Below are 84,840 nucleotides of genomic sequence, written 5' to 3' on the forward strand. Positions count from 1 at the left end.
TGCTCCTCGGTCCGCAGCCTGCTCACCGTGCACACGATGCTGTCGTGGACCGTGCAGCGCTGGGCCACCCCGGCCCAGCGCGAGCAGTGGGGCCCGGCGCTGGCGAGCGGAGCGGCGCTGGGCGCCTTCTGCCTGTCGGAGCCGGGTGCCGGCAGCGACACCTCCGGCATCACCACCACCGCGACGGAGACCGACCGCGGCTGGGTGATCAACGGCACCAAGAAGTGGACGACCGGCGGCCAGCGAGCGGACGTGTTCCTCGTCTTCGCCCGCACCGCCTCCAGCATCGGCGCCTTCCTGGTGCCGAAGGACACCCCCGGCGTCCGGGTGCGCCCGATCGAGGAGATCCTGGGCACCCGGGCGTCCATGCTGGCCGAGATCACCTTCGCGGACGTGGAGGTCGAGCGGGAGGCGCTGCTCGGCCCGAGCGGCTTCACCGCGGGGATGGTGCTCACCGGCACCCTCGACCTGGGCCGCTACAGCGTGGCGGCCGGGTCGGTCGGCATCGTCCAGGGCTGCCTGGAGGCGAGCGCGGCCTACGCCGCCAAGCGCGAGGTCGGCGGCAAGCCGCTGCGCGACCTCCCGCTCATCCAGGCGAAGCTCTCCGACATGGTCACCGACGCGCGGGCGGCCCGGCTGCTGCTGGCCGAGGCCGGCCGGCTGAAGGACGCGGGCGACTCGGCCACGCTCATGGCCACCTGGATCGCCAAGTACTTCGCCTCGACCGCCGCGGCGAAGCACGCCTCGGAGGCGGTCCAGATCCACGGCGCCAACGGGTTCACCCCCGACTACCCGGTGGCGCGCTTCTACAGGGACGCCAAGGTGATGGAGATCATCGAAGGCAGCAACGAGATCCAGCGCATGACCATCGCTGGTCAGGCAGATCGGGAGAAGCCATGACCGTGCAAGAGACCGTCGCACTCCTCCCCGAGAAACCCGTTCAGGGGCGGATCAAGTGCATCGTCTGGGACCTCGACCACACGCTGTGGGACGGGGTCCTGCTGGAGGACGACGAGGTGTACGTCCGCGAGCACGTCGTGGAGGCCATCCACGAGCTCGACCGCAAGGGCGTGCTCCACTCGGTAGCCAGCAAGAACGACCGGGACACCGCGCTGGAGAAGCTGCGCGTGCTCGGCCTGGACAAGATGTTCCTGTTCCCGCAGATCGGCTGGAACGCCAAGTCGGAGTCCATCCAGCGCATCGCCAAGGCGCTCAACCTGGGCCTGGACGCCTTCGCCTTCGTCGACGACCAGCCGTTCGAGCTGGCCGAGGTGGCCCACCAGGTGCCGCAGGTGACCTGCGTGGACATCCTGGAGCTGCACGAGGCGCTGGAGCGGCCGGAGTTCCAGCCGCGCTTCGTCACCGACGAGTCGGCGCTGCGCCGCGAGATGTACCAGGGCCAGATCGCCCGCGACGAGCTGGAGAGCGAGTTCGTCGGCACCAACGAGGAGTTCCTCGCCAGCCTGGAGATGTCGTTCACGATCGCGCCCGCGCTCCGCGACGACCTGCAGCGGGCCGAGGAGCTCACGGTCCGCACCAACCAGCTCAACTCCACCGGCCGCACCTACTCCTACGAGGAGCTCGACGCGCTGCGCGAGTCGCCCGACCACCTGGTCCTGGTGGCCTCGCTGACCGACAAGTTCGGCAGCTACGGCAAGATCGGCCTGGCCCTGGTGGAGAAGGGGGAGGAGGTCTGGCGGCTCAACATGATGCTCATGTCGTGCCGGGTGATGTCGCGCGGCGTCGGCATGGTCCTGCTGAACCACATCATGCGCCTGGCCGCCGAGGCCGGGGTCGCGGTCCGGGCCGACTTCGTGGAGACCGGCCGCAACCGCATGATGCAGGTCACCTACGCTTTCGCCGGGTTCCGGGAGGTGAGCAGGGACGGCGCGCACGTGGTGCTGGAGGCCGACCTGAGCGCGGTCCAGCCGCCGCCGTCGTACGTGCAGCTTGAGATCGTGGAATGAGGCGTCCCCCATGACCGTCAACGACGTGATGAGCACGGACGCGCTCAACCGTTGGCTGCCGTTCCGCACGCAGACCGGCGCCGAGCCCGGCGCGCTCCCGCTGTACTGCCTGCCCCACGCGGGCGGCGCGGCCTCGGCCTTCCGCCTCTGGCAGCGCAAGCTGCCGGGGGTGGCGGTCCAGCCGGTGCAGCCGCCCGGCCGCGAGGCCAGGCACAAGGAGCCGGCCTACGAGCGGATGGGCGCCCTGGTCTCCGACCTCGCGGACGTCGTCCTGGCCGACGTCGAGCTGAACGCCGCGGGGCGCCGCTACGCGCTCTACGGCCACAGCCTCGGCGCGCTCGTGGCGTTCGAGCTGGTGCGGGAGATCCGGCGGCGCGGCGGTCCGGAACCGGTGCACCTGTTCGTCTCCGGCTGCGACGCGCCGCAGGTCACCTACGAGGACGGCCAGCCGGTGCGGACCATGACCAGGCCGCAACTGGTGACGTTCCTGCGCGGGCTCGGCGGCACGCCGGAGTGGCTCCTCAACGACGAGGGCGCCATGGCGATGATCCTGCCGGCGATCCAGGCCGACTTCACGATCAAGGAGACCTACAAGTACGCGCAGGAGCCGCCCCTGGACCTGCCGATCACCGCGCTGCCCAGCACCAGGGACCCGCGCATCGCCGAGTCGAAGGTGATCGGCTGGCGGGACCAGACGGCGGCGGCGTTCGTGCTGCGGCCCTTCGACGGCGGCCACTTCGCCGTCTTCGAGCAGGCCATGCTCACGCACCGCATCCTCGCGGAGGCGCTGCGGCCGTGGGTGTGAGGGTGTGGAAGGTTCACCTCGACCGGCCGGGCATGCCCGGCTGGTCGGCCCTTTCCGAGGCCGAGTGTGAGCGGGCGCTGCGTTTCGCCGACCCGCTCGAACGCCGCCGCTGGGTGGTGGCGCGCTCGACGCTCAAGCAGGTCCTGGGCGAGCTGTGCGGCGTACCGGCCGCGCGGCTCGCCTTCACCACGGAACCCGGCGGCCGCCCCTGCTTGGAGCCCCGCCAGAAGAACGGCCTAGAGCCCGGCCTGAAGCCCGGCCTGGAGCACGGTCTGGACTTCAATCTGTCGCATTCGGGGGAGTGGGCGCTGATCGCGGTCGCGCCCGGGGGCCGGCGGGTGGGCGTCGACGTCGAGCGCATCAGCCCCGACGCCGACATCATGGAGCTGGCCGCGCGCATGTACCAACCGGAGGAAGTCGAGCGTGTCCGCGCCGCGGGCGCGCCCGAGTTCTTCCGGCTGTGGACCGCCAAGGAGGCCTACATCAAGGCCACCGGGGTCGGCCTGGCCGGGCTGCGCGACACCCGGGTCACCCCGGCACGCGAAGGGAGCGCGGCCCTGGTGGGCTCGCGCTCCCTTGACGGCGAGTGGCCGGTGCGGTGGCTGGACGTGGCGCCCGGCTACGCCGCGGCCCTCGTCACGACCACCGCCGCACGGCGGACCGTCACGACCGCTTCGACACCGGCACCACGTACCGGCTGAAGACCAGGTCGCGCAGGACGTCGTCGCCGCCCTCCACGATCGAGACGTAGCGCATGTCGCGCATCAGCTTGCCGATGACCGACTCGTGCGTGTAGCCGAGCCCGCCGAACATCTCCGACGCCGCCGAGGCGATCTGCCAGCCGGTCTGGCCGCAGAACATCTTCGTCGTCAGCGCCTGCTTGAGCGTGCCGACGCGCAGGAACTCCTCGCCGGCGTCCGGCCTGGCCGCGACCTCGTCGTACGCCCGCGCCGCCGCCAGGCACTGGTTGGCCATGACCTCGATCTGCATCTCGAACTGGCCGAGCCTGGCGGCGAAGACCGCGTTGTTGGCCAGCGGGGCGCCCTTGACCTGCTTGGCCTTGCCGTACTCCATGCAGACGTCGCGGATGCGGCGGGCGATGCCGAGCGCCGTGGTGGCGATGAGGATGCGGCTGGCGTTCAGGCCGATCTCCAGCAGGCGCAGGCCGTTGCCGCGCAGCACGTTGGCCGACGGCACGCGCACGTCCGACAGGGAGACCTGGTAGGTGGCCGACGAGCGCAGGCCGATCACGTCCCAGCGCTTGTCGACCTTGACGCCGGGGGTCTCGCGCGGGACCAGGACGGCGAGGTAGCCCGCCGGGTCGTCCTGGGCCCGCGCGACGACCACGAGGAAGTTCGCGAAGCCGGTGTTGGTGGAGAACGCCTTCTCGCCGTCGAGCACGATGTCGTCGCCCTCGCGGCGGGCCGTGGTGGTGATCCTGGCCAGCTCGCTGCCGGCCGCGTGCTCGCTGCCCAGGGTCGCCGCGTAGCCGCCGTTGACCAGCGGCTTCAGGTGGCGTTCCTTCAGTTCGGCGCTGCCGTACCAGGAGACCATGCTCGTCGTCAGGACCGGGATGAAGAGCGTGAAGGCCACCCCCGCGTCGGCGTAGGCCAGCTCGGCGGTGATCCGCACGCTCTCCTCCAGGCCGAGGCCCAGCCCGCCGCTCTCCTCGGGCAGCCACCAGTTCGCCAGGCCGGTCTCCGCGAACCGCTCGTAGAGCGGCAGCGGAGCCTCGGCCAGCGAGTCGAGGTAGGCGTCCTTGCCCAGGAGTTCGCGGCGGGCGAAGGCCTGTACCGTCCGCAGGTACTCAGGCTGCTTCATCCTCGTCCCTCGCGTCGAGAAGGGCGGCGAGCTGGCGGACGGTCGGGCACTCCAGCAGTCCCGTCACCGGGATCGACGCGCTCACGGCCCGGCGGATGCGGGTCGTCAGCTCGATCGCCAGCAGCGAGTGGCCGCCGAGCTCGAAGAAGTTGTCCAGCGCGCCGATCGGCTCGATGCCGAGGACCCGCGACCAGATGTCGGCCAGCGTGGTCTCGGTGCCGGGGGCGGGCTCGACGAAGGGGTTGTTCAGCTCGGGCCGGGGGTGGCGCTCCTGCTCGTCGAAGTCGCCGTCGGTGTCGTGGATGTCGCCGGTGACCCACTGCGCGAGCCGCGTCTCCAGCCAGCCCGTCGAGATGACGAAGTGCCCGGCGCGGTCGGCCGCCGACAGCGTGCGCTCGAAGACGTCCACGCCCTCGGCCGGCGCCATCGCGTAGCCGACCACGGCCTCGCTGTGGCCCTCGACCCGGTCGGGGTCGATCGCCCAGGTGTCCCAGTCGACGGTGACCCACCGGCCCTCGCCCGCGGTCCTGGCCTGCCTGACGTAGGCGTCCAGGGCGGCGTTGGCCGCCGCGTACGGCGCCAGCGTCATGCCGCCCAGCACCGAGGCGATGGACGACAGCGTGATCCGGCGCTCGGGGCAGCGCTCGCCCAGCACCTTCTGCAGCACGTGGAACCCGGTGACCTTGGCGGCCAGGTGGGCGTCGCACTGCTGGCGGTCCATGAGGTGGGCGAAGTTGAAGTACGCGCCGTCCTGCACGCCCGCGCCGTGGACCACGACGTCGATGGTGCCGAAGCGGCTCACCGCGGCCTTGACCACGGCCGCCATCTGCTCCTCGTCGGCCACGTCCGCCGACAGGGGGAGCACGGTGGCGCCCCTCGCCTCCAGGTCGCGGATGTTGCGGATGTGCCGCGAGGTACGGTCCCCGTCGTGCTCGGCCAGGTAGGCGTCCCAGTCCTCGCGCGGCGGCAGCGGGGAGCGGGCGGTCAGCACGAGGCGGCAGCCGTACGTGCTGGCCAGGTGGCGGGAGAGCACGAGGCCCACGTCGCCGAGTCCGCCGGTGATGAGCACCGTGTCGCCGTCGCGGATCGGCCGCGCCTCGCCCTCGGGCTCGTCGATGGGGTGCTGGTCGTAGGAGCGCACGAACGTCTCGCCCGCGCGCACCGCCATCGGCCCCTCGTACTGGGCGACGGAGGCGGCCAGGACCTGTGCGGCCAGCAGGTGCAGCGACTCCTCGGCGACCTCGTCGGCGTCGATGTGCCTGGCCCGCAGCCTGGGGTTCTCCTGGGCCAGGCTCGGGGCGAGCGCCGCGAGCGTGGCGTGCTCGGGGTGGCGCAGGTCGGCGCCGGACACGCCCACTGCCTGTGAGGTCAGCAGCACCAGCTCCGCGCGCGGGGCCGAGCCGGTGTTGTCCACCAGCTCCCTGGCCAGCGCGAGCACGGAGTAGAAGCCGCGGTTCTGCTCGGCGTTGAAGTGCTCGACGGGGTCGCCGCCCGCCTCGGGGCTGGCCAGGCTGAAGCCGTGCACGATGGCGCGGGGCCCGGCCACGAGCGAGTAGATCAGCTCGGCGACGTCGTCGGACTTGTCCACCCGGATGGTGAAGTCGCCGGCGTCGTCCTGCTCGAAGCGTTCGCCGGGCCGTACCGCGGTCACCTCGGCGCCGGCCTGGTTGAGCCGCTCGACGAGCGCCTCGCCGCGCGCGTCCGCGGAGAACACCAGCCACGGCCCCGCCAGCCTGAGCTTCTCGTCCAGGTCGGTGGTGGACAGCGGCCGCTGCTTCCAGGTGGGCAGGTAGGTCCACTGGGAGCGGTCGAAGTTCTTGCCCTCGGCGACCGGCGCCTGCGCCTGGCCGGGCAGCGGCTTGACCCAGAACCTGCGCTTCTGGAACGGGTAGGTCGGCAGGTGCACGCGCCGTCCCTCGCCCTTGTGCAGCGCGGGCCAGTCGACGGTCACGCCGCCCTGCCACAGCCGGGCCAGCGCGGCCAGGATCCACTCCTCGGCGCTCAGGTCGCCGTCGGGCTCGACCACGAGCTCCTCGACGCCGTTGGCCTGCTCCTTGCCGTCGCGCAGGGTGCGGATGCCGAGCGCGGTCAGGCTGTAGGCGAAGGCGGTGAGCGCCGCCTCACGCTCGTTCTCGGCGTCGGCCCCAAGCTCGTCCGGTACGGCCCGCAGCTTCGCCGCCGCCTCCCCGGTCGCCAGCTTGGCCGCGGCGGCACGCAGCTCGGTCCACCAGCTTTCGGGGACCTCGGCGGCCGGCCGTACCAGCTTGACCTTGGCGTGGCGGCGCTGCGTCTTGCCGTCGATCCAGCGCGACGGGTCGGACAGCGCGGCGATCGCGTCGTCGCGGTCGCGGACCACGATCGCCCTGCGCTTGGCGAAGCCGCCGCGCGAGACCTGCAGCGTGTAGGCCACGTCCGCGAGGTCGACGCCGTCGTTGTCCTCCAGGTAGTGGCGCAGCCGGGTGGTCACGTCGGTGAGCGCCTGGTCGTCGCCGCCCGAGTACACCAGCAGGTGCGGGCCCGGCCGGGCCGGCCGCTCCTCGCGGGGCGGCGCCTGCTCCAGGACGACGTGGGCGTTCGTGCCGCCCAGCCCGAAGGAGCTGACGCCGGCCCGCCGCGGGTGCGGTCCCTCCGGCCACGGCTGGTGCTCGGTCAGGACGGTGAAGCGGTCCTGCGCCGAGGCCAGCGCCGGGTTGGGCGTCTGGTAGTTGGGGGTGCCGGGCAGCAGCTCGTTCTTCAGGTTCATGGCCGCCCGCATCAGGCCGGTCACGCCCGAGGCCCGGTCGAGGTGGCCCAGGCTCGGCTTGACCGAGCCCAGCACGCACGGCGTGTCACGGCTCGTACGGAACACGCGGTTCATGGCCGCGAGCTCGATCGAGTCGCCCAGCATCGTGCCGGTCGCGTGGCACTCGACGTAGCCGACCGTCTCCGGCTTGACGCCGGCCACGCCCAGCGCCGACTCGATCACCTCGGCCTGGCCCTCCACGCCCGGCGCGGTGTAGCCGGCCCGCATGCGGCCGTCGTTGTTGGCGGCCGAGCCCAGGATCACCGCGTGGATCACGTCGCCGTCGGCCAGCGCCTCGGACATGCGCTTCAGCGCGACCACGCCGGCGCCGCTGCCCATCACGGTGCCGCCGGCCTCGGCGTCGAAGCTGCGCACGATGCCGTCGGGCGACATGATGCCGCCCTGCTCGTACAGGTAGCCGGAGGGCTGGGGCAGCGGGGTGAAGGCGCCACCGGCCAGCGCGATGTCGCACTCGTAGGTGAGCAGGCTCTGGCAGGCCAGGTGGACGGAGACCAGCGAGGTCGAGCAGAACGTCTGGACGGAGATCGCCGGGCCGCGCAGGCCCAGCTTGTAGGCGACCAGGGAGGCGAGCGAGTCGCGCTCGTTGCCGACCGCCATGAGCAGCGCGCCGCCCGGCTGGTAGATGAGGTGGTTGATGTTCTTGACGATGTAGTCGGGGAAACCGCATCCGCCGAACACGCCCACCTGGCCCGGCACGTCGGTCGGGCAGTAGCCGGCGGCCTCCAGCGCCTCCCACGAGCACTCCAGGAAGAGCCGGTGCTGCGGGTCCATGGACTCCGCCTCGCGCGGGTTGATCCCGAAGACGGAGGCGTCGAACATCGCCAGGTCGTCCACCGGCCCGCCGACGCGGACGTAGCGGGGGTCGGCGAGCGTGCCGGGCTCGGCGCCCGACTCGCTCAGCTCCTCCTCGGTGATCTTCCGCAGGCCCTTGATGCCGGCCAGCAGATTGCTCCACAGCTCATCGACGTCGCTCGCCCCGGGGAACCGCCCGGACATCCCGATCAGCGCGATGGCTGAGTCATAGTCGGTGGTCTCCGTCATACGTTGTTCCTCCCACTCCTGAGCATGTTGCGGCGCTGCGCGATCCTGGAGCGCTGCTGGTCCTTGGCGTCGTCCTGCTCGTCCTCGCCGCTCTCCTGCGCGGTGGCCGCCTCGGCCAGGGAGGCCACGGTGGGCGCCTGGTAGAGGATGTGCGGCGGCAGGTACGACAGCTCCAGCGCCTTCCGGACGTCGGCGATGATCTCCATGCCGAGCAGCGAGTTGCCCCCGAGCTCGAAGAAGTTGTCATGGATGCCGACCTGCTCCAGGCCGAGCGCCTCTTCCCAGACCTCGACGATCTTGGTCTCGGTCTCGCTCTGCGGCTCGACGTAGGCCGTCGACAGGTCCGGCCGAGGGTGCCGGCCGAACGCGTCGCGGATCTTCTTGACCGTCGCCTGGTGGCTCTCGATGGACGAGCGGCGGCTCATCGCCACCAGCGGCGCGAACTCCTGCGTGGAGGCCACCACGTGCCGCTGGCCGCTGGCCAGCACGCGCCGCAGCGTCTTCCAGCCGTCGTCGAACGACAACCCGAACTCGCCTCGGTACCACTCGAAGTACTGCTTGGAGCCCTCGTCGTAGTTCTCCAGGCCGTCGGTCCAGCCGTTCCACTCCCACTCGCACCAGTCGATCGAGGCGAGCGCCACGCCCGGCAGCGCGTCGCTGAAGGCGAAGGAGTCCAGGAACGCGTTGGCCGCGCAGTAGTCCACCTGGCCGGCGCCGCCGCCGGTCGCCGAGGTCGTCGAGGAGAACAGCGCCAGGAAGTCCACCGGCACGTCCTTCAGCACCTCGGCCAGGGCCAGCGTCCCGGCCACCTTGGGCGCGAGCACGCGGTCCATGTCGGCGCCGGTCTTGAACTGCATCAGGCCCACCGCGGGCACACCGGCCGCGTGCAGCACGCCGTTCAGCTCGCCGAAGCGGTCCAGGGTCTCGCGTACGGCCCGCCGTACGTCGTCCAGCTTGGAGACGTCGGCTGCGACGGTGAGCACCTCGATGCCCGCCGCCTGCAGGCGGCGCAGGCCCTCAAGGCGGCGGCGCACCTCGCTCGCGGTGCCCTCCGAGGCCAGGATCTGGTTCCACTGGTCCTGGGGCGGCACCGGGGTACGGCCGAGCAGGACGAGGCGGGCCTGGAAGTCCTCGGCCAGGCGCTCGGCCATGGCCAGGCCGATGCCGCCGAGACCGCCGGTCACGATGTAGACGCCGCCCTGGCGGATCGTCGCCGCGGGCGGCGCCGCCTCGATGTAGGCGGCGTCCAGCGACTCGTAGTCGGGGATCCAGCGCCGGCCGCCACGCAGCGCGACGACCTGGTCGGTCGGCTCGGTGAGCAGCTCGGCGACGACCTCGCGGGCGCTGGCCGCGTCGATGTCGATGAGGCGGGTCTTCACCCTCGGGTACTCGACCGGGATGAGCCTGGCCGGGCCGAGCAGCGTCCCGCGCTCCGGCGTCATGCGGTCACCGGGCAGCACGTGGTGGCTGCCGCTGGTGACGATGTCCAGCCACCAGCCGGGCAGGCCCAGGTCGCCGGCGGCGCGGGCGAAGGCCACGACGGTGTGCAGGCCGCGCCGCAGGCAGTCGTCGATCGGGTCGGGGCCGTGCTCGGCGTTCCACAGGTGCACGACGCGCTCGGGCTGCCAGTCCCGGCTGTTCAGCTCGCGCAGGGCGGACACGGCGTCCTCGGGGGAGCCGGGCCGGACGGTCAGCACGTCGCCGTCGCTGGCATAGTGGTCGCCGGGCCGTACCAGGACGATCTCGCGGCCCTCGGCGCGCAGCCGCGCGGCGAGCGCGTCGGCGACGCCGTCGTCGGTGTAGACGAGCCAGCGGGTGGCCTCGTCGGCGCGGGCGGGACGGTGCGCGGTCTGCTTCCACACCGGGGTGTGGATCCACTCCGTGTCGGGCAGGCGCGGGAACGCCTTGGCGATGCTCGTCGGGTCGCTCTCGTCGAAGAGCGCGGCGCCGCCGCCCCCGCCCATCATGGGCGAGTTGAGGTCGATGTCGAGCCAGTAGTCCTGGCGCTCGAACGGGTAGGTCGGCAGCGGCACGCGGCCGGGCCGCCAGCCCTCGTCGTCGTGCAGCACCTCCCAGTCGACCGGCACGCCGGTCAGCCACAGGCGGCCCAGCGCGGTGGCGAGGGCGGCGCCGGCGTCCTGGCGGTCTCCGGCGGCGGGCAGCGTGGTGACGATCAGCGGCCACTGGTTGCGGTCGCAGGAGGCGTGGCCGCGGGTCAGCGCGCCCAGCGACTGGCCGGGGCCGATCTCGGCGAGGGCCAGCTCGGGGATGCTCAGCACGTGCTCGAGCCCGGCGCCGAACTCCACCGTCTCGCACATGTGGCGGGCCCAGTAGCCCGGGTCGGTGACGACCTCGGCGGTGGCGAGCTCGCCGGTGACGTTGCTGACGTAGGGGATCTGCGGCGCGTTGAGCGTGATGTTGTCGGCGATCCAGGCGGTGAGCTCCTCGGCGACCGGGGCCAGCATCCGGGAGTGGAAGGCGTGGGTGGTCTCCAGCCGCCGATGGCCGATCTTGACCTCCAGCAGCTTCTCCATGGCGGCCTCGACCGCCTCGACCGGTCCGGCCAGCACGACCTGCGAGCCGGTCCTGACCGCCACGTCCAGCTCGTCGGTGAACAGCGAGCCGAGGACCGTCTTCAGCCGCCGCTCGTCGGAGGCGATGGCGAGCATCGCGCCCTCGGGCTGCGAGGTGATCAGCTTGGCCCGGTAGGCGACCAGCTTCAGCGCATCCTCCAGCGACAGCACGCCCGACAGGCACGCGGCCACATACTCGCCCAGGCTATAGCCGACCATGACCTCGGGCCGCACGCCCCAGCGGATGAACTGGCGGGCCAGCGCGTACTCGGCGACGAAGACGGCCGGCTGGACCAGGTGCGCCTCGGTGGCCGAGGCGGGCGCGGGACCGGCGCGGCCCAGCAGCCTCGCCAGGTCGCCGGCGGTGTCCTCGCTCTCGCCTGAGGGGGTCACGAAGATGTCGGAGAGCTGGCCGGGCTCGGTGAGGCCCAGCACCGCCAGGCACTCGTTGACGTCGGCTCGGTAGGCGGGCTCCTCGGCGTACAGGGAGGCGACCATGCCCGGGTACTGCTCGCCGACCCCCGCGATGAGGAAGCCGGCCTTGCGGCCGACCGTCGCGTCGCTACGGCCCAGCGAACCGGCCGGGTCGGCCAGCCGGGAGGCGGCCTCGCCGGTCGAGTCGGCGATGACGATCTTGCGGTGGTTGAAGACCCTGCGGCCCATCTGCAGGGTGTAGGCCACGTCGCCGAGGTCCACGTCGTTCTCACGCAGCCGCTCGGCCAGCCTGGCGCAGGAGTTCTCCGCGGCGGCGGCCGACTTGGCCGAGACCGGCAGGATCTGCCAGCGGCGCGAGCGCTGCCTGCGCGGCGCGGGCACCGGCGCCTCGGTGAGGATGACGTGCGCGTTCGTGCCGCCCATGCCCAGCGAGCTGATGCCGGCGATGCGCCTGCGGTCCGCCTCGCGCGGCCACGGGGTGTTCTCGGCCGTCACGCGGAACGGGCTGTTGTCGAAGTCGATCTCCGGGTTGGGGGAGGTGTAGTGCAGCGTCCCCGGGATGAGCTCGTGGCGCAGCGACTGGATGACCTTGATCAGGCCGGTGACGCCGGAGGCGCGGTCGAGGTGGCCGACGTTCGGCTTGATGGAGCCGAGCACGCAGTACTGCTTCTTCTTCGTCTGGCCGAAGGCCCGCGTGAGCGCGGCGGCCTCCATCGGGTCGCCGACCTCGGTGGCGGTGCCGTGCGCCTCGACGTAGGAGATGTCGTTGGGATCCACGCCCGCCCGCTTCAGGGCGGCCGACACGCAGCGGCGCTGGCCGTCGATGCTCGGGGCCAGGTAGCTGAACTTGATCGCACCGTCGTTGTTGATGGCCGAGCCGCGGATCACCGCCAGCACGGTGTCGCGGTCGCGCACGGCGTCGTCCAGCCGCTTCAGGGCGACCACGGCCGCGCCGTCGCCGAACATGCTGCCGCGGCCCTGCGCGTCGAAGGTGCGCACGTGGCCGTCGGGCGACTCCTGGCCGCCCTCCTCCCACAGGTAGCCCATGCGGTCGGGGATGCGCACCGAGACGCCGCCGGCGATGGCCATGTCGCACTCGCCGCGGCGCAGGCTCTCGCCCGCCAGGTGGACCGCCACGAGGGAGGTCGAGCAGAACGTCTGCACCGACACGCTCGGGCCGTTCAGGTCCAGGCGGAAGGAGACGTTCGTGGCCAGGGAGTCCTTGTCGTTGCCGATCATCAGGGCGGAGGTGTCGATGCCCATGTTGAACGCGCCGAGCCGGGTGAGGAGGTAGCCGCTGATGTTCATGCCGGCGAACACGCCGACGCTGCCCCGGCCGTCGGTGGGGGCGTACCCGGCCGACTCCAGCACCTCCCAGACGCACTCCAGGAAGATGCGCTGCTGCGGGTCGGCCAGCGTCGCCTCGCGCGGGTTGTAACCGAAGAACCCGGCGTCGAACCCGCGGATCTCCTCCAGGATCGGCCGGATGCGCACGTAGTTCGGCTGCTGGAAGGTCGCGGGGCTGACGCCGGACTCGATCAGTTCCTCGTCGGTGAACGTCGTGAACGACTCGGCGCCCGAGCTGATGTTGCGCCAGAACGTCCCCACGTCGGAGGCCCCTGGGAACCGGCCGGCCATGCCGATGATCGCGACGTCGGAGTCGCCCGGTGAGTGGTGCTGGTCCATCAACATGCCCCTCTTCACGGAATTGGCTTGTGCTTCTGGTCGGGCCCTTACATCAACTTGCCGCGGCTCCAGCCGCGGGCCAGCCGCCGGGCGGCGAAGGCGCCGGCCAGCAGGCCGATCGCGAGCAGGACGGAGGCGGGCAGCACCATCGCGGACTCGTTGCCGGCGACCGCGGCCTGCAGCATCGACAGCGCCCAGTACCCGGGGGAGGCGTGGCCGGCGATCTGCGCCCATTCCGGCATGATGCTGAGCGGCACCAGGGCGCCGCCGAGCGAGCTGAGCGTCAGCGCGCCCACGTCGGAGATCACGCTGAGCTCGCCGTGGCTGCGCACCAGCGTGGCCAGCGCGGCGCCGATCGCCAGCAGCGCGAAGGCCCAGATGAGGATCGCCAGCGCCACCCACCAGGGTTCCGCGGGCATCGGCAGGCCGATGGCGAGCACGCCGTAGATCACCAGGATGGTCTGCTGCAGGACCATGACCAGGAAGATCGGGAAGGTCTTGCCGACGAGCAGTTCGACGGCCGGGGCCCTGCTCACCCGCAGCCGGTCCCAGGTGCGCCAGGTGCGCTCCGACAGGATGGAGTTGCCGGCCAGGCCGATCGCGAAGACCGAGAACATCACCATCAGGCCGGTGGCCACCTGGGTGGAGCCGGCGTCCAGCGCCCGGACGTACAGGGGCTTGAGCACCAGCATGAGCACCATCGGCATCGCGATGTAGCTGATGATCTGGCCGGGGTCGCGCAGGCGGACGGTCCAGTTGTGCCGCGCGATGGCGGAGATCCGGTTGAACGTGCCCCCCGCGCGGGGAGCGGCGTCAAGAAGCATCGCGGGCCGCCAGGGAGTGGTAGAGGTCGTCCAGGGACGGGTTGCGCAGGTCGACCGCGCTGACCGGGCGCTCGGCCCGGTTGAGCAGGTCGATGAGCGTGGCCGTGGGCTCCGTGGTGGAGACGCTGATCTCCTCCTCGTTGTCGAGGGTGAGGCGCACCTCGCCGGGCAGGCCCTCGATGAGCTCGTCGTAGGTGCCCCGGGCGATCACGCGGCCGTCGCGGGCGACCGCGATCGTGGCCTGGAGCTCGGTGATCTCCGGGAGGTAGTGGGTGGTGTACACGACCGCCGCGCCCTCGCCGGCGCGCTGCTTGACGACGTCGAGGATCGCCTGCCTGGTCTCCAGGTCGGCGCCGGCCGTCGGCTCGTCCAGCAGCAGCATCCGCGGGCGGTGGATCAACGCGGTCGCGGCCTGGATACGCCGCTGCTGCCCGCCCGAGAGCCGGCCGGTGCGCCGGTCCATGAGGTCGGTGAGGCGGAGCAATACGGCGAGGTCGTCGATGGCGGTGTCCAGCGCCGCGCGCCGCAGTCCGCCGAGCCGGCCGAACAACACCAGGTGCTCGCGGACCGTCACCGTGGGGTACAACGCGATGTGCTGGGGGGCCACACCGACCTGACCGCGCACGGCGGCCGGCGGGAGGCCGTCGATGGTCACGTGGCCGCTGTCCTGACGCAGCAGGTTGGAGACGATCTCGACGAAGGTCGTCTTCCCCGCGCCGTTGTGACCGACCAGGCCGACGATCTCGCCGGACGCGACGCTCAGGGTGAAACCGTCCAATGCGGTGACCGGGCCATAACGCTTGACAAGATCGACTACTTCCAGCAACGCGCACCTCCTCAGGTGCCTTATTGAATGCAGCCCAATAAGCAGTTGAATGCGATTTAATCCGCTGTTGCCGCCACCATAGCTCCATATCACTAAGGTGGCTTATGGCAGGAAGTTCCCCGCCAATAGCGGACATCAGGGCAGGTGGGCCCGGCTACTGACCACTAGTTACCGCAATTTCTGGCCAGTGCGGACTTTGTCGTGATGTGCTTAGTCTTAATGGCATGCATGCGGGAAACCTGATCGCTTCCGGCCGTGACTGCCACATCCTGGCCTCCGGCTCCGGCAAGGTCATCCGGCGTGCCCGCGACGGCCGCAGCCTGGAGCGCGAGGCGTCGATCATGCGGCACGCGCGACGGCACGGCTTCCCCGCTCCCGAGGTGTACGACGCCGACGGCCCCGACATCCTCATGGAGCACCTCGACGGGGTGAGCGTGGCCGACGACGCCCGCGCTCACCCGAACCACCTGCCCGCCCACGGCCGCCTGCTCGCCGGCCTGCTCGCCAGGCTCGGCTCGATCCGCGCCCCCGGCTGGCTGCCCGCCGCCGACGGCTGCCCCGGCAACCGCCTGCTCCACCTGGACCTGCACCCGGCCAACGTGCTGCTGACCGCCGACGGGCCCACGGTCATCGACTGGGCCGACGCCGCCAGAGGCGCCGCCGCCGCCGACGTCGCCTCGACCTGGATCGTGCTGGCCTCGGCTCCCCTGGACCCGGCGCTGGAAGACCTGCGTCCCGACATCCTGGACGCCTTCCTGGACGACGTCGACACCGACGCCGCCCGCCGCTACCTGCCGGTCCTGGGCTCGCGCCGGCGCGACCACGAGCACACCGGCGAGGCCGAACGCGCCAGGATCACCGCCCTGCTGACCCTTTAGCCTGGGTGGATGCGTACCTGGGTCACGGAGCGGTTCGGGCTGGAGGTGCCCCTGGTCGGGGCGCCCATGGCGGGGGCGGGTGGCGGACGGCTGGCCGGGGCCGTCTCACGGGCCGGCGCCCTGGGGATGTTCGGGGTGGGCCCCGCCGACTCACCGGAGTGGATCGCGGAGCAGGCGGGCATCGCGGGAGCGGGCGGCCTGCCGTTCGGGATCGGGCTGATGGCCTGGACGCTCCCCGGCAACCCGGCGCAGGTCGAGGCGGTGATCGCGGCGCGGCCCAGCCTGGTCTCGGTGAGCTTCGGGGACTACGCGCCCTACGTGGAGCGGCTGCGGGCGGCGGGCATCGTCGTCGTCACCCAGGCAGGCACGACCCGGGAGGCGGTCGAGGCCGAGCGGGCCGGGGTGGACGCGGTCGTGGCGCGCGGCGGGGAGGGCGGCGGGCACGGCAGGGACGACGTCGCCACGCTGCCGCTGCTGCAGAGCGTGCTGGCCGCGGTCGGCGTGCCCGTGCTGGCCGCGGGCGGGATCGCGGGCGCGCGGGGCCTCGCGGCGGTGCTCGCCGCGGGCGCCGAGGGCGCCTGGGCGGGGACGGCGTTCCTGGCCTGTACGGAGGCGCAGGGGACCGGCCAGGCCAAGCGCCGCATCCTGGAGGCGGGCGAGGAGGACACCGCCTACGGGCGGGTGTTCGACGTGGCCCAGCGCCTGTCCTGGCCCTGGGAGTACGGCGGCCGCGCCCTCCGCAACCGCTTCTTCGACACCTGGCACGGCAGGGAGGACGAGCTGGCCCGGGACGAGCAGGCGGCGGCGCGGCTCCGGGAGGCCCGCGCCGCGGGCGACTACGACACCGCCTACATCTACGCCGGCCAGGCGGCGGGCATGGTGCGCGAGGAGCGCCCGGCCGCCGCCGTCGTGGCCGACTTCGCCGGGGCCGAGGCGCTCCTGCGCCGCTGGTCATGACCGGCAGACCGCCCCGGGCGGGGGCAGCTTCAGCCAGGTCAGGTACCTGTTGACGTGCCCGATGACGCAGGGCTCCGCGCTGAGGTAGAGGCCGTGCCCGTGGCCGTCGAAGCGGATCGTCGCGGAGCCGGGCACCTGCCGGACCAGTTCGTCCACGTCGGGCTCGGTCCAGCTCGCCGCCCCGAGCAGCGGCGGCAGCCCCTCGGACGGCAGCGGCCTGGGCGGGTTCGTGGCCGGCACCGGCCAGCCGGGGCAGGCCAGGCCGTGCCAGAGCTGGTGCTGCGGGTAGCCGGGCGCCATCCGCTCGTTGCGGCTCCTGGCTGCGGTGAAGTCGGCGTAGTCGCGGAAGCCGATGCCGTCGAGGCAGTGGGTCATGTTCATGCCGACCGGCGACGGCGGCTTCAGGCTGCCAGTGCCCGCCTTGACGTAGTCGGCGAAGCCTGAGGCGTCGCCCGCCCTGGCCAGCTTGATGGCCTTGGCCAGCTCCTTCCAGCGGAAGTCGTCCTCGCCGGGGGAGATGAAGTGCGGACCGGCGGCGATCTGGACGTCGAAGCCGTCGTAGGTGACCTGCCGCCCCCTGACCGGGATGCGCGCCGTCACCGAGGTCACCTCCCGCCATACCCTGAGCACGTCCTGGCCCCGCAGGACGCACTCGGCGCTGCCCGCGCACCACGCGGCGAACCTGGCCAACTGCCCTTCCATCACCTGGTGGCGCAGGCGACGCTCGTTCAGCAGGTTGACCGAGCCGTCCATGACCATCGCGCGCACCCTCGCGGGGAACAGGCGGGCGTAGTTCGTGGCGGTGACCCCGCCGTAGGAGGTGGCGAGGAAGCTGAGCCGGTCCTCGCCGAGCGCGATCCTGATCGCCTCGACGTCCCTGGCCACGGAGGCCGAGTCGAGGTTGGCGAACAGCTCGGGGTCCTTGGCGCGGCATTCGTCGGCCGCCGCCCGGTTGACCGCGGCCTGGCGGCGGAAGTCCGCCTCGTTCGCGGGCAGCCGGATCCAGGGGCCTCCCAGCAGGCAGTCAAGGGAGAAGACGCCCAGGTCGAGGCCGTTGCGCGGGGTGAAGCTGACCACGTCGAAGCGCTGACGGAGCTGGGCGAAGGCTCCGCCCTTCTTCTCCAGGTCCTCGATGCCCGAGCCGCCTGGGCCGCCGGGCAGGGCGAAGACGGTGCCGATCCTGCGGTGGGCGCCGGTGGCGGGCAGGCGTACGAGAGGCAGGGTGATCTTCCGCCCGCTGGGCCGGTCCCAGTCGACGGGCACCTGGACGGAGCCGCACTCCAGCTCCTTCTGGCACGGCTTCCACGCGAAGGCCGACGCCTGCGCGGGCTGCGTCACCACGACCGTGGCCAGGAGCACGCCGGTGCAGGCCAGACCGGCGATCAGCGGATGCGCCCGGCGGCCCCTGAGCGCGATCGCGACCGCGCCCGCGCTCAGCGCCGCGACCGGGTAGGCCAGCAGCAGCGCCAGCGCCGAGGCCGGAGGCAGCAGCCCGTCGCCCACCAGGCGGTCGAGCATGACCGAGCCGATCCGCGCGTTCCACGGCCGAGGCATGGCGGCGGCGGCCGTCGGCAGCACGAGCACGATCATGATCAGGATGACGAGCGTCCCGGCGGTGGAGCGCACCAGCGCGCCCAGGCCGAGCCCCACCAGCGTCACCAGGCCGATGGCCACGCCCGACAGCAGCACGCCGCGCAGCGCCGCGGGCTCCGACAGCGGCGTGCCCAGCGTCTGCCCGTCGAGCAGCACGTGCCCGGCGTGCTCGCCCAGCACCGCCATCGCGCCGTAGTGCATGCAGAACGCCAGTGCCGGCCCGGCCGTCAGACCCACCCCGAGCAGCACCGGGACCTTGGCCAGCAGCAGCACGTGCCGCTTCGGCACCACCGCCAGGCTCGTCCGTATCTGCCCCGTGGCGTACTCGGCCGTCACCGACAGCGCCCCCAGCACGCCCATGACGAACAACGCCACCGGCAGCCCCGGCCCCAGCCCGTCGCCGACGCTGGTGAACCGCATCCGCTCCGCCGCGTCCTGCCCGGCGAAGCCGCGTACCACCATGGCCGCCACACCGACGCTGACCAGCACCGACAGCAGCGAGGCCGCCAGCAGCCAGAGGTTGGAGCGCAGCGTGCGGAACTTCAGCCACTCCGCCGCGATCGCGTCGCCGATCATGCCCGTCCTCCCGCCGCGAACTCCACGCTCGCCTCCGTCAGCTCCATGTAGCCGTCCTCCAGCGACCCGTACCGGTCGACCAGATCCGCCATCGAGGTGTCGGCGAGCAGCCGCCCCCGCCCGATCAGCACCACGTGGCCCGCGGTGCGCTCCATCTCGCCCATCAGATGGCTGGAGACCAGCACCGTCCGCCCCTCACCGGCCAGCGAGCGCAGCAGCCCGCGGATCCACCGGATCCCCTCCGGGTCCAGCCCGTTGACCGGCTCGTCGAACATCAGCACCCCCGGATCGCCCAGCAGCGCCACCGCGATGCCCAGCCGCTGCCGCATGCCGAGCGAGAACCCGCCGACCCGGCGCCCCGCCACCGCCGACAGGCCCACCAGCTCCAGCACCTCCGCCACCCGCCGGGCGCCGATGCCGTTGCCGCGCGCCACGCACGCCACGTGCGCGCGCGCCGTGCGCCCGCCGTGCACGGCGCCCGCGTCCAGCAGCGCGCCGACCTGCTCCAAAGGCCTTCCGAGCGAGCCGTACGGCCGGCCGTCCACCAGCGCGATGCCCGCGTGCGGGGCTTCGAGGCCGACGACCGCGCGCATCGTGGACGACTTCCCCGCGCCGTTCGGCCCCAGGAAGCCGGTCACCTGGCCGGGTTTCACGGAGAAGGTCAGGTCGTCCACCGCGACGGCGGCGCCGTACTTGATGGTGAGCCCGTGTATCTCGATCACCCGTCCAGGCTCGCGCCGCGCCCGCGTCCGGGCCATGGGCGCACTCCCCCTCCTGGGGTAGGTCTAGGCCTACCGACGCACGGGCGGGGAGAAGGCAGACTTCAGGGGTGGAGCGGAAACGGCGGGGCTGGGTGGTCCAGGCGGTCGCCAACGTGGTCACCGGGGTGGCGGCGCTGGGGCTGCTGGTCGCGCTGCCGTTCGCGCCGCGCCCGATCCTGCGGGCGGCGCGCAGGATCGGCAAGGTGACCGAGCCTGACCCCGGCGACCTGCGCGTCATCGCCTGGCTGGCCGCTCACGGCGTGGTCGGGCCCGGCAGCGCCCTCGTGGTCTGGGCGATGCTGTCCATGCTTGAGGTCATCATGTTCGACACGACCGTCGTGTATCCGTCGCCCGACCTGACGGTCGCGTTCTCGCTGGCGATGGCGGCGATCGTCATCGTGAGCGCGCTGAGCGCCTACACCTCCGTCCGCGTCCAGGACCATCTCGCCAAGACGCTGCTCGGCGAGAGCTACGAGGCGCGGCGCATCAGGGAGCTGACCGCCTCCCGCGCCGCCGCCGTCGACGCGCAGGCCGCCGAGCTGCGCAGGATCGAACGCGACCTGCACGACGGCGCCCAGGCCAGGCTCATCTCCATGCGCATGAACCTCGGCCTGGCCAGAAAGAGCACCGACCCCGCCCAGACCCGCGAACTCGTCGAGGAAGCCTGGCGCTCGGCCGCCCAGGCCCTCGACGACCTGCGCGGCCTGGTGCGCGGCATCCACCCGCCGGTGCTCGCCGACCGCGGCCTCACCGGGGCGATCCAGGCCGCCGCGCTGCTCTGCCCGATCCCGGTCGAGCTCGACCTCGACCTGCCCGGCCGTCCCGCCGCGCCGGTGGAGTCCGCGCTGTACTTCGCCACCGCCGAGGCCCTCTCCAACGTGGCCGCCCACAGCGGGGCCACCCACGCCTGGGTACGGCTGCGCCACGCCGCCGGCCGGATCCGGCTCACCGTCGGCGACGACGGCCGAGGCGGTGCCGACCCCGGGACCGGGACCGGCCTGCTCGGCATCCAACGCCGCCTGTCCGCCTTCGACGGAACCCTCACCGTCACCAGCCCCGCCGGTGGGCCGACCGAACTGACCATGGAGCTGCCGTGCGCGTCGTCATCGCCGAAGATCTCGCCCTCCTCAGGGACGGCCTGATCCGGCTGCTGTCCACGCACGGCTTCGAGGTGGTCGAGGCGGTCGACAACGGCCCGATGCTGCTGGCCGCCCTGCTCAGACACCGCCCCGACGTGGCCGTCATCGACGTACGGCTGCCGCCCACCCAGACCGACGAGGGCCTGCGCGTCGCCCTGGAGGCCCGCCGCCGGGTGCCGGGGCTGCCGGTGCTGATCCTGTCGCAGTACGTGGAGCAGCTCTACGCCCACGAACTGCTGTCCGACCGCTCCGGTGGCGTGGGCTACCTGCTGAAGGACCGGGTCGGCGACGTGGAGCAGTTCGTCGACTCCGTGCGTACCGTCGCCGCCGGGGGCACCGCCATGGACGCCGAGGTCATCGCCCAGTTGCTCACCCGGCGCAGGCAGGACGAGCCGCTGGGCGAGCTGACGCCGCGCGAGCGGGAGGTGCTGGGCCTGATGGCCGAGGGGCTGTCCAACCACGCCATCGCCGCCCGGCTGGTGGTCACGGAGAAGGCGATCGGCAAGCACACCTCCAGCATCTTCGCCAAGCTCGGGCTGCCGCCCTCCGACGACCAGAACCGCCGGGTGCTGGCGGTTCTGGCCTACCTGGAGTCCTGACGTACTCAGGCCAGGGCCCTGCGGTGCAGGGCGGTCAGGCCGGCGGCGGCGAGCGCGGCCGTCAGCGCGGTCATGACCAGGAGCGGAACGGCGCTGAACGCCTCACCGGACAGGACCATCGGCAGGTTGGGGAAGGGCACGAAGTACTTGGCGACCCAGTAGTCGATGCCGACGATCGGGCCGAGCACCTCGCCGAACAGGTTGACGAACAGGAACGCGGCCCAGCTCACGGCGGCGGCGGCCTTGGGCAGCATCCCTAAGGCCAGCACGCCCACCCCGGCCAGCACCCAGACGGCCGGAACCTGCACCAGCGTGCCGGGCAGCACCGCCAGCGGGTCGCCCGCGGCCAGGCCCATCGCCAGGCCCGCCAGACCGAGGATGACGACCGGCCCGGCCAGCGCGAAGACCAGGTGGCTCCAGGCCCAGCGCAGCCGGCTCACGGGGTGGGCCAGCAGCAGCTCGGCGCGGCCCGAATCCTCCTCGGCGCGCAGGCGCAGCAGGGCGAGCAGCGGGTAGAGGGCGGCGACGTAGCCGAGGGAGAGGCTGATCAGCCACAGGTACGCGTCGGTCATTCCGGCCTCGGGAGAGGCGGTGTAGCGGCGCAGGAACTCCTCGACCGAGGCGCCCTGCCGGGAGACCTCGGGGATCGACCTGGCCAGCGCGCCGAGCACCAGCCCCGCGACGGCGTAGCCGACGCTCCAGCCGGTCAGCAGTCCCCGCTGCAGCCGCCAGGCAAGGGCCAGCGGTGATGACAGCCGGCGCGCGTGGGCGGGCCCAGGGCGCTGGGCGAGGATGCCGTGGCCGAGGTCGCGGCGGGCATTGAGCAGGTACGCGCCGGTCACGGCGGCCAGCGTCAGGGCCAGGCTCGGCAGGAGCGCGGCGAGGTTGTCGGCCGCGTACGGCTCCACCAGGTGTGACCAGCCCTGCGGCGAGGCCCACTTCACCGCCGTGCCCGCGCCGCCGTCGGCGACGAAGCGCAGCAGGTACGACAGCCCGAGCCCCAGCGCCGCCAGGCCGATCGCGGCCCTGGCGCCCTCGGTGAGCTGCGCGGCCAGCGCGCCGAGACCGGTGAAGACCAGGCCGACGCCGGTGATGGCGGCGCCGAAGGCGATCGAGCCGGCGACGTCGAAACCGAGCTTGGCCATGGAGAACGCGGTGACGATCCCGGCCAGCAGCATCGAGGTCGCGGTGACGGCGAGCGCCGCCGTGAGCGGGGCCAGCCGGCCGACCACCCCCGCGCCGACCAGCTCCGCCCGGCCGGACTCCTCCTCGCCCCTGGTGTGCCTGACCACGGTGAGGATCGCGATCAGGGCGATGATCGTGTAGATGGCGTCGGCGTTCTTCCACACGGCCATGCCGGCGATCGTGGGGGAGTAGACCTGGCCGGCGAAGGCGGTGAGCGCCTTGTTGGCGGTCATCTCGCGGGCGAAGTCGGCTATGGACTGGGCGGTGGGGAAGCTTTGGGCGTACCGGTTGGCCTGGCCGGCGGCGAGGACGGCGAGCAGCACGATCCAGGCGGGGGCGATGAGGCGTTCGCGGCGGAGGACGAGCTTGATGAGAGTCCAGGTGCCGTGCATGGTCAGTTGCTCTTCTCGGGCGCGTAGTGGCGCAGGAACAGGTTTTCAAGGGACGGCGGGGTGCTGGTCAGGCTGACGATGCCGGATTGGGCGAGGGCCAGCATGGTCTTGTCGAGGTCGTGGTCGTCGACCTGGAAGCTGATGTGCCGGCCGTTGGTGGTGAGGTGGTGGGCGGCAGGCAGATCCGGGACCTTGCCCGAGATTTCGGCGGAGACATGGGTCATGAGGAGGTGGCGGAGTTCGGGCAGAGTCCCCGATTCGACGGTGCGCCCCGAGCGGATGATGCTCACCCGGTCACACAGCGCCTCCACCTCCGACAGGATGTGCGACGACAGCAGCACGGTGCGCCCCAGCGCTTTCTGCTCAGCCACGCACTGCTGGAAGACAGCCTCCATCAAGGGGTCCAGACCGGAGGTGGGCTCATCCAGAATGAGCAGCTCGGCATCCGAGGCGAAGGCCGCCACCAGCGCGACCTTCTGCCGGTTCCCCTTGGAGTAGGTCCTGGCCTTCTTGCGCGGATCAAGCTCGAACCGTTCGAGCAGCTCGTCCCGCCGCCGGCGATCTAGCCCCCCGCGGAGCCGTCCGAGCAGATCGATCACCTCGCCACCGGTGAGCGAGGGCCAGAGATCGACATCACCCGGCACGTAGGCCAGCCGCCGATGCAGTCGGGCCGCGTCCTTCCAGGGATCGCCCCCCAGCAACCGCACGGACCCGGAATCGCCCCGCATGAGCCCGAGCAGGATCCTGATGGTGGTCGACTTGCCTGCGCCATTGGGCCCGAGAAACCCGTGCACCTCACCGACCCGCACGGTCAGGTCGAGCGCGTCGAGCGCGTGCGCCTTGCCGAAGCTCTTGTGAAGCCCTTGGACGGCTATCGCGGTGTTCATGTCGCTCCTCGAAGCGGGAATCCTTGCCGCTCAAACGCTAGATTTCACGCCCACCCAGCGGTATCGGACATCCGCCCTATGTACGGCCGTCAGGCAAGGTGCCCCGCTTCGCTCCGCGCGTCTTATCGAGGCCCGCCCGTTGCCCGGCGAGGTGGTCAACCAGTTGGATCCCGCCCCGCACAAAGGTGCTCCGCTTCGCTCCGCGCGCCTCATTCCCGCTATCGCCCGCACGATGGCACGTGCCGTGGCGAGCCCCGGGTCCAATCCCAACACAGCGCAGTGCGGCCACAAGCCGAATGCCCGCCCGGGGGATCAATCCTCGCGCTCGACGGACCGAGGGTCCTGCCGAGGCGACGGCGCGACCGGTTCGAAGACAGCGCGGTTCGTGAAAAGTGACGCGGGGTTCACGTAAACACGGTTGCCCTGTTCCTCGGTGTAGACCTGGAGAATCCGAAGCAGGTGTGGTCCGGTCTCGTGAGTGATTTCACGCTCACGCTCGACGAACGGTTTGATCGCCTCCCAAACCAGAAAAGTACGCATGTTCATCATTGCCAGGAGTCTCTTGTCCAGGATTCCGACAGCCTGGAAGGCGATGAAGTTCTGGTAGAAGTAGGCGACGTCGTACACCGCCTCCCGCGCTGCAGGAGGCAGGCCGGAGATGCCGAGCTTTGGATCGTGTTCACGAGGTAGCGCTGGCACACGTACTGATAGTGCTCATTGAAGGTAAGCGAACGAAACTCGTTCAGAAGGCTTAGGTAAGCCGCCAGGTGGGTGGCTCCTCTGGCGGTGGAGATCTGGCGGGCGGCCAGGAGATTGTCATCGCGGGCGCGTTCAAGACCATTCCCGTCGTGGCACCGGCAGCAAGCCGCCGGGCCCGCCACTCTGCGCCGCGACAACTGGACCCTCTCAAACCCTGAAGCCCTCGGGCCGCGACCGCCTTCGCGGCGTAGTGCTCGGAGTCGGAGCTGTTCAAACAGATGCTCGGCGCGAGGCTGGATCCCACGCAGGACAACCACACGAGGGATCTCGGCGGATCCGGCGTGGCGCAGGCTGTTCTGGAGGCCATGCGGTGGCACGTGCCTTGGGGAGCCCGTCACCCAATCCAACATGCCCTACATCCGCGAGCCCTTGGGTTGTGAGAGCGCAGGTCGCGAGACAGAGCCGGAGGCGTCCGGAGCGCTGTCCTGAGCCAGCGGCGACGCGACCCGAAACCAGCGGCGTTCCCGAGAGCGAGCCAGGCGAGGACCGTACAGCCGGATCAGGCGGCCGCCCTCGCCTTGGTCGCCTGATCCGGTGTCATCGGTCAGTCAAGTGCCATGAAGCTGCCGACGTCGTCCACCCGGACCTCGCCGGGCTCGACCGGGTTGAAGATCCTGGTCCGGCAGGCGGAGTCGGGGAAGACCAGGATGGTGCCCGCGGTGGCATTGCGCACCAGGGAACCGGGACCGGTGCCCACATGGCACTTGAGGGCGGCCGGGTTCTCGACGGTCTTCTGTTCGCCGCTCGGCGCGTGGAGGAACACGACGCCTGGTGCGGCGACGGCGGGGCCGGTGGCGGCGAACGCGAGCGTCGCGGCAGCCGCAGCCAGCAGGAGGGGGATCGGGCGCATGAGGTTTCCCTTCTGTCGTGGGGAGGAACGTCCCCAAGCCTTCACCCCATGCAGTTGATCGCCTACTTTCTGTAACGCCACGCTGAGCTGGCCAAACGGTGCGTATGCCCAGGCCTCGCCCTTGAAGCCAGTGGATGCGGGCTCACGCGCAGCCTCTCCGGTTCAACGACTTGGACCAGGCCGGGAGTGCGTCGGTGATCCGCGGACGGGTCATGGACCAGAGCTCGCGCCCTTGTCCAGGCACGAGTTCCTGACCGCCCAGGAGCACGTAGGAAGTCGTGTCGAAGATGAGCGATTCGCGGGAGATGGCGCCCCCGGGTCCTCGGTTGTCCACTCGGGTTACGGCGATGCCCGATCTGCCGGTGGCGTCTTTGAGCTCCTCCGTCTCGATGCCCGGCAGGGTCGCCGCGATCCTGAAGATGGCTGCCTGCTGTTGGGGTGGGACCGGGCTGCCGAGAATGTTGAGGATGCCGTTCCAGGTCTGGGTCACTGTGTCGTGGCTGGGGGCCAAGCTGGTACCGCGTTCGGCCAGCTTGTGCTGGAGTCGCTCCTGGTCGGTCGGCCACTTTCGGAGGTCGGCGTAGGCGGGGCGCCCCGCGCCACGTTCGGGGCACCGGGTCAGGAGTTCCTTGTATTCGGGGGCCTGCGGCCGGGTCTTCGGCGGCTTGTGCCAGAGCAGTCCTGGGCGGGAGCCGTCGACCGACTCCCAGACCTCGCCCGTGACGTGGCGCGGACCGACGTTGGCAACCCCGTTCTCGCTGCGCGTCTCCGCGATCCGCTCGTAGTGGAGGTACTGGTCGTCGCGGGGTTGCGGCCACGGGCCGGCGGTCGCGGCCTCAGCCGCCAGCCTCAGGACCTCGGCGGCGCTCGCGGGTGTGGAGGAGTTGAACGTCTGGACGGCGATCACGCCTGCGCTCATCGCCGCGACCATGCCGCCCGCCAGCATCGCACGCCGCCTGCCGGCCCGGCGGGTCCGAGGCGGCCGCTTCGTGCGGGCTTCGGCCAGGAGGGCCGCACGGGCGGGGGCGAGGCGATCGGCCGTGGGGTGTGGCTGGTCGGCGAACAGGTCGCGCAGTTCGGTCAGGTCGGTCAGGTCGGTCCGCTCGTTCATGAGTTCTGCTCCGTCGTGGGGTCGGTGCTGCCGAGGGCGTCGCGGACGAGGGCCCGCGCACGGTTGAGGCGCGAACGGACGGTTCCGATCGGGATGGACAGGGCGTGGGCGACCTCCTCGTAGGTGGGGTCGGCCCAGGCCACGAGTAAAAGGACGTCGCGGTCGCGGTCCTTGAGCGAGGCGAGCGCCTGGGCAAGAGGCCGGCGTACGGCATGCGCGCTCGCCCGCCCGAGGGCTTGTTCCACCGCGTCGTCGGCGTCGGGAAGCACGCCCACTTTCGAGTACGCCTTGTAACGGTGTATCTCGGCACGCTGATGCCGGCGGATGAAGTTGGTCGCGAAGCCGTACAACCAAGGAAGGGACTCCGGACGGGTGGTGTCGTAGTCCCGGCGCTGTCTGAAAGCGGCGAGGAACGTCTCGGAGACGACATCGTCGGCCGTGTCGTCACCGAGCCGCCGGGCCACGTAGCGGTGGATGTGTCCCGCGTGCCTGTCGAACAGCAGGGCGAAGGTCTCGGGATCTCGCCACGACCGTTCGATCAGGGCGGCGTCAGACAGGCTCGTACTGAGCGGCATGTGGTTGGGCCTTTTCAAGGAAGGAGTGTCGCTCGTCTTTCACGCGAGTCGGGAATCGAGTTCACGGGCCGCCGTCCGCTCCTTCGCCGCCAACGGTGTCCGCGGCAGCTATTCGGTGTTGCTATCTACCGGTAGTCGGTGTTACTTTATACCGGTAGTCACCAACGCTTAGTAGCAGCCGAGGGCAGTCGGCCCACGCGGCGTACACCCCAGCCGCGATCCCTCGCACGCGGCCGAGACGAGCCCTCTTATCAGCCTGTTCGTTCACCCCCAAAGGGAGCACATCACCCATGCTCGTCCAACCCACTGCCATCAGGGGCGGCACCAAGCGGTCCCTGGCGCCCGACCTGGCGCGCGGCCTCATGTTGTTGCTGATCGCGCTGGCGCACGCCCCCGTCTTCGTCGCCAACCCCAACCTCGGCCCCCAGGCGCTCAACACCGTCAGCCGCTTCCTCACGGTCTTCGTGGCGGACAACCTGGCACGCTCGATGTTCGTCTTCCTGTTCGGCTACGGGCTCGGCCAACTGGCCCGAAGCCGGTTGGCGGCCGGCGCCGAGTGGCCGTCGGTGCGCAAGCTGCTGCGCCGTCGCGGGTTCTGGCTGCTGGTCATCGGGTTCCTGCACGCGACGTTGCTGGTGCCGATCGACATCATCTCGACGTACGGCCTCGCCCTCCTGATCACGGCGGCCATGGTGCGCGCCCGGGACTCGGTCCTGCTCTGGACCGCGGCCATCTCTTCGGTGCCCGCGACCGGCGTGATCGCCTGGCAGACGGTCCGGGCGCACGCCGCCGCCGCGGCCGGCAACCCGGAGACGCTGCCGTCGCTCATGAAGGACGACTTCCTCTCGCAGGTGCTCATCCACCTCATGCTGTGGCCCGCGAAGGTGCCGGCGACCGTCCTGCTCGTGCTGCCCGGCATCGCGATCGGCATCTGGGCCGCCAGGCGCCGGATCCTCGACAACCCCGAGCAGCACGTGGCCCTGCTCCGCCGCGTCACCATCTCCTTCCTCGGGCTGGCGGTAGTGGGACGGCTCCCGATGGCGCTGATCGCGATCGGAGCCTGGAAGACCGACGCGACCTGGGTGCCCGCGATCGCCCACACGCTCACCGGTTTCGCCTGCGGCATCGGACTGGCCGCCGCCGTCGGCCTGATCGCCATCAAGATCAACGCAAGGATCGGCAGAGAGGCCGTCCTCGGGAGCGACGAGAGCGGCAGGGCGGCCGAAGGCGGCTGGGGCCGGGTCACGACCGCGCTGGTAGCCCTGGGCAGGCGTTCGCTGACCTTCTACCTCTTCCAGTCTGTCGTGTTCGTCGCCCTGTTCTACCCCTTCACCCTGAACCTGGCCGGCACCATGGGAGCCGCCGCCGCCCACGCCATCGGCATCGGGACCTGGCTCCTCTCGATCGTGCTGGCCGACTGGATGCGCCGAGTGGGGCACCGCGGCCCGTTCGAGCTGGTCCTGCGCCGCCTGTCCCGCTGAACCATCCCGGGAAGCCATGCCTGGACGCGAGAAAAGCGCGCTGTTGCCGCCGACTTCAGGAGCGCCGGGCAGCGGGCCACCTACCTCGACGTCGAAGGCGTCGGCGAGCTCGTGGACGGGTGGCCTGTTCGGCTGGTCTTGCTCTGATCGTGGGGGAACGCGAGACTTCTTCCGTGGCGACCATCGGGGTCCGCAACGCCCCGGTCGGTTCGCCGCGGAAGGGAACCCGTCGTGGAAGCGGTGTTCGAGACCGCGTATCGCGGACTGCCGCCGGACGCGGCGCGCCTTTACCGGCTGCTGGGGCTGCTGCCAGGGAGCGACTTCACCGCCGCGCTGGCCGGCGCGCTCGCGGGGGGCGAGGTGCGGCCGCTGATCGGGACGCTCCTGGAGACGTACCTAGTGGTGGAGGCGCTGCCGGAGCGTTACCGGCTGCACGAGCTGGTACGGAGGCACGCGGCCCACGCCGCCGAAGGAGAACCCGCGGCAGAGCGGGACGAGGCGCTGCGGCGGGCGGTGGCCTGGTACTCCCGCATGGTGACCGCGGCGCACCACCTGGTCGTGGGCCGGCCGGGGGAGCCGGGCGTGTTCGACGGCCCCGGCGAGGCGCTCGACTGGCTGGAGAGTGAGCGGGGCAACCTGCTGGCGTTGCTGCGGCAGGCCTCCACCGCGGGCTGGGACGATCTGGTACGGCGCAGCGCCGAGGCCATGTCCGCCCTGTATGCCAACCGCAAGCACTACGCCGACTGGCTGGAGACCAGCAGGCTCGGGACCCTGTCCGCGCACCGGCTGGGCGACCGGGCCGCCGAGGCGGGCATGCGCGACCAGACGGCCAGGGCGCTGATCGAGCTCGGGGACTACTCGGCTGCCACGGCAGAGCTGGACAGGGCCGCCGCAGGGGTCGAGCACAACGAAGCGGACGCCGAACCAGCCGAAGCGGGCGTCGAGCAGCACGAAGCGGGGCGCGCGGGAGACGATGCGGGTGCGGTGCGGGCGGTCATGGTTGAGACGCGTGGCCTGCTCGAACTGGCCAGGGGCCGCCCCGGCGCGGCGGCCGAGCGGTTCGAGGAGGGGGTGCGGGCCCACGAGGCGCTCGGGGACACACGCGGCCAGGCCCTGCTGACCTTTCAGCTCGGGCGTGCGCTGGCCGCCGCCGGTCGGGACGGGGAGGCGGCCCAGACGCTGGAGTCCGCCGCCGGCCTGGCGCACGATGACGAGCTCACCCGGGGCAGGATCGCCATCGTGCTCGGACAGGTCTATCGGCGGCTGGGCCGTACCGAAGAGGCGGAGAGGACGTTGAGGCAGGGCACGGACATCATGCGGGCGCGGCGCATCCCGTTCCAGGAGTGAGTCAGGACATTCCTGGGCGGTCGGTGATGATGCCGTCCACGCCGTGGGCGTTCATGCGGCGCCAGGTGGCGCGGTCGTTGACGGTCCAGGTGAACACCTGCATCCCCAGCCTGTGGACGCGGCGGACGTAGGCGCGGGTGACGTTCTGGTAGGGCGGGTTGATCTGGGTGGCGTAGGTGGACAGGGCGCGCAGCTCGCTCACCGCGGGGGTGCCGAGGAGGCCGACGGGGACGCGGGGCATGCGCAGGTGGAAGGTGCGCATCGAGCGCCAGTCGAACGACTGGACGACCAGGCGGCCCGGCTGCAGCCACCAGGAGTTGTTCCGCAGCTCGGCGGCCACGCGGCGCTCGATGCCGGGGTAGAGGCCGGGGTCCTTGATCTCCAGGAGCAGGCCCATGCCGCTGCCCTTCAGCTTGCGCAGCGTCTCGCCCAGCGTCGGCACGCGCTCGCCGGAGTGGCCGGAGCCGAACCACGAGCCGGCGTCGAGCCTGCGCACCTCGGACAGGGTGAAGTCGCCGAGCCGCCACGGCGAGCGGCCGGGGAAGACGCTCTCGACGTTGGTGGTCCTGGTCAGCGTGGGGTCGTGCAGGAGCACGAGCTGGTGGTCCTTGGTCTCGCGGACGTCCAGCTCGAACATGTCGGCGCCCTGCCGGCCGGCGAGCTGGAAGGCGGCGATGGTGTTCTCTGGGGCATGGGCGGAGGCGCCCCGGTGGGCGACGTTGGTGGGGTCGGCGGCGGCGGCAGCGGAGACCGCCGGCGCGAGGGTCGTCAGGGTCGTCAACGCGGTCACGATGATGAAGCCCAGTCGTCGCATGAGACCGAGCTTGACAGGGCAACGTGACTCCGAGTTAAGCGCAGAGTGACGCGTCGCTTACAAATCAGGTCAAGCGTCCCACATGAGCCAGTGCCTGCTTCAGCAGTACGCCCTGCCCGCCGGCCATCTCCTGCTGAACCATCGGGGAGGCCGCCTCCTCGGGGGTGAACCAGACCAGGTCCAGCGCGTCCTGCCGCGGCCGGCAGTCACCGGATACCGGGACGATGTAGGCCAGCGAGACCGCGTGCTGCCGAGGGTCGTGGTACGGCGTGACGCCCGGCGTCGGGAAGTACTCCGCGACCGTGAACGGCTGGGGCGAGATCGGGATGTTCGGCAGCGCCACGGGCCCGAGGTCCTTCTCCAGATGCCGCAGCAGCGCGTCGCGGATCCGCTCGTGGTGCCGGACCCGGCCGGAGACCAGCGCCCGGCTGACCTCGCCGTCGGAGCTGATGCGCAGCAACAGGCCGACGTGGGTCACCACACCGGTCTCGTCGACTCGCACGGGGACGGCGTCGATGTAGAGGATCGGCATGCGTCCGCGAATCGACTCCAGCTCTTCGGGAGCGAGCCAGCCAGGTACGGTTTCGGTCTTTTCGGTCACCCGCTGATCGTACGTCCTCCCCGCCCGCGAGGCTGGCAGCCGGGGTCAGCGTATGTCCTGGTGACCGCGCCCTGGCCGCGCCCGGGCCGCGCCCAGGCCGCGCCAAAGCCGCGACCAGGTCGCGGCCCAGAGCCGGGGCTCAGGGCAGGTGTATGTCCAGGAGGCGCAGCCGCTCGGGCCCGGCGAGGAAGTCCATGGCCACGATCCTCCCGCCGGAGACGGTGACCGCGGCGAGGACCCTGGGCTTGCCGTTCGGCGCGGACAGCATGCCCGCGGCGCCGTTGACCAGCACCGGCACGAAGTGCTCCGACATCGTACGGAACGCCAGCGCCTGCCCCGCCACCTCGCTGGACCCGCGGACCACGCGCAGCGTACCGGGCGGCACGTCGCCGCCCTCGACGCGCAGCACCACATCCGGGTCGAGCATGGAGACCAGCGCCCCGAAGTCGCCCTCGCGGGCGGCGGCCAGGAACGCGGCGACGACCTCGCGCTGCCGGGAGAGGTCGGGGTCGGGGGCGACGCGGGCGCCCTGGACGCGGCGGCGGGCCCGGCTGGCGAGCTGGCGGGTGGTGGCGGGGGAGCGTTCGACGATGGGGGCGATCTCGTCGAAGGTCACGCCGAACATGTCGTGCAGCACGAACGCCAGCCGCTCGGCCGGAGCCAGCGTGTCGAGCACCACGAGCAGCGCCAGCCCGACGGAGTCGGCCAGCAGGGCCTCGTGCTCGGGGTCGACGTGGTCGCCGACGCTCACGAGCGGGTCGGGCAGCCGCTCGCCGACGGGATCCTCGCGCCGGGACTCGCGCGAGCGCAGCATGTCGAGGCAGATCCGGCCGGTGACGGTGGTGAGCCACCCGGCGAGGTTGGCCACGTCGCGCACGTCGGTCCTGCTGAGGCGGAACCAGGTCTCCTGCACCGCGTCCTCGGCCTCGGCGAGCGAGCCGAGCATGCGGTAGGCCACGGCACGCAGGTGCCCGCGCTGCGCCTCGAAGCGGGTCGCCAGCAGATCCTCGTCGTTCATCGGTGACCACCGTACGTCAGGGGGTGGGCCGCCCGGCGACCGCGTCCTGGATCGTGTGCTTGAGCCGTTCGACGGGCTCCCTGATCCGGCGCTCGCGCCACTCGGCCCGCCGCAGCTTCCGCGAGCCCGCCTTGTAGCGCCAGCGCGCCCACGGCGAGCCCGGCCTGGCCAGCCGGATGGCGCCGACCAGCGCGAGCGGGGTGAGGTAGACGCCGATCAGCCCGGTCCAGACCTTGCCCTTGCTCAGGCTGAGCAGCGCGAACAGGATGTTCACGCCGACGACGAGCCCGCCGTCGAACAGGTCCGCCCCGGCGAGCAGTTCGTCGGCCTCCAGCGGGCTGATCCCGAGCAGCCCGAGCCCGCACAGCGCCAGCGCCATGAACACGGTGTCCACCGACAGCCGTCCCTGCCTGGTCCAGTAGACGTCGCGCAGGTGCAGCACCAGCGCGAACTCGTCGAGCACCAGCGCCGCCCCCACGCCGAACACCGACGCGGTCACTGCCGCGAGCGCGGAACTCCCATCCTGTACGGCCAGCCCCCCGATCCCGCCCAGGCACATGAAGACCAGCCCGAACACCACGTGGTGGATGTGCATGCCACCGGGGGTGACGTTCCCCGGCCACCACCGCACCTGCTTCCTGATCATCCGCACGCTGAACCTGATGAACAGGAACGTGAGCAGGAACAGCACGAAGAAGCAGAACAGCCGGAGCTTCCCCGTGTCCACGATCTCCCGTGCGAACCAGTCCCGCATCCATCCCCCAACGACCGGCCGGGGGGTAGTGCTAGGTGTACCCGCAATACTCGACTCTGTGCCAATGTGCCGGTTGACCTGCGCGGATTGAATGATCGGCATGACGCGGACACATGCTCTCCCCGGCCCGTGGGTCGAGGCCGCCGGGCTGCTGCTCGGCCCGATCCTGCTCCTCGCCGGCCTGCTGACCCGGATGGGCCACGACGACTTCTTCCCCGGCCAGCTCGCCGCCTACGCCGGGCAGCCCGGCGCGATGACCCTGTCGTACAGCCTGTTCGCCGCCGGTCTCGTGCTGCTGTGGCCCGCGACGGTCGCGGTGGGCCGCCGGGTCGCCGCCACGCATCCCGGCTGCGCCCGGTGGGGCGTCACGCTGGTGGTGCTCGGGTTGTTCGGCCGGGTCTTCCACGCCGGGGCGGGTCATCTGGCGTTCCGCATGGTGGACGCGCTCGGGCTGGAGGCCGCGCAGAAGGCGGTGGCCACCACCTACGGTGCCTTCCACGTCTTCAAGGCGGTCAACGTCGCCATCATGGCGGGCTGGATCGTGCTGGCGGTGGGCGCCTTCCGGGCCAGGGCGTTCGGGCCCGGGGTGCTCGGCGCGGTCCAGTGCGTCGCGCTGGCGCTGGCCATCGGGCTGCCGCTCGGCGTGCTCAAGGGCAGCACCGACCTGCCGTCGCTGCTCGCCGTGCTCGGGCTGGTCGTGGCCATGGCGCCGCTCGGGGTGAGCGTGCTCAGGCAGGCCGGCGCGGCGCCGCGGTGGTGGGCGGTGGCGCTCACCGTCGCGGCCGTCCCGGCGGCGTTCCTACTCGGGCTCTCCGGCTGAGCCCCACACCTTGGGGTTCTCCTCCGGCTCCGGCAGCCTGGAAAGGAGGTCGGCGATGCTCTCCCAGTTGGCGAACCGGACGAGGTCGCCCATGAGGCGCAGCCGTTCGGCGAGCTGCTCGTGGGCCTCGTCCAGGTTGTGCAGGCCCTTGGCAATCTGGTCGGTGTGGGCCTCGTAGCCTCGGCCGCCGCCCTCGCCCTTGAAGAACAGGACGCCCTCGCGGGTGCCGCCCCAGAACGCGCCGATGGCGTTCAGCTCCGCCCTGGCCCGCTGGACGTGCTCGTCCAGGTCCAGGCGCTCGTTGTCGTAGGACCGCGCGGCGGTGCGCAGCCTGTTGCGGCCGATGTCCATGGTCACCCCGCGGGTTTGTGCGCCATCGTGAAGTAGAGGAGCATCCGGCCCAGCGTTTCCTTCCAGGTCGGGACGAGGTCCTCGCCGCCCTGGCCGTTCATGGCGTCGTAGCTGGGGCCGTAGCCGACGGAGCCGCCGGCCATGCGGCCGATGAAGTACTGCAGGTCGAGGTTCTTGGTCATCGCCCTGGCCGCGGGCATGGCCGCGTCGAAGGCGCCGTAGAAGGCCACCGAGGCGGCGAACTCCTTGAGCGCCTGCCGGGCGTTGTCGCTCAGCGAGCCGGGGTCCTCGCCGCGCGCCGCCTTGACCCCGGCGACCACGCTCACGTCGCCGAGGGCGAAGAAGGCGCTGCCGATCGAGTACTCGGTCATCTTGGCCAGCACGATCCGCGCGATCGCGTGCTCCAGGAGCTTCGACAGCAGCTTCGCCTGCGCCCTGCGCATGAGGAACTGCGTGATCTGGTACGCCGCCCCCGCCTGCCACGGGAACGTGGTGATGAAGATGAAGCTGGCGAGGTTGGCCAGGGCCATCGTCCAGTAGGCGTGCTGCGCGGTCTCGACCAGTTCGGCGAACTCCTCGCACGCCTCGGCGTTCGCCCGGCAGGCGGCGGCCAGCTTGCCGGGGTAGCCGTTGGCCTGCGGGATCGGGTAGAGGCCCGTGGTGACGGTCCGCTTGAACCCGTCGATCCCCTCGCCGCTGTTGTTGCGCCAGACCGACTCCGCGGCGGGGTAGGTGTTGCCTGGGCTCTGCTCCACGCGTTCGGCCAGCCGTACCCAGGTGTCGCGGGCCTGGCGGGCGCGGCCGGGGTCGCCGTCGGGGTAGTCGACCGCGAGCATCTGGAAGACGAAGGCGGTGATGCCGAGGGCGCCGAAGCCGTAGATGGAGGCGCGAGTCGGGTTGATCTTCATCGCAGCACGTCGGGGGTGAACGGCTCGGCGAGCGCCCGGGCCTGGTAGCCGGCGTCGCGGGCAGCCGCGGCGGCGGCCTGGAGCACGGCGGCGGCCAGTTCGTCGGAGCCGAGGCGCATGGCGCGGGGGTCGATGGTGAGCCCGGCCAGCGCGCCGGTCATGGTGGCCTCGGCGACGACGCGCCCCTCGGCGGCCTCACCCCGGCCGCGTACCTGCTCGATCTCTTGCTGGAGTCCCTGAAGTCGGGCGATCTCCCCGTGGAACTCGGCGAACATCCGGTCCAGCTCGTCTGTCATTCAGCCCAACGTAGATCGTCACGATCGCAATGGCAACTGAACTAGTAGGTAAAGCGTTTCACCTCTGAAGATCACATGGCTGTTGACGGGAACGGGAGGAAAGGATACGTTCCGGTAGATTTCACGGCTATCAGGGGAAATCCGGTGAGATGCCGGTGCGGACGCGCCACTGTATCCGGGACGTAGATCCCGGGAGCCAGGTCGCCTGACGGCCGTGACCTCACCTGTTGGGACGCGTCATCCCTGAGGAGGCCATTGATGAGCGGTGGGACCACTTCCACGTCCATACCCTTTCCCCGGTTGCGACCCTGGCTGCTGACCGTGCCCCTGTTCCTGTTGGTGGCCTATCTGGTGCTGATGGACAACGGCGCGGTCTCGCAGACCGGGACCTTCCTGCACGAGCTGATGCACGACGGGCGGCACCTGCTCGGCGTGCCCTGCCACTAGGGCCGGGCAGCACCATGGTGCGCACCTTTGTGGTCAGAGGGCTGCTCCTGGGCCTGCTGGCCGGACTGATCGCGGGCGCCTTCGCCTTCGTGGCGGGGGAGCCCCACGTGGACAGCGCGATCGCCCTGGAGGAGGCCGCCGCGGCGGCCCAGCCGGCGCCCGCCGACGATCATCATGACGGGGAGGCCGAGGTCAGCAGGCCGGCGCAGAAGGCCGGGCTGTTCCTCGCGACGGGCCTTTACGGCCTGGCCGTCGGCGGCGTCTTCGGCCTGGTCCTGGCCGGCCTGCGCGGCCGGGTCGGCCCCAGGTCGGACCCGGCCCTCGCGCTGGCGGCGGCGGGCACGGCCTACCTGGCGATCGTCCTGCTGCCGTTCCTGAAATATCCCGCCAACCCGCCCGCCGTCGGCGACCCCCACACGATCGGCAGCCGCACGCTCCTCTACGTGGTCATGCTGCTGGTCGGCCTGGCCGCCGTCGCCGTCGCGGTCGCCGGCGGCCGCAGGGCCGGCGGCGGACCGTGGGCGCGCTGGAGCGTCACCGTGGTGAGCTTCCTGGTGCCGGTGGTCGCCGCCTTCCTGCTGCTGCCGCGTGTCGACGAGGTGCCCGAGGGCTTTCCGGCCACGTTGCTGTGGGAGTTCCGGCTCGCGTCGCTGGGGACGCAGCTCGTGTTCTGGGCGGCGTTCGGCGTCCTGTTCGCGTGGGCGGGCGAGCGTGCCGCCCGCCGTGCCTCCGCCGCCGTTCCAGCCGCCGCGCCGAGCTGAGCGGAGTGCTTTTCGTACGGCATGCCAGCACCCCTGGCATGCGGACAGCCTGCTTCCCGGCACCGGAACAGGCCGACCCCGCCAGCCTGGCCAAGGCCGCCCTCCTGGCCGGAACCCCCGACCTGGCCAGAACCGCCTCGTTCGCGGGCCCCGGCCACCCGGAGCCCGGCCCTTCGGGATCCGGCCACCGTGGGCCCGGCCACCCGGGATTTGGCCACCCGGAGCCCGGCCATGCGGGACCTGGCCACCCGGGGCTCGGCCACCCGGGATCCGGCTCGGGGCTTGGGGAGATGATGACGGCGGGGCAGGCGGGGGCGGCGTTCGTCGCGCCGTCCGTGGCCGCGTTGCAGACCGCCTCGGCCATGGGGCTGGCGCCGATCGTGGTCGACGCGCTGGCCGAGGCGGATCACGGGCGGTGGAGCGGCCTGCCGTACACGCGGGTGGCCCAGGACGAGCCGGACGCGCTCGCGAGCTGGCTCGCCGACCCCGGCGCGGCGCCCCACGGCGGCGAGAGCCTCGACACGATGACGGCGCGCGTCGCGGGGTGGCTCGACGAGACGCGGGCCAGGTTCGACGGGCGGCGCGGGCGGCCGTTCCTCGTCATCTGCGACGCCGGTGCGATCCGCGCCGCGCTCGGGCACGCGCTCGGACTGCAACCGCCGCACGCCGTCCGCTTCGACCTCGCGCCACTGTCCACGACCGAGCTGGCCGCCACGCGCGGCGGCTGGCGGGTCGCCCACGTCAACCGGGACGCCCTCGAACATCGGAAGGTCACCTCTTGATCGCCACCTACCCGTTCAGCGCCGTCGTCGGGCTCGACGACCTGAAGCTGGCGCTGGTGCTCAACGCCGTCTCGCCCCGGGTGGGCGGCGTGCTCGTCCGCGGGGAGAAGGGCACCGCGAAGTCGACGATCGTCCGCGCGCTGGCGGCCCAGTTGCCGTCGGTGGACGTGGTGGAGGGCTGCCGGTTCGCCTGCGACCCGGCCGCGCCCGACCCCGACTGCCCCGACGGGCCGCACGACCCGGGCGAACGACGTCACCGACGGCCCGCCGCGCTCGTCGAACTGCCGGTCGGCGCCTCCGAGGACCGCCTCGTCGGCTCCCTCGACGTGGAACGCGCGCTGACCGAGGGCGTGAAGGCGTTCGAGCCGGGTCTGCTGGCGGGCGCGCACCGCGGCGTGCTGTACGTGGACGAGGTCAACCTCCTGCACGACCACCTCGTGGACCTGCTGCTCGACGCCGCCGCGCTCGGCACCTGCTACGTCGAGCGCGAGGGTGTCTCGGTACGGCACGCCGCCCGCTTCCTCCTGGTCGGCACCATGAACCCGGAAGAAGGCGAGCTGCGCCCCCAGCTCCTCGACCGGTTCGGGCTGACGGTCGAGGTGAAGGCGTCGCGCGACCCCGACGAGCGGGCCGAGGTGGTACGGCGGCGCATGGCCTACGACGCCTCGCCCGAGGAGTTCGTGGCCAGGTGGACCGTCCAGGAGGCCGCGCTCGGCGAGCGGATCCTGCGGGCCAGGGCGCTGCTGGGCGGGGTCGTGCTGCCCGACGCGCGGCTGCGGCAGATCGCGGCGGTGTGCGCGGGCTTCGAGGTGGACGGGCTCCGCGCCGACCTGGTCACGGCCAACGCGGCGATGGCGCACGCGGCGTGGCAGGGGCGGGACCGGGTGACGGAGGAGGACGTCCGGGTGGCGGCGCGGCTGTCGCTGCCACACCGGCGGCGCAGGGACCCGTTCGACGCGCCGGGGCTGGACGAGGACCTGCTGGAGGACCTCCTTGACCGCCACCGAGGCGACGACGACCCGGACGACACCCCACCCGACGGCCCCGGCGCCCCACCCGACCGGGGAGATCCCGGCCCCGACTCCCATCCCGACCAGGGAGAGGCCGGACAGGAGTCCCAGGAGGGCGGGCCAGGTCAGAACTCCCAGCCTGGCCGGGGGGAGGCGGGACACAACCCTCCGCCCGGCCAAGAGGGGGGCGGGCACGACTCCCACGGCGGCCAGGAGGGCGGGCCAGGGCAGGACTCCCAGCCTGACCGGGGGGAGGCGGGCTTGGGCCATGGGGTGGTGGCTCAGGTCGGGGCGCCTTATCGGGTGCCGGTGTTGAAGGTGCCGGGGCTTGGGGCGGGGGCGTCGGGGCGGCGGTCGCGGGCGCGTACGCCGCGTGGCAGGGCGACCGGGGCGCGGGTGCCGCACGGCAGGGTGCGGGATCTGCACCTGCCCGCGACCCTGCTGGCGGCGGCGCCGTACCAGAAGGAGCGGGGGCGGCGCGGGCCCGGACTGCTGCTGCGCGGCGGCGACCTGCGCGAGGTCGTGCGGGAGGGCAGGGAGAGCAACCTGGTGCTGTTCGTGGTGGACGCCAGCGGCTCGATGGCCGCGCGCAGGCGGATGACCGCGGTGAAGACGGCGGTGCTCAGCCTGCTGCTCGACGCCTACCAGCGGCGGGACAAGGTCGGGCTGGTGACGTTCAGGGGGAGAGGGGCGGAGGTGGCGTTGCCGCCGACGTCGTCGGTGGAGGCGGGCGCGGCGCGGCTGCGGTCGTTGCCGACCGGGGGGCGTACGCCGCTGGCCGAGGGGCTGGCCAGGGCGGCGGAGGTGCTGCGGGTGGAGCGGCTGCGCGATCCCGACCGGCGTCCGCTGGTCGTGGTGGTGACCGACGGGCGGGCGACGGCGGGCGGTGACGTGGACGCCGCGGCCGGGCTGCTGAGGGGCGTGGCGTGCGTGGTCGTCGACTGCGAGAGCGGCCCGGTCCGCCTTGGCCTCGCGGTACGGCTGGCGGCCCGCCTGGCCGCCGAGGTGGTCCCGCTGGACGAGCTGTCCGACCTGGGAACGGTGGTCCGCGAGCACAGGAAGGCGAGCTGAGATGCCGCAGGGCAGGCCGAACGTCGTGCCGGAGGACGGGCTGACCACGCGCCAGCGGCGTACCCGGCCGCTGCTGATGGTGCACACGGGACCGGGCAAGGGGAAGTCCACGGCGGCGTTCGGGATGGCGCTGCGGGCGTGGAACCAGGGCTGGCCGATCGGGGTGTTCCAGTTCGTGAAGTCGGCCAAGTGGCGCATCGGCGAGGAGCGGGCGCTGCGGGTGCTGGGCGAGTCGGGCGAGGGCGGCACGGTGAGCTGGCACAAGATGGGCGAGGGCTGGTCGTGGATCCAGCGTCCCGGCACCGAGGAGGACCACGCCGCCGACGCCCGCGAGGGCTGGGAGCAGATCAAGCGCGACCTGGCCGCCGAGTCCTACCGCTTCTACGTGCTGGACGAGTTCACGTACCCGCTGAAGTGGGGCTGGCTGGACCTGGACGACGTGCTCGCCGCGCTGGCGGGACGGCCGGGCAACCAGCACGTGGTCATCACCGGAAGGGACGCGCCGGAACGGCTGCTGGAGGCGGCCGACCTGGTCACGGAGATGGGCAAGGTTCGCCATCCCATGGACGCCGGGCAGAAGGGGCAGAAGGGCATCGAGTGGTGATCCCGCGGCTGGTGGTCGCGGCGCCGTCGTCGGGCAGCGGGAAGACGACGGTGGCCACGGGGCTCATGGCGGCGCTGCGGGCGCGCGGGCTCCGGGTCTCGCCGCACAAGGTCGGCCCCGACTACATCGACCCCGGCTACCACGCTCTGGCCACGGGACTGCCCGGACGCAACCTCGACCCGTGGCTGGTCGGGGAGGAGCGGGTGGCGCCGCTGTTCCTGCACGGCGCGGCGGGCTGTGACGTGGCGGTGGTCGAGGGCGTGATGGGGCTGTTCGACGGCAAGGGGGAGACGGACTTCGCCTCGACCGCCCATGTCGCGAGGCTGCTGGACGCGCCGGTGGTGCTGGTCGTGGACGCGGCGCGGCAGAGTCGTTCGGTGGCGGCGGTGGTGCATGGTTTCGCCACGTTCGACCCGAGGGTGCGGGTGGGCGGCGTGGTGCTCAACCGGGTCGGCTCGGACCGGCACGAGGAACTGTGCCGCGCCGCTCTGGGCGCGGCGGGCGTGCCGGTCCTGGGCGTGGTGCGCCGGGACGACGCCGTGGCCACGCCCTCCCGCCACCTGGGCCTGATCCCGGCCGCGGAGCGCGAGGCCGAGGCGGTCGCCGCGGTGGCGCGCCTGGGCGAACTGGTGTCCCGCTCCTGCGACCTCGACGCCCTGGTACGGCTCGCCGCCACCGCCCCCACCCTCCCCCACACCCCCTGGAACCCAGCAACCGCGACAACCCCGGCAATTCCCGGTCCGGCAAAACCGGCAAGACCGGAAAATCCGGCGGGGCTGGGTGGGCCGGTGGGTCCGGCGGATTTGGTGGGTCCGGTAGGTCCGATGGGTTCGGTGGATCCAATGGGTTCGGTGGGTTTGGCGGTCTTGGGCGGTCCGGTTGTGGCGGTCGCGGGTGGGGCGGCGTTCACGTTCGGGTACACCGAGCACGTCGAGCTGTTGCGCGCGGCCGGAGCAGAGATCGCGGTCTTCGATCCCCTCCACGACGAACAGCTCCCCGACGGCACCGGCGCGGTGATCATCGGCGGCGGCTTCCCCGAGGTCTACGCCGCCGAACTGGCCGCCAACGAGCCGCTGCGCAGGCAGGTCGCCGCCTTCGACGGCCCGATCGCCGCCGAGTGCGCCGGGCTGCTCTACCTGTGCGAGGAGCTCGACGGCCGCCACATGTGCGGAAGGGTCCCCGGCAAGGCCCGCATGACCGAAACCCTGACGCTCGGCTACCGGGAGGCCACCGCGGTCAGCCGTTCGCTGCTCACCCGGCCGGGCGAGCGGTTCCGTGCGCACGAGTTCCACCGCACCACCGCCGACCTGGGCGGCTGGGCGCTGTACCGGTGGGCGGGCGGCGCCGACGGCTACGGCGACGCCCTGCTCACCGCCTCATACCTGCACCTGCACTGGGCGGGCAGCCCGGTGCTGGCTCAGCGGCTGGTGTCGTCCTCCAGGTCGCCCTCGGTTTTGAGGTAGACCTCCTGCACGCCGCGCAGGATCTCCGGATCCGGGTGCTCCCACATGCTCCGCTCGGCCGCCTCCAGCAGGCGCTCGGCGATGCCGTGCAGCGCCCACGGGTTGGACTTGGCCATGAACTCCTGGTTCTCCGCGTCCAGCACGTACGCGGCGGCGAGCCTGTCGTACATCCAGTCGGCCATGACGCCGGTGGTGGCGTCGTAGCCGAACAGGTAGTCGACGGTGGCGGCCAGCTCGAACGCGCCCTTGTACCCGTGCCTGCGCATCGCGGCCAGCCAGTTCGGGTTGACGACGCGGGCGCGGAAGATCCGGGAAGTCTCCTCCGACAGCGTGCGGGTGCGGACGGCGTCGGGCCGGGTGCTGTCGCCGACGTAGGCGGCGGGGGCCTTGCCGGTCAGGGCGCGGACGGTGGCGATCATGCCGCCGTGGTACTGGAAGTAGTCGTCGGAGTCGGCGATGTCGTGCTCGCGGGTGTCGACGTTCTTGGCGGCGACGGCGATCCTGCGGTAGGCGCTCTCCATGTCGGCCCGCGCGGGCACGCCCTCCAGGTCCCTGCCGTAGGCGTAGCCGCCCCACACCGCGTACACCTCGGCCAGGTCGGCGTCGTCGCGCCAGTTGCGGCTGTCGATGAGCGGCAGGATGCCGGCCCCGTAGGCGCCGGGGGCCGAGCCGAAGATGCGCATCGTGGCCCGCCGCTCGTCGCCGTGGGTCTCCTGCCTGACGTGGGCGCGGACGTAGTTGTCCGCGTCGTCCTCGTCCAGGCCGGCGGCGAGCCGTACCGCGTCGTCGAGCATCGCCACGACGTGCGGGAAGGCGTCGCGGAAGAAGCCGCTGATGCGGACGGTCACGTCGATGCGGGGGCGGCCGAGCTCCTCCAGCGGGATCGGCGCGAGGCTCGTGACGCGGCGGGAGGCCTCATCCCATTCGGGACGGATGCCCAGCAGCGCCAGGACCTCGGCCACGTCGTCGCCCGCGGTGCGCATGGCGCTGGTGCCCCAGACCGACAGGCCCACCGAACGGGGCCATTCGCCGGTGTCGCCGCGGTAGCGCTCCAGGAGCGAGTCGGCCATGGCCTGGCCGGTCTCCCACGCCAGCCTGCTCGGGACCGCCCTGGGGTCGACGGAGTAGAAGTTGCGCCCGGTCGGCAGGACGTTGACCAGCCCGCGCAGCGGCGAGCCGCTGGGTCCCGCGGGGACGTAGCCGCCGTCGAGCGCGTGCAGGACGTGGTCGATCTCGTCGGTGGTACGCGCCAGCCTGGGCACCACCTCGGTGGCGGCGAATCGGAGCACGCGTTCCACCTCGGCGTCGGGCGCCACCTCGGCGGCGGCGTCCGGCGTCCAGCCGCGCTCCTCCATCGCCTCCACCAGCGCGCGGGCGGCGGCCTCGACCCGGTCCACGTCCTTGAGCGACGCGCTGCCGTCCTCGGCCAGGCCGAGCGCCTGCCGCAGGCCGGGCAGCGCCTCCTTGCCCGCCCACATCTGCCTGGCCTGGAGGATCGCGAGCACCAGGCCGACTCTGGCCGCGCCCTCCGGCGCCTGGCCGAGCACGTGCAGGCCGTCGCGGATCTGCGCATCCTTCACCTCGCACAGCCAGCCGTCCACGTGCAGCAGGAAGTCGTCGAACTCGGTGTCGTGCGGCCGGTCGGACAGGCCCAGGTCGTGGTCGAGCCGGGCGGCCTGGATCAGCGTCCAGATCTGGGCCCTGATCGCGGGCAGCTTGGCCGGGTCCATGGCGGCGATGGAGGCGTGCTCGTCCAGCAGTTGTTCCAGCCGGGCGATGTCGCCGTAGGACTCGGCCCTGGCCATCGGCGGCACCATGTGGTCCACCAGCACCGCGTGCGCCCGCCGCTTGGCCTGCGTGCCCTCGCCCGGGTCGTTGACCAGGAACGGGTAGATGAGCGGCAGGTCGCCGATCGCCGCGTCGGTGCCGCACGAGGCCGACATCCCGGCCGATTTGCCGGGCAGCCACTCCAGGTTGCCGTGCTTGCCCACGTGCACCATGGCGTGCGCCCCAAATGCTGTGTCGCTCCCACCCCCCTCTCCGAGGGGCCCACCCCCCGTGGAGAGCCAGCGGTAGGCGGCCAGGTAGTGGTGGCTGGGCGGCAGGTCGGGGTCGTGGTAGATGGCGATCGGGTTCTCGCCGAAGCCGCGCGGCGGCTGGACCATGACCACCACGTTGCCCGCCTGGAGCGCGGCCAGCACGATGTCGCCCTCGTGCACGAACAGCTCGCCCGGCGGCGGGCCCCAGTGCCGCTCCATGCCGGCGCGCAGGTCCGCGGGCAGCGTGCGGTACCAGCGCTCGTAGTCGGCGGCGGGGATGCGGACCGGGTTCCCCGCCAGGTGCTCCTCGGTCAGCCAGTCCTGGTCCTGGCCGCCGGCGGCGATCAGCGCGTGGATGAGCGCGTCGCCATCCTGCTCGGCCACGCCGGGGAAGCCCTCGCCCAGGTCGTAGCCGGCCTCGGCGAGCCTGGCCAGGAGCCCGACCGTGCTGGCCGGGGTGTCCAGGCCGACCGCGTTGCCGACCCTGGAGTGCTTGGTCGGGTACGCCGACAGCATGACCACCAGGCGGCGCTCGGCCGGGGGAGTGTGGCGGAGCAGGCCGTGCCGTACGGCGATGCCCGCCACCCGGCGGGCCCGCTCGGGGTCGGCCGTGTAGACGGTCAGGCCGTCCTCGTCGATCTCCTTGAACGAGAACGGCACCGTGATGATCCGGCCGTCGAACTCGGGGATGGCCACCTGGGAGGCGGCGTCCAGCGGGGACAGGCCGTCGTCGTTGTCCTCCCACTCCTTCTTGCCGCTGGTCAGGCAGAGCCCTTGCAGGATCGGGACGTCCAGGGTGGCCAGCGCGCCGACGTCCCAGGCCGCGTCGTCGCCGCCGGCGCCCGCCGTGGCGGGTCGCGAGCCGCCCGCCGCGAGCACGGTCACGACCAGGGCGTCGGCGGTACGCAGGACGTCGAGCAGGGCGGGCTCGGCCGTCCTGAGCGAGGAGCAGTACACCGGCAGCGGCCGGCCGCCAGACTCCTCGATCGCCTGGCACAGCGACTCCACGAACCCGGTGTTGCCCGCCACGTGGTGCGCCCGGTAGTACAGGATGCCGATCACGGGTCCCTCGACCGCCTTGGACTCGCGTTCCAGCGGGCCCCAGGAGGGCATGGGGGCGGGCGGGGCGAAGCCGTACCCGGTCAGCAGGACCGTGTCGGACAGGAAGCGGTGCAGCTCGGCGAGGTTGGCGGGGCCGCCGTGGGCGAGGTAGGCGTGCGCTTCGGCGACGACGCCCGCGCTCACCGTGGACAGCTCCATCAGCTCCGCGTCGGGGGCCTGCTCGCCGCCGAGCACGACGACCGGGCGGGGGCCTGCCAGGAGCGCGTCGAGGCCCTCCTCCCACGCGCGCCGGCCGCCGAGCAGCCGGACCACGATCAGGTCGACGCCGTCCACGAGCGCGGGCAGGTCGTCGGTGAGCAACCTCGCGGGGTTGCCGAGGCGGTAGTCCGCGCCGCTCGCGCGCGCGCTCAGCAGGTCGGTGTCGGATGTAGAGAGCAGCAGAACGCCAGGCACGCCGCAGTCCTCCCTCGGGGTCCTCGCCCCGTTCGCAGGTGTCGCGACGGCAGGAGTCTCCTGGCTCCCGGATCGACGCTCACCCCGGCCTTCCCACCCGTCGCCGGGCAGTGGCCTGTGGTGGGGTTCGCTCCCCGGTCACAGTGGCGGGACCGCGCCGGTTTCTCACCGGCTTCCTCCCATTGCCGTCGCCTAAGGATGAGCCTACTGGGCGTTACCATCCTCATCGTGTCCATAGCCGACTTTTCCGGACGTCTCCGCCCAGATGCCTGTCCGGGGGCGCTACAGACGCACGCCGCCGCGGACGGTCCGCTGGCCAGGATCCGCCTGCCCGGCGGGGCCGTCACCCCAGCTCAGCTCCGTGAACTGGCCGCCTTCTGCACCGGCGGGATCGAGCTGACCTCGCGCGCCAACGTCCAGGTGCGCGCGCTGGAGTCTCCCGCGCTGTTCGCCGGCCGGATGGCCGCCGTGGGCCTGCTGCCGTCGCCCACGCACGAGCGGGTCCGCAACATCGTCGCCTCCCCGCTCGGCGGGCGGCTGACCGGCTTCGCCACCCATCCGCTCGTGGAGGAACTGGACCGCGCCCTGTGCGCCCGCCCCGACCTGGCCGAGCTGCCCGGCCGCTTCCTGTTCGCCCTGGACGACGGCACCGGCGACGTGGCCGCGCTGGGCGCCGACGTCACGCTGGTCGAGGACGGCGTCCTGCTGGCCGGGACGCCCTTCTCGATGCCGGGCGCGGGCGTGGACGTCCTGCTGGCCGCCGCGGCCGCCTTCCTCGCCGAGCGCGGCGACAGCGGCGCCTGGCGCATCGCCGAACTCCCCGACGGCCCCGCCCGCATCGCCGCGAGACTCACCTCCGCCCGGCCCGCCTCCGCCCGGCCCGCCTCCGCCCGGCCCGCCTCCGCCCGGCCCGCCTCCGCCCGGCCCGCCTCCGCCCCGCCTGCCTCCGCCCGGCCCCACCCCGCCTCCGCCCGGCCAAACCCCGCCTCCGCCCGGCCGCTCCATCCCGAGCGGGCGCGTGGGGCCGGGGTGGTCGTGGTGCCGGGCGGGCGGGTGGCGGTGGAGGCGGTGGTCCCGCTCGGGCGGCTCACCGCGGCCCAGGCGCGCCTGCTCGCCACCCTCGACGCCCAGGTACGGCTCACGCCGTGGCGTACCGTCGTCCTCCTCGACCTCCCCGAGATCCCCGACCTGACCGGATCCGGCCTGGTCACGGACCCGGACTCCCCGTGGACCGGGGTGAGCGCGTGCACCGGCAGCCCCGGCTGCGCCAAGTCCCTGGCCGACGTCCAGCACGACGCCGCCCGGTGGGTGGCCACCCGTATCCACCGCCCGGACCTCCCGGTGCACTGGGCGGGCTGCGAACGCCGCTGCGGCCTGCCCAAGGGCCCGGTCATCGAGATGGTCGCGACCGGCGACGGATACCAGGAAAGGCAGAAGTGAGCGACTACATACGCGACGGCGCCGAGATCTACCGGCGTTCGTTCGCCACCATCCGCGCCGAGACGGACCTGTCGGGCCTCCCGGACGACGTGGCCCAGGTGGCGGTGCGGATGATCCACTCGTGCGGGATGACCGACCTGGTCGGCGACCTCGGCTGGTCGCCGGAGGTGGTCGGGCGGGCGCGCGCGGCGCTCGGGGCGGGGGCGCCGATCCTGTGCGACGCCATGATGGTCGCCTCCGGCGTGACCAGGCGCAGGCTGCCCGCGGACAACGAGGTGATCTGCACGCTGGGCGCGCCCGGCGTGGCCGAGCTGGCCGAGGAGATGGGCACCACGCGCAGCGCCGCGGCGCTGGAGTTCTGGCGCGACCGGCTGGACGGCGCGGTCGTGGCGATCGGCAACGCGCCCACGGCGCTGTTCCGGCTGCTGGAGATCGTCGCGGCGGGCGGGCCGAGGCCGGCGGCGGTGCTGGGGATTCCGGTGGGGTTCATCGGCGCGGCCGAGTCCAAGCAGGCGCTGGCCGAGAGCGGGCTGGAGCACCTCGTGGTGCACGGCAGGCGCGGCGGCAGCGCGATGACGGCGGCGGCGGTCAACGCCATCGCGAGCGAGGTGGAGTGATGGAGAACACCGGACGCCTGTACGGCGTGGGCCTGGGGCCGGGCGACCCGGAGCTGATCACGGTGAAGGCGGCCAGGCTGATCGGCGAGGCCGACGTCATCGCCTACCACGCCGCCAGGCACGGGCGCAGCATCGCCCGCTCGATCGCGCGGCCGTACCTGCGGGAGGGGCAGGTCGAGGAGCTGCTGCTCTACCCGCTGACCACGGAGACCACCGACCACCCCGGCGGCTACCAGGGCGCGCTGGACGACTTCTACGTGGAGTGCGCCGCCAGGCTGTCCGCCCACCTCGACGCCGGGCGGACGGTCGTGGTGCTGAGCGAGGGCGACCCGCTCTTCTACGGCTCCTACATGCACATGCACAAGCGCCTGGCCCACCGCTACCCGACCGAGGTGGTGCCCGGCGTCACCTCGATCAGCGGGGCGTCGGCGGTGCTCGGCCGCCCGCTGGTCGAGCGGGACGAGACGCTGACCGTGCTGCCCGGCACGCTGCCGGGCGAGGTGCTGGCCGAGCGGCTGCGCGCCACCGACTCGGCGGCGGTGCTGAAACTGGGCCGCACGTTCGAGAAGGTACGCGACGCGCTGGCCGAGGCCGGACGGCTGGACGACGCCTGGTACGTGGAGCGCGCCACCATGGACGCCCAGCGGGTCGCGCCGCTGAAGGACGTGGATCCCGAGGGCGTGCCGTACTTCTCGCTGGCGCTGCTGCCGAGCCCGGCCGAGCACACGTTCGTGCCCGAGCGGGCCGAGGGCCAGGGCCCCGAGCACACGTTCGTGCCGGAGCGGGCCGAGGGGCAGGGGCCCGGCGAGGTCGTCGTGGTCGGGCTCGGGCCCGCCGGGCGGCCGTGGCTCACACCCGAGGCGCAGGAGGCGCTGGCCGCCGCCACCGACCTGGTCGGTTACGGCCCCTACGTGGACCGGGTCCAGCCCAACCCGCGCCAGCGCCGGCACCGCACCGACAACCGGGTCGAGGCCGAGCGGGCCAGGCACGCGCTGGAGATGGCGCGCGAGGGAGCCAGGGTGGCGGTGGTCTCCTCCGGCGACCCGGGCGTGTTCGCGATGGCCAGCGCCGTGCTGGAGGCGGCGGCGGACTTCCCGGACGTGCCGGTGCGGGTGGTGCCGGGGCTGACCGCCGCGCAGGCCGTGGCGGGCAGGGTGGGGGCGCCGCTGGGTCACGACTACTGCGTGCTGTCGCTGTCGGACCTGCTCAAGCCGTGGGAGGTGGTGGCCGAACGGCTGCGCGCCGCGGCGCGGGCGGACCTGGTGCTGGCCCTGTACAACCCGGCTTCGCGCAGCCGTACCTGGCAGGTGGGGGCCGCGCGGGACCTGCTGCTGGAGCACCGCGCGCCCGGCACGCCCGTCGTGATCGGCCGCGACGTCGGCGGCCCGCGCGAGTCGGTCACCGTCACCACCCTGGCCGAGCTCGACCCGGCCGACGTGGACATGCGCTGCCTGCTGATCATCGGCTCCTCGACCACCCGGGTGAGCGAGAGCGGCGCCGTCTACACCCCGCGCCGCTACCCGGCCTGAACCCAGGCGGCGGCCTCGTCCACGCTCTCCACCAGCCGCACCCCCTCGGGCAGCGGCGGCCGATCCACCATGAACACCGGGAGTGCCAGCTCCCGGGCGGCGACGAGCTTCGCGCTCGTCATCGCGCCGCCGCTGTCCTTGGTGACCAGCACGTCGAGGCGGTGCTCGCCGACGAGCGCGCGCTCACCCTCCACCGTGTACGGCCCGCGGTCCAGCACCACGTGCGTGTTCGCGGGCACCGGCGGCGCGGGCGGATCCACCGACCTGGCCAGGAACCACATCGAGTCCAGCCCGGCGAACACCGGCAGGCTCCGCCGCCCCGTCGTCAGGAACACCCGTCCGCCGGGGAACGAACGCCCCAGCTCGGCGGCGGCAGCGGCCAGCGAGGGCACCCGCCGCCACCGGTCGCCCGGCCCCTCCCGCCAGCCCGGACGCCGCAGCACCAGCAGCGGCACCCCGGCCAGGGCGGCGGCGGAGGCGGCCGAGGCGGTCATCCGCTCGGCGAAGGGGTGGGTGGCGTCCACGAGCAGCCCGATGTTCTCCGCCGCGATCCACCCGGCCAGTCCCTCGGGCCCGCCGAAGCCGCCCTCGCGCACCTCACCGACGGGCAGCCGAGGGTTGGAGACCCGCCCGGCCAGCGACGACACCACCCGCCTGCCGGTCGGCACCAGCTCGGCGGCCAGCGCCCTGGCCTCGGCCGTACCCCCGAGAATGAGCACCCCGGCCGGGCGCCTGGTCGCAGCGGCGGGCGGGGTCACGGGCGCTCCCGTGCGGCGCTGTACAGATGGCTGTCGGGGAACTCCGAGGCCGACAGCACGCGGCCCACCACGATCACCGCAGTCCGCCTGACCCCGGCCGCCTTCACCTGGGCGGCGATGTCGGACAGGGTTCCGCGCAGGATCAGCTCGTCCTCCCGGCTGGCCCGCGCCACCACCGCCACCGGGCACCCGGCCCCGTAGGACGGCAACAGCTCCTCGACCACCTGGTCGATCCGCTGCACGGCCAGGTGCAGCACCATCGTGGCGGCGCTCGTCCCCAGCGTGGCCAGGTCCTCGCCCGGCGGCATGGGCGTGGCCCGGCCGGACACGCGGGTCAGCACCACCGTCTGCCCGACGCCGGGCACGGTCAGCTCCCTGCCCAGCGCCGCCGCGGCGGCGGCGAACGCGGGCACCCCCGGCACCACCTCGTACGGCACCCCGGCCGCGTCCAGCCGCCGCATCTGCTCGGCCACCGCGCTGAACACCGACGGGTCACCCGAGTGCAGCCTGGCCACGTCGTGCCCGGCGGCGTGCGCGGCCTCGAACTCGGCGACGATCTGGTCGAGCGTCAGGTTCGCGGTGTCCACCAGGCGCGCCCCCGCCGGGCAGGACTCCAGCAGCTCGCGCGGCACCAGCGAACCGGCGTACAGGCACACCGGCGCCCGCTCCAGCACCCGCAGCCCGCGCAGGGTGACCAGGTCGGCCGCCCCGGGCCCGGCCCCGATGAAGTACACGGTCACGGCAGGTCCTCCCCGCTCGGCGCCGCGACCGACCACACGGTCACGGCGCGTCCTCTCCGCTGGGCTTTGTGACCGACCACACGGTCACCGGCATCATCGGCCGCCACGCGGTGAACCCGCCCACGGGTCCGGCCCGCTGGACCGACAGGCGTACCAGGTCGCCGCCGTGCTCGGCCTGCCGGCGGACGGCGAGCGCCTCCGACTCCAGCGTGACCGCGTTGGCCACCAGCCGGCCGCCGGGCCGCAGCGCGGCCCAGCACGCCTCCAGCACGCCTGGCGTGGTGAGCCCGCCGCCGACGAAGACCGCGTCGGGCTCGGGCAGTCCGGCCAGGCCCTCGGGCGCGCGGGCGGCGACGATCTCCAGGCCGGGTACGCCCAGGGTGTCGGCGTTCCTCCGCATGGCGGCGGCTCTGGCCGGGTGGCTCTCGACGGCGCTGGCCGTACAGGAGGGGTGGGAGCGCATCCACTCGATCGCGATGCTGCCCGCGCCGGCGCCGACGTCCCACAGGTGCTCGCCGGGCAGCGGCGCCAGCCGCGACAGCGTCACCGCGCGGACCTCGCGCTTGGTGAGCTGCCCGTCGTGCTCGAACGCGGTGTCGGGCAGGCCGGGCACGCGGGCCAGCGGCTCCAGTCCGGGGTCGGGGCGGCAGGTGACGGCGATGACGTTGAGGGCGGAGCCGGGCGCGCCGGTCCAGGTGGCGGCGGCGCCGTCCAGGCGGGACTCGGCGGCCGCGCCCAGATCGGACAGGACCGTGAGCGTGCTGCGGCCGTATCCGCGCGCGGTGAGCAGGGCGGCGACCTCGGCGGGCGAGTCGCGTCCCGAGCCGAGCACGGCCACGCGCCGGCCCGGTGCGAGGGCGGCGTTGAGCGCCGCCGACGGCCGGCCCACCAGGCTGATCACCTCGACGCCCTCGACCGGCCAGCCGAGCCGCGCGCAGGCCAGCGACAGCGAGGACACGTGGGGGAGCACGGTGAGGCGGTCGGCGCCGAGCAGCCTGACCAGCGTCGAGCCGATCCCGAAGAACATCGGATCGCCGCTGGCCAGCACGCAGACCTCGCGCTCTCGGTACGCCTCGACGAGCCCTTCGAGCGCGGGCAGCAACGGCGTGGGCCAGGTGACGCGCTCGGCGGCGAGCCGCGGCAGCGTGCCGAGCTGGCGGGCGCTGCCCATGATCACCTCGGCGCGTTCCACGGCCGCCCGCGAACCGGGCGCGAGGCCGTCCCAGCCGTCCGCGCCGATGCCGACGACGGTGATCACACGTTGCCCAGCACGCGCGTGACGTGGATCTCGATGACGACGCGGGCCGGGTTCTCGCGCGGCGGCTTGTAGCGGGCGGTGTAGCGCCGCTCGGCGTCGGCGACCTGCTCGGGCTCCTCCCTGAGTACGGCCCGGCCCTCCAGCGTGGACCACCGGCGCCCGTCCACCTGGCAGACGGCGACCTGGGCGCCCTGGGCGGCGTACCTGGCCTTCCGCGACGTCCCCGAGGTGATCACCCGGGCGACGCCGGTCGCGAGGTCGAGCGTGACCCCGACCGGGACCACGTGCGGGGTGCCGTCGGGTCGGACGGTCGTGAGCGTACAGAGGTGACGTTCCTCCCAGAACGCTGCAAAACCGTCACCTTGCTCGAACAGGTTCACACGTCTCCTTCTGCCTGACCGGGGATATCGTAATCGCGCCCGACATCCCCTCCGAAGGCAGACTCTCTCCGGTGAAACGCATCCTCATCATCGGCATCGGCGCCGGTGACCCCGACCACCTCACGCTGCAGGGCGTCAAGGCCATCGCCGCCGCGCAGGTCTTCTTCGTCCTGGACAAGGGGGCGGTCAAGCACGATCTGGCCGATCTCCGGCACCGGCTGATCGAGGAGCATGGGCGGGAGCCGTACCGGATCGTGGTGGCGGAGGATCCCGAGCGGGACCGCACCACGCCCGCCTACACCGGCGCGGTCGAGGACTGGCGCTCGCGCCGGGCCGCCGTCTACGAGCGGCTGATCGAGGAGGAACTGCCCGACGGGCAGACCGGCGCCTTCCTCGTGTGGGGCGACCCGGGCCTGTACGACAGCACGCCGGCCATCGTCGAGGAGATCCTCGCGGCCGGCCGGGTGAGCTTCGAGTACGCGGTGGTGCCCGGCATCACCAGCGTCGCGGCGCTGACCGCGGCCCACCGCACCAGCCTCACCCGGGTCGGACGCCCGGTCCAGATCACCACCGGCCGCCGCCTGGCCGCCGAGGGACCGCCGGCCGACGACGTGCTGGTGATGCTCGACGCGCACTGCTCCTTCGCCGGGCTGGGACCGGAGTGGCACATCTACTGGGGCGCATACCTGGGCACTCCCGACGAGATCCGGGTGGAGGGCCCGGTGCCCGAGGTGGCCGGGGAGATCCGGCGGCGGCGCGCCGAGGCCCGCGAGCGCAAGGGCTGGATCATGGACACGTACCTGCTGCGCCGCTCGTAGCCGCGCGGCGAGCACGCCGTCCCGCTCAGCTCCACGCGGGGTCGGCGGCGAGCTTCTCCGCGATGCGGTCGTGAAAGCTCCTGCGCTCCAGCGCCCGCTCGATGTCCTGGACCACCCGCCCCAGCGGGTAGGGGATCTCCGCCTCGATCTCGGCCAGCGCGCTCTCGGTCGCGCGCCACTCGGCCATCAGCCGGTCGATCATGCCGGCGGCCCGTTCGGTCAGCACGACCTGCTTGCTGCGGGCGTCCGCGCCGGTGACGGTCTCGACCAGCCCCGCCCTGCGCATCGCGGCGACCTTCTGGCTGAGCGCGGAGTGGGTGCGCCGCACGGCCAAGGCCAGTTCCTTGATGGTCATGGGCCCGCGCAGGTGCAGCTTGATCAGCTCCATCACGTAGCTGGGCTTGAGCCCCTCGATGCGCGCCTCGGTGTAGAACCTGGCGATGTCCTCGTCCATGCGGGCCTGGAGGAGACGGAGGGCCCGCCAGTGGCTGATCTCGGTGGGGTCCTGGGTCACGTGGCCACACTATGGGCCAGCGTCTCGGCGGCCCGGAGAAAGACCTCGCGCTCGCCCGGCGGCAGCGCTGCGAGCAGGTGTTCCTCGCCCGCCTGGATGTCGGCGCGCGCCGCCCGCCGCTTCGCGCGGCCCGCCGCGGTGATCGCCAGCAGCCGGACCCTGCGGTCGCCGGGGTCCGGCTCGCGGGTGATCAGCCCCGCCTCCTGCAGCCGGTCGAGGGTGCCGATGATGCGCGTCTTGTCCGCCCCGACCGCCTCCGCGAGCGCGGCCTGGGTACGCACCGGCCCGTCGTCCAGGGCGCTGAGCACCACGTAGGCCCACATGGAGATCCCGTGCGGTTCCAGCACCCGGATCTCCGCGGCGATCAGGGCCTTGACCAGCGGGTGGAGCATCGCGGCGAGGTCGCGGCGTTCAGTCACCCTCTCACGATAGCGATTGACATACGATATGCCCATGCAGATGATAGGTGCATGCTTATCGAATACGACGCCCGTGCCGTCCGGACGAGCGTCGCGCTCGTGGACCGGGCGGGCGTAGCCGACCTCGACCGGCCCACCCCGTGCGCCGGATGGACCCTTCGTGACCTGCTCGCGCACATGACCGCCCAGCACCACGGCTTCGCCGCCGCGGCGCGCGGCGAGGAGGGGCTGGACGCGTGGCGGCCCCGCGACCTGGGCGAGGACCCGGCCGCTGCCTACCGCGCGGCGGCCGAGCACGTGCTGGCCGCCTTCTCCGGCGCGGTCGCGGCCGAGTTTCCGCTGCCGGAGCTGGGCGTGGTCGTCCCCGCGGCGCGGGCGATCGGCTTCCACTTCATCGACTACGTCGTCCACTCCTGGGACGTGGCCAGGACGCTCGGACTGACCGTGGACTTCGAGCCGGAGCTGCTGGAGGCCGCGCTGCCGGTGGCGGAAGCCGTACCGGGAGGGCGGGCTCGCACCGTGCCCGGCGCCTCCTTCGCTCCGGCGATAGCGTGGACGGACGGTGCCCGGCTCGACCGCATCGTCGCCATGCTGGGCCGTTCGCCTGTTTGGCCCGACTAAAGGAGAAGATCATGAGTGTCCGTCTTGAGTACAGCGACCGCCTGACGCGAGCCCAGTACGCCTATGCCGCGGTCGCCGACGCCCCGGTGCGCAACATCTGGGTCGCCGGCGCCTGCCCCCTCGACACCGAGGGCAGGACCGTGGCGGTGGGCGACGTGGCCGGTCAGGCCCACCAGGTGATGCGCAACCTCGTGATCTCCCTGGAGGAGGTGGGCGCCAAGCTGACCGACATCGCCAAGACCACCGTGTACGTCGCCTCCACCGACCGGGCCGACCTGGTCGCCGCGTGGAACGTCTACCGCGAGTACATGGGCGGCCACGAGGCCCCCAGCACCCTGCTCGGCGTGGCCGTCCTCGGTTACGAGGACCAGCTCGTCGAGGTCGAGGCGGTGGCCGTGCTGCCGCTCTAGCCGTCGAACAGCCGGTCCAGACAGCCGTCCACGATCGCCTCCACCGCCTCCGGGCCGTAGTACCCGATCAGCGCCGGGTGGACCAGCCCCTGGGCCATGGCGAACAGCGCGCTCGCCTCCCGCTCCGCGTCCAGGTCGGGCCGAATCGCGCCGATCACGCCCGCGTAGAACCCCAGCACGAACGGCAGGCCGTCCCGCAGCACTCTGGCCAGGTCCCCGGCCACCACGGACCTGGCCAGGTACGCCGTCCCGATCCGCGCCTCGCTCCGCCTGACCTCGTCCAGCGGCAGCAGTTCCAGGATCGCGGCCCGCAGGACCTCCCGCGGCGAACCGCTCACCTGGCCGACCCGCTCGGTGATGCGCAGGTGCAGGTGCTCCATCGCCAGCAGGAGCATCTCGTCCTTGGTCGTGAAGTAGTGCTGCACCAGTCCCATGCTGACACCGGCCTCGGCGGCGACCTCGCGCAGGCTGACGCGGTCGATGCCGTGGGCGTCGATGAGCCGATGCACCGCCTCGGCGATCTGACGGCGCCGCAGCGCGTGATCGACGACCTTCGGCATCTTGACTCCTTTACCATGCGCTTGCATTGTAAAAGCATGCGCGTGCTGATCATAGGAGTGGGCACCAGGGGTGACGTAGCCCCCTACACCGGGCTCGGCGCGCGGATCCGCGCGGCGGGGCACGAGGTGGCGATCGCCGCCCACGCGCCCTACGCGGGCCTGGTCACCGACGCGGGGCTGGAGTTCCGCGAGCTGCCCGGCGACCCCGCCGCCCTGCTCGGCACCCGGAACCCGGCCGCCTTCTCCGCCTACGCCGGGCGGGTCGTGGACGGCATCGTGGACGCCGCCACGGCCGGCGCCGACCTGCTGCTGCTCGGCGTGTCCGCCTCCGCCGGGTACCACGTGGCCGAGGCCATGGGCATCCCGAGCATGGGCGTCCACCTGCAGCCCGTCGAGCCGACCGGCGACTTCCCGCCGGTCATGGGCGCCTTCCGCCGCTCGCTGGGCCGGTGGGGCAACCGGGCGGCGGCCCGGCTCCTGTTCGCGGCCCCCTCGCCCGCGCACTCCGGCTCCGCCAGGAAGCTGCGTGCCCGGCTGGGGCTGGCGCCGATGAGCTCGCGGGCGGTGTACCGGCGGCGCGAGTCGAGCCGCTGGCCGGTCTTCCACGGCTACAGCCCGAGCGTGCTGCCCCGGCCGGCGGACTGGCGTACCGGGCTGGAGGTGACCGGCTACTGGTGGCCGGCGCCCAGGCCCGGGTGGGCGCCGCCCGGTGACCTGGCCGCGTTCCTGGACGCGGGGCCGCCGCCGGTGTTCGTCGGCTCGGGCAGCCACGCCGGGCGCTTCACCGACCTGGCCCTGGCCGCGCTGCGCCGGGCGGGGCTGCGCGGCGTCCTGCAGACCGGTGTGGAAGGGCACCTGGCCGACGGCGTGCTGGGCGTGGGAGAGGTGCCGCACGAGTGGCTGTTCCCGCGCATGTCGGCGCTGGTGCACCACGCGGGCGCCGGGACCACCGCGGCCGGGCTGCGGGCCGGGGTGCCCGCGGTGACGATGCCCGTCTGGGGCGACCAGCCGCTGTGGGCGCGGCGGCTGTGGCTGCTGGGGGCGGCGCCGGCTCCGCTCGCCGGGCGGGTCACTCCGCAACGGCTGGCTCGGGCGATGGCCGATGCGGGCGCCTGCCGTACCCGGGCGGAGGAAATCGCGGGCGTGATCGCGGCCGAAGATGGTGCCGCGCCCGTGGTAGAGGCCGTGGAACACGCTTGCATAACGTCCTGATAAGGATCCCTTTGGGATGGAAAGGGCGGTACAGCAAACGTTAATTTGACAGCACCCCCCGAAAAGGAGTGCATATGTCGAGTCAACGCTCCGCACTCGTCACGGCCACGATCGTGGCGCTCTGTTTAGCGGGTCCGGTCACCGCCGCCCACGCAGAGCCCCCGTCCGCCGCTCCGGAGCAGGCCCCGCCCGCCATGGTCGACGCCATGGAGCGGGACCTCGGTCTCACCGAACAGCAAGTGCACACCCGGCTCGCCAACGAGCAGCGCGCCGCGGCCGCAGAGGCCAAACTCTCCACCCAGCTCGGCGCCTCGTACGCCGGCTCCTGGCTGAACGCCGACGCCTCCAAGCTGAACGTCGCCACCACCGACAAGGCCGCCGCCGCGTCGATCGAAGCCCAGGGCGCCCAGCCTGTCGTCGTCTCACTGACACTTGCCCAGCTCACCGCCGTCAAGGACCAGCTTGACGCGGCCGCCGACAAGGGCGCGGGCGCACTGTGGTTCGTCGACGTCACCACCAACACCGTCGCCGTCCAGGCCGCCACGCAGGAAGCCGGGGAGGCCCTCGTGGCCGCCGCGGGCGTGGACCGCACCGCCGTGCGGATCGCCGTGACGACCGAGAGCCCCCAGCCGTTCATCGACATCATCGGCGGCGCCCCCTACTACATCGGCTCCAGCCGCTGCAGCGTGGGCTTCTCCGTGACCCGTGCCAGCACGCCCGGCTTCGTGACCGCCGGTCACTGCGGCCGCACCGGCGCCCGCACCACCAACCCGACGGGCACCTTCCAGGGCTCGTCGTTCCCCGGCAACGACTACGCGTGGGTCGCGGCTCCCGGCAACACGGTCCGTCCGTGGGTGCGCGGGTCCGGTGGCCAGAACGTCATCGTGCGCGGCTCGACGCAGGCCTCCGTCGGAGCCTCGATCTGCCGCTCCGGCTCCACCACCGGATGGCGCTGCGGCACCATCCAGCAGCACAACGCCACCGTTCGCTACCCGCAGGGCACCGTCACCGGCCTGACCCGCACCAGCGCGTGCGCGCAGCCCGGTGACTCGGGCGGTTCGTTCATCTCCGGCAGCCAGGCCCAGGGCGTCACCTCCGGCGGTTCCGGCAACTGCAGTTCCGGAGGGACGACCTATCACCAGCCGGTCAACGAGATCCTGTCAACCTACGGCCTGACACTCGTGGTCGGCTGACCCAAGGCCCGGGTGGATTCCCCCGCCTGACCCGGGTCCCACGGCGTGCCCGGCGCGTTTCGCGCCGGGCACGCTCATGTGTGCCTGGCGTACTCCCACGGGTCGTGCGCCGAGACGACCTCCACGCCGTGCTCGTGCCGCAGGGCGCGCAGCCGGTCCCGGTTGGCCAGGCGCAGTTCGGCGTCCACCTGGGAGGAGTTCTGCAGGATGTCCATGAGCGGATGGACCTCGGGCTCCTCGTCCAGTTCGCGGTGGTAGAAGTAGGCGTCGCCCGCGTGCAGCAGCCAGCCGGCGCCGTCGCGCACCGCGACGCCCGCGTGGCCGCGGGAGTGCCCGCCCAGCGGGATCAGCAGGAAGTCGGGCGGCAGGCCGGTCAGCGGCACCGCGCCGGCCATGCCGTACCAGCTCTCGCGTGAGGGGCGGTAGGTCGCCCAGTCGGGGCCGTGCGCCCAGTGGCCGGGCCGGTAGCGGCGGCTCGGCGCCTCCGCCAGCGCCGCCTCCAGTTCCGCCGCCATCACGTGCACCCGCGCCCAGGGGAAGTCGGGCAGGCCGCCGCTGTGGTCCACGTCGAGGTGGGTGAGCACGACGTGCCGTACGTCGGCCGGGTCGTAACCCAGCGCGGCGACCTGCCGCACGGCGGTCTCGGCCGGTCGGAGCGCGGGCTCGACGGCCGCCGCCCACTCGGCGTCGAGCAGTTCGCCGGGCCGTGCCACGTCGTCCTGGCCCAGCCCGGCCTCGACCAGCACGAGCCCGGAGGCGGCCGTCTCGACCAGAAGGGCGTGGCACACGGCCGCGGCGGCCGGCAGGGAGTCGTCGGTGGCGTCGATGGTGCGCATGGAAGCGAGATTGAGGTGATGGACTCTCATGCCGGTTAGGCTCCTACTTGAACCACGCTTCAAGTCAAGGAGTCTGATGGAACTCGACATCGGCGAGGTGGCGCGGCGCTCCGGTCTGGCCCCGTCGGCGCTGCGCTTCTACGAGCGCAAGGGCCTCATCGCCGCCGGCGGGCGCAACGGCCTGCGCCGCGCCTACGACCCCGGCGTCCTCGACCGCCTCGCGCTCATCGCCTGCGCCCGCGACGCCGGCTTCACGCTCGCGGAGATCGCCCGCTTCCTGAGCGCCCGTCCCGGCGACGAGGTCCTGCGCGCCCATCTCGCCGCCAAGGAGCGCGAGGTGGACGCGCGGGTCGAGCAGCTCACCCGCCTGCGCGACAGCCTGCGCCACGCCGCCGTCTGCGATCACGACCCGCTCGTGGAGTGCCCCGAGTTCAAGCAGGCGGTACGGCGCGCCGCCCGGTGAGGATGGGGACATGGAAGAGACCACGGCCGAAGACCTCCTGGCCGCCGCGCGGGCCGGTGACGACCAAGCCTTCGGCAGGCTCGTCGGCCCGCTCCGCGACGAGCTGCGCGCCCACTGCTACCGCATGCTGGGCTCCCTCCACGACGCCGAGGACGCGGTGCAGGAGGCGCTCGACCGGGCGTGGCGGTCGCTGCCCCGCTTCGAGGACCGGGGCGGCCTGCGCCCCTGGCTGTACCGGATCGCCACGAACCGCTCGCTCACGCTGATCGAGCGCCGCGGGCGCAGGGAACTGCCGGCCGATCTGAGCCAGGACGGCGCGCCGCTGGCGGAGAAGGCGTGGCTGGAGCCGTACCCCGACCGGCTGATGACCTGGACGGCCGAGCTCGGGCCCGAGGCCAGGGCGCTGGCCCGCGAGAGCGTGGAGCTGGCGTTCGTGGCGGCCCTGCAGCACCTGTCGCCGCTGCAGCGGGCGGTGCTCCTGCTGCGCGACGTGCTCGGCTACGCCGCGCGCGAGACCGCCGACCAGCTCGACACCACGGTCGCGGCGGTCAACAGCGCCCTGCAGCGGGCCAGGAAGGTCCTGTCGGAGCTGCTGCCGGAGACCAGCCAGCGCCGCACGCTCGACACGCTGGGCGAGGCCGCGCAGCGGGAGCTGGTCCAGCGCTACCTGACCGCCTGGGAGGCCCGCGACGTCGCCGCGATCGTGGCCATGCTCACCGACGACGCCAAGTACTCGATGCCGCCGCTGACCGTCTGGTACCAGGGCCACGCCGGCATCCGCGGCTTCCTGGAGGACGGCCCGTTGACCCACCACTGGCGCATCCTGCCCGCCGAGGCCAACGGCCAGATCGCCGTCGCCACCTACATGTGGGACGCGGGCCGCGACGCCTACGTCCCCACCGGCCTGGACCTCCTCCGCCTGCGCGGCCCGCTCATCGCCGAGGTCGTCTCCTTCCTCCAGGCCGACTTCGCCGAGTACGGCCTGCCGACCTCGCTGCCCCGCGATGAGTTCGGCCCGCCACCCGGGTTGTAGTCCCGAGAGCACAAGCGAAAGGGACAGAAACCATGAAGACCGACGAGCAGGAAATTCGCACCCTGATCGAGCGCTGGGCCGAGGCCGTGCACGGCGGCGACCTGGACGGCGTGCTGGCCGACCACGCCAAGGACATCGTCATGTTCGACGTGCCGCCGCCCCACCAGGGCGTGCGCGGCATCGACGCCTACCGCGAGACCTGGCCGCCCTTCTTCGAGTGGCAGGCGTCGGGGGCGGTGTTCGAGATCGAGTCGCTGGAGGTCACGGCGGGCGAGGACGTGGCCTTCGCCCACGCGTTGCTGCGCTGCGGCACCGAGCGGGAGTTCGCCGCCGACCCGGACAACCGGCTGCGGCTCACGCTCGGCCTGCGCAAGAAGGGCGGCCGATGGGTGGTCACCCACGAGCACCACTCCTTCCCGCTCGGCCCGCCCGCCGACGCCGACCGGGAGATTCGGGAGCTGCACGAGACCTGGTCCCGCCAGACCGCTGCCGCCGACCTCGACGGCATGATGGCGACCATCGCCGCCGACGTGGTCTCCTACGAGCACGAGACGCCGCTGGAGTACCGCGGCGTCGAGGCCGTGCGGGAGGTCTGCGCGCGCGGCCTGGAGACACCGGACGTCACCCTGGACAACCCCGGCCTGACGGTGCTGACCAAGGACGACCTCGCGGTGGCCTGGTGCGTCAACGTGGTGCGCGGCGAGGGCTTCGAGACCTGGTCGCGCGCGACGCGGGTCTTCGAGCGCAGGGACGGCGGGTGGCTGATGGTCCACCAGCACCTGTCCTACCCCCGCGACCCCGAGACCGGCCAGGCCCGCACCGACCTGCGCCCGCTGGGCTAGGCGAGGTTCTTGGCGTCCACCCGGTGCCCGGCCCGCTCCAGGACCTCCACGGCCTCCCGGACGCGGTGCTCGGGCACCAGGACCAGGTCGGCGTGGAAGGTCGAGGCCACGAACACCTGGATCGACGCCTCGGCCAGCGGGCCCACCACCTCCGCCAGCAGGCCGCGGGCGTGGCCGTACAGGCCGATCCAGCGCTCGCCGGAACCGGTCGGCCAGGTCTCGCGCACCACGGTCAGGCCCTCGGGAGCGCGCACCAGCGCGATCCACTCGTCGTCCTCGGGGAAGGTGGCGTGGGGGAGGTGTTCCACCGCGAACACGGACGGCACGACGCCCAGGCGCTGGGCAGTGGGTGAGCTCATGAACCCTCACCCTAGGGGCTCCTGGGCGGGGGGCGGCTTTCCGAAATAGCCTGGTAACTGACACAATCGACGTGCTCATGCCGACCATGGACGGGCTGACGATGTTTCAGAAGATCCGCGGCCGGGCGGCCGCGCCCGAGCGGGCGGCCACCCCCGAGCCGCCCCAGCCTCAGTCTCAGTCTCAGCCCCAGCCCCCGGTACGGCCCCGCCCCGCCCCCCAGCGTCTCCGGGCCGGCAACCTCGTCCTCGACCTGGGCGAGCACGTCGCCTACGTCATGGGCCGCCGCCTCGACCTGCCGTTCGTCGAGTTCAAGCTCCTCGCCCACCTGGCCACCCACCAGGGCGAGCCCCAGTCGATGGGCCGCCTGCTGATGGCCGGGTGGGGCACCGGCGACGTGCCCGGCGGGCGGGACATGGTGAAGTCGGCCGTCTACCGTCTGCGCTCCCGGCTCAGCCAGGCCGACCTGAACACCACCTATATCCGCACGCTGCGCGGCGTCGGCTACGTGATGCCGGTCCAGCCCGGTTACCTATACCGCGACTGATTCCCGCCCAGGTCGCCGTCCGTAGGGTCGAAGGCATGGGTTTCAAGTCTTGCGTGTTCATCGGCATCAGCGTCGACGGCTTCATCGCCCGGCTCGACGGCGACCTCCAGTGGCTGATCAGCCGGGGTGAGGCGACGGGCGAGTACGGCTACGACGAGTTCATCTCCGGCATCGGCACGATCGTGATGGGCCGCGGCACCTACGAGGCGGGACTCGGGTTCGGCGAGGAGAACTGGCCGTACCACGGGCTGGACGTCGTGGTACTCAGCACCAGCCTGGAGACCGACGATCCGCGGATCACGATCTACCGCAGCCTGGACGAGGTGGTCGAGGGCCTCAACGCGCGCGGCGTCGGGTCCGCCTACATCGACGGCGGCAAGGTCATCCAGTCGTTCCTGCGCGCGGGCCTGATCGACGAGCTGACGATCAGCACGGTGCCGGTGCTGATCGGCACCGGCGTCCCGCTGTTCGGCCCGCTGGAGGCCGACGTCTCGCTGCGTCACCTGTCGACGAAGGTGCTGGAGGCGGGCATGGTCCAGACGAAGTACGCGGTCGAGCGGGGCTAGCGCTCCTGCGGGCGGGTGGCCTTGAAGACGCCGTAGAGGAACTCCAGGCCGCCGATCACCATGAGCACGATGCCGACCTTCGACGGGGTGAAGATCACGATCTCGACGTCCAGCCCCCACAGCCAGAGGGCCAGTCCGAGGGCGAAGGTGGCGAGGCCGGTCAGGAGGGTCTTGCGGGCAGATCTCATGGACCCAACGCTAGCGAGGGGTGCGGCGCGGATCTTCCTGCCGGCCGACGATTCCGCCCTACATCTTTCGGCTCATGCCGGACAGCGCCATGCTGATCGTCCTGGCCGCGAAGTCGTGGTCGAGGGGGCCGGCGCGCTGCAGCCAGCGGCTGAGCAGCGGTCCCCACAGCAGGTCGACGGCGGCGTCGAGGTCGAGGTCCGGGTCGATCTGGCCGGCCTCCTGGGCCGCGCGCAGGCGGCGGCGCTTGAGCTCGCGCACCGGCCCGTCGACCCGCTCGGCGTAGAGCGCGGCCAGGCCGGGGTCGTGCGCGATCTCGGCGATCAGTCCCCGCATGACGGCGTCGACGCCGGGGTCGGCGAACTCATCCACGGTCGCGAACAGGATCGTGCGCAGGTCGGCTTCCAGGTCGCCGGTGTCGGGCAGGTCGCCGGCCGGGCCGCCCACGGTCAGCAGCAGAGCGTCGAGGAGCACCGCGCCCTTGGACGGCCACCAGCGGTAGATGGTCTGCTTACCCACCCCGGCCCGGGTCGCGATGCCCTCGACGCTCAGCTTGCTATAGCCGATCTCACCCACGAGGTCGTAGGCAGCCGTGAGGATGGCCTGCCTTGCGGCCTCGTTGCGGCGGGTCACGAGATCGACATTATCAGAGACGAGACGGTTCGTCTCTGTTAACTATCTCCCTTGCAGCGCCTTGACGTTGTCACCGAACGTCCAGTTCTTGGAACCGTCCCAGTTGATGGACCACGTCATCAGGCCCTTGAGCTGGCCGCTGAAGCTGTTCCAGCTCTGGGAGACGAGCGAGGGCGACATGTACCCGCCGCCCGCGCCGGGCTGCGCGGGCAGTCCCGGCACCTGCTTGTCGTACGGCAAGCGGATCGTCGTCCCCTGGATGACCAGCCCGTTGTTCAGGCAGGTCGTCTGGGCGACGAAGCCCTGGACGGTCCCGGCGGAGTAGGAGTCGCCGGAGCAGCCGTACATGCTGCCGTTGTAGTACTGCATGTTCAGCCACCACAGGCGGCCGTTGTCGGCGTACTTCTTGATGATCGGCAGGTAGGCGCCCCAGATCGAGCCGTAGGTGACGCTGCCGCCGGTCACGTACGCGGTCTCCGGAGCCATGGTCAGGCCGAAGTTCGACGGCATCTGGGCGAGCACGCCGTCGATGATGCGGATGAGGTTGGCCTGCGAGGTCGAGAGCGTGTTGATGTTGCCGCTGCCGGTCAGGCCGGTCTCGATGTCGACGTCGATGCCGTCGAAGTTGTAGCGCTTGAGGATCGGCACGATGGTCGCCACAAACCGGTCGGCGACGGTGCTGGAGCTGAGGTCGATGCCGGCCGCCGCGCCGCCGATGGACATCAGGATGGTCGCGCCCGCCGCCTTGGCCTGGCACATCTCGGCCGGGGTGGAGACCTTGACGGTCACGTCCATGCCGTCCTCCCACAGCACCGTGCCGTCGGAGCGGATGACGGGGAAGGCCGCGTTGATCACGTTGTAGCCGTGCGCCTTCATGCGCGGGTCGGTGATCGGGGTCCAGCCGAAGGGCGGGTGCACGCCGTTGATCGCGCCGTCCCAGTTCTCCCAGTAGCCCTGCAGGACCTTGCCGGTGGGCCGCGACTTCACCGGGCAGGTGGTGTCGGTCGGCGTCGGCGTGGGCGAGACGGTGGGGGAGATCGTCGGGGTGGGGCTGATCGTGGGGGTGGGGCTGATCGTGGGGGTCGGGCTGACGGTCGGGGTCGGGCCGCCGGGTCCGTCGAAGCTGACGTCGTCGGCGTAGTAGGTGCCCTGGCCGTACCAGCCGTGCAGGTAGATCTCGGCGGTACTCTGGTTCGCGCCGGTGGTGAAGGAGACCGAGAGCTGCGTGTACGCGGTGGAGGAGGTCCAGCGGGGGCTGCCTCCGGTGACGCCGAGGTAGACGTAGCTGCCGCGTACCCAGGCGCTCAGCGTGTACGCGGTGTTCGGCCGCACGCTCACCGACTGGCTGCACTTGGCGTTGTCGGATCCGCTCACGGCGCCCGCCAGCGCCTTCGAGCCGGACTGCACGGGCGTCGAGACCACCGACCCGAGGCCGCCGGTACACGACCAGGGGGACAGGGCTCCTGACTCGAAGCCCGGGTTCACGAGGAGGTTGGCTGCTTGGGCCGAGGTCTGGACGACCAGGACGCCGGCCAGCGCAAGCAGTAAGGATGCGGCCAGCACGAGGAGGCGCGACGATGCTCGCCTCAGGGACGATCGCTTCATTGGCGGACAACCCTTCTGCCGCTTCTTGTCGCGGCAGGTCACAGGACATGACGGAAAAACAGGGTTGCGAGGCTGGGGGCTCGCGCCGGGTTATCCCGAATTATCGAGATAAATCACCGCGATGTCTACGGAGAGGATCGTCCGCAACCTCGACGACTTTCCTCTGAGGAAAGTTCATGGTACTTTCCTCTCAGGAAAGCAGTCAGAAGAACAGGAAAGCCATGAACGAGTACGACGCCCGCTCCGCCCTCGACGACATCCGGCGCGGCCAGGACTCCACGCGCCAGGAGATCGCCCGCCAGGCCACGGCCGGGCCGTACGTGCTGCTCGCCGCGCTGGGCCTGTTCGCCGCCTTCGCCGGCATCGACCTGCCGAGCCCGTGGAACCTCGTCGCCCTCGTCCTCGGCCTCGGCCTGTACGCGGCCACCGGCATCGTGCGGGAACACAGGGCCACCGCCCGCAGGAAGCCGGCGGGCGCCGACTACCTGCTGCACGCCGGCTGGTTCGCCGGGCTCGTCCTGGTCTTCTCCGCCGGCCGCGTCGCCGCCCACGGCCTGCTCGGCCTCCCGGCCCAGGGCCTGTGGTCGCAGGCCACCGTGGGCGCCGCCGCCGTCGCCGTGGTCTACCTCGCCACCACGCCCCTGCTCCGCCGTGCCATCCTTGCGATCATGAGGAGGAACCGCTGATGGACCCGGAGTTCGACGACTTCCTGCACGTGCCCGCGCGGCTGTCGGTCCTGGCCCTGCTCGCCCCGGCCGACTGGGTGGACTTCGCCTTCCTGCGCGACGCCGTCGGCACCAGCGACTCGGCGCTGTCCAAGCAGGTGTCCGCGCTGGCCGGCGCCGGATACGTCGAGGTGCGCAAGGGCCAGGAGAGCAGGGCCAGGCGCACCCACGTACGGCTCACGCCCCAGGGCCGCCGCGCCTTCCAGCGCCACGCCGCCGCACTCCAGCGCATCGTGGCCGCCGCGCAGACCGAGGCGTGAGCGTGCTCCACGGCCGCGCCGCGGAATTGGCCGCCGTCGACCGCATCGTCCGCGCCGCAAGGGAAGGCGGCAGCGGCACGCTGGTCCTGCGCGGCGAGCCGGGCATCGGCAAGTCGGCACTGCTCGACCACGCCGCCGCCGCGGCCGAGGACCTGCGCGCGCCGCGCGACGACGGGATCCAGTCCGCGGGCCTGCGGGTGCTGCGGGGCTGTGGGATCGAGTCCGAGGCGGAGCTGCCGTTCGCCGGGCTCCACCTCCTGCTCAGGCCGGCGCTCGACGGGCTGTCCCTCCTGCCCGCGCCGCAGCGGCTCGCGCTGGAGAGCGCGTTCGGGCTCGGGCCTGCCGTACCGGCCGATCGGATGCTCGTCGGACTCGCCGTCCTGTCGCTGCTGTCGGAGCTGGCCACGCGGGCGCCGCTGCTCTGCCTGGTCGACGACGCGCAGTGGCTCGACCGGCCCTCCGCCGAGGCGTTGCTGTTCGCGGCCAGGCGGCTGGGCGCCGAGTCCACCTCCATGATCTTCGCGGCCCGCGACGGCCGGCCCGCCTTCGCCGCGCCGGGGCTGCCCTCGCTCACCCTGACCGGACTCGGGCCCGAGGACGCCGCCGCCCTGGTCGACGAGCGCGACGCCACGCTCGCGCCCGAGGTGCGCGCCCGCGTGCTCGCCGAGGCCGCGGGCAACCCGCTCGCCCTCATCGAACTGCCCCTCGCCCTCGACGCGGACACCCCGGGCCCCCTGCCGCTGACCGACCGCCTCCAGGCCGCCTTCCACGGCCAGGTCGCCCGCCTGCCCGCGCCGACCCGCGACCTGCTCCTGCTCGCCGCCGCCGACGACAGCGGGGATCTCGCCGTCGTCCTGCGCGCCTCCCCCCACGACGTACGGCACCTGCCGCCCGCCGTGGAGGCCGGCCTGATCCGCCTCGACGAGGCCGACCGGCGCATAGCCTTCCGCCACCCCCTGGTCCGCGCGGCCGTCTACCGGGGAGCCACCCTCGACCAGCGCCTCGACGCCCACCGCGCGCTCGCCGAGTCGCTGGCCGGCACCGAACGCGCGGACCTGCGCGCCTGGCACCTGGCCGCCGCCGCCACCGGCACCGACGAGCGGGCCGCGGACGAGCTGGAGCGCGCCGCCGCCCAGGCCGCGGCCCGCAACGGCCACTCCGCCGCCGCCGCGGCCTACGAGCGCGCCGCCGAGCTCAGCCCGCACGCGCGCGGCAGGCTGTTCGTCCAGGCCGCCGAGGCCGCGCTGGCCGCGGGCGACCTGGACGCGGCCCGCGCGCTGGCCGAGCGCGCCCGCCCCGAGACCCGCGACGCGCCGCTGAGCCGCAGGCTGGCCCGCGCCCAGGCCGCCGCCCTGTCCGGGCAGGGTGCCTTCCGCCAGGCGAACCTCGTCCTGATCGGCCAGGTCGCGGCCGGCGGCGCCGACGATCCCGACGCCGCGCTGGCCACGCTCATGGACGCGGTCGGCAACGCCTGGTTCGCCGGTGACCGTGACATGGTCGCGCGCACCGCCGACCAGCTCGACGCCATCGGCGGGGGAGCGGGGGCGTTCCGGCTGGTCCAGGACTGGATCGTGGCGCTGGCCCTGGAGCGTTCCACCGACGGCCTGCCGCCCATGGCCGAGGTCGTGGCCGCCGCCCGGCGCGGGCGCGCGGGGCCGCTCCACCTCATGCACATCGCCGGGCTCGGGCTCATCGCCGGCCTCGACTACCAGGCGTACCACCTGATGGCCGAGGTCACCGCCGGCTGCCGGGCGCAGGGGAAGATCGGGCTGCTGCCACCGGCCCTGTACCACCTGGCGATCACCGAGAGCGCGCTCGGCCGGCACCGCGACGCCGCGGGCAGCGCCACCGAGGCGGTCACCATCGCCGACGACACCGGCCAGTGGCAGTGGAGCAGCCTGTCCGCCGGCGTGCTCGCCTACCTCGCCGCCGTCGAGGGCGACGAGGAACGCTGCCGCGACCTGGCCGCGCGGACCCGGTCGCCGGCCGGCGAGAAGATCTTCTCGCCGGGCGCGCCGCGGGCCGGCTGGGCGCTCGGGCTGCTCGACCTCGCCCACGGGCGGGCCGAGCGGGCGCTCGAACACCTGGAACGCGTGGCCGAGGGGCCCGCGCGCCACCAGTTGCCCGGCCAGCGGTGCGCCCCCGACCTGGTGGAGGCGGCGGTGCGGCTGGGCAGTCCCGAGCGGGCGGCGGGGCCGTACCAGAGCTTCCGTGAGCTGGCGGGACGACTGCGGCGCGCCGCGGTCGGCGCGCTCGCCGAGCGGTGCGCCGCGCTGCTCGAACCCGACGCAGAGCCGCACTTCCGCGCCGCGCTCCACCTGCACGAGCAGGACAGCAGGACGTTCGAGCACGCGCGCACCGAACTGCTCTACGGCGAGTGGCTGCGCCGCGCCCGCCGCAAGAGCGAGGCGCGCACGCACCTGACCGCGGCGCTGGAGCGCTTCGACCGCGTCGGCGCCCGTCCGTGGGCCGAACGCGCCGACGCCGAACTGCACGCCACCGGACTCACGATCCGCCGCGCCGCCCCGGGCGTGCTCGCCGCGCTCACCCCGCAAGAGCTGCAGATCGTACGGCTGGCCGCGCAGGGCCTGTCCAACCGCGACATCGCCGCCCAGTTGTTCATCAGCCCGCGCACGGTGGGCCATCACCTGTACAAGGCCTTCCCCAAGCTGGGCGTGGCCTCCCGCACCGACCTGGCCGCCCTGCCCCTCCACGACTGAACGTGTCACGATCGACGCCTTCGCGGTGTCAGCCCCGGGCATAGAGTGAGATCTCTACCGCGGAGGGACAACCGTGATCAACAAAGTGTTCGATCAGGAGTATCTGCGCGACCCCCACGGCGTCTACGCCAAGCTGAGGCAAGACCAGCCCGTGGCCCACACCATCACCTCCCAGGGCGTCCGCGTCTGGCTGGTGACCAGGTACGCGGACGTGAAGGCGGCGCTCAACGACCCGCGCCTGAGCAAGGACTTCCACCGCAATCCCCACATCATGAAGGCCAACGAGATGGAGGGCGGCGACAGCAGCGGCGCCGCCGCCGTGGTCCCGGACAACATGCTCTTCTCCGACCCGCCCGACCACGAACGCCTGCGCCGCCTGGTCGTCAGGTCGTTCACCGCCGGTCGGGTACGCGCGATGCGCCCCAGGATCGAGGAGCTGAGCCGGGGCCTGCTCGACGGCCTCGACGGCGACTTCGACCTGATCAAGGAGTACGCCGTCCAGCTCCCCGCCATGGTCGTCGGCGAGCTGCTCGGCATCCCCGAGCCCGACTGGCCCAAGGTGATCCGCTGGTCCAACACCACGATCGAGGGCTCCGCGCTCGACCCCGGCGAGGTGGTCGCCGCCGCCCAGGCCACCATCGCCTACCTGGCCGAGCTGTGCGCCGCCAAGCGCGAGAACCCCGGCGACGACCTGATCAGCGCCATGGTCCAGGCCGAAGGCATGACCCCCTCGGAACTGGTCAGCACCTCCTGGCTGCTGCTCGTCGCCGGGCACGAGACGACCGTGCACCTGATCGCCAACGGCATGCTCGCGCTGCTGAGCCGTCCCGACCAGCACGCCGCCCTGCGCGCGGACCCGTCGCTGATCCCCCAGGCCGTGGAGGAGTTCTTACGCTTCGACGGCCCGCTCAGCACCTCCACCTACCGCTTCACCACCGCACCGGTGACCATCGGCGGCGCGGACATCCCGGCCGGGGCGCTCGTCCTGGTCTCCCTGCTTTCGGCCAACCGCGACGCCGGGCAGTACGAGCGGGCCGACGAGCTGGACGTCACCCGCGAGCCCGGCCAGCACCTCGCGTTCGGCCACGGCATCCACTACTGCCTGGGGGCGCCGCTGGCCCGCGTCGAGGGCGAGATCGCCTTCAGGCATCTGCTCGACCGCTTCCCCGGCCTTGAGCTGGCCTGCCGTACGGAAGAGCTGGCCTGGCGGCCCGGCATGCTCATGCACGGCCTGGAACGCCTGCCGGTGCGAGCCGGAGCTCCCTCCACCCAGACGTAAGGCTCCCCGCCAGCAGCACCACCCCCGACAACACCCCGCTGACGAACGGCACCCACGCCAGGCCCGCCGTCCCCGCCATGACCAGCCCCGCCACGCCGAGCCCGGTGAGCACCGCGCCGGGCACGGCGATGGTCCAGTCCTTCCAGACCGGCGCCAGGGCGACGAAGTGGACACCGACGACGAACGCCACCCAGGCCACGTTGGCCTGGACGGGCACCTCCCAGGCGGTCAGCACCCGCAGCCCCCCGAACAACAGCACCACCTCGGCCGCCACGACGACGAGATACCCCTTCCCGAACATTCCCCCCCTCGGCGCGGTACGCGCTGTGTTCGTGGTACGCGCTCTCTTGACCGCCATGAACCACATCGCCCCCACCCCGGCGGCGGCGAGGCAGGCGAGGACCCGCAGAACAGCCGCAACCGCCCCGCCAAGCGGCTCCTGGGCGTTGACTACCACGAACACCGCGCCGAAGACGGCGCCCACCAGCAATCCAGACATACGCTGCATGACCTTCATTGAAGGCCGCGCCGTACCGCACCCGCGCGGGGGCTGGACCGAGGCTCGGGTAGTGCTCGCCCTACCTGACCGCCCCCCGAAGGTAGGCCAGGACCGCCAGCACCCGCCGGTTGACGTCGTCGGTCGCGGGCAGATCGAGCTTGGCGAACACCCCGGCCACGTGCTTGCCCACGGCCGCCTCGGAGATCGACAGCGCCCGGGCAACGGCGCTGTTGGACCGTCCCTCCGCGATCAGCCCCAGCACCTCCCGCTCCCGCGGGCTCAGCTTGGGCACCGCCTCGGTGACCTCCCTGGCCCTGGCCCAGGTCTGCTCGAACAGATCGATCAGAATGCTGATCATGCTCTGCTGCCTGATCAGCAGGGCGCCAGGCGACCCGGCGACCGGCGTGATCCGGAGAAAGGCCACGGCCCGATCGAAGACGAGCAGTTGCTGAATCGGCTCATCGACGACGCGATGCAGATCCCCCGCCGCGTGCAGCTCTCTGAGCCTGGCCACCTTACGCGGATCGTCCAGAACGCTGGCATGCACGACCGTACGCATCGCCATGCCCCGCTCCAGCGCGTCGAGCACGTCACGCCGGTTGCGCTGCTCCTCCCGGCCCTTGTCCTTGGCGCCGACCGGTTGCATGGCCCGCAGTTCCCAGGACGTCCGGGCCAGCTCCGCGATCCGCCCCCTGACCTCCTCGCTGCTCTCCAGCCGCTCCACCTCGACGGGCAGCCCACGCAACTCACCCACGATCCCCTCAAGCTGCGCAGCCAGCCGCCCAAGCTCCTTCACACGCCCCCCAGTCCGCACCCTTCACATACCGAACCCCTTCACGTACCGGAGCCCCTCACCGACCGGAGCCCTTCGCAGACCGGCGTTTTTGGCAACGGCGGGCCCCTTACCGCCCACCTCCACAGAGGGCCGCGTCAAAGGCAGCGATCAGCCGCTCCCGAGGCTTGCCACCGTTGGCCGACCCCGTCACGTACACCGTCGCCGTCCGCCCCGCCCGATCCCGCCCGCTGAACGTCGAAGTCCCCGGGATATCTCCGGCATGCCCCCACATCTTGCCGCAGCTGAGCGGGATCTCCATCAGCCCGTACCCGTACCGCGACCCCTTGGGCCACCCAGCCTCGTTCACCTTGACGAACCCGTCCGACGTCACCGACCGCGCCCGCCAGAACCGGTCGAGATCATGCGGCGTGGACACCAGCCCCCCGCTGGCCCCGAACTCGTACCCAGGCAACCGGGTCACGTCCACCACCCCCTCCGCGGGCCGAAGCGGATGCACCGCGTAAAACCGCGCGTGCTTCCCCCGGATCCCGCTCTCACCCTTGGCCGGCCAGTAGGTGTCCCGCATGCCAAGCGGCCGGAGCACCAGATCACGACTGACCACCCGGAAATCCCGCCCCGTGGCCGCCTCGATGACCTTCCCAAGAACCAGATAATTGGTATTGGAGTAGGCGAACGTCCCACGAGGAGTGGCCTCCAGCGACAAGGCCAGCTTGAGCAGATCCTGCTTGCCGATCTTCGACCAGTCGGCGGCAGGGGTGAAGTCGGGCAGCCCGCTGGTCTGCTGCAGCAGCATCCGGACGGTGATCTCCCGCCCATCCATCCCCTCCCCCCGAACGACGCCGGGCAGATAGGTCTCCACAGCGTCGTCCAGCCCCACCTTCCCCTGCTCGACGAGCTTCACGACGGTGGTCGCGATGACCGCCTTGCTGACACTGGCCACCCGAAACCGCCCATCCGCCCCGGGCATGGTCTTACGCGCCCCCCGCTCAGCCGTACCCGCCCGGAAAGTAACGTGCTCCCCCCGAGCCCCCCGCACATAAGCCACCGCGCCAGGCAGCGCAGCCGAGTCGGTCAACCGATCGAGCCGATCCTGTGGAGAGGGCGCAGCGGCCAGAGCAGGCGCCACAGGCGCCAGGGCGACGGGAACGGCGATCACGAGAGCCAGCAGGCGGCGCATCATCGGTACTCCTCGGGGGTCGGAAGCCATACCTGAACCCTCGCGCGCCACCCACGGCCACCACAGTCACGACACCACCCATGTGTTGGTAGTGCTGCCCCTACACCCGAAAACCTCCCGCCCGGCCGTCGCAGTGCTTCACTGTCGGCATGGCCCAAGCCTTGACCTCGTCGTCCGATTCGCCATAAGTGGCCGGCTCGGACCCTTGCTGCCACCGTTGGCGCCGGAAGCTCGGCGGCGCTCTGCCCACGACGTGCCGATCGAGCTGATCTCACGCCTGGTCGGCCACACGAACACCGTCGTGACGGAGACGTTCTATCGCAAGCAGATCAGACCCGTCATGGATGCCATCTTTCCGCTCGATAGCCGCACAACAAAAAACGCCCTGGCCATTTACATGACCGGGGCGTTCTTGCTGTTCAATAAGGGTGGTCAGGGGCAGGGTCGAACTGCCGACCTTCCGCTTTTCAGGCGGACGCTCGTACCAACTGAGCTACCTGACCCAGAGCGGTCCTGACGGGACTTGAACCCGCGACCTCCACCTTGACAGGGTGGCGAGCACTCCAAACTGCTCTACAGGACCTTGTTCGCTCGGCCTTGCGGCCTCGCTTAGCTTACCAGTGTTTCGGTGGTCTTCGACCAGCCGGTTTTCCGGTGAAGCCGTGCCCCCAACGGGATTCGAACCCGTGCCGCCGCCTTGAAAGGGCGGTGTCCTAGGCCGCTAGACGATGGGGGCTCAGGATTCGCATCCTGTTCCTGACGTCTTCCGTCGGAGACCTCTGAAGCATAGGGGACGATTGCCCCTCATGCCAAAGTGGCGGACCGGCGGCCGGCGTCGTCGTGCCTGTGACCGATCCCGCTGGCGACGGGGCGTTCGTTGGCTCTGGGGAAATCATACGTCGAGGGTTCTGCTCCACGTGACGCTGGATGTGCACCGACTGCTCGCCGAGGCCCCCGAGCGTGACATCGTCCCAGGCCTGGAGGCGTCTGGTCTTCTTGTCGAAGTACAGAACGGACGCCTGGACGGGGGTCGGTTCGGCGTGTTCGAGGGCGCGCAGGCCGGCTCCGCCGGTGGATCCCTGGACGAGGACGCGGCTGCCGGAGGGCAGGACGGTGGTCGATCTCTGGTGGGAGTGACCGGCGAGGATCATCGGCGCGTATCCGGAGAAACCCTTGGCGATCGTCGGGTCGTGGACGGCGACGAGGTCGGGGGGCTGGGCCAGCCGTACCGCATGGGAGCGGCCGAACTGCTCCAGGCGGCCCAGGTCCGGGTTGACGGGTACGGATTTGTCGGGCGTGAAGCGCGGGTCGCCGACGCCGTAGATGCGCAGGCCGTTCACCTCGGCGCTGTTGTCGTCGAGGACGATGGCGTTCTTCTGCTTGGCGACGGCCTTCTGCGTGATGGCCGAGTCGTGGTTGCCACGCACGAAGACGTACGGCACGCCAAGCTTGCCGATCTCCTCCACGAACTTGTTCTCCGGCTTGCTCCCATGGTCGGAGATGTCCCCGGTGTCCACGATGAGGTCCACCTTGAACTGGTCGGTCATGGAGCGGATGACGTTCCAGGCGATGGGGTTGAGGTGGATGTCGGAAACGTGCAGTACGCGGATGGATGTGGGATCGGCATCGTAGACGGGCAGGTCGCGCACGGTGTCGTACAACTTGGAGACGTTCGTGACGAGCTTGGTGAGCTGGGCGCGGTACGACTCGAACTTGGTCACGATCGACTCCGCGCTCCCCACCAGGGACGGCGCCGCGGCGATGATCCCGGAATAGCGTGGTTCGAGCACCGAGTTCGGCTTGAACGTGGCGGCCGCCACCGTGCCGGTTCCGGCCAATGCCACGGATGCCACCAGAAGCCCTGTCAGCGCCACTCTCGGGCGCCGGAAGACCAGGACCGAGGCCACCAGCGCGCCCGCCCCCGCGCACAGCAGGGAGCGGATGAGCAGGACGGTCACGCCCTCGCGCAGGTCGCGTTCGAGGATGGCGGGCAGCCGGTCGGCCAGCCGGGGATCCTCGATGAGCGCTCTGGCCTGCTCCTGGTCGATGTTCTCCAGCGTGATGCGCAGGCGCAGCGGCGCGTCGTGGGTGCGGAAGGTGAGCGTGCCGAGCGGGCTGGCGTCGACGATCGTCTCGCCCTTCCAGGCAGGTCGGAGGGACATGGCCGTCTCTACCGGGCCAATCTGCGCGGGGACCGTACCGCTGAGGATTACGCCCAGCCACGCTCCTACCGCCGCGACGAACAGAACCGCGACGGAGCTGACCCATCTGGACTTCAGGTACTTCATACGCTTTCTTGCTTACCCGATGGACAGGGCAGAATGGCAACTGTGATCGAGGTTCCGCGGGAGAAGTTCGAGGAACTCGTGGCCGAGGCATTGGACACGATTCCGCCGGAGCTGACCAGGCTCATGGACAACGTCGTGGTTGTGGTGGTCGATGACCCGCCGGAGCCCGACCTCCTCGGGCTGTACACCGGTATCCCCCTGACCGAACGCGGCGATTGGTACGCAGGAGTCTTGCCCGACCGGATCGAGATCTACCGCAATCCCATCTGCCAGATTTGCGATACCGAGGACGACGTCGTGGAGGAGGTCCAGATCACCGTCGTGCACGAGATCGCCCACCATTTCGGGATTGATGACGCCAGACTTCACGAGCTTGGCTGGTAGACCGACATATCGTCCTTGGTGATTACAGTTTGCAAGGGCTTGGAAGCTTTCGGTTGCGGCGTGCCAGGTGATCGGGCACCTTAGGTGACATACCGAACACACTGAGTCAGGCGCAGCGGAGTCCTATGGGGGCCAGGCTTCCGGGGCGGCACAGGCGTGCCGTCGAGCGACAGGCAACGTACGGCGAGGTCATCGCCATACGCGAGTTCCGCGCGCTCTGGTACGCGCAGGGCCTGTCCCTGCTCGGCGACCAGCTCGCCCAGGTGGCGCTGGCCGTACTGGTATATGACCGGACGAAGTCCGCAGCCGCCACCGCGGCCGTCTACGCGCTCACCTACCTGCCCTCGATCCTCGGCGGCCCGCTGCTCGCCGGGCTCGCCGACCGCTTCGCCCGGCGCGGCGTCATGATCACGTGTGACGTCCTGCGGGCGGTGCTGGTCGCGGGCATGGCCGTGCCGGGCATGCCGTTCCCCGTTCTGTGCGGTCTTGTGTTCTTCGTCGTGCTGCTCAGCGCGCCGTTCTCGGCCGCGCGGGCGGCGTTGCTGCCCGAGATCCTGGTCGGTGACCGCTATGTCGCCGGTTCCGCGCTGCAGAACATGACCAACCAGGCGGTCCAGATGCTCGGGTTCGCCGCGGGTGGGGCGCTGATCGCGACGCTGGGGCCGTACCGCGCGCTCGCTCTCGACGCGGCGACCTTCCTCGCCTCCGCGCTGATCCTCGTCTCAGGGGTACGGCGGCGCGCGTCCGCGGCCCGCGAAGGGGCGAAACCATCCATGTGGACCATGACCCGGGCTGGAGCCGGGCTCGTGTTCGGTGACAGGAAGTTGCGGACGCTGGTGCTGTTCGCGTGGCTGTGCGGCTTCTACGTGCTTCCCGAGGGCATCGCCGTCCCTTATGCGGCGACCTTGACCTCGGAGCTCCCGGTCGCCGTCGTCACCGGCCTGCTCATGGCGGCGATGCCGACGGGCACGGTGCTGGGCGGGTTCCTTTTCAGCAGGTTCGTCACGCCATCCGGGCGCCTGCGCATGATGGGGTGGATGGCCATGCTGAGTTGCGCTCCGCTCGTGTTGTCGGCGATGCGGCCGCCGCTGGCCGTCGTGCTTGGGTTGTGGGTTCTGTCCGGTATCGGAGGCGCGTACCAGCTCGCGGCCAACGCCGCGTTCGTACAGTGTGTTCCAGCCGAACGCCGGGGTCAGGCGTTCGGCCTGGTGCAGTCGGGGCTGATGGCCGTACAGGGCATAGGCATCCTGATCGGCGGATTCGCCGCGGAGAGACTCGGTCCGGAGCCGGTGGTCGCGCTGGCCGGGGTCATGGGAGTGACCTCGGCGGCCGTGCTCGCCATGGTCTGGACCGAGTCCCGCGGTGACCTCGCCGCCCGGGTGCGCGCCCGGGCCACCGCCTGATCACTGCTGCCAGACGTCGTCGTTCTGCTTCTTGGCCTGCTGCTTGCCGATCAGGTCCTGGACGATCGACTCGTTCCTGCCCTCTTCGGGGATGAGGAGCCAGCCGATCGCGTACAGGCCCACGCCCAGACCGCCGAACAGGGTCGCGATCGCGAGCCCGATCCGGATGAGGTTGGCGTCGATCCCGACGTACTCGCCCACACCGGCGCAGACACCACCGGCGATCTTGCCCTTGTTGGTCCGACGAAGCTGCTTGATGTTCGATTCGCTCATGTCATCCAGACTGCCCCGGGACCCGACGTTCGCACATCGGGATTCCCCCTGGTAGAACCCTGGTAGCCCCCTACGCGAGGAGAGGACCGTCGTGGAAGACCTGCTGCGCATAGACGATCGGCTCAACCCTGACCAGCGCCTGATCCGTGACACGGTCGCGTCGTTCGTCACCGACCGCATCCTCCCAGACGTGGCCGACTGGTTCGAACAGGGCACCTTCCCCGCGCGCGAACTCGCGCCCGTATTGGGGGAGCTCGGCCTGCTCGGCATGCATCTGGAGGGGTACGGCTGCGCCGGAACCGACGCCACCTCCTACGGCGTGGCCTGCCGTGAGCTGGAGGCGGGCGACTCCGGATTGCGGTCGTTCGTCTCGGTTCAGGGTTCCCTGGCGATGTTCCCCATCTGGAAGTACGGCTCCGCCGACCAGAAGGAGGAATGGCTGCCACGCATGGCGGCGGGGGAGGCGATCGGCTGCTTCGGCCTGACGGAGCCCGACCACGGCTCCGACCCCGCCAACATGCGCACCTTCGCCAAGCGCGACGGCTCCGACTGGATCCTCAACGGCGCCAAGATGTGGATCACCAACGGGTCGATAGCCGACGTCGCGGTCGTATGGGCGCAGACCGACGAGGGCATCAGGGGCTTCGTGGTCCCGACCGACACGCCCGGCTTCTCCGCCCCCGAGATCCACAAGAAGTTGTCCCTGAGGGCATCGGTGACCTCGTCCCTGTACTTCGACGACGTCCGCCTGCCGTCAAGCGCCGTCCTCCCGGAGGTCGCCGGCCTGAAGGGCCCGCTGTCGTGCCTGTCCGAAGCCCGCTTCGGCATCCTCTGGGGCGTTGTGGGCGCCGCCCGAGCCTGCCTCGAGTCCGCCGTCGACTACGCCAAGACCCGAGTCCAGTTCGGCAAGCCCATCGGCGCCTTCCAGCTCACCCAGGAAAAGCTCGCCTGGATGTACGTCGGGACCGCCCAGGCCTCCCTGACCGCCTTCCACCTGGGCGCCCTGAAGGACGCCGGAACCCTGACCCCCCGCCAGATCAGCTTCGGCAAGCTGGCCAACGTCCGCGCCGCCCTGGACATCGCCCGCCAGGCCCGCTCGATCCTGGGCGGAAACGGCATCACCCTCGAATACCCGGTGATCCGGCACATGAACAACCTCGAAAGCGTCCTGACGTACGAAGGCACCCAGGAAATCCACACCCTGGTCCTGGGCGAAGCCCTGACCGGCCTGTCCGCCTACCGCTGACCCGCCTGTGCCGCACCGTCGCCGGTTGGCCGGTGCGGCATCCGGCCGTTATCGTGACCGGCGGGAACCTGGTCGCGTACTGACGGGTAACCTCGGTACGCTGCATGTTGCAAGGGGCGTTAGCTCAATTGGCAGAGCTGCGGACTTTTAATCCGTAGGTTCCGGGTTCGAGCCCCGGGCGCCCTACCCACAAAAACCGCGTCTGACCTGGGGTTTCTCGATTCTCGACCTTCTTCTGACGGCCGAAAATGGCCGAGTCAGTGCTCGCACAGTGCTCTTCGGCACGCGTCCGGCACGCGGGCGAACCTACGGTAGGCATGTGCGCGTGCCCCCGTGCCCCCTCAGGTCAAGCCAGACCCGCCGGAAGCGCAAGGGAAGGTCATGACAGACGGGGTCGAGGGCGACCCATCTCCAGCTTGATTCCAGGCCCGCCCAACCGCGTGTAAAACCTGTGGGTGCCGGAAACTCGGCCAGCGAGGTGACCTGCGGTTTGGCGCGTGAGCGTTCACTGTGCATGATCGTTGTTCATGGCGTTGCGGCTGCTCTATCTGATCTTCCTCCAGCTCGCGGGCTGGCTGATGCTGCTGGTGCGCTCGGATGCGTCGAAGGACGTGGAGATTCTCGTGCTCCGGCATCAGCTCGCGGTGCTACGCCGCCAGGTCGCCCGACCGCGACCGTCGTGGGCGGATCGGGCGGTGATCAGCGTGTTGGCCCGTCTGTTGCCCGCAGCCGACCGCCTGCGGCTGTTCGTGACGCCGGGCACACTGCTGCGCTGGCACGCTGATCTGGTACGGAGACGCTGGACGTTCAAGCGCCGCAGACAGGGGCGGCCTGCGACACGGCCTTCAGTGCGATCACTGATCCTTCGGATGGCCCGGGAGAACCCACTGTGGGGATATCGCCGGATCGCCGGTGAACTCGCCGGCCTGGGATGCCGGGTCGGTGCCTCCACCGTATGGCTCATCTTGAAGAATGCGGGCCTCGACCCGGTGCCGCGACGCACGGGACCAACCTGGAACGAGTTTCTGCGCGCCCAAGCCTCCGGCATCCTGGCGTGCGACTTCTTCCACTGCGACACCGTGCTCCTCAAACGCCTGTACAGCCTGGTCGTGATGGAAATCTCGACCCGGAGAGTGCACCTTCTCGGCGCCACCGATCACCCCACCGGGCACTGGATCGCTCAGCAGGCCCGGAACCTGATGGTCGAGCTGGGAGATCGGGCCGAAGGCTTCCGCTTCCTCATCCGGGACCGGGATGCGAAGTTCACCACCGCGTTCGATGAGGTGTTCGCTGGCGCGGGCATCCAGGTGGTGAAGACGCCGCCTCGGGCTCCGCAGGCGAACGCCTACGTCGAGCGGTGGATCGGTGGGCTGCGTCGGGAACTCCTCGACCGGATGCTGATCGTCAACGCCCGCCATCTACGACGAGTGCTGGCTGAGTACGAGGCTCACTTCAACGAGCACCGGCCACACCGATCCCTGGGCCATGCCGCTCCTCTTCGGTCCCTGTCCGACCCGGTCGAGGCCGATATCGAGGTCGTCCGCCGTGACCGTCTCGGTGGGCTGATCCACGAGTATGCGCAGGCCGCGTAGGGTGGCCGGGTTCCTGGCACCCACAGGGTGCGGCGGCGAGGTGCGAGGTGCTCGGTGACCTTGGCGATGGCCTCGGGTCCGGGTTTGACGTAGCGCAGGGCGGTGCGGGGGTTCTTGTGCCGGGTCTTGCCCATGATGAGCTGCAGGGGGACTTCGGCGTCGCCGAGGTGGGTGGCCGCGGAGTGGCGGAGTTGGTGGAGGTCGAGTTCGGCGTGGTGGTTGAGCAGGACGCGGGCGCGGTCGTAGCCGAGGCGGGCGCGGCCGGTGTGGGGGCAGATGTCGGCGGCCGGAGGTCTTTGGGCGGGGACGGGCCGGCGTTCGGCCAGGAACAGCGGGCCGTGCGTGCGCGAGCCGCCGTCGGGCAGGCGTAGCAGGCGGGGGAGCAGGTGGGCGGTGCCGGTGTCCCAGTACACCCATTCGATCGCGCCGCCCTTGGAGGTGACGGGGGCACGCCGGTGTTCCAGGTCGAGGTCCTCGACGTTCAGCGCGAGGATCTCCGCGGCGCGGGCTGCGGTCTCGTAGAGCATCCGCCACAGCGTTCTCTCTCGCAGCGGGATGTCGCGGCGCGATAGCAGCCGGTGGATGGTGGACTTGGCGACGGCGCGGGTCTCGTCGGCGGTTTCCTTGCGGCGTTCAGCCTCGGCCGGCACCGATGGGGCGGGCCAGTGCTTCTTGGTCTGGCACCAGGTCAGCCAGGAGGTGATCGCGGCGCGGTTGCGGTTCCAGGTGGCCGGCGCGCTCGTCCCCCACAGTTCGGTGAGCGCGGCGCCGATCTCGGCGTCGGCGACCTCGGCCAGCGGCCGGTCACGGCCGAGCAACGCGATGACGCGGTCGATGGCTGAGGCGTAGGCGCGGTGGGTGTTGGGGTTGGCGATCCGGGCGGAGGCGAGGAACGACTCGGCGGCCGCGGCCAACTCGACGCCGTCACCGCGCAGCGCGGTCACCTTGCGCGCGCCGTCGGCGCTCACGCCGGCCACCGCCGGACGGCTCTGGCCGCGAGCGAGCTGCCGGGCCGGGTGCGCCGTTTCCCGATGATGTACCGGATAACGTGTTCGAGTCGTACACTCCCGCCGGAGGGCCTTCCCCAGGTGGGCGCGCGGCCGTGATCGCTCATGTACGTGATAAGAGCTGACTATCACGTACAGGTCGTGCACGGGGCCACCCCCTCAGCGGCGCCAATGGCCCGGATGGACGAGGCCGGACTCGTAGGCGCAGATGACCGCTTGGATGCGGTCGCGCAGGCCGAGCTTGGACAGCACGTTGCTGACGTGGGTCTTCACGGTGTGCTCGCTCACGATCAAGGCCGCCGCGATCTCGGGGTTGGACAGCCCCTGGCCGAGCAGGGCGAGGGTTTCGCGCTCCCTGCTGGTCAGGGCGTCCATCCCCGGTATCGCCACCGGCGGGTGGGCCGCGCGGCTGACCAAGTCGTCGATCAGCTTCCTGGTCACCGCGGGCGCCAGCAGCGACTCCCCGGCCATCACGACCCGGACGGCGTGGACAAGGTCGTCGCGCCGTACGTCCTTGAGCAGGAAGCCGCTGGCTCCGGCGTGCAGGGCTTCGTAGACGTATTCGTCCTGATCGAAGACGGTCAAGATGATGACCTTGGTGCTGGTCTCTGCGCAGATGGTCCGGGCGGCCTGGATGCCGTCCATGACGGGCATGTTGACGTCGAGCAGCGCGATGTCGGGTGCGTGCTCGCGCACCGCCGCGATGGCCTGGGCGCCGTCGCCGGCCTCGGCGACGACCGTGATGTCCGGCTGGCTGTCCAGAATCAGGGAGAAGCCACCGCGCATGAGCTCATGGTCGTCGGCGACCACGACACGGATCGTCACGAGACGGCTCCCATCAGGTTGACCTTGACGGCGAAGCCGTTCCCGTCCCGTCCTGGGCCGAAGGCGGCCGACCCGCCGCAAGCCGTAGCCCGCTCGCGGATGCCGATCAGGCCGTGACCCGCACCGCCGGTGTGGCCGCGGCCGTCGTCGGTGATGGCGATCATGAGCGTGTCCCGGCTCCAGGCCAGTTCGACGTTCACGACTGTCGCGCGGGCGTGCTTGACCGCATTGGTGAGCGCCTCCTGCACGATCCGGTACGCGGCGGCCTCCACATCGGCGGGCAGCGGGCGCGGCGTGCCGTGGACGGTCAGGGTCGTGCATTGCCCGGCTCGGTCCACGCTCTGCACCAGCGCCTCGATCCGGTCCACGGTCGGCGGCGCGCCGGGTGAGGACCTACCGAGCAGCCCGAGCAGGCGGCGCACCTGCTCCATCGCCTCGCGCCCGGTCGCGGCGATGGCGTCGAAAGCGGCCTCCGCCCGCCCCGGATCGGAGCGTACGGCCAGCGGCCCGGACTCCGCCTGCACCACGATCAGGCTGATGGCGTGGCCGAGAATGTCGTGCATGTCCCGGGCGATCGCCGCCCGCTCCCGCTCGATCGCCCGCTCCGCTTCGCGTTGCTTGTCGCGTTCGAGCTGGCGGGCGTAGGTGTGCCGGTGGGCCGTGGCCCGGCCCATGGCCCAGGCCGCGACGTACATCACCAGCGCCCGCACCGTGGTGTCCGCGCTCGGCGGATTCAGGACGAACCCGGCGAGCTGGACACCTGCCCCTGTGCCGAGCAGGGCCAGCGCCCAGCCCCGGACCTGGCGCGAGCCGTACGCTGCGATCGTGTAGATCGCGACCAGCAGCGCGTACGGGATCGGCTGCGGGGCGGTGTCGGGGTCGTTGAACAGGTAGGCACCCATCGCGGCCGTCACCACCGCCAGTACGGCCAGCGGTGCGCGCCGCCGCCAGATCAGCGGCAGCGCCATGCCGAGCGCGGGTAGGTACTGCCCGAGCGTGTAGCCCGTCACCGGTTCGTGCTCCCGGATCGTCAGCATGAAGGGCGCCGAATGCGCGGCGAGCACCAGGAGGGCGATCGTGAGATCTACGACCCGCGCAGGAATCCGGCTAAGTGCTGACATAAGGGGACGAATCATACTCACGTGTACGGCAGGCCGACGATGTTGTACAGGACCGCCACGACGCCGAAGGCGACCAGACCCGTCGTGACCAGCGTGTAGCCGACCCGGGCCCAGGGCCGCCACCAGCGCCGCCACCAGGCGAGCACCGCCCCCGCCAGCAAGGCGACGGCCAGCGGCACCGTCAACGTCGCCAGCACCAGCAGCGCCATCAGTTGCGGCGCCCCCTGCAAGACCAGCGGCAACGCCCGGCCCTGGTCGGCGAGCAGCGATCCGAACCCGACCACGAACACCGTCACCGCGACCCCGCCGAGCCAGGCCGCCAGCCGCCAGCCCCATGGCCCCCTCATCGCCGATCCGCGACCCCTGCGTACGGCCAGCGCCACGGGATACCCGATCACGGCGATCATCGACACCAGCGCCGCCCACGCCAGCAGGCCCAGATGCAGCCACGAGTGCTCCAGCCAGCCGATCCGGTCGAACACGATCGTCTGGCCGCTGAGCGCGAGCTGACCCGGCTCGGGGAAGGCGATGCGGCTCCAGCCGCCCTCCTGCTGGAAGACACCGGGCTCGAACTGGATCCAGCGCTTCTGCCCACCACCGAGCCCGGTGGTGACGACGCTGCCGTCGGCGGCTGCGACGACATGCACGGGCGTGTCCGTCAACGCCTGGACCTTGAGCAGGCTGCCGCGGCTGACGCCGCTGCTCTGGTACCAGCCCTCGTAGGCGCGGGAGGACGCGCCCGTCAGCGCCGTGACCTTCGGCGGCGCCGATTCCGGCAGGTACCGGTCGATGATCTTCTCCACCAGCGCGAAGCCGTCCAGCCCGTGCCGCCCGGTCCCGTCTCCGTTGGAGATCACGTGGACGCCGACGCCCTGCTCGGGCAGGAGAAACATGTAGGAGTGCATGCCGGGCATGTCGCCGCCCTTGAACAGCATCCGGTGGCCCTTGTACGGCCGCTCCTCCCACATGAACCCCATCCCGGCCAGTTGGGGATGCTCGCTGTACTGCCTGCGCTGCATCTCGGCCGCGATCCCGGCGCCGAGCCGCGCGTCCCGCGACAACTGCGCCTGCAGATAGACGCCCATGTCAGTGGCGGTCGAGGCCGGCCCCGCGCCGGAGGCGGCGAAGTCGGCGCAGTTGACCTGCGTGGCCGTCCCGTCCATCACGTAAGCCTTGGTGCCCCGCAGACCGCCGCAGGCGATGACCGAGTCGTTCATGCCGAGCGGCTCGAACACGTGCCGCTTGACGTAGTCCTCGAACGCCATCCCCGACACGGTCTGGACCACGTATCCGGCCAGCGCCACACCGTAGTTGCTGTACGACACGCCGGTGCCGGGCGGCCGAGTGCGGGCCGGCTGGTGCGCGGCCAGCGCCTCGTCCAGTGGCAGGACGTCCGCGCCGCTGCCCACGACATAGTCCTCGTCGAACCCGGCCGTGTGGGTGAGCAGATGGCGCAACGTGACCGGGGGACCCTCGACCTTGAAGGACTTCAGATAGGTGTTCACGTCCGCGTCCAGATCCAGCTTGCCCTTGTGGACGAGTTGCAACGCGGCCTGGGCGGTGAACAACTTGGTCTCCGAGCCAATGAGGAACCGGGTGCTCTCGGGGTCCACCGGCACCCGGCGCTCCGCGTCCGCCCAGCCGTACCCCTTGTGCAGCACCCGCTCGCCATCGGCCACCACGGTCACCGCAACGCCGGGGATCTTGTCCTCGGCCATCGTCGCGACGACGTGCTCGTCGACCAGGGTGGCGAGCCCTTGCAGGGCCGGAGGCTCGGCTGCCTGCGCTGGGGCGGCCATCAGGACCAACGCGGTCATGAGTTTCAGCAACATGCGTCAAGGGTCCTGCGCACACCCCTGCCGCCACATCGCCGACGCCACCCATCTGTCCCTCCGCCGCTTGGGGGAGGGATGGGCGCGCTGCCGACGAGTCCCGGACTCCCGTATCGCTCTGAACGAGTCAGAGACCGAGGGGCCGACCGCCCCGACCGATGCCGCGCCAGGTTACGCGGAGTGTGCGCCGCCCGGCCGCGCGCCGGACTCCGGTCCGGACGCGGCGGGATAAGACCGGCACGCCGCGCCTTCGCCCGTCCGGATATCCGCGCGGTCGCCCCGCACGCTCGGTTGGACTTCTGAGACTGGCCCAGGTCAGCGAGGGTGACGTGCGGCGGCCGCGCGGTCGGGGCGCTGGTGGGGTCGTGCAGTATGCCAACCGGTCGGTCACGTTCCGTTACTTTGGGGCTCATCGCACGGACCCGAGCACCGGGCCTTGAAAGCCCAGAGTTCATGCGAACTGAAGGTTCTTCAGCGGGAACTCAGGTGGGTTCGGCATCCGGGGGCCTGTTCGGCTCGTGGGTTCAGCGCACGGATGTCGCGAGGTATGTCAGCGGAGGATGGCCTCGACCGCGTCCGGCAGGGTGGTGTCGGTGATGACCAGTTCGTCAGCCAGGTTGAGGATGCGCACCTCGCCGTGATCGAGTTCTAGTGCTGTGACCGGAAACGATCACCGGGTTGGCGCGTAGGACGGTCCTGCCGGTTGGATGAGCTGATCACGTTCGTTCAGCGGTCGGGAGGCCCAGTGACG

79 protein-coding genes, 4 tRNA genes, 1 pseudogene and 2 riboswitches (1 of these 86 running past the window's edge) are annotated in these 84,840 nt (G+C 71.8%); of the genes and pseudogenes, 39 read left to right on the plus strand and 45 right to left on the minus strand.

Annotation, left to right across the window (positions count from 1 at the left end; translation table 11 throughout):
- The 4 genes in view from ACIBEJ_RS43515 to ACIBEJ_RS43530 are tightly spaced (at most 10 nt apart) and all read left to right on the plus strand, a layout consistent with a single transcriptional unit that may run on beyond the window.
- Positions 1–900: the 3' portion of an acyl-CoA dehydrogenase family protein gene (locus ACIBEJ_RS43515; protein WP_397188832.1), read on the plus strand. 225 nt of this gene lie to the left of the window's left edge; the window shows 900 of its 1,125 coding nt (coding positions 226–1,125); its start codon lies off the left edge, out of view; the stop codon is at positions 898–900.
- Positions 897–1,967 (plus strand): HAD-IIIC family phosphatase, encoded by a 1,071-nt coding sequence (locus ACIBEJ_RS43520; protein ID WP_397188833.1) that lies wholly within the window; start codon positions 897–899, stop codon positions 1,965–1,967. Before ACIBEJ_RS43515 ends, ACIBEJ_RS43520 begins: the two co-directional genes overlap by 4 nt.
- 10 nt (positions 1,968–1,977) lie before the next feature.
- Positions 1,978–2,772 carry a thioesterase II family protein gene (locus ACIBEJ_RS43525; protein ID WP_397188834.1) on the plus strand — a complete coding sequence of 265 codons (795 nt, stop codon included), beginning with the start codon at positions 1,978–1,980 and terminating at the stop codon, positions 2,770–2,772.
- A gap of 2 nt (positions 2,773–2,774) precedes the next feature.
- A complete protein-coding gene (locus ACIBEJ_RS43530; protein ID WP_397188835.1) occupies positions 2,775–3,473 on the plus strand; it encodes a 4'-phosphopantetheinyl transferase family protein in 699 nt (232 codons plus the stop codon).
- Here the strand turns inward: ACIBEJ_RS43530 and ACIBEJ_RS43535 are convergent.
- The 5 genes from ACIBEJ_RS43535 to ACIBEJ_RS43555 are packed head-to-tail and all read right to left on the minus strand — an operon-like array spanning position 3,436 to position 14,781.
- The gene (locus ACIBEJ_RS43535) at positions 3,436–4,593 is read right to left on the minus strand and encodes an acyl-CoA dehydrogenase family protein (protein ID WP_397188836.1); all 1,158 of its coding nucleotides are present in this window, start codon (positions 4,591–4,593) and stop codon (positions 3,436–3,438) included. The two genes, ACIBEJ_RS43530 and ACIBEJ_RS43535, sit on opposite strands and share 38 nt — an antisense overlap.
- Positions 4,580–8,437: an SDR family NAD(P)-dependent oxidoreductase gene (locus ACIBEJ_RS43540; protein WP_397188837.1), complete on the minus strand. Its 3,858-nt coding sequence runs from the start codon at positions 8,435–8,437 to the stop codon at positions 4,580–4,582. The genes ACIBEJ_RS43535 and ACIBEJ_RS43540 overlap by 14 nt, the downstream gene beginning before the upstream one ends.
- Positions 8,434–13,137, minus strand: coding sequence for a beta-ketoacyl synthase N-terminal-like domain-containing protein (locus tag ACIBEJ_RS43545; RefSeq protein WP_397188838.1), 4,704 nt, complete (start codon positions 13,135–13,137; stop codon positions 8,434–8,436). The genes ACIBEJ_RS43540 and ACIBEJ_RS43545 overlap by 4 nt, the downstream gene beginning before the upstream one ends.
- Positions 13,138–13,178: 41 nt before the next feature.
- Complete coding sequence (locus ACIBEJ_RS43550) at positions 13,179–13,955, minus strand: ABC transporter permease (protein WP_397188839.1); 777 nt, start codon at positions 13,953–13,955, stop codon at positions 13,179–13,181.
- Positions 13,945–14,781, minus strand: coding sequence for an ABC transporter ATP-binding protein (locus ACIBEJ_RS43555; RefSeq protein ID WP_397188840.1), 837 nt, complete (start codon positions 14,779–14,781; stop codon positions 13,945–13,947). Before ACIBEJ_RS43555 ends, ACIBEJ_RS43550 begins: the two co-directional genes overlap by 11 nt.
- Before the next feature lie 224 nt (positions 14,782–15,005).
- On the opposite strand from ACIBEJ_RS43555, the gene ACIBEJ_RS43560 reads away from it, so the two are divergent.
- Positions 15,006–15,659, plus strand: coding sequence for a phosphotransferase (locus ACIBEJ_RS43560; RefSeq protein WP_397188841.1), 654 nt, complete (start codon positions 15,006–15,008; stop codon positions 15,657–15,659).
- A gap of 9 nt (positions 15,660–15,668) precedes the next feature.
- Positions 15,669–16,616 (plus strand): NAD(P)H-dependent flavin oxidoreductase, encoded by a 948-nt coding sequence (locus ACIBEJ_RS43565; RefSeq protein WP_397188842.1) that lies wholly within the window; start codon positions 15,669–15,671, stop codon positions 16,614–16,616.
- On the opposite strand, the gene ACIBEJ_RS43570 is transcribed toward ACIBEJ_RS43565, so the two are convergent.
- Together ACIBEJ_RS43570 and ACIBEJ_RS43575 are read right to left on the minus strand one after the other, a co-directional pair.
- Positions 16,611–18,785, minus strand: coding sequence for an alpha/beta fold hydrolase (locus tag ACIBEJ_RS43570; RefSeq protein ID WP_397188843.1), 2,175 nt, complete (start codon positions 18,783–18,785; stop codon positions 16,611–16,613). The genes ACIBEJ_RS43565 and ACIBEJ_RS43570 overlap by 6 nt on opposite strands.
- A complete protein-coding gene (locus ACIBEJ_RS43575; RefSeq protein WP_397188844.1) occupies positions 18,782–19,507 on the minus strand; it encodes an ABC transporter ATP-binding protein in 726 nt (241 codons plus the stop codon). Before ACIBEJ_RS43575 ends, ACIBEJ_RS43570 begins: the two co-directional genes overlap by 4 nt.
- 107 nt (positions 19,508–19,614) lie before the next feature.
- Here ACIBEJ_RS43575 and ACIBEJ_RS43580 point away from each other — a divergent pair, with 107 nt between their 5' ends.
- Positions 19,615–20,688: a sensor histidine kinase gene (locus ACIBEJ_RS43580; RefSeq protein WP_397188845.1), complete on the plus strand. Its 1,074-nt coding sequence runs from the start codon at positions 19,615–19,617 to the stop codon at positions 20,686–20,688.
- A complete protein-coding gene (locus ACIBEJ_RS43585) occupies positions 20,640–21,284 on the plus strand; it encodes a response regulator (RefSeq protein ID WP_397188846.1) in 645 nt (214 codons plus the stop codon). Before ACIBEJ_RS43580 ends, ACIBEJ_RS43585 begins: the two co-directional genes overlap by 49 nt.
- A gap of 5 nt (positions 21,285–21,289) precedes the next feature.
- On the opposite strand, the gene ACIBEJ_RS43590 is transcribed toward ACIBEJ_RS43585, so the two are convergent.
- The 6 genes from ACIBEJ_RS43590 to ACIBEJ_RS43615 form a co-directional block, all read right to left on the minus strand.
- Positions 21,290–22,861: an ABC transporter permease gene (locus ACIBEJ_RS43590; protein WP_397188847.1), complete on the minus strand. Its 1,572-nt coding sequence runs from the start codon at positions 22,859–22,861 to the stop codon at positions 21,290–21,292.
- 2 nt (positions 22,862–22,863) lie between these two features.
- On the minus strand, positions 22,864–23,748 hold the full coding sequence (locus tag ACIBEJ_RS43595) for an ATP-binding cassette domain-containing protein (RefSeq protein WP_397188848.1): 885 nt from the start codon (positions 23,746–23,748) through the stop codon (positions 22,864–22,866).
- Positions 23,749–24,060: 312 nt separating this feature from the next.
- Entirely contained in the window at positions 24,061–24,447 is a 387-nt protein-coding gene (locus ACIBEJ_RS43600) for a hypothetical protein (RefSeq protein ID WP_397188849.1), read from the minus strand.
- 604 nt (positions 24,448–25,051) lie between these two features.
- On the minus strand, positions 25,052–25,357 hold the full coding sequence (locus ACIBEJ_RS43605) for a hypothetical protein (RefSeq protein WP_397188850.1): 306 nt from the start codon (positions 25,355–25,357) through the stop codon (positions 25,052–25,054).
- 142 nt (positions 25,358–25,499) lie between these two features.
- Positions 25,500–26,468, minus strand: a complete 969-nt coding sequence (locus ACIBEJ_RS43610) for a CU044_5270 family protein (protein WP_397188851.1) — start codon at positions 26,466–26,468, stop codon at positions 25,500–25,502.
- Entirely contained in the window at positions 26,465–27,043 is a 579-nt protein-coding gene (locus tag ACIBEJ_RS43615) for an RNA polymerase sigma factor (protein ID WP_397188852.1), read from the minus strand. Before ACIBEJ_RS43615 ends, ACIBEJ_RS43610 begins: the two co-directional genes overlap by 4 nt.
- A gap of 290 nt (positions 27,044–27,333) precedes the next feature.
- Between ACIBEJ_RS43615 and ACIBEJ_RS43620 the strand changes: the two genes are divergently transcribed.
- Positions 27,334–28,524: a DUF418 domain-containing protein gene (locus ACIBEJ_RS43620; protein WP_397188853.1), complete on the plus strand. Its 1,191-nt coding sequence runs from the start codon at positions 27,334–27,336 to the stop codon at positions 28,522–28,524.
- A gap of 231 nt (positions 28,525–28,755) precedes the next feature.
- On the plus strand, positions 28,756–29,871 hold the full coding sequence (locus ACIBEJ_RS43625; protein WP_397188854.1) for a hypothetical protein: 1,116 nt from the start codon (positions 28,756–28,758) through the stop codon (positions 29,869–29,871).
- 1 nt (position 29,872) lies between these two features.
- Here the strand turns inward: ACIBEJ_RS43625 and ACIBEJ_RS43630 are convergent, their stop codons facing one another.
- From ACIBEJ_RS43630 to ACIBEJ_RS43645, 4 genes are all read right to left on the minus strand, one after another.
- Positions 29,873–30,685 (minus strand): glycerophosphodiester phosphodiesterase, encoded by an 813-nt coding sequence (locus ACIBEJ_RS43630; protein ID WP_397188855.1) that lies wholly within the window; start codon positions 30,683–30,685, stop codon positions 29,873–29,875.
- A 64-nt stretch (positions 30,686–30,749) separates the two neighbouring features.
- Positions 30,750–31,286, minus strand: a complete 537-nt coding sequence (locus tag ACIBEJ_RS43635; protein WP_397188856.1) for an NUDIX hydrolase family protein — start codon at positions 31,284–31,286, stop codon at positions 30,750–30,752.
- Between the two features lie 139 nt (positions 31,287–31,425).
- Positions 31,426–32,304, minus strand: coding sequence for a sigma-70 family RNA polymerase sigma factor (locus ACIBEJ_RS43640; RefSeq protein WP_397188857.1), 879 nt, complete (start codon positions 32,302–32,304; stop codon positions 31,426–31,428).
- 16 nt (positions 32,305–32,320) lie between these two features.
- Positions 32,321–33,058, minus strand: a complete 738-nt coding sequence (locus tag ACIBEJ_RS43645) for a hypothetical protein (protein WP_397188858.1) — start codon at positions 33,056–33,058, stop codon at positions 32,321–32,323.
- 100 nt (positions 33,059–33,158) lie between these two features.
- Here ACIBEJ_RS43645 and ACIBEJ_RS43650 point away from each other — a divergent pair, with 100 nt between their 5' ends.
- Entirely contained in the window at positions 33,159–33,878 is a 720-nt protein-coding gene (locus ACIBEJ_RS43650) for a hypothetical protein (protein ID WP_397188859.1), read from the plus strand.
- On the opposite strand, the gene ACIBEJ_RS43655 is transcribed toward ACIBEJ_RS43650, so the two are convergent.
- From ACIBEJ_RS43655 to ACIBEJ_RS43665, 3 genes are read right to left on the minus strand one after another with little or no spacing between them, the layout of a single operon-like run.
- Positions 33,858–34,235 carry a hypothetical protein gene (locus tag ACIBEJ_RS43655; RefSeq protein WP_397188860.1) on the minus strand — a complete coding sequence of 126 codons (378 nt, stop codon included), beginning with the start codon at positions 34,233–34,235 and terminating at the stop codon, positions 33,858–33,860. The genes ACIBEJ_RS43650 and ACIBEJ_RS43655 overlap by 21 nt on opposite strands.
- Positions 34,232–35,137 carry a hypothetical protein gene (locus ACIBEJ_RS43660; protein ID WP_397188861.1) on the minus strand — a complete coding sequence of 302 codons (906 nt, stop codon included), beginning with the start codon at positions 35,135–35,137 and terminating at the stop codon, positions 34,232–34,234. Before ACIBEJ_RS43660 ends, ACIBEJ_RS43655 begins: the two co-directional genes overlap by 4 nt.
- On the minus strand, positions 35,134–35,433 hold the full coding sequence (locus ACIBEJ_RS43665) for a YbaB/EbfC family nucleoid-associated protein (protein WP_397188862.1): 300 nt from the start codon (positions 35,431–35,433) through the stop codon (positions 35,134–35,136). The genes ACIBEJ_RS43660 and ACIBEJ_RS43665 overlap by 4 nt, the downstream gene beginning before the upstream one ends.
- Positions 35,434–35,523: 90 nt before the next feature.
- Positions 35,524–35,661, plus strand: a riboswitch (cobalamin riboswitch).
- Between the two features lie 72 nt (positions 35,662–35,733).
- On the opposite strand from ACIBEJ_RS43665, the gene ACIBEJ_RS43670 reads away from it, so the two are divergent.
- The 6 genes from ACIBEJ_RS43670 to ACIBEJ_RS43695 are packed head-to-tail and all read left to right on the plus strand — an operon-like array spanning position 35,734 to position 41,571.
- Complete coding sequence (locus tag ACIBEJ_RS43670) at positions 35,734–35,880, plus strand: CbtB-domain containing protein (RefSeq protein WP_397188863.1); 147 nt, start codon at positions 35,734–35,736, stop codon at positions 35,878–35,880.
- A 14-nt stretch (positions 35,881–35,894) separates the two neighbouring features.
- A complete protein-coding gene (locus ACIBEJ_RS43675; protein WP_397188864.1) occupies positions 35,895–36,641 on the plus strand; it encodes a CbtA family protein in 747 nt (248 codons plus the stop codon).
- Between the two features lie 38 nt (positions 36,642–36,679).
- On the plus strand, positions 36,680–37,423 hold the full coding sequence (locus tag ACIBEJ_RS43680) for a histidine phosphatase family protein (protein ID WP_397188865.1): 744 nt from the start codon (positions 36,680–36,682) through the stop codon (positions 37,421–37,423).
- Positions 37,420–39,504 (plus strand): putative cobaltochelatase, encoded by a 2,085-nt coding sequence (locus ACIBEJ_RS43685; protein ID WP_397188866.1) that lies wholly within the window; start codon positions 37,420–37,422, stop codon positions 39,502–39,504. Before ACIBEJ_RS43680 ends, ACIBEJ_RS43685 begins: the two co-directional genes overlap by 4 nt.
- Position 39,505: 1 nt before the next feature.
- The gene (gene cobO / locus ACIBEJ_RS43690) at positions 39,506–40,108 is read left to right on the plus strand and encodes a cob(I)yrinic acid a,c-diamide adenosyltransferase (protein WP_397188867.1); all 603 of its coding nucleotides are present in this window, start codon (positions 39,506–39,508) and stop codon (positions 40,106–40,108) included.
- Positions 40,105–41,571 (plus strand): cobyrinate a,c-diamide synthase, encoded by a 1,467-nt coding sequence (locus tag ACIBEJ_RS43695; RefSeq protein WP_397188917.1) that lies wholly within the window; start codon positions 40,105–40,107, stop codon positions 41,569–41,571. Before cobO ends, ACIBEJ_RS43695 begins: the two co-directional genes overlap by 4 nt.
- Here the strand turns inward: ACIBEJ_RS43695 and cobN are convergent.
- Positions 41,526–45,125, minus strand: a complete 3,600-nt coding sequence (cobN, locus tag ACIBEJ_RS43700; protein WP_397188868.1) for a cobaltochelatase subunit CobN — start codon at positions 45,123–45,125, stop codon at positions 41,526–41,528. The genes ACIBEJ_RS43695 and cobN overlap by 46 nt on opposite strands.
- Positions 45,126–45,155: 30 nt before the next feature.
- A riboswitch (cobalamin riboswitch) is annotated at positions 45,156–45,362 on the minus strand.
- On the opposite strand from cobN, the gene ACIBEJ_RS43705 reads away from it, so the two are divergent.
- From ACIBEJ_RS43705 to ACIBEJ_RS43715, 3 genes are all read left to right on the plus strand, one after another.
- Complete coding sequence (locus tag ACIBEJ_RS43705) at positions 45,354–46,565, plus strand: precorrin-3B synthase (protein WP_397188869.1); 1,212 nt, start codon at positions 45,354–45,356, stop codon at positions 46,563–46,565. (Overlaps the previous riboswitch by 9 nt.)
- The gene (locus ACIBEJ_RS43710) at positions 46,562–47,182 is read left to right on the plus strand and encodes a precorrin-8X methylmutase (protein WP_397188870.1); all 621 of its coding nucleotides are present in this window, start codon (positions 46,562–46,564) and stop codon (positions 47,180–47,182) included. The genes ACIBEJ_RS43705 and ACIBEJ_RS43710 overlap by 4 nt, the downstream gene beginning before the upstream one ends.
- On the plus strand, positions 47,182–48,711 hold the full coding sequence (locus tag ACIBEJ_RS43715; RefSeq protein ID WP_397188871.1) for a precorrin-2 C(20)-methyltransferase: 1,530 nt from the start codon (positions 47,182–47,184) through the stop codon (positions 48,709–48,711). The genes ACIBEJ_RS43710 and ACIBEJ_RS43715 overlap by 1 nt, the downstream gene beginning before the upstream one ends.
- Here the strand turns inward: ACIBEJ_RS43715 and ACIBEJ_RS43720 are convergent.
- Genes ACIBEJ_RS43720 through ACIBEJ_RS43735 form a run of 4 tightly spaced genes read right to left on the minus strand, consistent with a single transcriptional unit; the run spans position 48,699 to position 51,847 of the window.
- Complete coding sequence (locus ACIBEJ_RS43720; protein WP_397188872.1) at positions 48,699–49,469, minus strand: cobalt-precorrin-6A reductase; 771 nt, start codon at positions 49,467–49,469, stop codon at positions 48,699–48,701. The two genes, ACIBEJ_RS43715 and ACIBEJ_RS43720, sit on opposite strands and share 13 nt — an antisense overlap.
- Positions 49,466–50,209 (minus strand): precorrin-4 C(11)-methyltransferase, encoded by a 744-nt coding sequence (gene cobM / locus ACIBEJ_RS43725; protein ID WP_397188873.1) that lies wholly within the window; start codon positions 50,207–50,209, stop codon positions 49,466–49,468. The genes ACIBEJ_RS43720 and cobM overlap by 4 nt, the downstream gene beginning before the upstream one ends.
- A gap of 40 nt (positions 50,210–50,249) precedes the next feature.
- Positions 50,250–51,467 carry a precorrin-6y C5,15-methyltransferase (decarboxylating) subunit CbiE gene (cbiE, locus tag ACIBEJ_RS43730; RefSeq protein ID WP_397188874.1) on the minus strand — a complete coding sequence of 406 codons (1,218 nt, stop codon included), beginning with the start codon at positions 51,465–51,467 and terminating at the stop codon, positions 50,250–50,252.
- Positions 51,464–51,847, minus strand: a complete 384-nt coding sequence (locus ACIBEJ_RS43735) for a PPOX class F420-dependent oxidoreductase (RefSeq protein ID WP_397188875.1) — start codon at positions 51,845–51,847, stop codon at positions 51,464–51,466. The genes cbiE and ACIBEJ_RS43735 overlap by 4 nt, the downstream gene beginning before the upstream one ends.
- Positions 51,848–51,918: 71 nt before the next feature.
- On the opposite strand from ACIBEJ_RS43735, the gene cobF reads away from it, so the two are divergent.
- Positions 51,919–52,665: a precorrin-6A synthase (deacetylating) gene (gene cobF / locus ACIBEJ_RS43740; protein ID WP_397188876.1), complete on the plus strand. Its 747-nt coding sequence runs from the start codon at positions 51,919–51,921 to the stop codon at positions 52,663–52,665.
- 25 nt (positions 52,666–52,690) lie between these two features.
- Here cobF and ACIBEJ_RS43745 read toward each other — a convergent pair whose 3' ends face one another.
- Both ACIBEJ_RS43745 and ACIBEJ_RS43750 read right to left on the minus strand, forming a co-directional pair.
- Positions 52,691–53,179, minus strand: coding sequence for a MarR family winged helix-turn-helix transcriptional regulator (locus ACIBEJ_RS43745; RefSeq protein ID WP_397188877.1), 489 nt, complete (start codon positions 53,177–53,179; stop codon positions 52,691–52,693).
- Positions 53,176–53,598, minus strand: coding sequence for a MarR family winged helix-turn-helix transcriptional regulator (locus ACIBEJ_RS43750; RefSeq protein WP_397188878.1), 423 nt, complete (start codon positions 53,596–53,598; stop codon positions 53,176–53,178). The genes ACIBEJ_RS43745 and ACIBEJ_RS43750 overlap by 4 nt, the downstream gene beginning before the upstream one ends.
- 51 nt (positions 53,599–53,649) lie before the next feature.
- Here ACIBEJ_RS43750 and ACIBEJ_RS43755 point away from each other — a divergent pair, with 51 nt between their 5' ends.
- Entirely contained in the window at positions 53,650–54,219 is a 570-nt protein-coding gene (locus ACIBEJ_RS43755) for a TIGR03086 family metal-binding protein (protein ID WP_397188879.1), read from the plus strand.
- 11 nt (positions 54,220–54,230) lie between these two features.
- Positions 54,231–54,629, plus strand: coding sequence for a RidA family protein (locus tag ACIBEJ_RS43760; protein WP_397188880.1), 399 nt, complete (start codon positions 54,231–54,233; stop codon positions 54,627–54,629).
- Here ACIBEJ_RS43760 and ACIBEJ_RS43765 read toward each other — a convergent pair.
- On the minus strand, positions 54,626–55,189 hold the full coding sequence (locus ACIBEJ_RS43765; RefSeq protein ID WP_397188881.1) for a TetR/AcrR family transcriptional regulator: 564 nt from the start codon (positions 55,187–55,189) through the stop codon (positions 54,626–54,628). The two genes, ACIBEJ_RS43760 and ACIBEJ_RS43765, sit on opposite strands and share 4 nt — an antisense overlap.
- Positions 55,190–55,225: 36 nt before the next feature.
- Between ACIBEJ_RS43765 and ACIBEJ_RS43770 the strand changes: the two genes are divergently transcribed.
- Positions 55,226–56,401, plus strand: coding sequence for a glycosyltransferase (locus tag ACIBEJ_RS43770; RefSeq protein WP_397188882.1), 1,176 nt, complete (start codon positions 55,226–55,228; stop codon positions 56,399–56,401).
- A 113-nt stretch (positions 56,402–56,514) separates the two neighbouring features.
- Entirely contained in the window at positions 56,515–57,594 is a 1,080-nt protein-coding gene (locus ACIBEJ_RS43775) for a S1 family peptidase (RefSeq protein WP_397188883.1), read from the plus strand.
- A gap of 74 nt (positions 57,595–57,668) precedes the next feature.
- Here ACIBEJ_RS43775 and ACIBEJ_RS43780 read toward each other — a convergent pair whose 3' ends face one another.
- Positions 57,669–58,430 carry an MBL fold metallo-hydrolase gene (locus ACIBEJ_RS43780; protein ID WP_397188884.1) on the minus strand — a complete coding sequence of 254 codons (762 nt, stop codon included), beginning with the start codon at positions 58,428–58,430 and terminating at the stop codon, positions 57,669–57,671.
- 76 nt (positions 58,431–58,506) lie between these two features.
- Here ACIBEJ_RS43780 and ACIBEJ_RS43785 point away from each other — a divergent pair, with 76 nt between their 5' ends.
- From ACIBEJ_RS43785 to ACIBEJ_RS43795, 3 genes are read left to right on the plus strand one after another with little or no spacing between them, the layout of a single operon-like run.
- On the plus strand, positions 58,507–58,893 hold the full coding sequence (locus ACIBEJ_RS43785) for a MerR family transcriptional regulator (RefSeq protein WP_397188885.1): 387 nt from the start codon (positions 58,507–58,509) through the stop codon (positions 58,891–58,893).
- Between the two features lie 10 nt (positions 58,894–58,903).
- Positions 58,904–59,926, plus strand: coding sequence for a sigma-70 family RNA polymerase sigma factor (locus tag ACIBEJ_RS43790; protein WP_397188886.1), 1,023 nt, complete (start codon positions 58,904–58,906; stop codon positions 59,924–59,926).
- A 32-nt stretch (positions 59,927–59,958) separates the two neighbouring features.
- Positions 59,959–60,768 carry a YybH family protein gene (locus ACIBEJ_RS43795; protein WP_397188887.1) on the plus strand — a complete coding sequence of 270 codons (810 nt, stop codon included), beginning with the start codon at positions 59,959–59,961 and terminating at the stop codon, positions 60,766–60,768.
- On the opposite strand, the gene ACIBEJ_RS43800 is transcribed toward ACIBEJ_RS43795, so the two are convergent.
- A complete protein-coding gene (locus ACIBEJ_RS43800) occupies positions 60,765–61,127 on the minus strand; it encodes an ACT domain-containing protein (protein ID WP_397188888.1) in 363 nt (120 codons plus the stop codon). The genes ACIBEJ_RS43795 and ACIBEJ_RS43800 overlap by 4 nt on opposite strands.
- A 77-nt stretch (positions 61,128–61,204) precedes the next feature.
- Here ACIBEJ_RS43800 and ACIBEJ_RS43805 point away from each other — a divergent pair, with 77 nt between their 5' ends.
- Together ACIBEJ_RS43805 and ACIBEJ_RS43810 are read left to right on the plus strand one after the other, a co-directional pair.
- On the plus strand, positions 61,205–61,672 hold the full coding sequence (locus tag ACIBEJ_RS43805; protein ID WP_397188889.1) for a winged helix-turn-helix domain-containing protein: 468 nt from the start codon (positions 61,205–61,207) through the stop codon (positions 61,670–61,672).
- A gap of 35 nt (positions 61,673–61,707) precedes the next feature.
- Positions 61,708–62,238 carry a dihydrofolate reductase family protein gene (locus ACIBEJ_RS43810; RefSeq protein ID WP_397188890.1) on the plus strand — a complete coding sequence of 177 codons (531 nt, stop codon included), beginning with the start codon at positions 61,708–61,710 and terminating at the stop codon, positions 62,236–62,238.
- Here the strand turns inward: ACIBEJ_RS43810 and ACIBEJ_RS43815 are convergent.
- From ACIBEJ_RS43815 to ACIBEJ_RS43825, 3 genes are read right to left on the minus strand one after another with little or no spacing between them, the layout of a single operon-like run.
- Positions 62,235–62,426, minus strand: coding sequence for a DUF5708 family protein (locus ACIBEJ_RS43815; RefSeq protein ID WP_397188891.1), 192 nt, complete (start codon positions 62,424–62,426; stop codon positions 62,235–62,237). The genes ACIBEJ_RS43810 and ACIBEJ_RS43815 overlap by 4 nt on opposite strands.
- Before the next feature lie 58 nt (positions 62,427–62,484).
- A complete protein-coding gene (locus tag ACIBEJ_RS43820) occupies positions 62,485–63,057 on the minus strand; it encodes a TetR/AcrR family transcriptional regulator (protein ID WP_397188892.1) in 573 nt (190 codons plus the stop codon).
- 42 nt (positions 63,058–63,099) lie between these two features.
- Positions 63,100–64,662 (minus strand): carbohydrate binding domain-containing protein, encoded by a 1,563-nt coding sequence (locus ACIBEJ_RS43825; protein ID WP_397188893.1) that lies wholly within the window; start codon positions 64,660–64,662, stop codon positions 63,100–63,102.
- A gap of 221 nt (positions 64,663–64,883) precedes the next feature.
- Between ACIBEJ_RS43825 and ACIBEJ_RS43830 the strand changes: the two genes are divergently transcribed.
- The 4 genes from ACIBEJ_RS43830 (at position 64,884) to ACIBEJ_RS43845 (ending at position 69,646) form a co-directional block, all read left to right on the plus strand.
- Positions 64,884–65,348, plus strand: coding sequence for a hypothetical protein (locus tag ACIBEJ_RS43830; RefSeq protein WP_397188894.1), 465 nt, complete (start codon positions 64,884–64,886; stop codon positions 65,346–65,348).
- Positions 65,348–65,647 (plus strand): winged helix-turn-helix domain-containing protein, encoded by a 300-nt coding sequence (locus tag ACIBEJ_RS43835; RefSeq protein ID WP_397188895.1) that lies wholly within the window; start codon positions 65,348–65,350, stop codon positions 65,645–65,647. Before ACIBEJ_RS43830 ends, ACIBEJ_RS43835 begins: the two co-directional genes overlap by 1 nt.
- A complete protein-coding gene (locus tag ACIBEJ_RS43840) occupies positions 65,644–68,367 on the plus strand; it encodes a LuxR C-terminal-related transcriptional regulator (protein WP_397188896.1) in 2,724 nt (907 codons plus the stop codon). The genes ACIBEJ_RS43835 and ACIBEJ_RS43840 overlap by 4 nt, the downstream gene beginning before the upstream one ends.
- A gap of 73 nt (positions 68,368–68,440) precedes the next feature.
- Positions 68,441–69,646: a cytochrome P450 gene (locus ACIBEJ_RS43845; protein WP_397188897.1), complete on the plus strand. Its 1,206-nt coding sequence runs from the start codon at positions 68,441–68,443 to the stop codon at positions 69,644–69,646.
- Here ACIBEJ_RS43845 and ACIBEJ_RS43850 read toward each other — a convergent pair.
- The 7 genes from ACIBEJ_RS43850 to ACIBEJ_RS43880 all read right to left on the minus strand — a co-directional run bounded on the left by ACIBEJ_RS43850 (position 69,588) and on the right by ACIBEJ_RS43880 (position 74,280).
- Positions 69,588–70,145 carry a hypothetical protein gene (locus ACIBEJ_RS43850; protein WP_397188898.1) on the minus strand — a complete coding sequence of 186 codons (558 nt, stop codon included), beginning with the start codon at positions 70,143–70,145 and terminating at the stop codon, positions 69,588–69,590. The genes ACIBEJ_RS43845 and ACIBEJ_RS43850 overlap by 59 nt on opposite strands.
- A gap of 79 nt (positions 70,146–70,224) precedes the next feature.
- Positions 70,225–70,899 (minus strand): LuxR C-terminal-related transcriptional regulator, encoded by a 675-nt coding sequence (locus ACIBEJ_RS43855; protein WP_397188899.1) that lies wholly within the window; start codon positions 70,897–70,899, stop codon positions 70,225–70,227.
- Positions 70,900–71,047: 148 nt separating this feature from the next.
- On the minus strand, positions 71,048–72,121 hold the full coding sequence (locus tag ACIBEJ_RS43860; protein ID WP_397188900.1) for a serine hydrolase domain-containing protein: 1,074 nt from the start codon (positions 72,119–72,121) through the stop codon (positions 71,048–71,050).
- A gap of 426 nt (positions 72,122–72,547) precedes the next feature.
- Positions 72,548–72,621: transfer RNA gene (locus ACIBEJ_RS43865), tRNA-Phe, on the minus strand.
- Positions 72,622–72,626: 5 nt separating this feature from the next.
- Positions 72,627–72,701, minus strand: a tRNA-Asp gene (locus ACIBEJ_RS43870).
- A gap of 80 nt (positions 72,702–72,781) precedes the next feature.
- A tRNA-Glu gene (locus ACIBEJ_RS43875) sits at positions 72,782–72,854 on the minus strand.
- Positions 72,832–74,280, minus strand: a complete 1,449-nt coding sequence (locus ACIBEJ_RS43880) for a metallophosphoesterase (protein WP_397188901.1) — start codon at positions 74,278–74,280, stop codon at positions 72,832–72,834. The genes ACIBEJ_RS43875 and ACIBEJ_RS43880 overlap by 23 nt, the downstream gene beginning before the upstream one ends.
- Positions 74,281–74,439: 159 nt before the next feature.
- Here ACIBEJ_RS43880 and ACIBEJ_RS43885 point away from each other — a divergent pair, with 159 nt between their 5' ends.
- Together ACIBEJ_RS43885 and ACIBEJ_RS43890 are read left to right on the plus strand one after the other, a co-directional pair.
- Complete coding sequence (locus tag ACIBEJ_RS43885; protein ID WP_397188902.1) at positions 74,440–74,790, plus strand: metallopeptidase family protein; 351 nt, start codon at positions 74,440–74,442, stop codon at positions 74,788–74,790.
- Positions 74,791–74,915: 125 nt separating this feature from the next.
- Positions 74,916–76,193, plus strand: coding sequence for an MFS transporter (locus tag ACIBEJ_RS43890; protein WP_397188903.1), 1,278 nt, complete (start codon positions 74,916–74,918; stop codon positions 76,191–76,193).
- Here ACIBEJ_RS43890 and ACIBEJ_RS43895 read toward each other — a convergent pair whose 3' ends face one another.
- Complete coding sequence (locus ACIBEJ_RS43895) at positions 76,194–76,466, minus strand: PspC domain-containing protein (RefSeq protein WP_397188904.1); 273 nt, start codon at positions 76,464–76,466, stop codon at positions 76,194–76,196.
- Between the two features lie 91 nt (positions 76,467–76,557).
- On the opposite strand from ACIBEJ_RS43895, the gene ACIBEJ_RS43900 reads away from it, so the two are divergent.
- The 3 genes from ACIBEJ_RS43900 (at position 76,558) to ACIBEJ_RS43910 (ending at position 79,304) form a co-directional block, all read left to right on the plus strand.
- Positions 76,558–77,712, plus strand: a complete 1,155-nt coding sequence (locus ACIBEJ_RS43900) for an acyl-CoA dehydrogenase family protein (RefSeq protein WP_397188905.1) — start codon at positions 76,558–76,560, stop codon at positions 77,710–77,712.
- A 113-nt stretch (positions 77,713–77,825) separates the two neighbouring features.
- Positions 77,826–77,898 (plus strand) — tRNA-Lys (locus tag ACIBEJ_RS43905).
- Between the two features lie 341 nt (positions 77,899–78,239).
- A complete protein-coding gene (locus tag ACIBEJ_RS43910; protein ID WP_397188906.1) occupies positions 78,240–79,304 on the plus strand; it encodes an integrase core domain-containing protein in 1,065 nt (354 codons plus the stop codon).
- A 95-nt stretch (positions 79,305–79,399) separates the two neighbouring features.
- Here ACIBEJ_RS43910 and ACIBEJ_RS43915 read toward each other — a convergent pair.
- The 4 genes and pseudogenes from ACIBEJ_RS43915 to ACIBEJ_RS43930 form a co-directional block, all read right to left on the minus strand.
- Positions 79,400–80,458 (minus strand): annotated as a pseudogene (locus tag ACIBEJ_RS43915) (tyrosine-type recombinase/integrase); the annotation flags it as partial.
- A gap of 12 nt (positions 80,459–80,470) precedes the next feature.
- Positions 80,471–81,136 carry a response regulator gene (locus ACIBEJ_RS43920; RefSeq protein WP_397188907.1) on the minus strand — a complete coding sequence of 222 codons (666 nt, stop codon included), beginning with the start codon at positions 81,134–81,136 and terminating at the stop codon, positions 80,471–80,473.
- Positions 81,133–82,257: a sensor histidine kinase gene (locus ACIBEJ_RS43925; RefSeq protein ID WP_397188908.1), complete on the minus strand. Its 1,125-nt coding sequence runs from the start codon at positions 82,255–82,257 to the stop codon at positions 81,133–81,135. Before ACIBEJ_RS43925 ends, ACIBEJ_RS43920 begins: the two co-directional genes overlap by 4 nt.
- Positions 82,258–82,274: 17 nt before the next feature.
- Positions 82,275–84,089, minus strand: a complete 1,815-nt coding sequence (locus ACIBEJ_RS43930; RefSeq protein WP_397188909.1) for a serine hydrolase domain-containing protein — start codon at positions 84,087–84,089, stop codon at positions 82,275–82,277.
- Positions 84,090–84,840: the final 751 nt, after the last annotated feature.

Source organism: Nonomuraea sp. NPDC050790, assembly GCF_044456745.1.
Classification (GTDB): Bacteria; Actinomycetota; Actinomycetes; order Streptosporangiales; family Streptosporangiaceae; genus Nonomuraea.

Coding starts and splice junctions, on each gene's coding strand:
- ACIBEJ_RS43520 (WP_397188833.1), top strand. CDS start 897: ATGACCGTGCAAGAGACCGTCGCACTCCTCCCCGAGAAACCCGTTCAG.
- ACIBEJ_RS43525 (WP_397188834.1), top strand. CDS start 1,978: ATGACCGTCAACGACGTGATGAGCACGGACGCGCTCAACCGTTGGCTG.
- ACIBEJ_RS43535 (WP_397188836.1), bottom strand. CDS start 4,593: ATGAAGCAGCCTGAGTACCTGCGGACGGTACAGGCCTTCGCCCGCCGC.
- ACIBEJ_RS43540 (WP_397188837.1), bottom strand. CDS start 8,437: ATGACGGAGACCACCGACTATGACTCAGCCATCGCGCTGATCGGGATG.
- ACIBEJ_RS43545 (WP_397188838.1), bottom strand. CDS start 13,137: ATGTTGATGGACCAGCACCACTCACCGGGCGACTCCGACGTCGCGATC.
- ACIBEJ_RS43550 (WP_397188839.1), bottom strand. CDS start 13,955: ATGCTTCTTGACGCCGCTCCCCGCGCGGGGGGCACGTTCAACCGGATC.
- ACIBEJ_RS43560 (WP_397188841.1), top strand. CDS start 15,006: ATGCATGCGGGAAACCTGATCGCTTCCGGCCGTGACTGCCACATCCTG.
- ACIBEJ_RS43565 (WP_397188842.1), top strand. CDS start 15,669: ATGCGTACCTGGGTCACGGAGCGGTTCGGGCTGGAGGTGCCCCTGGTC.
- ACIBEJ_RS43570 (WP_397188843.1), bottom strand. CDS start 18,785: ATGATCGGCGACGCGATCGCGGCGGAGTGGCTGAAGTTCCGCACGCTG.
- ACIBEJ_RS43590 (WP_397188847.1), bottom strand. CDS start 22,861: ATGCACGGCACCTGGACTCTCATCAAGCTCGTCCTCCGCCGCGAACGC.
- ACIBEJ_RS43595 (WP_397188848.1), bottom strand. CDS start 23,748: ATGAACACCGCGATAGCCGTCCAAGGGCTTCACAAGAGCTTCGGCAAG.
- ACIBEJ_RS43605 (WP_397188850.1), bottom strand. CDS start 25,357: ATGCGCCCGATCCCCCTCCTGCTGGCTGCGGCTGCCGCGACGCTCGCG.
- ACIBEJ_RS43610 (WP_397188851.1), bottom strand. CDS start 26,468: ATGAACGAGCGGACCGACCTGACCGACCTGACCGAACTGCGCGACCTG.
- ACIBEJ_RS43615 (WP_397188852.1), bottom strand. CDS start 27,043: ATGCCGCTCAGTACGAGCCTGTCTGACGCCGCCCTGATCGAACGGTCG.
- ACIBEJ_RS43620 (WP_397188853.1), top strand. CDS start 27,334: ATGCTCGTCCAACCCACTGCCATCAGGGGCGGCACCAAGCGGTCCCTG.
- ACIBEJ_RS43630 (WP_397188855.1), bottom strand. CDS start 30,685: ATGCGACGACTGGGCTTCATCATCGTGACCGCGTTGACGACCCTGACG.
- ACIBEJ_RS43640 (WP_397188857.1), bottom strand. CDS start 32,304: ATGAACGACGAGGATCTGCTGGCGACCCGCTTCGAGGCGCAGCGCGGG.
- ACIBEJ_RS43645 (WP_397188858.1), bottom strand. CDS start 33,058: ATGCGGGACTGGTTCGCACGGGAGATCGTGGACACGGGGAAGCTCCGG.
- ACIBEJ_RS43650 (WP_397188859.1), top strand. CDS start 33,159: ATGACGCGGACACATGCTCTCCCCGGCCCGTGGGTCGAGGCCGCCGGG.
- ACIBEJ_RS43660 (WP_397188861.1), bottom strand. CDS start 35,137: ATGAAGATCAACCCGACTCGCGCCTCCATCTACGGCTTCGGCGCCCTC.
- ACIBEJ_RS43665 (WP_397188862.1), bottom strand. CDS start 35,433: ATGACAGACGAGCTGGACCGGATGTTCGCCGAGTTCCACGGGGAGATC.
- ACIBEJ_RS43675 (WP_397188864.1), top strand. CDS start 35,895: ATGGTGCGCACCTTTGTGGTCAGAGGGCTGCTCCTGGGCCTGCTGGCC.
- ACIBEJ_RS43680 (WP_397188865.1), top strand. CDS start 36,680: ATGCGGACAGCCTGCTTCCCGGCACCGGAACAGGCCGACCCCGCCAGC.
- cobO (WP_397188867.1), top strand. CDS start 39,506: ATGCCGCAGGGCAGGCCGAACGTCGTGCCGGAGGACGGGCTGACCACG.
- ACIBEJ_RS43715 (WP_397188871.1), top strand. CDS start 47,182: ATGGAGAACACCGGACGCCTGTACGGCGTGGGCCTGGGGCCGGGCGAC.
- ACIBEJ_RS43755 (WP_397188879.1), top strand. CDS start 53,650: ATGCTTATCGAATACGACGCCCGTGCCGTCCGGACGAGCGTCGCGCTC.
- ACIBEJ_RS43760 (WP_397188880.1), top strand. CDS start 54,231: ATGAGTGTCCGTCTTGAGTACAGCGACCGCCTGACGCGAGCCCAGTAC.
- ACIBEJ_RS43765 (WP_397188881.1), bottom strand. CDS start 55,189: ATGCCGAAGGTCGTCGATCACGCGCTGCGGCGCCGTCAGATCGCCGAG.
- ACIBEJ_RS43770 (WP_397188882.1), top strand. CDS start 55,226: ATGCGCGTGCTGATCATAGGAGTGGGCACCAGGGGTGACGTAGCCCCC.
- ACIBEJ_RS43780 (WP_397188884.1), bottom strand. CDS start 58,430: ATGCGCACCATCGACGCCACCGACGACTCCCTGCCGGCCGCCGCGGCC.
- ACIBEJ_RS43785 (WP_397188885.1), top strand. CDS start 58,507: ATGGAACTCGACATCGGCGAGGTGGCGCGGCGCTCCGGTCTGGCCCCG.
- ACIBEJ_RS43790 (WP_397188886.1), top strand. CDS start 58,904: ATGGAAGAGACCACGGCCGAAGACCTCCTGGCCGCCGCGCGGGCCGGT.
- ACIBEJ_RS43795 (WP_397188887.1), top strand. CDS start 59,959: ATGAAGACCGACGAGCAGGAAATTCGCACCCTGATCGAGCGCTGGGCC.
- ACIBEJ_RS43800 (WP_397188888.1), bottom strand. CDS start 61,127: ATGAGCTCACCCACTGCCCAGCGCCTGGGCGTCGTGCCGTCCGTGTTC.
- ACIBEJ_RS43805 (WP_397188889.1), top strand. CDS start 61,205: ATGCCGACCATGGACGGGCTGACGATGTTTCAGAAGATCCGCGGCCGG.
- ACIBEJ_RS43810 (WP_397188890.1), top strand. CDS start 61,708: ATGGGTTTCAAGTCTTGCGTGTTCATCGGCATCAGCGTCGACGGCTTC.
- ACIBEJ_RS43815 (WP_397188891.1), bottom strand. CDS start 62,426: ATGAGATCTGCCCGCAAGACCCTCCTGACCGGCCTCGCCACCTTCGCC.
- ACIBEJ_RS43825 (WP_397188893.1), bottom strand. CDS start 64,662: ATGAAGCGATCGTCCCTGAGGCGAGCATCGTCGCGCCTCCTCGTGCTG.
- ACIBEJ_RS43830 (WP_397188894.1), top strand. CDS start 64,884: ATGAACGAGTACGACGCCCGCTCCGCCCTCGACGACATCCGGCGCGGC.
- ACIBEJ_RS43835 (WP_397188895.1), top strand. CDS start 65,348: ATGGACCCGGAGTTCGACGACTTCCTGCACGTGCCCGCGCGGCTGTCG.
- ACIBEJ_RS43850 (WP_397188898.1), bottom strand. CDS start 70,145: ATGTCTGGATTGCTGGTGGGCGCCGTCTTCGGCGCGGTGTTCGTGGTA.
- ACIBEJ_RS43860 (WP_397188900.1), bottom strand. CDS start 72,121: ATGATGCGCCGCCTGCTGGCTCTCGTGATCGCCGTTCCCGTCGCCCTG.
- ACIBEJ_RS43880 (WP_397188901.1), bottom strand. CDS start 74,280: ATGTCCCTCCGACCTGCCTGGAAGGGCGAGACGATCGTCGACGCCAGC.
- ACIBEJ_RS43885 (WP_397188902.1), top strand. CDS start 74,440: ATGGCAACTGTGATCGAGGTTCCGCGGGAGAAGTTCGAGGAACTCGTG.
- ACIBEJ_RS43890 (WP_397188903.1), top strand. CDS start 74,916: ATGGGGGCCAGGCTTCCGGGGCGGCACAGGCGTGCCGTCGAGCGACAG.
- ACIBEJ_RS43895 (WP_397188904.1), bottom strand. CDS start 76,466: ATGAGCGAATCGAACATCAAGCAGCTTCGTCGGACCAACAAGGGCAAG.
- ACIBEJ_RS43910 (WP_397188906.1), top strand. CDS start 78,240: ATGGCGTTGCGGCTGCTCTATCTGATCTTCCTCCAGCTCGCGGGCTGG.
- ACIBEJ_RS43925 (WP_397188908.1), bottom strand. CDS start 82,257: ATGTCAGCACTTAGCCGGATTCCTGCGCGGGTCGTAGATCTCACGATC.
- ACIBEJ_RS43930 (WP_397188909.1), bottom strand. CDS start 84,089: ATGTTGCTGAAACTCATGACCGCGTTGGTCCTGATGGCCGCCCCAGCG.